89 protein-coding genes and 3 tRNA genes are annotated in these 85,896 nt (G+C 49.7%); 50 read left to right on the top strand and 42 right to left on the bottom strand.

Annotated elements, in window-relative coordinates; translation table 11 throughout:
* Positions 1-119: 119 nt before the first annotated feature.
* A complete protein-coding gene (locus tag QUF18_RS11225; RefSeq protein ID WP_289387156.1) occupies positions 120-2,027 on the bottom strand; it encodes an ABC-F family ATP-binding cassette domain-containing protein in 1,908 nt (635 codons plus the stop codon).
* Positions 2,028-2,104: 77 nt separating this feature from the next.
* On the bottom strand, positions 2,105-2,617 hold the full coding sequence (locus QUF18_RS11220) for a DinB family protein (RefSeq protein ID WP_289387203.1): 513 nt from the start codon (positions 2,615-2,617) through the stop codon (positions 2,105-2,107).
* A 355-nt stretch (positions 2,618-2,972) separates the two neighbouring features.
* Here QUF18_RS11220 and ndk point away from each other — a divergent pair, with 355 nt between their 5' ends.
* A complete protein-coding gene (ndk, locus tag QUF18_RS11215) occupies positions 2,973-3,395 on the top strand; it encodes a nucleoside-diphosphate kinase (protein ID WP_289387155.1) in 423 nt (140 codons plus the stop codon).
* Between the two features lie 132 nt (positions 3,396-3,527).
* Here the strand turns inward: ndk and QUF18_RS11210 are convergent, their stop codons facing one another.
* The 6 genes from QUF18_RS11210 to QUF18_RS11185 form a co-directional block, all read right to left on the bottom strand.
* A complete protein-coding gene (locus tag QUF18_RS11210) occupies positions 3,528-4,322 on the bottom strand; it encodes a YbaY family lipoprotein (RefSeq protein WP_289387154.1) in 795 nt (264 codons plus the stop codon).
* A gap of 417 nt (positions 4,323-4,739) precedes the next feature.
* Positions 4,740-5,219 carry a molybdenum cofactor biosynthesis protein MoaE gene (locus QUF18_RS11205; protein WP_289387153.1) on the bottom strand — a complete coding sequence of 160 codons (480 nt, stop codon included), beginning with the start codon at positions 5,217-5,219 and terminating at the stop codon, positions 4,740-4,742.
* A gap of 4 nt (positions 5,220-5,223) precedes the next feature.
* Complete coding sequence (gene moaD / locus QUF18_RS11200) at positions 5,224-5,481, bottom strand: molybdopterin converting factor subunit 1 (protein ID WP_289387152.1); 258 nt, start codon at positions 5,479-5,481, stop codon at positions 5,224-5,226.
* Between the two features lie 8 nt (positions 5,482-5,489).
* The gene (gene pgsA / locus QUF18_RS11195) at positions 5,490-6,068 is read right to left on the bottom strand and encodes a CDP-diacylglycerol--glycerol-3-phosphate 3-phosphatidyltransferase (RefSeq protein WP_289387151.1); all 579 of its coding nucleotides are present in this window, start codon (positions 6,066-6,068) and stop codon (positions 5,490-5,492) included.
* Positions 6,069-6,331: 263 nt separating this feature from the next.
* Positions 6,332-8,461: an excinuclease ABC subunit UvrC gene (gene uvrC, locus QUF18_RS11190; RefSeq protein WP_374806795.1), complete on the bottom strand. Its 2,130-nt coding sequence runs from the start codon at positions 8,459-8,461 to the stop codon at positions 6,332-6,334.
* A complete protein-coding gene (locus QUF18_RS11185) occupies positions 8,425-9,207 on the bottom strand; it encodes an SDR family oxidoreductase (RefSeq protein ID WP_289387150.1) in 783 nt (260 codons plus the stop codon). Before QUF18_RS11185 ends, uvrC begins: the two co-directional genes overlap by 37 nt.
* Positions 9,208-9,757: 550 nt before the next feature.
* On the opposite strand from QUF18_RS11185, the gene QUF18_RS11180 reads away from it, so the two are divergent.
* The gene (locus QUF18_RS11180; RefSeq protein WP_289387149.1) at positions 9,758-10,408 is read left to right on the top strand and encodes an outer membrane protein; all 651 of its coding nucleotides are present in this window, start codon (positions 9,758-9,760) and stop codon (positions 10,406-10,408) included.
* A gap of 407 nt (positions 10,409-10,815) precedes the next feature.
* Positions 10,816-11,466, top strand: coding sequence for an outer membrane protein (locus QUF18_RS11175; RefSeq protein WP_289387148.1), 651 nt, complete (start codon positions 10,816-10,818; stop codon positions 11,464-11,466).
* 51 nt (positions 11,467-11,517) lie between these two features.
* On the opposite strand, the gene QUF18_RS11170 is transcribed toward QUF18_RS11175, so the two are convergent.
* From QUF18_RS11170 to QUF18_RS11155, 4 genes are all read right to left on the bottom strand, one after another.
* Positions 11,518-12,120 carry a glutathione S-transferase family protein gene (locus QUF18_RS11170; protein ID WP_289387147.1) on the bottom strand — a complete coding sequence of 201 codons (603 nt, stop codon included), beginning with the start codon at positions 12,118-12,120 and terminating at the stop codon, positions 11,518-11,520.
* 22 nt (positions 12,121-12,142) lie between these two features.
* A complete protein-coding gene (locus tag QUF18_RS11165; protein ID WP_374806909.1) occupies positions 12,143-12,772 on the bottom strand; it encodes a ribonuclease T2 family protein in 630 nt (209 codons plus the stop codon).
* A gap of 227 nt (positions 12,773-12,999) precedes the next feature.
* Positions 13,000-13,437 (bottom strand): phage portal protein, encoded by a 438-nt coding sequence (locus tag QUF18_RS11160; RefSeq protein WP_289387146.1) that lies wholly within the window; start codon positions 13,435-13,437, stop codon positions 13,000-13,002.
* 106 nt (positions 13,438-13,543) lie between these two features.
* Complete coding sequence (locus tag QUF18_RS11155) at positions 13,544-14,428, bottom strand: 23S rRNA (adenine(2030)-N(6))-methyltransferase RlmJ (RefSeq protein WP_289387145.1); 885 nt, start codon at positions 14,426-14,428, stop codon at positions 13,544-13,546.
* Positions 14,429-14,717: 289 nt separating this feature from the next.
* Between QUF18_RS11155 and QUF18_RS11150 the strand changes: the two genes are divergently transcribed.
* On the top strand, positions 14,718-15,569 hold the full coding sequence (locus QUF18_RS11150) for an EamA family transporter (RefSeq protein WP_289387143.1): 852 nt from the start codon (positions 14,718-14,720) through the stop codon (positions 15,567-15,569).
* A 299-nt stretch (positions 15,570-15,868) separates the two neighbouring features.
* The gene (locus tag QUF18_RS11145; protein WP_289387142.1) at positions 15,869-18,013 is read left to right on the top strand and encodes a molybdopterin-dependent oxidoreductase; all 2,145 of its coding nucleotides are present in this window, start codon (positions 15,869-15,871) and stop codon (positions 18,011-18,013) included.
* Between the two features lie 171 nt (positions 18,014-18,184).
* On the opposite strand, the gene QUF18_RS11140 is transcribed toward QUF18_RS11145, so the two are convergent.
* The 3 genes from QUF18_RS11140 to purM form a co-directional block, all read right to left on the bottom strand.
* Positions 18,185-18,697 carry a DUF992 domain-containing protein gene (locus tag QUF18_RS11140; protein WP_289387141.1) on the bottom strand — a complete coding sequence of 171 codons (513 nt, stop codon included), beginning with the start codon at positions 18,695-18,697 and terminating at the stop codon, positions 18,185-18,187.
* 232 nt (positions 18,698-18,929) lie between these two features.
* Complete coding sequence (gene purN / locus QUF18_RS11135; protein WP_289387140.1) at positions 18,930-19,571, bottom strand: phosphoribosylglycinamide formyltransferase; 642 nt, start codon at positions 19,569-19,571, stop codon at positions 18,930-18,932.
* Positions 19,568-20,668, bottom strand: coding sequence for a phosphoribosylformylglycinamidine cyclo-ligase (gene purM, locus QUF18_RS11130; protein ID WP_289387139.1), 1,101 nt, complete (start codon positions 20,666-20,668; stop codon positions 19,568-19,570). Before purM ends, purN begins: the two co-directional genes overlap by 4 nt.
* A gap of 36 nt (positions 20,669-20,704) precedes the next feature.
* On the opposite strand from purM, the gene QUF18_RS11125 reads away from it, so the two are divergent.
* The 3 genes from QUF18_RS11125 (at position 20,705) to hdaA (ending at position 23,131) form a co-directional block, all read left to right on the top strand.
* Positions 20,705-20,893, top strand: a complete 189-nt coding sequence (locus QUF18_RS11125; protein WP_289387138.1) for a hypothetical protein — start codon at positions 20,705-20,707, stop codon at positions 20,891-20,893.
* Between the two features lie 212 nt (positions 20,894-21,105).
* Positions 21,106-22,170 carry an AI-2E family transporter gene (locus QUF18_RS11120; RefSeq protein ID WP_353074511.1) on the top strand — a complete coding sequence of 355 codons (1,065 nt, stop codon included), beginning with the start codon at positions 21,106-21,108 and terminating at the stop codon, positions 22,168-22,170.
* 232 nt (positions 22,171-22,402) lie between these two features.
* Positions 22,403-23,131, top strand: a complete 729-nt coding sequence (hdaA, locus tag QUF18_RS11115; protein ID WP_289387136.1) for a DnaA regulatory inactivator HdaA — start codon at positions 22,403-22,405, stop codon at positions 23,129-23,131.
* Between the two features lie 12 nt (positions 23,132-23,143).
* Here the strand turns inward: hdaA and QUF18_RS11110 are convergent, their stop codons facing one another.
* Positions 23,144-23,977, bottom strand: coding sequence for a hypothetical protein (locus tag QUF18_RS11110; protein ID WP_289387134.1), 834 nt, complete (start codon positions 23,975-23,977; stop codon positions 23,144-23,146).
* A gap of 303 nt (positions 23,978-24,280) precedes the next feature.
* Here QUF18_RS11110 and QUF18_RS11105 point away from each other — a divergent pair, with 303 nt between their 5' ends.
* The 3 genes from QUF18_RS11105 (at position 24,281) to QUF18_RS11095 (ending at position 25,610) form a co-directional block, all read left to right on the top strand.
* On the top strand, positions 24,281-24,712 hold the full coding sequence (locus QUF18_RS11105; protein ID WP_289387131.1) for a COG4315 family predicted lipoprotein: 432 nt from the start codon (positions 24,281-24,283) through the stop codon (positions 24,710-24,712).
* A gap of 87 nt (positions 24,713-24,799) precedes the next feature.
* Positions 24,800-25,255: a GNAT family N-acetyltransferase gene (locus QUF18_RS11100; protein ID WP_289387130.1), complete on the top strand. Its 456-nt coding sequence runs from the start codon at positions 24,800-24,802 to the stop codon at positions 25,253-25,255.
* A gap of 94 nt (positions 25,256-25,349) precedes the next feature.
* Positions 25,350-25,610: a DUF2171 domain-containing protein gene (locus tag QUF18_RS11095; RefSeq protein WP_289387128.1), complete on the top strand. Its 261-nt coding sequence runs from the start codon at positions 25,350-25,352 to the stop codon at positions 25,608-25,610.
* Positions 25,611-25,673: 63 nt separating this feature from the next.
* On the opposite strand, the gene QUF18_RS11090 is transcribed toward QUF18_RS11095, so the two are convergent.
* Positions 25,674-26,288 (bottom strand): methyltransferase family protein, encoded by a 615-nt coding sequence (locus QUF18_RS11090; protein WP_289387127.1) that lies wholly within the window; start codon positions 26,286-26,288, stop codon positions 25,674-25,676.
* Between the two features lie 141 nt (positions 26,289-26,429).
* Positions 26,430-26,762, bottom strand: a complete 333-nt coding sequence (locus QUF18_RS11085) for a YnfA family protein (RefSeq protein WP_289387126.1) — start codon at positions 26,760-26,762, stop codon at positions 26,430-26,432.
* Positions 26,763-26,999: 237 nt separating this feature from the next.
* Here QUF18_RS11085 and QUF18_RS11080 point away from each other — a divergent pair, with 237 nt between their 5' ends.
* Positions 27,000-27,581, top strand: a complete 582-nt coding sequence (locus tag QUF18_RS11080) for a hypothetical protein (RefSeq protein ID WP_289387125.1) — start codon at positions 27,000-27,002, stop codon at positions 27,579-27,581.
* A gap of 78 nt (positions 27,582-27,659) precedes the next feature.
* Here the strand turns inward: QUF18_RS11080 and QUF18_RS11075 are convergent, their stop codons facing one another.
* The gene (locus QUF18_RS11075) at positions 27,660-28,775 is read right to left on the bottom strand and encodes a linear amide C-N hydrolase (protein WP_374806803.1); all 1,116 of its coding nucleotides are present in this window, start codon (positions 28,773-28,775) and stop codon (positions 27,660-27,662) included.
* A gap of 182 nt (positions 28,776-28,957) precedes the next feature.
* Between QUF18_RS11075 and QUF18_RS11070 the strand changes: the two genes are divergently transcribed.
* Entirely contained in the window at positions 28,958-29,794 is an 837-nt protein-coding gene (locus QUF18_RS11070; protein WP_374806805.1) for a hypothetical protein, read from the top strand.
* 47 nt (positions 29,795-29,841) lie between these two features.
* On the opposite strand, the gene QUF18_RS11065 is transcribed toward QUF18_RS11070, so the two are convergent.
* The 7 genes from QUF18_RS11065 to QUF18_RS11035 form a co-directional block, all read right to left on the bottom strand.
* Complete coding sequence (locus QUF18_RS11065) at positions 29,842-30,426, bottom strand: type VI secretion system-associated protein TagO (RefSeq protein ID WP_289387122.1); 585 nt, start codon at positions 30,424-30,426, stop codon at positions 29,842-29,844.
* A 64-nt stretch (positions 30,427-30,490) separates the two neighbouring features.
* Positions 30,491-30,871 (bottom strand): hypothetical protein, encoded by a 381-nt coding sequence (locus QUF18_RS11060; RefSeq protein WP_289387121.1) that lies wholly within the window; start codon positions 30,869-30,871, stop codon positions 30,491-30,493.
* A 98-nt stretch (positions 30,872-30,969) separates the two neighbouring features.
* Positions 30,970-31,716 carry a GGDEF domain-containing protein gene (locus QUF18_RS11055; protein WP_289387120.1) on the bottom strand — a complete coding sequence of 249 codons (747 nt, stop codon included), beginning with the start codon at positions 31,714-31,716 and terminating at the stop codon, positions 30,970-30,972.
* Positions 31,717-31,908: 192 nt separating this feature from the next.
* A tRNA-Arg gene (locus QUF18_RS11050) sits at positions 31,909-31,985 on the bottom strand.
* Between the two features lie 25 nt (positions 31,986-32,010).
* Complete coding sequence (locus tag QUF18_RS11045) at positions 32,011-32,316, bottom strand: ETC complex I subunit (RefSeq protein WP_289387117.1); 306 nt, start codon at positions 32,314-32,316, stop codon at positions 32,011-32,013.
* A 98-nt stretch (positions 32,317-32,414) separates the two neighbouring features.
* Positions 32,415-32,491 (bottom strand) — tRNA-Pro (locus QUF18_RS11040).
* 188 nt (positions 32,492-32,679) lie between these two features.
* Entirely contained in the window at positions 32,680-33,858 is a 1,179-nt protein-coding gene (locus QUF18_RS11035) for a cystathionine beta-lyase (protein WP_289387115.1), read from the bottom strand.
* Positions 33,859-34,189: 331 nt separating this feature from the next.
* Here QUF18_RS11035 and QUF18_RS11030 point away from each other — a divergent pair, with 331 nt between their 5' ends.
* The 5 genes from QUF18_RS11030 to QUF18_RS11010 all read left to right on the top strand — a co-directional run bounded on the left by QUF18_RS11030 (position 34,190) and on the right by QUF18_RS11010 (position 39,956).
* Complete coding sequence (locus QUF18_RS11030) at positions 34,190-35,005, top strand: phosphatase PAP2 family protein (RefSeq protein ID WP_289387114.1); 816 nt, start codon at positions 34,190-34,192, stop codon at positions 35,003-35,005.
* A 275-nt stretch (positions 35,006-35,280) separates the two neighbouring features.
* Positions 35,281-36,312: an amino acid ABC transporter substrate-binding protein gene (locus tag QUF18_RS11025; protein WP_289387113.1), complete on the top strand. Its 1,032-nt coding sequence runs from the start codon at positions 35,281-35,283 to the stop codon at positions 36,310-36,312.
* Positions 36,313-36,660: 348 nt separating this feature from the next.
* A complete protein-coding gene (locus tag QUF18_RS11020) occupies positions 36,661-37,854 on the top strand; it encodes an amino acid ABC transporter permease (RefSeq protein ID WP_289387112.1) in 1,194 nt (397 codons plus the stop codon).
* A 1-nt stretch (position 37,855) separates the two neighbouring features.
* Positions 37,856-39,010, top strand: coding sequence for an amino acid ABC transporter permease (locus QUF18_RS11015; protein ID WP_289387111.1), 1,155 nt, complete (start codon positions 37,856-37,858; stop codon positions 39,008-39,010).
* A gap of 175 nt (positions 39,011-39,185) precedes the next feature.
* Complete coding sequence (locus QUF18_RS11010; protein WP_289387196.1) at positions 39,186-39,956, top strand: amino acid ABC transporter ATP-binding protein; 771 nt, start codon at positions 39,186-39,188, stop codon at positions 39,954-39,956.
* 55 nt (positions 39,957-40,011) lie between these two features.
* On the opposite strand, the gene QUF18_RS11005 is transcribed toward QUF18_RS11010, so the two are convergent.
* Entirely contained in the window at positions 40,012-40,389 is a 378-nt protein-coding gene (locus QUF18_RS11005; RefSeq protein WP_289387110.1) for a glyoxalase superfamily protein, read from the bottom strand.
* A 214-nt stretch (positions 40,390-40,603) separates the two neighbouring features.
* Here QUF18_RS11005 and QUF18_RS11000 point away from each other — a divergent pair, with 214 nt between their 5' ends.
* On the top strand, positions 40,604-40,984 hold the full coding sequence (locus QUF18_RS11000; protein WP_289387109.1) for a GNAT family N-acetyltransferase: 381 nt from the start codon (positions 40,604-40,606) through the stop codon (positions 40,982-40,984).
* Between the two features lie 6 nt (positions 40,985-40,990).
* Here the strand turns inward: QUF18_RS11000 and QUF18_RS10995 are convergent, their stop codons facing one another.
* Both QUF18_RS10995 and QUF18_RS10990 read right to left on the bottom strand, forming a co-directional pair.
* Positions 40,991-41,353: a VOC family protein gene (locus QUF18_RS10995; protein ID WP_289387108.1), complete on the bottom strand. Its 363-nt coding sequence runs from the start codon at positions 41,351-41,353 to the stop codon at positions 40,991-40,993.
* 16 nt (positions 41,354-41,369) lie between these two features.
* Entirely contained in the window at positions 41,370-41,897 is a 528-nt protein-coding gene (locus tag QUF18_RS10990; protein WP_289387106.1) for a GNAT family N-acetyltransferase, read from the bottom strand.
* A gap of 128 nt (positions 41,898-42,025) precedes the next feature.
* On the opposite strand from QUF18_RS10990, the gene QUF18_RS10985 reads away from it, so the two are divergent.
* A complete protein-coding gene (locus tag QUF18_RS10985; RefSeq protein WP_289387104.1) occupies positions 42,026-42,448 on the top strand; it encodes a VOC family protein in 423 nt (140 codons plus the stop codon).
* Positions 42,449-42,457: 9 nt separating this feature from the next.
* On the opposite strand, the gene QUF18_RS10980 is transcribed toward QUF18_RS10985, so the two are convergent.
* Positions 42,458-43,696 carry an FAD-dependent monooxygenase gene (locus tag QUF18_RS10980; protein ID WP_289387102.1) on the bottom strand — a complete coding sequence of 413 codons (1,239 nt, stop codon included), beginning with the start codon at positions 43,694-43,696 and terminating at the stop codon, positions 42,458-42,460.
* 193 nt (positions 43,697-43,889) lie between these two features.
* Positions 43,890-44,147 carry a zinc-finger domain-containing protein gene (locus QUF18_RS10975; protein WP_237122276.1) on the bottom strand — a complete coding sequence of 86 codons (258 nt, stop codon included), beginning with the start codon at positions 44,145-44,147 and terminating at the stop codon, positions 43,890-43,892.
* 380 nt (positions 44,148-44,527) lie between these two features.
* Here QUF18_RS10975 and QUF18_RS10970 point away from each other — a divergent pair, with 380 nt between their 5' ends.
* Positions 44,528-46,732: an RNA degradosome polyphosphate kinase gene (locus tag QUF18_RS10970; RefSeq protein ID WP_289387195.1), complete on the top strand. Its 2,205-nt coding sequence runs from the start codon at positions 44,528-44,530 to the stop codon at positions 46,730-46,732.
* Positions 46,729-48,252 (top strand): exopolyphosphatase, encoded by a 1,524-nt coding sequence (gene ppx, locus QUF18_RS10965; RefSeq protein WP_289387101.1) that lies wholly within the window; start codon positions 46,729-46,731, stop codon positions 48,250-48,252. Before QUF18_RS10970 ends, ppx begins: the two co-directional genes overlap by 4 nt.
* 35 nt (positions 48,253-48,287) lie before the next feature.
* On the opposite strand, the gene QUF18_RS10960 is transcribed toward ppx, so the two are convergent.
* Both QUF18_RS10960 and rnd read right to left on the bottom strand, forming a co-directional pair.
* Positions 48,288-48,827 carry a dihydrofolate reductase family protein gene (locus QUF18_RS10960; protein WP_289387098.1) on the bottom strand — a complete coding sequence of 180 codons (540 nt, stop codon included), beginning with the start codon at positions 48,825-48,827 and terminating at the stop codon, positions 48,288-48,290.
* A 2-nt stretch (positions 48,828-48,829) separates the two neighbouring features.
* Entirely contained in the window at positions 48,830-49,984 is a 1,155-nt protein-coding gene (gene rnd, locus QUF18_RS10955; protein WP_289387097.1) for a ribonuclease D, read from the bottom strand.
* A 271-nt stretch (positions 49,985-50,255) separates the two neighbouring features.
* Between rnd and aspS the strand changes: the two genes are divergently transcribed.
* Positions 50,256-52,043, top strand: coding sequence for an aspartate--tRNA ligase (gene aspS, locus QUF18_RS10950; protein WP_289387096.1), 1,788 nt, complete (start codon positions 50,256-50,258; stop codon positions 52,041-52,043).
* 229 nt (positions 52,044-52,272) lie between these two features.
* On the opposite strand, the gene QUF18_RS10945 is transcribed toward aspS, so the two are convergent.
* Positions 52,273-53,502 carry an aq_1923 C-terminal domain gene (locus tag QUF18_RS10945; RefSeq protein ID WP_289387095.1) on the bottom strand — a complete coding sequence of 410 codons (1,230 nt, stop codon included), beginning with the start codon at positions 53,500-53,502 and terminating at the stop codon, positions 52,273-52,275.
* Positions 53,503-53,755: 253 nt separating this feature from the next.
* On the opposite strand from QUF18_RS10945, the gene parC reads away from it, so the two are divergent.
* Entirely contained in the window at positions 53,756-56,008 is a 2,253-nt protein-coding gene (gene parC / locus QUF18_RS10940; RefSeq protein ID WP_289387094.1) for a DNA topoisomerase IV subunit A, read from the top strand.
* 93 nt (positions 56,009-56,101) lie between these two features.
* On the top strand, positions 56,102-56,530 hold the full coding sequence (locus tag QUF18_RS10935; RefSeq protein WP_289387093.1) for a GNAT family N-acetyltransferase: 429 nt from the start codon (positions 56,102-56,104) through the stop codon (positions 56,528-56,530).
* Positions 56,531-56,724: 194 nt separating this feature from the next.
* On the opposite strand, the gene QUF18_RS10930 is transcribed toward QUF18_RS10935, so the two are convergent.
* From QUF18_RS10930 to hemB, 3 genes are all read right to left on the bottom strand, one after another.
* Positions 56,725-57,480, bottom strand: coding sequence for an arginyltransferase (locus QUF18_RS10930; protein WP_289387092.1), 756 nt, complete (start codon positions 57,478-57,480; stop codon positions 56,725-56,727).
* A 218-nt stretch (positions 57,481-57,698) separates the two neighbouring features.
* Positions 57,699-58,169 (bottom strand): RDD family protein, encoded by a 471-nt coding sequence (locus QUF18_RS10925; RefSeq protein WP_289387091.1) that lies wholly within the window; start codon positions 58,167-58,169, stop codon positions 57,699-57,701.
* A 152-nt stretch (positions 58,170-58,321) separates the two neighbouring features.
* On the bottom strand, positions 58,322-59,323 hold the full coding sequence (gene hemB / locus QUF18_RS10920; protein ID WP_289387090.1) for a porphobilinogen synthase: 1,002 nt from the start codon (positions 59,321-59,323) through the stop codon (positions 58,322-58,324).
* Positions 59,324-59,587: 264 nt separating this feature from the next.
* Between hemB and QUF18_RS10915 the strand changes: the two genes are divergently transcribed.
* The 11 genes from QUF18_RS10915 to QUF18_RS10865 all read left to right on the top strand — a co-directional run bounded on the left by QUF18_RS10915 (position 59,588) and on the right by QUF18_RS10865 (position 72,474).
* Positions 59,588-60,682, top strand: a complete 1,095-nt coding sequence (locus QUF18_RS10915; RefSeq protein ID WP_289387193.1) for an enoyl-CoA hydratase/isomerase family protein — start codon at positions 59,588-59,590, stop codon at positions 60,680-60,682.
* Between the two features lie 101 nt (positions 60,683-60,783).
* The gene (locus QUF18_RS10910; protein ID WP_289387089.1) at positions 60,784-61,215 is read left to right on the top strand and encodes a DUF6163 family protein; all 432 of its coding nucleotides are present in this window, start codon (positions 60,784-60,786) and stop codon (positions 61,213-61,215) included.
* Positions 61,216-61,406: 191 nt separating this feature from the next.
* Positions 61,407-61,958 carry a hypothetical protein gene (locus QUF18_RS10905; RefSeq protein ID WP_289387088.1) on the top strand — a complete coding sequence of 184 codons (552 nt, stop codon included), beginning with the start codon at positions 61,407-61,409 and terminating at the stop codon, positions 61,956-61,958.
* Between the two features lie 458 nt (positions 61,959-62,416).
* Positions 62,417-63,724: a L,D-transpeptidase family protein gene (locus QUF18_RS10900; protein WP_289387087.1), complete on the top strand. Its 1,308-nt coding sequence runs from the start codon at positions 62,417-62,419 to the stop codon at positions 63,722-63,724.
* A 459-nt stretch (positions 63,725-64,183) separates the two neighbouring features.
* Positions 64,184-65,491, top strand: a complete 1,308-nt coding sequence (gene glyA, locus QUF18_RS10895) for a serine hydroxymethyltransferase (RefSeq protein ID WP_289387085.1) — start codon at positions 64,184-64,186, stop codon at positions 65,489-65,491.
* 254 nt (positions 65,492-65,745) lie between these two features.
* Positions 65,746-66,228 (top strand): transcriptional regulator NrdR, encoded by a 483-nt coding sequence (nrdR, locus tag QUF18_RS10890; protein ID WP_289387084.1) that lies wholly within the window; start codon positions 65,746-65,748, stop codon positions 66,226-66,228.
* Positions 66,229-66,453: 225 nt separating this feature from the next.
* Positions 66,454-67,626, top strand: coding sequence for a bifunctional diaminohydroxyphosphoribosylaminopyrimidine deaminase/5-amino-6-(5-phosphoribosylamino)uracil reductase RibD (ribD, locus tag QUF18_RS10885; RefSeq protein WP_289387082.1), 1,173 nt, complete (start codon positions 66,454-66,456; stop codon positions 67,624-67,626).
* A gap of 66 nt (positions 67,627-67,692) precedes the next feature.
* Entirely contained in the window at positions 67,693-68,301 is a 609-nt protein-coding gene (locus QUF18_RS10880; protein WP_289387081.1) for a riboflavin synthase, read from the top strand.
* A gap of 528 nt (positions 68,302-68,829) precedes the next feature.
* Positions 68,830-69,291: a 6,7-dimethyl-8-ribityllumazine synthase gene (gene ribH / locus QUF18_RS10875; protein ID WP_289387078.1), complete on the top strand. Its 462-nt coding sequence runs from the start codon at positions 68,830-68,832 to the stop codon at positions 69,289-69,291.
* A 1-nt stretch (position 69,292) separates the two neighbouring features.
* Complete coding sequence (gene nusB, locus QUF18_RS10870) at positions 69,293-69,799, top strand: transcription antitermination factor NusB (protein WP_289387077.1); 507 nt, start codon at positions 69,293-69,295, stop codon at positions 69,797-69,799.
* Positions 69,800-70,332: 533 nt separating this feature from the next.
* Positions 70,333-72,474 carry a sodium-translocating pyrophosphatase gene (locus tag QUF18_RS10865; protein ID WP_289387076.1) on the top strand — a complete coding sequence of 714 codons (2,142 nt, stop codon included), beginning with the start codon at positions 70,333-70,335 and terminating at the stop codon, positions 72,472-72,474.
* Between the two features lie 67 nt (positions 72,475-72,541).
* Here the strand turns inward: QUF18_RS10865 and QUF18_RS10860 are convergent, their stop codons facing one another.
* Positions 72,542-73,054 carry an outer membrane protein assembly factor BamE gene (locus QUF18_RS10860; protein WP_113943201.1) on the bottom strand — a complete coding sequence of 171 codons (513 nt, stop codon included), beginning with the start codon at positions 73,052-73,054 and terminating at the stop codon, positions 72,542-72,544.
* A gap of 89 nt (positions 73,055-73,143) precedes the next feature.
* Here QUF18_RS10860 and QUF18_RS10855 point away from each other — a divergent pair, with 89 nt between their 5' ends.
* The 7 genes from QUF18_RS10855 (at position 73,144) to QUF18_RS10825 (ending at position 78,308) form a co-directional block, all read left to right on the top strand.
* Positions 73,144-73,683, top strand: a complete 540-nt coding sequence (locus tag QUF18_RS10855) for a ubiquinol-cytochrome C chaperone family protein (RefSeq protein ID WP_289387075.1) — start codon at positions 73,144-73,146, stop codon at positions 73,681-73,683.
* Positions 73,684-73,741: 58 nt separating this feature from the next.
* Positions 73,742-74,317, top strand: coding sequence for a YceD family protein (locus QUF18_RS10850; RefSeq protein WP_289387074.1), 576 nt, complete (start codon positions 73,742-73,744; stop codon positions 74,315-74,317).
* 335 nt (positions 74,318-74,652) lie between these two features.
* Positions 74,653-75,729 carry a phosphate acyltransferase PlsX gene (plsX, locus tag QUF18_RS10845; RefSeq protein ID WP_289387072.1) on the top strand — a complete coding sequence of 359 codons (1,077 nt, stop codon included), beginning with the start codon at positions 74,653-74,655 and terminating at the stop codon, positions 75,727-75,729.
* Between the two features lie 93 nt (positions 75,730-75,822).
* Entirely contained in the window at positions 75,823-76,002 is a 180-nt protein-coding gene (locus tag QUF18_RS10840; RefSeq protein ID WP_289387070.1) for a hypothetical protein, read from the top strand.
* Complete coding sequence (locus QUF18_RS10835) at positions 75,983-76,954, top strand: beta-ketoacyl-ACP synthase III (RefSeq protein ID WP_289387069.1); 972 nt, start codon at positions 75,983-75,985, stop codon at positions 76,952-76,954. Before QUF18_RS10840 ends, QUF18_RS10835 begins: the two co-directional genes overlap by 20 nt.
* Before the next feature lie 147 nt (positions 76,955-77,101).
* Entirely contained in the window at positions 77,102-77,428 is a 327-nt protein-coding gene (locus QUF18_RS10830; RefSeq protein WP_113942824.1) for an integration host factor subunit alpha, read from the top strand.
* 355 nt (positions 77,429-77,783) lie between these two features.
* Positions 77,784-78,308: a MerR family transcriptional regulator gene (locus tag QUF18_RS10825; RefSeq protein WP_289387067.1), complete on the top strand. Its 525-nt coding sequence runs from the start codon at positions 77,784-77,786 to the stop codon at positions 78,306-78,308.
* A gap of 159 nt (positions 78,309-78,467) precedes the next feature.
* Here the strand turns inward: QUF18_RS10825 and QUF18_RS10820 are convergent, their stop codons facing one another.
* Entirely contained in the window at positions 78,468-78,974 is a 507-nt protein-coding gene (locus QUF18_RS10820; protein ID WP_289387065.1) for an META domain-containing protein, read from the bottom strand.
* Positions 78,975-79,098: 124 nt separating this feature from the next.
* On the opposite strand from QUF18_RS10820, the gene QUF18_RS10815 reads away from it, so the two are divergent.
* The 3 genes from QUF18_RS10815 (at position 79,099) to QUF18_RS10805 (ending at position 82,394) form a co-directional block, all read left to right on the top strand.
* The gene (locus tag QUF18_RS10815) at positions 79,099-79,491 is read left to right on the top strand and encodes a MarR family winged helix-turn-helix transcriptional regulator (RefSeq protein WP_289387063.1); all 393 of its coding nucleotides are present in this window, start codon (positions 79,099-79,101) and stop codon (positions 79,489-79,491) included.
* Positions 79,492-79,672: 181 nt separating this feature from the next.
* Positions 79,673-81,325 (top strand): MFS transporter, encoded by a 1,653-nt coding sequence (locus QUF18_RS10810; protein ID WP_374806912.1) that lies wholly within the window; start codon positions 79,673-79,675, stop codon positions 81,323-81,325.
* A gap of 22 nt (positions 81,326-81,347) precedes the next feature.
* Positions 81,348-82,394 (top strand): HlyD family secretion protein, encoded by a 1,047-nt coding sequence (locus tag QUF18_RS10805; RefSeq protein ID WP_289387061.1) that lies wholly within the window; start codon positions 81,348-81,350, stop codon positions 82,392-82,394.
* A 335-nt stretch (positions 82,395-82,729) separates the two neighbouring features.
* Here QUF18_RS10805 and QUF18_RS10800 read toward each other — a convergent pair whose 3' ends face one another.
* Positions 82,730-83,041, bottom strand: coding sequence for a hypothetical protein (locus QUF18_RS10800; protein ID WP_289387060.1), 312 nt, complete (start codon positions 83,039-83,041; stop codon positions 82,730-82,732).
* Between the two features lie 70 nt (positions 83,042-83,111).
* Complete coding sequence (locus QUF18_RS10795; RefSeq protein WP_289387191.1) at positions 83,112-83,351, bottom strand: hypothetical protein; 240 nt, start codon at positions 83,349-83,351, stop codon at positions 83,112-83,114.
* A 171-nt stretch (positions 83,352-83,522) separates the two neighbouring features.
* On the opposite strand from QUF18_RS10795, the gene QUF18_RS10790 reads away from it, so the two are divergent.
* The 4 genes from QUF18_RS10790 to QUF18_RS10775 all read left to right on the top strand — a co-directional run bounded on the left by QUF18_RS10790 (position 83,523) and on the right by QUF18_RS10775 (position 85,348).
* Positions 83,523-83,599 (top strand) — tRNA-Pro (locus QUF18_RS10790).
* A gap of 176 nt (positions 83,600-83,775) precedes the next feature.
* Entirely contained in the window at positions 83,776-84,018 is a 243-nt protein-coding gene (locus QUF18_RS10785; protein ID WP_289387059.1) for a PepSY domain-containing protein, read from the top strand.
* A 263-nt stretch (positions 84,019-84,281) separates the two neighbouring features.
* Positions 84,282-84,554 (top strand): hypothetical protein, encoded by a 273-nt coding sequence (locus tag QUF18_RS10780; RefSeq protein WP_289387058.1) that lies wholly within the window; start codon positions 84,282-84,284, stop codon positions 84,552-84,554.
* Between the two features lie 137 nt (positions 84,555-84,691).
* The gene (locus QUF18_RS10775; RefSeq protein ID WP_289387057.1) at positions 84,692-85,348 is read left to right on the top strand and encodes a CatB-related O-acetyltransferase; all 657 of its coding nucleotides are present in this window, start codon (positions 84,692-84,694) and stop codon (positions 85,346-85,348) included.
* 100 nt (positions 85,349-85,448) lie between these two features.
* Here the strand turns inward: QUF18_RS10775 and QUF18_RS10770 are convergent, their stop codons facing one another.
* Entirely contained in the window at positions 85,449-85,793 is a 345-nt protein-coding gene (locus tag QUF18_RS10770) for a DMT family protein (RefSeq protein WP_289387056.1), read from the bottom strand.
* Between the last annotated feature and the right edge of the window lie 103 nt (positions 85,794-85,896).

Below are 85,896 nucleotides of genomic sequence, written 5' to 3'. Positions count from 1 at the left end.
TATATTTACAGCATAATTTCACCTTAAACTGATTCAAGTTTAAGGTGAAATTATGCTGTAAAAAATTAAGCCCGCCGGTTCATTGAAACGGCGGGCTTAATTTTGAACTTTACGGGCTGTTATTCAGCCATAGCTTCTTCATAATCGGCAGTATAAGAGAGCCATTTTTCTTCCGCATCTGCCAGTTTGGTTTCAGCGGCTTTCAGATCAATATTCATCAAAACAGCTTTCTGGGCATCCTTGGTATAAAGTTCAGGATCTTCCAGTTTGCTTTTCAGTCCTTGAATCTCTTTCTGCAGTTTTTGCATTAAAGACTCGGAATCATTAATCTTTTTCTGAAGCGGTTTAAGTTGATCGCGCTTCTGCGCCGCCAGTTTACGCTGGTCTGCTTTGCTGAGCTTCGATCCTTCATCAACAGGCGCACTCTCCTGCACAATCTCAATTGTGCTGTTCGGCGTGCTTTTGTCGCTGAGCACCAATGAGCGGTAATCATCCAGATCGCCGTCATAGGATTTGACCGTACCATTGCGCACCAGCCAGAGGCGATCCATGGTCGCTTCGATCAGATGACGGTCATGGGCGATGAGAATGACAGCGCCTTTAAACTCGTTCAGGGCGTGCATCAGTTCTTCACGGCTATCGATATCCAGATGGTTGGTCGGCTCATCGAGGATCAACAGGTTCGGGCCGTGGAATGTCGCCAATCCCATCAGCAGGCGTGCTTTTTCACCACCGGAAAGCTCTTTGGCTTTGGTAAGCATCTTTTCCGTTGCCAGCCCCATCTGGGCAACGCGGGCGCGAACCTTGGCTTCCGGCGCATCCGGCATCAATTTGCGCACATGCTCAATCGCATTATCTTCCGGTACCAGATCATCAAGCTGATGCTGGGCGAAGAATGCCACTTTCAACGCAGGCGAAAGGGTCAGTGTGCCGCCTTCCGGTTTCAACCGTCCGGATATCAGCTTAGCCAGTGTCGATTTACCGTTACCATTGGAACCGAGCAGGGCAATGCGGTCATCATTATCAATGCGTAGTGAAAGATTACGCAGGATCGGCTTGCCGGTTTCATAGCCAACATCTGCATTTTCCAGCGCGATAATCGGCGATGCTGCTGCTTTTTCCGCCTCAGGGAAGCGGAATGGCTGCACATGTTCATCAATATGCGCGGCAATTGGCTTCAGCTTTTGCAATGCTTTCAGGCGGGACTGAGCCTGACGGGCTTTGGAAGCCTTGGCGCGGAACCGTTCGACAAAGGATTCCATATGCTTGCGATGCGCTTCCTGCTTCACACGCTGCTTCTGCTGCAATTCCAGCATTTCACTGCGCTGGCGTTCGAACTGGTCGTAATTGCCTTTCCAGAAGGTCAGCTTTTTATTTTCCAGATGCAGAATGGAATTGGTAGCCGAGTTCAGCAGATCACGATCATGGCTGATGATGATGACAGTGTAAGGGTAGCGCTTGATATAATCGATCAGCCACAACACACCTTCAAGGTCGAGATAGTTGGTCGGCTCGTCGAGTAGCAGCAGATCAGGCTGTGCGAACAGCACGGCAGCCAAAGCCACGCGCATACGCCACCCGCCAGAGAACGACGAGGCAGGGCGTAATTGCGCTTCCGCATCAAAACCAAGGCCGGAAAGAATTGCACTGGCACGGGATTCCGCTGAATGCGATTCAATATCAGCCAAGCGGATATAAATTTCTGAAATGCGCTCGGGGTCAGTCGCGGTTTCTGCTTCTTCCAGCAGAGCCAGCCGCTCTTTATCCGCTTTCAGTACGATCTCGATCAGAGATTCTGCTGTACTCGGCGCTTCCTGCGCTACCTGACCGATACGGGTGTTCTTCGGGATAGAGATATCGCCGGTATCAGACGCCAATTCACCGGTAATCACTTTGAACAGCGTTGATTTGCCGGTACCATTACGTCCGACAAAACCGGTCTTTGAACCAGATGGCAGCGTTGCACTGCCATGGTCGATGAGGACGCGTCCGACCATGCGGACGGTTATATCATTAAGGATCAACATAGAGCGGTTTTGCACGGGATGATGCAATTGTGCAAGAGGCAAAAATGTCCGGAAGAGGCTCTGGTTGGCTGAGAATATCAGACGAAGCGGCGACCGCTTTCCGATTTCTGGAAAACCATCATATCCAGATCGGGTGCGGTGTGCTTTAGCATGGTCAATGCCGCATGAACCTGTCCGCGATAATGGGTCTGATGATTGAACATATGCGCAAGGGCAGGAGCTAAACGCTGGCTGATGTTGCGCATATCGCTCATATTATGATAGATGAACCGGCCGGTAATGGCTGTAACGGGCAAGCCTTCCAGCCAATCCAGAATACGCGCATCTTCCAGCACACGCGCAGCGCGCAAATCAGACAGAGCCAGATAGAGAATGGCGTTTGGTGTTTTCGGATGGTCGCCTTCGCCGGTAAAGCGCTTCATCCACAACCGGTCATTGCCCAGCAAATGATTGAGCGTGGCATGGATGGATTTATAATACAGTCCGGCATCCTGCCGGTATTCGCTTTCGCTTAAAACTGAAACACCATCAAACAGCTGTTTATTTGCCCAGCCATTATAGGCAGCAAGCATTTGAAAATGTTGCTTCATCATTCAGCTTTCTTCAAAAATTAAAGTAGCTTTACCCCGCTTGTAAAAGCAGAATCGCAGCCATTGCACTGATACCCGTTAACTATAACCCGTCTTTGCCCTTATGGCAGGCTAAATCGCTTTATTATCAGTATCTTGTCATTTCCTTGTATTATGCAAACGCTATGTATGATGCCGCAGACAAAAAGAATGTTCAGAACGATGAGAGCGGACTGGGCAAACAGAAACAGAACGGCGCGCATGTTCGCAACACTTTAAGCAGCATTTTATGGCGGATTTAATGATCTTATTTGACTGTAAAAGGCTGTGAGGGTATAGAACGGCACCTTTCCTCAAAATATATACAGGACCAACAATGGCCATCGAACGTACCTTTTCCATGATCAAGCCAGATGCAACCAAGCGCAACCTGACCGGTGCAGTGACCGCCAAGCTCGAAGAAGCTGGTCTGCGTGTCATTGCTTCCAAGCGCGTATGGATGAGCAAGCGCGAAGCTGAAGGCTTCTACGCAGTGCATGCAGCACGTCCTTTCTTCGGTGAGCTGGTTGAAACCATGACTTCCGGCCCGACAATCGTTCAGGTTCTGGAAGGCGAAAACGCCATCCTGAAAAACCGCGAAGTTATGGGCGCAACCAACCCGGCTGATGCTGCTGAAGGCACAATCCGTAAGGAATTTGCTCTGTCGATCGGCGAAAACTCGGTACACGGTTCAGATGCTCCTGAAACAGCTGCTCAGGAAATCACCTACTGGTTCTCTTCGACAGAAATCGTTGGCTAATCTGATTAGTTTTTGATTTAAAGCATTTGAATAGAGCGCTGCAGTGATGCAGCGCTTTTTTTATATCTCAACGTATAAAAAACGGGCGCTTATTCTGAATAAGCGCCCGTTTTTATAAAACTATAAAATCAATCAGCCGTTGCTGGCAAGTCGTGCGAGTTCCAGCCCGTTATCGCCGAGCAAATAGAGCTTGCCATTATTGATGCTGAACTGGCGGGTTTGTTTCAGCACATCAAGAAATTTGGTTTCCTGATCCATTAGTGCTGGCGGGCACTGCATAAAGGTGGAGCCGATTGTGCCGAAGCTCAATGCTTCACCGGTAATCGTCGCTTTGCCAAAATATCCGTTGCAACCACCGGAGCCGGAAACTTCACCATTTGCCGAAATGGATAATGTGGTCTGTGCGGTGTCAATTACCCCTGCACCACGAATATCCTCTGTCAGCCACTGGTGGTTTTCCAATGTCAGCGGAGTTTGCACGGCTGCGGTCTTGCGGACATTGACGACGCGGATTTCATAAGGATTTTTGAATTGTTCCGGATTGAATTCATGCCGTGTGTCGTTGATAAACCACAGGGTATCACCGGCACTGATCCGCGCTTGCAGCGCATAAGTATGACCAGCCTCCAGCTTGGAGGCGTCGAATTTTAGTTCAAACGGAATAGGGGTGGAAGGAATCGTAGTGAGCTGCTGCTCGGCAACAATCTGCGCAGGCGCATCAGCCAGAGAAACATCCTGTAACTGCACAGTCAGTGTTGCTTCAGGCGGCAGTGCAATACGCTCACGATATGTCACTGTGCCACGAATAGACTTTTCAGATGCGATACTTACCGTTGGCATAGTCGAGGACAAGATCAAAGCGCTGCCACCCAGAACGGCTAGTCCGGCCAGAGATGCTGCAATAATTCGCGCTTTACCAATCAACATTATTCGTCCTGTTTGTTGTTTAGTCTGTCAGAGCATTTCACTTTATAGAAATGATCCGGACAAACATATTAGCCGATCATCTATTAACGGCGAATGATTAAACACAACATTGTGGTTAAGATTTAACCTTAACCGGTTTTAGTCAATATTTTTCTGCGGCATTATGCTTGGAAAAATCTTTAGTGCTGTCTGTAATAACTGAATTTCGGTTGTGGTTCTGATGCTGGTTTTAGCAATCGGATCACAAATCAGAAAGGCAATGATTCATGCTAGCATGATTGTACTGATTTTATGGTTTACTTATGGCAATACAAGGCACTGCAAATAATTTCATATGATTGTTAAAATCATCTAACCGATTGTAAAAGTTTATTCTTTTTTATGGGGAAGATCAGTGAGATCTGGCCAGTGGCATGATTACTTGTCCTGCCAGCGTTTTTTCAGATTTTCGTCGCTGGCTTTGGCTTTGACCCATGCAGACTGCGGATCTGTGTCTGTCGGAGCGGGGGCTGCAAGATGCTCTTTCTTCCAGAAAGGGGCATCGCTTTTCAGGTAGTCCATCAGAAACTCTGCTGCTTCAAACGCAGCCTGACGGTGTTTGCTGGCGGTGGCGACAAAAACAATCTGCTCACCGGCCTTAATCATACCGCTGCGATGCACAATCGTAACGGCCTGTAACGGCCAGCGTTGCAAAGCATCTTCAGCAATGCGTGTGAGCTGCGCTTCTGCCATACCCGGGTAATGTTCGAGCTCCAGTGCCAGCAATGTTTTATTTTCATCACGGCAATAGCCGGTAAAGCTGACAATAGCGCCGATATCTGTTCGGCCATGCGTCATGCGTGAGGTCAGTGCAGCCGCATCAAAATCATCCGTTGAGACGAGGATATACGGCTGCATGTTTTTAGCCTCCGGTCATCGGAGGGAACAGGGCAATCTCATTGGCACCATTAAGCGGCGTATCATGCTCGACATGCTCTTGATTGATCGCCACACGGATGACATCGGCAAAACGCAGGGCTTGCGCATAATTTTCACCGAGGCTGGTCAAATGCTTCAGGAGGTCAGACACAGTTATGACACTGTCCGGCAGGCTAAGCACTTCTTCCGGCTTGCCAATCTGTTCCCGAACCCATGCGAAATAAACCAGTTTGACTGTCATGACGTCGATCAGATCATGTGTTTAATGCCGGCGCGGAAATAATCCCAGCCGGTATAGAGTGTGAGAATGGCCGATATCCACAACAGAACCAGTCCGGTTTCGGTTGTGTAAGGCAGGATTTTATCACCGGCAGGGCCTGCGAGCAAAAAGGCCAGCGCTACCATCTGCACGGTGGTTTTCCATTTGGCGAGCTGTGAAACCGGTACGCTGACTTTGAGATCAGCGAGATATTCACGTAAGCCCGAAACCAGAATTTCGCGGCAGAGAATGATAATCGCAGCCCAAAGCGTCCAACCGGCAATCGTACCATCAGCGGCAAGCAGCAGCAGAATAGCGGAGACCAGCAATTTATCGGCAATCGGATCAAGCATACGACCGATATTGGATGTCTGCTTCCACATGCGTGCGAGATAGCCGTCAAAGAAATCGGTAATGCTGGCTGCCGCAAACAGACCAAGCGCCCACCATCTTGCGGTGTCGCTGCTCTTTAAATGGCCTTCCAGAAAAAAGCACAGAACCACAAGTGGCACAGCAACGATACGTGCATAAGTAAGGATGTTGGGCAGTGATAATGTGTGTTTACTCATAGTCCTCTGAAATCCGCCTGAAATTCGCCTGTAATTTGCTTGAAATCCGTATTTCGGAAAGACACCGGCCAGGGCCATTGTCGGGAGAAAGTGCAATTATTCAGAGACTGCCTTCGCTTAGAAAACCAAGGCCGTGCTCTCAGATTTATGCTATACGACAAATCATTGTCAGCTGGTTACCATCAATCCCGCTATAGGCTAAAAAGCAACCGCCTGACTGTATTTAAAAGCCTTATTATGTGTATATTGCGTCAGATAAACCATTATTGATCACGGAAGTGGTCATATATGGTTTGTGCCAGCGCCTCTGAGATGCCTTCCACTTTACGCAAGTCTGCTAATGCAGCGCCACCAACAGCTTTTGCTGTACCGAACTCATGCAGCAAAGCCCGCTTGCGTGAAGGACCGATGCCACCGATCTCATCTAATGGACTTTTGATCATTTCTTTCTTGCGTTTTGCCCGATGGGTGCCAATGGCAAAACGGTGTGCTTCATCGCGCATTCGCTGAATGAAATACAGAACCGGATCGCGCGGCGGCAATGTAAAGGACGGCTTGCCGCTGACAAAGAACCGTTCACGTCCCGCATCACGATCAACGCCCTTGGCGATGCCGATGGATATAACCTTATCATTGATACCAAGCTGGGTGAGGATATCGCGCACTGCACCAACCTGTCCCTGACCACCATCAATCAGAATAACATCCGGCCATGCAGGGAAGCTGTCATCCACAATCTCCTCAGCATCTGTTTCGCCATCTGCAGGCACTTTTGGTGCCTGTGTTTCCAGTTCGGTCATGTGATCTTTGATGAGACGACCAAAACGGCGCTCAATCACTTCACGCATCATGCCAAAGTCATCGCCCGGTGTAATGTCGGTCGAGCGGATATTGAATTTGCGATACTGGTTTTTGACGAAGCCTTCCTGACCGGCAACAATCATGCCGCCGACCGCATTGGTGCCCATGATGTGCGAGTTGTCGTAGACCTCAATACGACGCGGAACAAACGGCAGTTCAAAAGTTTCTGCCATCGCTTTGAGCAATCGTGCCTGTGAAGAGGTTTCGGCCAGTCGCCGCCCCAGCGTTTCACGGGCATTGGTCATGGCGTGATCGACGAGATCTTTCTTTTCACCGCGTTGCGGAACATTGATGTTCACGCGACGTCCGGTAGCGGCAGACAGCGCTTCACCGAGCAGCTCCTGTTCTTCTACCGTTTCAGATAGCAGGATCATCTGCGGGCAGGGCTTATTATCGTAAAACTGTGTAATGAAAGCGCCAAGCACTTCCACAGCCGAAAGAGAAGGATCGGCTTTCGGGAAATAAGCGCGGTTACCCCAGTTCTGCCCGGTGCGGAAGAAGAACACCTGAATGCAGGCCAGTCCGCCTTCCTGATGAATGGCAAAGACGTCTGCCTCATCAACGGTCTGCGGATTAATGCCCTGATGCGATTGAATATGCGATAGTGCTGAAAGGCGGTCACGGAAAATGGCAGCGCGCTCAAAGTCTAGCTCTTCAGAAGCCGCTGTCATGGAGTCGCGCATTTGTTGCTGCACAGCCTTACTGCGGCCGGAGAGAAAGGCTGTGGCCTCACGCACCAGTCCTGCGTAATCCTCATCACTAATTTCCTGCGTGCAGGGGCCTGAGCAGCGTTTGATCTGATGCAGCAGGCATGGGCGCGAGCGGCTTTCAAACATGGAATCGGCACAACTACGCAGCAGAAAGGCACGCTCCAGCACGCTAATGGTGCGTGTTACCGCACCGGCGGAAGCAAAAGGGCCGTAATATTCGCCTTTACGCGACCGCGCACCGCGATGCTTGAAAATGCCGGGTGCGCGGGTGTCGCCGGAAATCAGAATATAGGGAAAAGATTTATCATCCCGAAGCAGAACGTTAAAACGCGGGCGTAAGCGCTTGATCAGATTCGCTTCCAGCAGCAGCGCTTCGGTTTCTGTACGGGTGACAACAAATTCCATTGTTGTCGTTTCGCGGATCATGCGGGCAATGCGATTACTGTGGCCCTGTCCACGCGCATAATTGCTGACGCGTTTTTTCAGACTCTTGGCTTTACCAACATACAACACATCGCCTTCGCCGTTAAACATGCGATAGACGCCGGGTCTGTTTGGTAGTTTTTTCACAAAAGCATTGATGACATCAGGGCCGCTCAGGTTCTGTGTGGACGCGTCAAATTCGTCCAGCGCAGAATCCCAGCGAATATTGCTGGCAAGCTCGGCCGCCGAACTTGCTTCTTCGGTAAAGCTTTCCGCATCGTCCTCAGTGTCATCAGTCAGCAGAACGCTGTCTTCCAGATCACTTTCAGGAAGCATGGTGTCCGTGCTGTTTATGCTTTGTGTCATTCCGAAATACCTGCGATATCCGGCGTTTCCCATGCCAGATGCTGTCCGCCGTCCAGTGCAATCATTTGTCCTGTGATGGAGCGTGTTCTCCACAGATAGTCAATCGTCGCGGCAAATTCATCCAGCAACGGTGCTTTTTTTAAAAGCACAGCATCAACTTGTTTTTCAAAATCACCGGGCTGTTGTCTTTCGCTTGGCAATGTTGGGCCCGGCGCAATGGCATTCACGCGGATAGTCGGTGCAAGCGCCTGTGCCAGCGTGCGTGTTGCTGTCCACAGTGCGGTTTTGGACAGGGTATAAGAGATGAATTGCGGGTTGAGCTTTTGAACGCGCTGGTCGGTAATATTGACGATCAGCCCCTGTTTACCTTCGGGCAATGCTTCTGCCATGGCCTGCGCCAGAAATACCGGTGCTTTAACATGCACAGCAAAATGGCGATCCCAGAGATCATGGGTGAGGGTGCCGATGCGGTCATCCTCAAAAACAGACGCATTATTGACTAGCAGTTCCACGGGGCCAAAATGCTGCGCAGCTTGCTCCATCAGCCCTGCGACCTGTTTGTCGTCTGACAGGTCTGCGGATACAACAGCGGCTTTGCCACCATTGTCGCGGATACGCTGTGCCAGCGCTTCTGCCTGTGTTGTTGAGCGGTTGCAATGAATAATAACCGGATAGCCGCGCACGGCCAGATCCTGCGCAATATGGCTGCCAATACGCTTTGCACCACCAGTAATCAGGGTGACAGGTAAGACCTCAGACACAGTCCGCATGGCAGTCATTGGATGCAGGCTCCTTAAGCGTTGTACGATAGACTGTTATGTATCCGTCCTTGTAGCGAATGCAAATCAGCGGTTATGAATAATTCTATCACGGATCAGATTATTTTGCCGCACTGACGTAAAAAAGCGCACAGCCTGACACAGTTTTCAGTTGAGAATCGCATTGCGGATTATGAGCGCTGAAACGCTCAGAAACAGCATCTGCTTGCGACGAGAGATGCGATCCTGCGCTGCCGGATTGTTTATGAGCGACATGCAGTAATTTCTTACGATAGAATAGGAAAAAATAAAGAAATAATGTTAGGCATAAATTATTTTATTTTTTGATTTAAGTAATTGATTTTAAATAGAATGTTGTAAATTTACACCATCGTATTTCCTTCGTTTTCTTGTCGCATTTTGATCTTGTTTTTTCATATTAGACAGTGTTGATCCGCACTGTCCGTCCTTAAAAACATAGCACGCTGCGGGAAGACTACACGGGAAATATCAGGGTGTTTTTAACGTTTCGCGCGCTGATTTTATAAATAAAATATTGTTAGGAAATTTTATGAAGAATTTTAAATCTCTGGCTTTGGTCTCTGTGGTTTTGTTGCCTGTTGCTGTTCCGGCTTTTGCTGCTGATGCTATCCGTGCGCAACCAATGGAGCCGGTACCGGTGTTAGCGACTGCGCCACTAAATACTTGGGAAGGCGGCTATGCCGGTATCTATCTCGGTGGCGGTCTCAATGTTTTTAAAAACGACCTTGGTGAAGGTTCGCTGAAAAACAATAGCGTGAAACTGGGCGGCTATGCTGGCTGGAACTTCCAGAACGACAATCTTGTCTACGGTGTTGAAGGTGATGCCGGTTACAATATCGTTAATAAGAAGTCAGATCAGTTCAACGCTCAAAGCGGTTTTGACGGTTCGCTCCGTGCCCGCCTTGGTTATGATATGGGCGTGGTCATGCCTTACGTAACCGCTGGTGTCGCCGGACGTCAGGTGAGCTTCAGCGATGGTGAGGATTCCAATAAAAAATTCCGTATCGGCTGGACTGCCGGTGTCGGTGCGGAAACCATGCTGACCCAGAACATCAGTGCCCGCCTTGAATATCGTTTCTCAGACTTCGGCAAAAAAGACGTGACTTTCGATAATTTCGTTGCACCGGCTGTAAAACTGCAGAGCCATGATATCCGCATTGGTGTTGGCTACAAGTTCTGAAGGAAGCTTCTCTCTGGAAGATTCGTCCGCGCTTTCTCTCAGCAGCATCCGTCGGAAAATGCTGATAGTGCGGCTTGTTAAGACATGATGAAGAAGGCCGGAATTTTCCGGCCTTCTTTTTTGTTTTAAAATTAAAAATTATCTTTATTTACAATGATTTATTTGAAGCGATCTGCGTATTTGTCCAGAATTTGATGACACTTTTCAGACATAATAAGGTCGGTATTTTTCCACTGTGCTGCATTTCTGCTGCCGCAATCGGGATGCATCTTTTGTCCTGTTAAACAATCTTCTTACCTTGATGCAGAAAGTGCAGGGAGAGAGATTGCAACACTCAGTCTTGTCTGACCGGCATGAACCGGAAGCCAGCTGATAAACAGTTTTATAAATTTATAAGGACAATTTGTATGCGTATTATCAAATCTTTGGCACTTGCATCTGTTGCGCTGTTGCCGCTCTCTGCGACAGCTTTTGCCGCGGATGCGATTCAACCGCAGACATATGAGCCTGCACCGGTTGTTGATGTTGCCCCTCAGAGTAGTTGGGCGGGTGGTTATACCGGTCTTTATCTGGGCTATGGTCTCAATAAATACAAAACCGATACCGGTCTTGGCGATCTGAAAAACAATAATGCCAAATTCGGCGGTTATGCCGGTTGGAACTTCCAGAACGACAATATCGTCTACGGTCTTGAAGGTGATGCCGGTTACAACTGGGCGAAAAAAGAAAAGCTCGGCGTAACAGCGAAAAGCGGCTTTGACGGCTCGCTGCGTGCCCGTCTCGGTGTCGATATGGGACCGGTTATGCCATATGTAACCGCCGGTGTGGCCGGTACACAGGTTAAGTTCTCGGATGCAACCTCATCGGAAGATAAGTTCCGCGTAGGCTGGACAGCCGGTGCCGGTGCTGAAACCTTCCTGACCCAGAATGTGACTGCGCGTCTGGAATATCGTTACACCGATTTCGGTAAGAAAGACTTCCAGCTGAACAGCGGTACTGTCAGCGATGGCGGTCTCCAGAGCCACGATATCCGTCTGGGTGTTGGCTACAAGTTCTGATGAAGAAAAAGCCGGGAAGCAATTCCCGGCTTTTTTATTTGTACAGTGTAATCAGGCTGCTTTCGGCAATTGTGCAGCCAGTTCCGGATGCACTTCAGCAAAGCGCTTGAGCCAGCGTTTCAGCTTAGGACGACCGCGTTCCCAGCCATTGCCAAAGCGCAGATTGAGATAGCCGAGTGTAGCAGCAATCGCGATATGGCCGGTATGAATTTTTGCACCAATACGCGGTGCTGTTTCATTGAGCAGATCCAGTGTGCGCTCTGCTTTTTTCCAATACCAGTCGAGGATCGGCTGATGCACGATTTCTTCCGGACGTTTGATGCGCTCATAAACATGGGCGACCAGAACATCGGCAAGGCCGTCTGCAATGGCTTCAAACTTCTCGGCATCTAGACGTTTCTCAGCATTGCGCGGGAACAGTTTGTTGCCGGAAAGACGGTTGAGATATTGTGTAATAACGCGGCTGTCGAAAACCGCTTTGCCTTGCGGTGTGAGCAATACCGGAATTTTGCCCAGCGGATTGGCAGCAATCAGTTCTGCCGGTTCTTCAGTGGTGACCACAATATGTTTATCCAGTTCAATACCGGCATAATGTGCTGCAAGGCGCACTTTGGCGCTGAAGGGCGAGCTGGGTGATGTGTAAAGCTTGTGCATGAGTTGAGCCTGGTTTGATTGATCAGCGATTTGGAAGCAGGTTAACAGAACGACTGCGGCAGGAGTTGCGGTCAACTTCTCCGCAGGAGCGGAATTTCAGATTTTTATCCATACAAATACGTACTTCCTGAAGACGTCTGCGATTGCAGGTGACGGCAATTGCATCGGCCGGTAGTCCCGGATTGGCGGCGATAAATGCCTTTTCAACAAGCTGCGGATCAACACTACGCGGCGTGCTGACAGCGCGCAGAGCAGGCGGGATGGTCACAGCCTGATAGGCATTACGCATTGTTGTGAAGTAATCGCGCTGACTGATCCCTGCACAGGTGCCGTGTTTGCGCCATTGATAGCGCATCAGGCCAGCGGCAGGCATAATATCCGATAAAGATGAAACCAGATCGCGCGGCACCTGATCATTGGCTTGGTCATGCCTGCAACTCTCAGGGAAACCGCGATCATATTGCGGCCATAGGCCGTGGACGACGAAACCGTAATTACGACCAACACCGCATTGCTGGCGGGCATCGGAGCGGTTGCCGTTATCGGCGCAATAGCTTGGCGACCAGCTGAGCGCCAGCACATAAAAGTCAAAATTTGCCGTCGATGGTGCAACCGGCACATTTTGCGGATTAACCGGCGGGCGTTGCGGAATTTTGTTTTCAGGCCTGAGAGAGGGGTGTTCGGGACTATTCTGCGGTGTGAGTTTGCGCAGATCATTGCCCATGCTCTGCATCAGCTTGTCGGACAGCGATTGGGCAGATACCGGTGCAGCAAAGAGCAAAGCACTGATAAGCGCAAGACTCAATACAGAAAAACAGCCCGTTTTGCTGCGTGCAAACGGGCTGCGTGATTTCAATCCTTGAACGGACATGGTGCTAATCAGCGAAGCACACGGCAGCGGCCGTCATAGACGAACCACTTGTCAAAACCGTCTACGCAGGATTCCACATTGCTGCCCATGGAGGCGAAGCCCTGCGTTTTCTCAACCATGTACCACATATTGCGGTTTTCACCGTTGGAGAGCACGGCCGTTGCACGGCAATAATGACGTTCAATACCTGACGGATAGGTTTTCGGGTCAAAGCGGGTTGCGCTGACATTGCTGACGGCATTGATGCTGACGGCAGGCATTTCCGGAACGCCGCGAACAAGACGGTCAAACTGGGCGACAGCGCGGTTGATGACGCCCTGTTCCTGACAAACAGGGGAAATCGCGGCAGGAGAGGTTGCAATATAATCAGCAGCCTGTGCCTGAGAAAAAGATCCTGCTGACAGACCTGCAAACAGTGCGAAAGCAAAAGCGGTGCGTAATGACATGAATCTGTTCCTGTGTGTAAAACTATTTAGCAGAGTTTTTGCCATATTCCTGTGTCGGGTCAAGTCTCAACCGTGCACAAGACAGTGATAACGAAGAAATGAGCCGTTATTTTTCTGCCCGCTCTTCACCTGTGATCCAGTCAATCCGGTAACTACCCTGATTATTCTCGCCAAAGAGCGAAGCCAGCCATGGCGAAATTTTTGCCATTTCTTCCTGCAGCAGATAAGGCGGATTGACGACAATCATACCGGTGCCGTCAAAACGTGGCTCTGCGGAAGGCGCACGCACCGAGAGTTCCAGACGCATAATTTTCGGCAGGCCGCTTTCTTTCAAATTCGCAATGAAACGGTTGACCTCGCGGCGGTCTTTGACCGGATACCACAAAGCATAGGTGCCGGTGGAAAAGCGCCGGTGGGCTTTGACTAAACCTTCAATAAGACGGTCAAATTCTCCGGCAATTTCAAATGGCGGGTCAACCAGTACTAGCCCGCGCTTTTCTTTTGGCGGCAGATGGGCGCCCAGCGCCAGCCAGCCATTAAGCTCTGTCACGCGCGTCTGATAATCGCCTTCAAACAAAGCAGCCAGTGTTTTGGCATCTTGCGGATGCAGTTCAAGTGCCGAAAGACGATCTTGCGGACGCATCAGTTTTCGTGCCAGCAAAGGGGAGCCCGGATAATAGCGCAGGTTGTTGCCTTTCACTGCGCTGTTTTCCTGCTCAATAACATCGAGATAAGGCGCAATCAGTTCCAGCACGGCTGCGGGAATGCTGTCTGCAGCTTTAGCATCAAGAACCTGCTCAACACCGCCGCGCCATTCCAGAGTTTTACCGGCTTCCACACCACTTAAGTCATAGCGGCCGATACCGGCATGGGTATCAATCACACGCAATGCGGCTTCCTTGCGCTGCATATAGAGCAGCACGCGGGTCAGCACGATATGTTTGAACACATCGGCGAAGTTTCCGGCGTGATAGGCGTGACGATAATTCATATTCAGTTCAATCCGGTTGTAGAGCGCCGTGTGCCATACTTGGCACACAAAGGTCGCTCTAACACTTTAAAATTAGAGCATAATTTCACCTTAAACTGATCCAAGTTTAAGGAATTATGCTCTAGTCGCTGCACGCATGATCCTGAAAATGAAAATTTCAAAGCAACATGTGTTGTAATATCTCATGGCATATATCTGTTCAGGCATGATTATGCCATAACCAGCATACCGGATATGTAGTGAATAGATTCTGCCTTTTAGTCCGGTTTTGTAATAATCCGGTGATGTCATGTCTGGTTTTGTTGTTTTGATCGTTCTTTTCGGCGCTTTGCTGCATGCAAGCTGGAACGTGATTGTCAAATCCGGCACGGATAAATATCTCAGCGCAGTTATGGTGAGTGGTGCCGCAGGGCTGATCGCTGTGGTTTTTCTGCCCTTTGTGCCATTACCTGCCTCTGCCAGCTGGCCATATATGTTCACCTCTACGGTGTTTCAGGTCATCTATATGTTTCTCGTCGCTGCGGCCTATAGTAACGGCGATATGAGCCTTGCCTATCCGCTGATGCGCGGCACGCCGCCTTTGTTGGTGGCGCTGGTGTCAGGTCCGCTGATAGGTGAAGTGCTGGGCGCAGAACAATGGCTGGCTGTCGGGCTTATTTCCGCCGGGGTTCTGGTGATGGCTCTTGGCCGTTCTCAGGCCATTATTGCAGGCCGAAATACCACCCGCACGATAATCATTGCGCTGGTCAATGCATTGTTTATTGCCGGATATACGCTGGTGGATGGTGTTGGCGTTCGCGTGTCTGGCAATGCGGTTTCTTATGTGCTGTGGGCGTTTTTGTTTAACGCTATACCGGTGGTGAGTTGGGGCATCTGGACATATCGCGGGCAATTGCTCACCCATATCAAGCAGCGCGGACATCTGACAATCATTGGTGGTGCTGGCACACTTGGCTCCTATGGGCTGGCGCTGTGGGCGATGACAATGGCGCCGGTGGCGATGGTTGCTGCCTTGCGGGAAACCTCCATTCTGTTCGGCGTGATGCTGTCCCTGATCCTGCTGCGTGAGCAGATCAGTGCAAAACGCTTGCTCGGTGCGGTGCTGATAGTTGGCGGCACAATGATGATGCGGCTAAGCTAGAGCATTTCACAGTCAAGTTGGATCAACTTGGACAGTCCGTGATAATGCGACAAACTAAAGAAACTAGAGCGAGCACTGCGATCCAACATGAACGTAAACCGCGCTAGAGCATTTCCAGCCAAAGCGCGAAGCGGTTTGGCGTTGGATAATGCGTAAAACAAATAGTTACAGCGGTTCCAACGATTCAGCCTTAACTGGAACCGCTGTAAAACCGGATTGTAACTGTGCGGAATTGGCTTATATGCTCACACACCATTTTTGATATTCTGTCGTAATATGACTTTTCAGGAATACGTCCCATGACGCTGCGCGCAACGCCCCAAATCGGCCATTCGGCCTGTCCTCATGACTGCCCGTCCACCTGCGCGCTTGATGTGGAAATTCTCGACAGCCACACAATCGGTCGTATTCGTGGTGCCAAGGACAACAGCTATACCGCAGGGGTCATCTGCGCCAAGGTCGCCCGCTATGCCGAGCGTGTGCATCATCCCGATCGTCTGCTGAAACCGCTGATCCGTAAAGGCGCTAAAGGCGGCGGCGAATGGCAGGAGATTTCCTGGGCGGATGCGCTGGATCTGACCGCAGAGAAGTTTCTGAAAGCTGAAGAAAAATACGGTTCCGAGACCGTCTGGCCTTATTATTACGCAGGAACAATGGGGCTGGCACAGCGCGATTCCATCAACCGCCTGCGTCATGCCAAAAAATATTCGAATATGTTTTCCAGCTTCTGCACCAATCTGGCATGGACCGGCTATATGGCCGGTACCGGTGCTTTGCGCGGGCCTGATCCACGCGAGATTGCTAAATCGGATTGCGTGGTGATCTGGGGCACCAATGCTGCTGCTACGCAGGTCAATGTAATGACCCATGCGGCACGCGCACGTAAAGATCGCGGTGCAAAGATTGTTGCAATTGATGTTTATGAAACGGCAACTGTGCGGCAGGCAGATATCGGCATTGTGTTAAAACCCGGCACAGACGGTGCTTTCGCCTGTGCGGTAATGCATGTGTTGTTTCGTGATGGTCTGGCCGACTGGGATTATCTCAACCGCTATACGGATGCACCACAAGAGCTTGAACAGCATCTGCAAAGCCGCACACCGCAATGGGCGGAAGCGATTACCGGTGTCTCTGTTGAGGATATTGAAGCTTTTGCCCGATTGGTTGGAACGACAAAGCGCACTTATTTCCGTTTAGGCTATGGTTTCTCGCGCCAGCGCAATGGCGCGGTGAATATGCATGCGGCCTCCTGCATTGCGGCGGTCACGGGGGCATGGACGCTTGAGGGCGGTGGCGCTTTCCATTCCAATTCCGGCATTTTCGGTATGGATAAATCCGAAATTGATGGTTCCGCTTTTGCTGATCCGTCGATCCGTGCGTTGGATCAATCAAAGATTGGTCGCGTACTGACCGGTGACAGTGAAGCACTCTATGGCGGCGTACCGGTCACTGCGATGCTGATCCAGAACACCAATCCGGCCAATGTGGCACCGGAACAGCGTCTGGTGCATCAGGGATTTATGCGTGATGATCTGTTTACAGTCGTGCATGAGCAATTCATGACCGATACGGCGAAAATGGCCGATCTGGTTTTGCCTGCCACGATGTTTCTGGAGCATGATGATATTTATCGCGGCGGTGGCCAGCAGCATGTATTGCTGGGGGCCAAGCTGATTGAGGCAGCAGGCGAGGCGCGGGAGAACCTCTACGTCCTCAATGAACTGGCCAATCGTCTGGGCGTTGGTCATATGGCCGGTTTCAATCTGTCGGCACGCCAGCTCGTGGATAATCTGCTGACCAAAAGCAATATGCCGGATTTTGAAGCTATGCGTCGGCAGCGCTGGCTGGATAAACAACCGGATTTTGAAACATCGCATTATCTCAATGGTTTTGCGTGGCCGGATGGCAAGTTCCGTTTCCGCGTTGATTGGCAGAAACAGACTTCGCCGGATCGTCCGCCGCAAGGCATGGGACTACAGGGGCCGTTTGCCGACATGCCGGAATTTCCGGATTATTGGGAGGTCAATGAACTGGCTGATCCGCAGCATCCGTTCAAACTCACCACATCACCGGCACATAATTTCCTGAATTCCAGCTTTAGCGAAACACCAACCTCACTCGCTAAAGAAGTGCGACCGCAATTGCTGATCCGCGATGATGATGCGGCAGACCTGGGACTTGATGATGGAATGCTCGTGCAAATCGGCAATGAACGCGGTGCGCTGGCCTTGCATGTGAAAATTCAGCAAGCCGGTGGCAGTAAAAAGCTGCGTCGCGGTGTTGTGGTTTCGGAGGGCTTGTTCCCGAATTCTTCGTTTGCGGGCGGTGAGGGGATCAATATTCTCACGGGTGCAGATGCAGCAGCACCGCATGGCGGCACGGCTTTCCATGACATTAAAGTCTGGATCCGGCCTTATGAGGAACCGGCAGTAAAAGCCGCCTGAGATTTCTCTAAACAAAAAAAGCCCGCGCTGGCGACAGCGCGGGCTTTTTAAATTCGAGAGCTAAAACTTAGAGCGTGTTGCGTTTAATCGTATCCACAGCGCTCGCTCTATATTCTTTTAATTGTCGCATGTTCGCGAACGCTAAATGAATACATTTAGCTGCGACATGCTTTAGCCTTCGTATTTCAGGCGGAAGTTGGACAGGCCAACAGCAGCATTCAGACCCTTCTGGCCCTGAATGGAAACAGGCTGCAAGGAAATGTTTTTCCATGTACCGCCGGTCAGGATGTTGGTGCCTGCACCGATGCCGATTGTGGCATTGGCAGATGCGCCGACATAGCTGCCGCGCAGAGCGCCTTCAGGGCGAACCGTTGGAGCCCATACAGCCCATGCGAGCTGGCCGCCATTGTAGAAGCCAATATCAACACCGATTTTGGTGATCTGGCCGGAATAACGCTCAGCAGGCGCACCGCGCTTTGAAGGCTGGAACACGCAATCCATTTCCTGACGGCTGCCGATGATGACGCCGATCGAAGGCTGGAAATCACAGGTCAGAACGCCGACTTCCGAGCGAGGCTGGGTAACGGCGCTGCGGGAGGAGACCATGTCGGCAGCTGATGCGGAAACAGCAAAAGTACCGGCGGCAAAAGCAGCCATAAGAGCAACTGAGTTACGGAGAGACATGATATCTTCCTCTTCTTATTCTTTAAGTGCAAATCCGGTGATAACGACAACCGTTTTCAAAAATCTGCACGTTGTTTCAATCGTTAAAGCGTTCGATCGCTTGAAAATATACTGCCTGAGACCATCGCTGACGGGAATCATATGACCATCGCCAGACAGCAAATAAGTGATATTCGTTCATTTAGGGCATTATCGTGGCACGTTAAGAAAAATTTAACAATTTGTCATTTTGTCAGACGCTAATCAGCACCTGTGTTGCTAAATTGTCATGTTTTTCTGGCTTCATATCGGCTGCGAAATTATGCAAAGCGAGCGGATAAAGCTGGTGTTCTGCAATCAGAACGCGTGCTGCAAGCGTATCTGCCGTGTCACTATTGTGAATGGCGACCGCGCCCTGTGCCAAAATCGGCCCCTCATCCATGCCTTCTGTCACCAGATGCACGGTGCATCCGGCCAGTTTCATGCCGGCATCCAGCGCACGCTGATGCGTGTGCAGCCCCGGAAACAGCGGCAGCAGAGAAGGATGAATGTTGAGAATACGTCCCGCAAAAGGCGCAATAAACCGGCCGGAAAGCAGGCGCATATAACCTGCGAGGCAAATAATATCCGGTGCAATCTGTGCCAGTTGCTCAAGAATGGCATCTTCATGCGCTTGCTTGGAGCTGTAGTCTTTACGGGCGTGAACATAGGTGGTGATACCTGCGGTCTGCGCTTTCACCAGACCGCCTGCATCATGCTTGTCAGAAAATACGGCAACAATCTCTGCCGGATAATCCGGTGCCTGTGCGGCGCGGATCAGCGTCTCCATATTGGAGCCGCCGCCCGAGATAAAAATAACGACCCGTTTACGCGGCGTTGCTGACGTTGGACTCATAGGGAGAGCGTACCCTGATAAACAACGCCCTGATTATCCGCATCGCGTGCGATCATACGGCCGAGTGTGACAACAGTTTCGCCTTCAGCTGTCAGCGCAGCAGCAACAGTTTCAGCTTTATCGGCCGGTACAACAACAATCATGCCAACGCCGCAGTTGAAAGTGCGCAGCATTTCGTGGGCTTCAACACCGCCGGTTTTGGCCAGCCATGAGAAAACAGCCGGAACCGGAATAGCCGAAAGATTGATTTCTGCGGCCAGTGTTTCAGGCAGCACGCGCGGAATATTGTCCGGAAAACCACCGCCGGTAATATGTGCCAGCGCCTTGATCGCACCGGTCGAGCGGATAGCGGAGAGCAGGGATTTTACATAAATGCGGGTTGGGGTGAGCAGGGCTTCACCAAGTGTCTGACCGGCTGCGAAAGGCGCAGCATCCTGCCAGCTAAGGCCGGAGAGTTCGACAATGCGGCGCACCAGCGAGAAACCATTGGAGTGAACACCGGAGGAGCCGAGACCGAGAATAACATCACCGGCTTCCAGATCACCGGCAGGCAGCAACTGACCACGCTCTGCCGCACCAACAGCAAAACCGGCCAGATCATAATCACCATCACGATACATGCCCGGCATTTCAGCGGTTTCACCACCGATCAGCGCACAACCGGATTGCAGGCAGCCTTCGGCAATACCTTTAACAATAGCTGCACCCTGTTCAGGATCGAGTTTGCCGGTGGCAAAATAATCGAGGAAGAACAGCGGTTCTGCGCCCTGTACCACGAGGTCGTTGACGCACATGGCAACAAGGTCAATACCAACCGTATCGTGACGGTCTGCATCAATAGCGATTTTCAGCTTTGTACCAACACCGTCATTAGCGGCAACCAGAACCGGATCTTTAAAACCTGCGGCTTTCAGATCGAATAATCCGCCGAAACCGCCAATTTCACCATCCGCACCCGGACGGCGCGTGGAGCGTACCAGTGGTTTGATCTTATCGACCATGCTGTTGCCTGCATCAATATCCACACCGGCATCGGCATAGGTCAGGCCATTTTTCGCGTCAGCGGCTGAAGTGGATGGGGTTTTCGACTGTGGCATTGGTAGCTCCCGATACACAGCGCAGCCGGAAGGCCGATGGAAGAACGGCAGGGCAGGCTGCGGTTAATGCTTCAAGCAGGCGCAATGACACGAGATTGCTTTATCCGCAAGCATCTTTCGTCATTTTTAACTGATAAACACCATGTTATGAGAAGAGCAGAGCATATTTCGGTGCCGGTTGGTTCTGTCAGGCGATCAGTATTGATTAATCAGGCAGTATCTTGACCACAGGTGGCAGCGCGACATATTCAAAACTTTTAATCCAGTGGCGGTTTTATATGAGCAAATCAGCGAGCACTCCCCCTAAGACGCCGTCATCACGCGCAGCGCATGATAAAAGTGAAGCGCTTGTATCGACGACAGAGCAACAGGTTCTTATTCCTGCGGGTGAGCATGAGGTGCGGCTGGATGTTCAGGTGCATGCTATAGGCGCAAGTATGCGCAAACAGGCATTTTTCTGGGTATTCGCAACGATAGTTTTCGTGCTGTTCCTGACCGTTTTCAGCTCAATTTTGCTGCCTTTTGTGGCGGGTCTGGCGCTGGCCTATTTTCTTGATCCGGTGGCTGATCGTCTTGAACGCTTCGGCATGTCACGTTTGCTGGCGACCTGCGTTATTCTGATTACTTTTGTGGTAGCGCTGGTTTTGGGGCTGATTATCATTGTGCCGGTGCTGGTAACGCAGATGGCCGAATTTATATCGAAATTCCCCGGCTATTTCACCCAGCTGCAGGCTCTGATCGCGCATCAGGATTCGGAATGGCTCAAAAAATATCTCGGCATGAACAGCACGGTCATTCAGGATAATCTGAGTGGTTTCCTGAAACAGGGCGCGAGCTTCCTTACGACATTGCTGCAATCGCTGTGGAATTCCGGGAAATCCCTGATCGATCTTGCAGGTCTGTTTGTGGTGACACCGGTGGTGGCTTTTTACATGCTGCTCGACTGGGATCGTATGGTCGACAAGATTGATTCATGGGTGCCGCGCGATCATGTGAAAACTGTACGCCAGATTGCCCGTGAGATGGATGATGCCATTGCCGGATTTATCCGCGGACAGGGCACATTGTGTCTCATTCTCGGAACATTCTATGCCCTCGGCCTGACGCTGACCGGTTTGAACTTCGGCCTGTTGATTGGTTTGTTTGCCGGTCTGATCAGCTTCATTCCTTATATCGGGTCGATTGTCGGGTTGGTGCTGGCAATTGGCGTGGCGCTGGTGCAGTTCTGGCCGGACTGGATCATGGTTGTTGTTGTGGCCTGCGTGTTCTTCACAGGGCAGTTTATCGAAGGCAATATTTTGCAGCCGAAGCTGGTTGGAAAATCCGTTGGTCTGCATCCGGTCTGGCTGATGTTTGCACTTTTCGCCTTTGGTTCGTTGCTGGGCTTCACGGGGATGCTGATTGCAGTGCCTGCTGCTGCCGCTGTTGGAGTGCTGGTGCGCTTTGTGATTAACCGTTATCTGGAATCTCCGCTCTATAAGAGCAGTAACGGCGAGAACTGACATAAAGTTTTCAACAGGTCTATCCACAGGCATGTGTGTCACGGGGATAAGGTTGAACAACCGGCGCAAACGCGCCGGTTGTGCTTTTCTAACGGCAGCAAAGCAGCTACTGCTTACATCAGGCCTTGTGTACTGAATTGTACCGGATAAGGCTAAGATTAGAGTACAATACAGCTTAGACACCGTCTTCAAATTATCTTGACCGATAGGCGGGACGGAATTTTGGGTAATTATGTCTGCAGAGCACCGACAAATTCCGCTCATACTTCAGCATGAGCCGGGCTTCACACGCGATGATCTGGTTGTCACCGGATCGAACCGTGCGGCAGTTGATCTGATTGATCGCTGGCCGGACTGGCCGTCGCCTGTGGCACTGCTTGTCGGCCCTGCCGGTGCGGGAAAAACCCATCTGGCCGCTATTTGGCGCAGCCAGAATGATGCCGTGATTTTAGACCCTCATGATATTGATGCGCAGTCGCTGGAGATTGCAGCGCAGCGTCCGGTGCTGATTGATGATATCGGTGCGGAGGATTTTGATGAAACCGGTCTGTTCCATCTGATTAATACCATTCGCCAGACGGCAGGTAGCTGCGAAAAAGGCCAGTCACAGGCATCATTGCTGATGACATCGCAATTGCAGCCGTCGCAGTGGAAGGTCTCATTGCCCGATCTGATCTCGCGTCTGAAAGCGGTGACGATTGTCGATATTTCCGAGCCGGATGATTATCTGTTGAGCACAGTGATTTATAAGCTGTTTGCCGATCGTCAGGTCAGCGTTGATTCGGTGGTTATCAGCTATATTGTCAGCCGTGTGGAACGCTCGCTAGACAGTGTGATTGTGCTGGTCGATCTGCTCGACCATATGGCTTTGCAGCAGAAAAGCCGCATCACCAAGGCGCTTGCAATGCAGGCTTTTCAGGCAATGGCAAATGCCCTGCCTGAAACTTCTGCTGATAGCTGATTTTCTTATATTTTATTTGCCGACGGGCTGCTGCGGATAGACCGGAGCAATAAGTCCCGTATTTTGTGGTTTATCATTGGTGCTTTTTGTTACAGGTGTAGGGCGGATTGAGCCTGTGGTGATAGCGGATCGCTGCGGAGCAACAGCGCGGGAAGCAGCGGTTTGTCTTGGCTGGTTTTTGAAAATCAGCTGATCTTCCTGTACCCAGCCGATAATATTGGTGGATGGCACAACCACACGATGCCAGCGCCCGACTTTGGCATAGGAGCGCATTTCACGCCCTTTTTCCACGCGCCCGACTGTTTTAGCCTGATCCCATGCTTTTTCACGAATAGTCAGAGCTTGTTTTGCAATAATCGCTTTGGGGATTTTGAATGCACCGCTGGCATGGCGGCTATTATCTTCAGGAGCGGTTTTACCAACCGGTGGCAAAGCTGGCATAGCTGATTGCGCGGCAGGCTTAGGCGGAACAATCTGAGCAGCCGGTTTGTTTTCAACGCGTGGTGCAAGAACCGCGACTTGTTTTTGCTCGCCGACATTGACCAGCGGCCTGCGAATTGGTGCAGGTGCTGACGGTTCCGAAGCGCGAGTCTGAGCAGTTTTGCTCTCGGTAGATGTGTTGCCGGTTTTAGCTGCAGGCGGATTTGTGCGTGCAACAGAACTGTTGTTGGTGCGGAACAGGCCGGAAACACTCGCTGTCGGGCTACGACTTTGTGATGTTGCCCAGAGAGCTGCCGCACCCAGAGCAACAATGGCGCCGACTGTTACAACGGCTGCTGCCGACTGGCCGGAGCTTTTGCCACGGGCGGGGCGTTTCTTGCGGGTGGTGGACTTTCTCGGAGCCATATGTCTGCGCCTTTATACCGGTCAGCATTCAGATGCACTGAACCAAGCTGAGTATTTCGAATCTGCTTGCACCCAAGCTACCGCCTGAATCTTCGTATTTGGTTACTATGCTCACCTTTTGTTCTGGGTAATGCGGATAAAATAACTTATTTTAGGCACAAATTCGGCCAGAAACTGTCCCGAAGCAGGCGCAGCATTTTCGCCGCGACCAATGCTGGCCGCTCCCGATTTAACCCGCCCTCTGCCGCCGTGTCTTACACGATAAAACCTATGTCGAGGGCAATATGGAGCGAATGAGACAAAATGAAAAAGCTTGTTTTGGCATTAAGTGTTCTGGGACTTTCAGTTGTGCCGGTTTTCGCGGCGCAGACTTCTGCAACGAAGAGTGAAGCAAAAATAGAGCAGGTGGCTGAAGCACTGGCTGGCGGACATGGTAAAATGACGGAAACAGTCGGTGGTAAAATCCTCACCACTGCCGCAGGTCATACGCTTTATACTTTTGACAAGGACAAAAATGGTGCATCCAGTTGTGATGCAGCTTGCCTGAAAATCTGGCCGGCTTATCACGCCTCTGCCAAGGTAAAAGCGGCCGCCCCTTGGACGAAAGTAAAAGCCACCGATGGCAAAGATATGTGGGCTTATAACGGCAAGCCGGTTTATACCTATATTAAAGATAAAAAGACCGGTGACACAGAAGGCGATGGTGTCGGCGGTAACTGGCACATCATTAAATGATTTTGAGGCTGAAGAGCGCACAGGTTGCATACTGCCTGTGCGCTCGTGCTATAAACAGGCAAATATCTGACGAACGGAGGAGAAGATATGGAGCCTGTTTTCCGGCGTGCTGAGACACGAGATCTCACTGTTATTATCGCAATGCTGGCTGATGATGTTCTGGGTGCAGGTCGTGAGGATTCGTCGGTTCCTCTGAATAAAGCCTATCTTGACGCCTTCGCCGCGATTGAGCGCGACGACAACCAGTTTTTGCTGGTGGTGGAATGTGATGGCGAAGTTGCCGGTTGCCTGCAACTCAGTTTTATTCTTGGTCTTTCAAGGCTCGGCATGTGGCGCGGGCAGGTGGAGAGTGTGCGCATTGCTGCGGCTTTTCGCGGGCAGGGGCTTGGCGAGAAAATGCTGCAATGGGTAATTGAGGCATGCAGGGAAAAGGGCTGCGGTCTGGTGCAACTCCATACAGATGTTGCGCGCAAAGATGCGATCCGTTTCTATGAAAAGCTCGGCTTTAAAGCCAGCCATGCGGGTATGAAACTGGCTTTGTAAAAATATTTCCAATTGCCTGCATCGAATGTATGGTTGCTGCGTTACTCAAATACAGAGTGATTTCTCTGAACAGCTTTGAACAGGAGATACAGCAATGGTTGATACTGCTAAAATCAAAGAGCATTTTGAAGTTATCGGAGCAGATGGTGTTCATGTCGGCACAGTGGATCATGTCGAAGGCGAGCGGATCAAGCTGACCAAAAAAGACAGTGGTGCAGGCGCTCATCACAAGCATCACCACTATATTTCATTGGGGCTGGTTGCTGATGTTGAGGGCAATAAAGTTCGCCTGTCGGCCAATGCCGATGTTGCAATTACCTTTGAAGAAGAAAAAGACGGCAAGGCGACTATGTAACGCCACGCTGTTCTGATGATGACCAGCCCGCCATGTGAATGGCGGGTTTAATTTTATGTGGCTCTAGTAAGTGTAGAACAGGATCGGAATGAAACCGGCAGACTGCAAATGCTCAACGGTTTCAAAAAACGGAAATGCTACAAAAAAGACCAAACCATCAAAGAAGGTATTGTAGAGGGTTTTAGGGCGGATAGTCAGAGTTTCAACGTCGCGATAGTCTGAAAAGCGCGGGAAAAACCGCGGTACGTCTGTTTTGTAATCACGATAAGACTGGCCGAATGTATTTTCCAGATAGCCTTCCTCTGCCAGAATAACGAACAGGAAGGTGACATAGCAGGCCACAGCAAGCAGGAAGGCTACGCCAAGGCTGCCGGTCAGACAGCCGATGCCAAATGCGCCAATCGCACTGAAAACATAAAGCGGGTTGCGGCTCAGAGAATAGGGGCCGGTGCGGATGATCTGTGCACCCTTATGGCCACCGATATAGAGGGTGCACCACATACGCCCAAGAATAGCGACAATGATGAAGCCAAGGCCGAAGGCTTCAATATATTCGTGAATGCCACTTGGCCATGCGGAGCGTACAAAAAGCAGTGCAAGAAACAGAAGAGCAATAATAATTGCCACAGCGATGCGTCGGCGTGCCTGATAGCGGCTCATTTCTTTCATGGATTGCATAAGACAGAACCTGTTAAGCTGGATTATGAAATGCTCAATAGTTTTCTTAAAACAGACCACTGTTGAGAATGGTCTGTTCTCCTATTTCCTTAAAAGAAGCTAAATTTATGTTCGCAATATTAAGGGATCATAATGTTGGTTCTAACCACGTGGGCCAAACAAAATAATACCCGCTCCTGCAAGCGCCAGTACCCCGCCTGCAATGTCCCATTTATCGGGAGAGAAATCTTCTGCAAATTTCAACCATAACAGCGAGGCGATGATATAAATGCCGCCATAGGCTGCATAGGCACGCCCCGCAGCTTCAGTGTCGATGAAGGTGAGCAGCACGGCAAACAGGATGAGTGATGCAATGCCCGGCAATAGCCACCAGACAGATTTATCCAGCCTCAACCATGCCCAGAATGCGAAGCAGCCTGCAATTTCTGCAAGGGCTGCAAGGGAGTAAATCAGAGCCTGTGCTACGGGTTTCATATGACCGGAATTTCCTGCTGTCTGTGATGTTTGTGAAAACATAATAAACATAGCGGATTAATAAATTTCATGACGGAACAGAGAGTGATGAGATTGTTCATTTCCTGTTCAAATTCCGTATTCTAGAAACAGTGCTAAGAGCATATATTGCTGTAAAGATTTGGGTGATTTGGTTCTGTAACTTGAAACTAAACATCTCTGTTGCGAAGAATAAACTCATATGTTGAGGAAGATAAAATGAACACAGCGTCGATTGCGACTAATTTGTCCCGCATTATGCTGTTTCTGGCTTTTGCAGCCGGAATATATACCGTTGATACCGGTTCTGCTTCGGCGCAGGAGGTTCAGGTCTGTGCAAGAGAAGGCGGTGTTTGCCGGATTCCTTACCCGACTGAAGTGATCTACGGCAATGGCCGACGCGTTACCTCCCGCTTTATCAATCAGCCGGAAGTACGTTGCTCGAATTCTGTTTTTGGCGATCCGGCACGGGGTGCAGGTAAAGCTTGTTCCTATGTCGTGCGTGATGAGGGGCGCAACCGCGGTGGTTATCGTGGCCGTGACGATTACGGACGCAATGATTATGGTCGTGGCAGGGACAATCATGGCAATGGTGGTTACGGGCGTGGCCGTGATCGCGGTCAATGGCAGCAGTGCGCACGCGAAGGCCAGTATTGCGAATTTTCTGGTCGCAAGCGGGTTCGTTACGGCACAACAGACCGCTATGTAGAGCGTGAATTCCGCAATGGTGTACGCTGTGACAACCGTGCTTTCGGTGATCCTGATCGCGGTACAGCAAAAGGCTGCTATGTACTGGATTAATCCGGCACACCGAGCGCGAGAGATATAAAAAAAACCGGAGCTGAAAAGCTCCGGTTTTTTATTGATGAGATTTGCTTGTTACTTGGCAAAATCAACAGATGGCGGTGTGAGTTTTGGTGCCAGTGGTGCTTTTTTCAGCTCTTTGGCATCAAGATCAAAGCTGTTGATGTCAATGCCGCGCAGAACCTGATCATCATACATTTTGACATAGTAAGTATGGTTCTTCAGATCTGCAATGGTCGACCACTGTGTATATTCCAGCGGGATTTTCAGTTCTTCAGCAGTCTGAATCCAGCCCTTCGGAATGTCGAAATTGTTGAGAATGTGCTCGGTCAGACGCACGCCTTCCGCACCGTTTGCTTGATTTTCTACAGTCTGTACATAGGCGGTTGCGCGTACAAAGCGCGATGGCGGGGTTGAATCGCCCGGAATACCGAGCAGACCGGAACCCTGACCAAGCGGTGTGAAGGCCATGCCGCCAATTTTCAGTGTATCGGCATTGAGCGGAGACATTTTCAGATAATTTCGGAGATTGGTCAGATGCCAGTCAAAGGATGGTGAGTTGGTCATAACGCCAACCGGATTGTCATAGATTTTGAGCTTGCCATCAACCGGCTCAATCACAATGGATGCACCGCTTGCATCGTGAATAGTATAATGAAGCGGCGGGACAAAGCCCATTTCCGGCTGCACGAGATCGATAATGCTCATGTCCTGAATGGCGGCTTTGACTTCTTCAACCGTTGCGAAGTTGGTCAAAATCCAGCTCAGTACATCCCATGGTGCCAGCGATTTTTCTTTGTCGGTTTTAGTGCCATCCGCATAACCGGCAAATTCAGGGAAATACAGAACGCCGCCTGCAAGTCCTTTTTCGTTCATGCCGTCAACAAGTGTGGTTTCTCCCAGCGCATTCATGCCGATAGCGCCGTATTTGCCTTGCCAGCTCATGCCCGGCTTGCCATCTGCACCGGTGGTCTGCAGCGTGTAGGCACGCGGAATGACCAGCGCATTGGATTTCAGCTCAATGCCAAACTCCATGGTGCGGGCATAAATGCCGCTGCCATCGGTGGTTGGCAGCAGGAAGCTTGTGCAGGCAGCAGCGGCATATGGTGCGGAAACCGCAGCAATAACTGTGAGAGCTGTCGCTGATTTAAGAAGTTTGTTCTTGAGGAAGTTCGGGAAACGCGAGGTCAAAAGGGTTCTCCTTCCAGAAAATAATGCAATCTTCTAACACGCAGTGTGTAAATCAGATATGAAGAAATCTATTGATAATTTTGATTTAATCTTGATTTTATTTAACGAATTTTACAAAATGAAAATATAAATATTGCTGATTTATTGTTTTAAAGTAAATACTTATTGAGGGGCGGCAAAACATGAAGTGTTTATCAAGTAAGAGCGCTGCGCATGTTATATTAGTGGCATGTATAAGTACTGTCAGTGTTATCAGCGGGCAGGCTTTTGCGGCTGATATATTAATGCCGCAGCCCGTCAGTAAATTTGATGGCCGGCGCTGGAGGGTGATAGTCAGCCCGTATATTTGGGCAGCTTCACTCGACGGCCATGCGAATATTCTCGGGCGTCGTACCAATATTGATGTGCCGTTTTCGGATATATTCAAAAATCTTGATTTCAGCGCTATGGGAAATATCGAAGTCACCAACGGGCTTTATGGTGTATATTTTGACGGACAATATACGAAAACCAGTCAGGATGAGCAGTTCCATTCGCAGACTTTAGGCGCAGATATCACTATGACGTCTTTGTCCGCTGGTGCTTTTTTCCGCGCTTATGAAATGCCGTTGGAAGGCGAGACTGTTTTTGGCGGGCAACGGGTGTTTGCATTTGAGCCGACCGTCGGTGTGCGCTGGACACAGCTCAAAGTCGATTTCATGCTGGATCGCTGGTCAGAAAAGCGCAAGCTGCAATGGACAGATCCCTTTATCGGTGCCCGTATTCAGGCTGATTTGAGTGATCGCTGGAATCTGTTTGCTGAGGCCGATATTGGCGGGTTTAATATGGGGTCTGATTTGAGTGCGCAGGGGCAGGCTTATCTCGGCTACCGCACACATATCTTCAATCAACCGGTTTTGTTGCGCTTTGGCTATCGGGCACTGTATCAGGACTATGAAGGCGGGGATATTCTCGGCCATAGCTTTAAGTGGAATGTCACGGAACATGGCCCTGTTGCCGGTATTTCACTGGTATTTTGAAGGCGTTATTTTCATATGCCATTTGCCTGATGCGTTCAGGCAAAACACTATTCCCAATTGCAGGCTTGGGAGATTTTTCCGGTCAGGTCTTCAACATTGGCGAGGTCAAAAACAGCCTCAACCGGTGGATTGTCGATTTTTACAGTGAGCGTGCTATCGTTTTTCAATTGTTTGATAAAGGACATGGATTCTTCATCAGACCATAGGCCGACAGACAGGAAATTGGCTGAGCGCTCCCAGTAGCCGGTCTGTGATGCATTGCTGTTCACTGAGTAAGTGACCTTTGCAGTCTCAGATGCAGCGGAAGTTCCTGTGGTGATAATGGCTGAAGTCACATCATTCTGACACCGTAAACCCAGCGCAATCGAGTCGAGCATGACGATTTTGTTTTCACTACCTCTTGGCAGTAGAAAGCCTGAAATCTGTACACTGCCATCAATGGCAGATGTGGTTTCACTGATGTGCCAGTTCTGAGGCGGATAGGGTAGCGGATTTTCAGGGAAAAACCTGTCGAAGCAGGCCAGTCTTTGTGCTGAGTCTGTTATGTTTGCGCATGTTTGCGGGGAGGTTTGAGCTATTGCTACGCCTGACCATGCAGCTAAACTCGCAATACTGAGTATTAAAACGCGCATTTCTACCCCCGTATAGCGCTGGAGACCTATCCGGCAGAAAGTAAATCTGCCGGATAAAGCTGGCTTATTTTTTGCGGCGCAGCAGGCTGCCGATACCGCCTAGCAAAAGGCCAATGCCGACACCAATCAAACCAAAGCTCAAGGCATTGGAGCCGATATCTGACTGATTGGCAGAAGCAATAGACTGTGCAGTATTGGCAGCGCTTGAGTTGTTGGCTTTGGCATCCATCATTGCGACCATGCCCGGCTCATTGCATTTTGGCAGCAATGCGGTTTTCGCTTCTTCGCTATCACCATAAGTGTCGAGAATAATTTTCTCACAACGCTGCTGATCGGCAGATGACACTGCACTGGTGCCGAATTGCATATAGAGACCGCCTGCAAGAGCGAGGGCACCAACGACAGTCAAAACCATGGAACGGGAGGAGGAGTTTGCCTGAGCCATTAAGATTACCTTTTAATATGAATGTAATGGATGAAATTTGTTGACTGCTTGTCTCATCAAGCAACTTACGGATATCGGGTGTTAGCAGATAATCCATGTTACGCAATAATAAGATTACGTCCCTGACGTTTTGCGATGTACATTTTCTCATCTGCTTCAAGTAATGCCCGCTCAGGATTGAAAGCAGTTTCACAAATAGTCACGCCGATACTGGCGGTCATCCTTACATTATCGTTGTTTGGTGCAATGATGCGTAGCGCACTTATTTTTTCACGTAATTCTTCTGCATAGCGATAGATGTAGTCGGGATCAGCATTTTTTATAAAGACACCGAATTCCTCGCCGCCAAGTCTGCCGGTGATCGCTTTTTTCTCAGTCAATCGCTTGAGTAATTGCCCGAGGCGCCGCAATGCAGCGTCACCGGTTGCATGGCCATAGGTGTCATTGATGGTTTTGAAATAATCCAGATCAATAAATAGCAGGCCGCCGGAATGTCCGGTTTTGCTGATTGCAAAAAACTCGTCAAGAAATGTTGCGCGGTTGAGTACGCCTGTCAGGCTATCCTCTCTGGCGAGTTTCCGTAATAATATATTGGCTTGTTCAAGCGCATTTTGGGCTTTGAGGGCGTCGTCTTTTGCAATTTTTAGACGCTCAGAATTCAGATAATGCAGCGCAGACATCGGAATTGCGGTGGCGAGCGGGCACGCAATCGTCATGACCAGCCCAGCACCTGCGAGTTGGCCACCCATCATGGGTACAAAAATGCTGGTTATGATTAGTGTAAATGTTAAGGCGAGCGCACCAGTCAGGACTGCTTTTAATAAAACCCGCCAATAATTAATCATGATGAATGCTTCAAGACTTTTAAAACAATACAAATATTTTGTTGCATCGTTCTCTTAGCACGGCGCAAAGAATTGCAATAGTGAAACCATACGGAAATCACTGTCATAAAAGCCGGACGTAATTATTAAAGATATTCAGAAAAGGATGGGACAGGCAGAGCCTTGAAAATCAATGTAATGGAATACAATGAATGGCGATCCCGACTGGATTCGAACCAGTGACCTACGGCTTAGAAGGCCGGTGCTCTATCCAGCTGAGCTACGGGACCGCAAATGTCAGTCGCGGTACTTAAATTAGTGCGTCCAAGGCTGCTCGCGGTCATAACGGAAATTATCCGTATAAGAGACTTTGCGGCGATTGGCTTCTTTAGGCTCTTCAATGCGGTAAGGAATGCCGTATTTCTGCGCATAAGCGAGAGCCTCTTCAAGGCTTTCAAAGCTCATACGAATCTGGCTCTTCATGTCGCGGGAAGATGTATAACCCATTAGCGGTTCAATTTTGCGGGCGACTTCAGGCTCATATTCAAGAAACCAGGCTTCGGTTTTGGCTTTACCGGATTGCATGGCAGTCTTGGCTGGACGATAAATACGGGCAACCATATTCATATACCTCAGGGCACAAAAGCGACCGTCAAATTTTAGATTTGCTGGTCTGTTAAACGAGAGACAAAAATTACTATAAAAATCAGTATTTGTCATGGTCGGAGCGAGAGGATTCGAACCTCCGACCCCCTGATCCCAAATCAGGTGCGCTACCAGGCTGCGCTACGCTCCGTTATCCTCTAAGGACAAGATGTGTCTAGAGTTTTCGGTGCCGAAGTGCAAGAGGCAAAACAACGGTTTTGACCGAAAAGCATGAATGTCACACTATAAAAGAGGGGACAAAAGCACTGTTTTGTCTCCTCTTTTGATTGATTGCGGTTTTTACGGATGATTACGCCGCATTTTTAAACAAAAACAGTTTCACTGTGGCAGGGCTGTCGTGAGTCCCTGTTGCAGATCATTGATAAGGTCCTGCGTATCTTCCAGACCGATTTGCAGACGGATCACCGGCCCTTCAAAGCTCTGTGCTGCAACGGTACGATCACCGAGATAAACGTGAACTGCCAGACTTTCATAGCCGCCCCACGAATAACCGAGACCAAAGAGCTGCAAGCTGTCGAGCAATTTATGGGCTTCTGCTGTGCCACCGGACGCCAAAACAATAGAGAATACACCGCTGGCGCCTTTGAAGTCGCGTTTCCACAAAGCATGATCCGGATGGCTCTCAAGAGCCGGATGCAGCACACGGGCAACTTGTGGCTGCTGCTCAAGCCAGCGGGCGATCGTTAACGCGCTTTGTTGGTGATGATTGAGGCGCAGCCCCATGCTGCGCAAGCCGCGCAGAATCTGATAGGCATCATCGGAATTCACGCACATGCCAAGAGCGGTGTAGGATTCTTCCAGACGTTTCCAGCATTTTTCATTGGAAGAAATCATACCAAACAACACGTCGGAATGACCTGACGGATATTTTGTGCCGGCATGGATGGTAATATCAATGCCGAAATCCAGCGCTTTCAGATAAAGCGGTGTCGCCCAGGTATTATCCATCATGGTGATGATGTCGCGTTCACGGGCAACTGCAACGATTGCCGGAATATCCTGAATTTCAAAAGTGTTGGAGCCCGGTGATTCTGTGAAAATCACACGGGTATTCGGACGGATCAGGTTGGCGATATCACCGCCGATATGTGGCGGATAATACTCAACATCAATACCAAGACGTTTGAGCATGGAATCTGCAAAACGGCGCGTCGGATTGTAAATTGTATCAACCAGAAGAACGTGATCACCTGTTCCTAGAAAGGCAAGCAAAGGTACTGTTACTGCTGCAAGGCCGGATGGCACCAGCAAAGTGCCTGCGGAACCTTCCAACTGGTCAATCGCCTGACACAAAGCATCCGTTGTCGGTGTACCGTGTGTGCCGTAGGTATATTTCTGGTTCTGAGATGCCATGGTTTCAGCATCTTTGAACAGGACAGTAGAGGCGCGTACAACCGGCGGGTTTACAAAGCCGTGAAATTCGTAGGGATCATTGCCGCAATGTGCGAGCATTGTATTGATACCTAAATCTCCTGCCGGTTTTCCTGATTTGACCATAAAAACGCCTCCTGCTGCCTGTTAGTCTGCTTTGCCATAAGTGAGTCTCATTGATACGGGCAGAAATACCGATGCACTTTGTTGAAAAATATTGAATTTTCAACGCGTTGTATGATTCTGTATTTCTGCTCTCGGCACGACGAGACCGGATGGCGGGACTAGAGCATAATCCTTGTTTTTTGCCGAGGGCATTATTCTTTCAAAAAGCAAATCAGAGGAAGTAATTTTTCATATTGCGAAATTATTGTCTGAGTTGAACTAATTATCCGGCGTGTCCGGTTGCTGATGTGAGTGTTTGATGAGTTTACGATACGAATTTTCAGAATTTAAAATGGCAGTGCAGACGGGGCTGAAACGCCGCAAAGCAGAGCAGCAAGCAACCGAAAAAACTAAATTATGGCCGCTGGTCTTAACCGTTTCGGCTATCGTGATTCTGATCATTGCAGGCGGCTTGGCATCATTTGATGGTGATTTGTCCCGCGCGGCTGTCTCTGCAGAATGGCGGCCGGTACTGCTGCTGAAAACGCTGACCAATCTGGTGCTGGCTGCGCCTTATATTGTGGTGTTTTCAATAGTTATCGTCACCACTCTGATTGTTCGGAATAAACTACGGATGCAGGAAGGCTTTCGTCTGAAAGTACCGGAAGCACTGCAAAAACATAATCATATGGGCACGATTACCGGTCAGAGCCTGTTTGCTGTTTCTGCCATTTTGGGAGCAGGGCTGATTGTAAATATTCTCAAATATATTGTCGGGCGGCCGCGTCCGCATTTGCTGGATACCGTCGGCCCTTTCGGTTTCAAGCCTTTTGATTTCAGCTATCATTATGTGAGTTTTCCGTCTGGGCATGCCTGTACCGCTGCGGTCTTGGCGACTTTGCTGGCTTTGTGGTTTCCACGCTACCGGATTGCAGCCTATGCGGTGTTGGCTCTGATTGCTGTGAGCCGTGTTTTTGTTCAAGCGCATTATCCGAGTGATGTTTTGGTCGGTTTCACGATCGGTGCCATTACAACTTTGATTCTGGCACGTTTTATGGCGCAATGCGGCTTGTTGTTTCGTCTGGAGCAGGGGCGGGTGTTTCCGGTTCTTAAAACTAAAATAGCCAGAAAAATCAAACAGACAGCACGGGAGAACAGCGTTTTTTGATGCTGCGCTCTTAGGACTATAGTTGTGTGTAGACACTTTTCCGTGTCTGCACTCTTGACCTGTTCAAAATAATAGCTTTCGATAGAGGAACTTAATAGGCATCCGCCTTTGTTAAAGCGGGCAGCAGGTTGAACTGCCGGATAAATTCGGTCGATTGAGCCTGCTAAGACTGTTAGAATATCCGGCGTAATAATCATTCGTCCGGATTTTACAGAATGCAAAATTGATTTTTGAATGCTGATTATAAGTTTAACGATAAAGAGGGTGAGCATCATATGAGAAAGTCAACTTTCCTCAAACTGGCCGGTCTGGCTGCTTTGACCTTTACAACCTCTGCTGCTGTTGCCGGCACATTGGACGATGTGAAGAAAAAAGGCTTTGTACAATGTGGTACAAATACAGGACTTCCGGGCTTCGCTGCGCCAAATGATAAGGGCGAATGGTCAGGTTTTGACGTGGACTATTGCCGTGCGGTGGCTTCTGCAATTTTCGGGGATAAAACCAAGGCTAAATTTACACCGTTGAATGCTAAAGAGCGGTTTACAGCGCTGCAATCCGGTGAAATCGATATTCTCATCCGCAATACGACATGGACGATCAGCCGAGATACGTCTCTGGGCTTGGAATTTGCCGGTGTGAACTACTATGACGGCCAGGGTTTTATGGTCAATAGTAAGAAACTTCCGGATATTAAATCCGCGTTGCAGCTTTCCGGCGCATCCATTTGCGTACAGGCTGGTACAACGACCGAAATGAATATGGCTGATTATTTTAAAGCCAATAAAATGGAATATAATCCGGTCGTTTTCGAGAAAATCGAAGAGGCAAATGCCGCTTATGACAGCGGTCGTTGCGATGCTTATACTACCGATCAGTCCAGTCTATATGGCGTGCGTCTGTCGCTTTCCAACCCAGACGACCATATGGTTCTGCCGGAAATCATTTCCAAAGAGCCGTTTGGCGTGGTTGTCCGTCAGGGTGATGCACAATGGGCCGATGTCGCCCGCTGGGTTCATAACGCACTTCTGAATGCAGAAGAATCCGGTATTACGCAGGCGAATGTCGAGGAAATGAAGAAGTCGGATTCACCTGAAATAAAACGTCTTCTCGGAACTGAGGCCGAGACAAAGATCGGTGTTGATCTCGGACTTGAAAATGACTGGGTTGTGAAGATCATCAAGAATGTCGGCAATTACGGCGAGATTTTTGAACGCAACATCGGCACAGGTAGCCCGCTGAAAATTGCTCGCGGTATCAATGCTTTGTGGACTAAAGGTGGTCTGCAATACGGTATTCCGATCCGTTAATATTATAACGACTGAGAAATGCGCCTGCATCATGTGATGTGATGCAGGGCAGTTCTTTGTATCAAATCTATGTATTTAATCGTTTTATTTTAGACCGCATGAATATGTCAGCCTTTACTGACATGATGTGAGAACAAGCGCGCATACTGAAGGCCGTGAACGGCTTTCTACAAACAGCGTGTAAAATTAATTGGCTGGAAGATTGTGCCGCAGTTAGCGGTATTAGCCCGCATGACCGAAGTCCCCGTTTTATAATTATAATTTTATAATCCTGCTGAAGACAAAGAACAGGGGCATTTTAAATATCTGGTCAAATATCAGGGTCTGACAGCAGAGAATGAGGTGCGCATGGCAGATCAAAGCGCCGTAACCGGCAAGCGACAAGAAACGCAAGTTTCTCTCCTGAATAATCCGAAAATACGCGGATTATTTTATCAGGCTGTTGTTTTTATTTCAGTTTTTGCTTTGGTTTATTGGATAATAGGAAATACTGCTGCAAATTTGCAGAGATTGAATATCGCGTCAGGTTTTGATTTTTTGAAAAGCCGCGCAGGGTTTGACGTTAGTCAGTCACTCATTAGCTATGATGCGGATTCAAATTATGCGCGAGCCTTTTTGGTTGGCCTGTTGAATACACTTTATGTAGCTATCTTAGGTATTATCACCGCTTCGATTATCGGGTTTCTGGTTGGTATCGGCCGGCTCTCGGGAAACTGGCTGATCGCTAAGATTTGCACGATTTATGTCGAGATTTTTCGTAATATTCCGCCGCTACTGGTGATTTTCTTCTGGTATTTCGGCGTCTTATCGGTTCTGCCGGACGTACGCGGCAGCTATGCACTACCATTCGATACTTACCTGAATAAACGTGGCTTTTTCTTTCCGGCAATGATCTGGGGGGATAAAGGCTGGCTCACTTTAGCGGCTTTTATAGTCGCTGTGGTTGTTGTCTTTATTATTCATCGTTGGGCGCGTTTGCGTCAGATGAAAACCGGACAGATTTTTCCGTTCTGGCGTAGTGCGGTTGCTATACTCATAGGATTGCCTGCGCTGGTATTTATCATAACCGGCATGCCGGTTAGCTTTGATATGCCAAAACTCGGGGCTTTCAATCTGACTGGCGGCACGCAGGTAAAACCGGAATTTTTGGCACTTTATCTGGCCCTGTCATTCTATACGGCCTCCTTTATCGCTGAGACTGTGCGCGGTGGTATTAAAGGCGTCAATAAAGGTCAGTCAGAGGCTGCCGCAGCGCTGGGTTTGCGCAGACCACAGGCCATGCGGCTTGTTGTAGTGCCGCAGGCGCTGCGAATTATCATTCCGCCGCTCTCCAGCCAGTATCTTAATCTGACCAAAAACTCATCTCTGGCCATCGCTATCGGTTATCCGGATTTGATGGCTGTGGGTGGCACGGTGCTCAACCAGACAGGGCAGGCGGTGGAAGTCGTCGCGATCTGGATGGTTGTCTATCTTGGCATCAGCCTCATCACATCCGGTCTGATGAACTGGTTTAATGCAAAAATGGCATTGGTGGAGCGGTAAGATGACAAATGTGAACGATCATTATATTCGCCAGCAAATGGTTGAGCCGATGCCTGCACCTGCCAGTCAGAAAGGCGTTGCCTCGTGGCTGAAGGAAAATCTGTTTTCCGGCCCGAAAGACAGCATATTAACAATCATGGGTCTGTCTTTGATCGTCTGGTTTTTGCCGAGTTTGATTAATTGGCTTTTCGTCAATGCTGTCTGGGTTGGTACAGATCGCACATTTTGCACGACAACAGTGCAGGGTGGCTTGCAGCCAGAGGGCTGGTCGGGCGCCTGCTGGGCATTTGTCGATTCTAAACTTCAGCAGTTTCTCTATGGGCGTTATCCTGTCGATGAACGCTGGCGCGTGCAATTGGTCACGCTGGTTTTTGTGATCTTGCTGGTGCCGATGCTGATCGGAAAGCTGCCTTACAAAAAGCTGAATGCGCTTTTGCTATTTGTCGCTTTTCCGATTTTTACCTATTTTCTGCTGGTCGGCGGTTCATTTGGACTTCGTTATGTAGAAACCTCACTCTGGGGTGGCCTGCTGGTCACGATGATCCTGTCGCTCGTCGGCATTAGTGTGTCCTTACCGATGGGTGTTTTGCTGGCTTTAGGGCGTCGCTCCAATATGCCGGTGATTAAGGCCTTTTGTGTCATCTTTATTGAGGTTATTCGTGGTGTGCCTCTGGTCGCTCTGCTGTTTATGGCCAGTGTGATGTTGCCGTTGTTTATGCCGCCAGGCACAAACTTTGATAAGTTTCTACGTGCGCTGGTCGGGGTGTCACTCTTTGCTTCCGCCTATATGGCTGAGGTGATCCGTGGCGGGTTGCAGGCCATTCCCGCAGGGCAATATGAGGGCGCAGACTCGCTCGGTCTGAGCTATTGGCAGAAAACATTGTTCATTATCATCCCGCAAACACTGAAAATCGCGCTTCCGGGGATTGTGAACACGTTTATCGGCTTGTTCAAAGACACAAGTCTTGTTTACATTATTGGTATGTTCGATCTGCTTGGAATCGTCAGGCAGAATTTTTCGGATGCCACTTGGGCAAGTCCGCAGACACCGGCAACGGGTCTTGTTTTTGCCGGATTTGTATTCTGGATTTTCTGTTTCTGTATGTCGCGATATTCGCTATATATGGAACGAAGGCTGGATACGAGCCATCGGTAAACAGATGCGGAAAACCGGGAGTTGGGGTTCTGCAAAGCTGCACGAATAAGGAGATGGCTTTGCTCAGATGAGCAAGGTCATGCAATTGGGAAAATCATAGGCCTGTTGATCGGGCTGGTGATCAGTGAGGGAATACAGAATGAGCATGCAATCGGGCGCTTTGCTGAAGCCGACGATGGAAGAAACGGGAGCAATCATGGAAATATCCAAAACCGATGTCGCAGTCGATATTGTCGGAATGCATAAGTGGTATGGCGAATTTCATGTGTTGCGCGATATTAATCTGCGCGTGATGCGCGGAGAGCGTATTGTTGTTGCAGGGCCTTCCGGTTCCGGTAAATCAACCATGATCCGCTGCATTAATCGCCTTGAAGAACATCAGAAAGGCCAGATCATTGTTGACGGCAAAGAGCTGACCAATGATCTGAAAAAGATTGATGAAGTGCGCCGCGAAGTCGGCATGGTGTTTCAGCATTTCAACCTGTTCCCGCATCTGACAATTCTGGAAAATTGCACGCTTGCGCCGATCTGGGTTCGCAAAATGCCGAAGAAACAGGCTGAAGAAATTGCGATGCATTATCTGGAACGTGTCAAAATTCCGGAACAGGCCAATAAATATCCGGGGCAGCTTTCCGGTGGTCAGCAGCAGCGTGTGGCGATTGCCCGCTCCCTGTGCATGAAGCCACGCATTATGCTGTTCGATGAACCGACTTCAGCGCTTGATCCTGAAATGGTCAAGGAAGTGCTGGATACGATGGTTGGTCTTGCAGAAGAAGGTATGACCATGATCTGCGTAACCCACGAAATGGGCTTTGCGCGTCAGGTTGCCAACCGCGTGATCTTTATGGATCAGGGGCAGATTGTTGAGCAGAATTCACCAGCCGAATTCTTTGACAATCCGCAGCACGAGCGTACCAAGCTGTTCCTCAGCCAGATCCTGCATTAATTTTCATGTAGATATTAAAACACCCGCAATGAAAATTGCGGGTGTTTTTTATTGCCTATTCATCATGCGGGCCTTCGCAAAACTGGATACGATTGCCGAAAGGATCAATCACAGCCAGAACCCGACCCCATGATTGAGTTTCAATACCGGGGCGCAGAAAGCGGTATTGACGGCTGCTGATTTCCTGATGCAGGCTATCAATCCCCTGCATACGCACAAAAATATTGGCGCCGGGGCTGCCGTCACCATGATGTTCGCTGAGGTGCAACACCAGATTGCCGCGCGAAATCTGCATGTAAAGCGGCATATTCTCTGCAAAACGGTGTTCCCAGTCACATTGAAAGCCAAGATAGTCGAGATAAAATTCTTTGGCTTTATCAATGTCGAAGATTCGGAAAATCGGGCAGACCTGTTCAAACTGAACGGATTTCATAAGGTTTTCTCCGGTGTGTTTCGTGACAGATTATAAATCTTGCTACAGCATAATTCCTTAAACTTGAATCAGTTTAAGGTAAAATTATGCTGTAAATGCAAAGTGTTAGAGTGACCTTTGAGCGCCCGAAAGGGCGCACGGCGCTCAAAAAAATCATGTTAAAAATATGCCGGAATTTGGGAGTGAGAATTTGCAATATCAGTGGCGGAACCAGTTGGAACAGAAACATCATCAGAGTTTTTATACGCTCTACACAAAGGAATGGTGGACGCAGAACCGCTCTTATGAAGATGTGATCAACATGCTCACGCATTGCGACCTGATTATCGCTTGTTGCGATATGCAGGATCGTGTGGCTGGTTTTGCCCGTGTACTGACGGATTATACATTTAAAGCGCTGATTTTTGATGTAATTGTCGATGAAACAACACGCGGGCAGGGGCTGGGACAGGAAATTGTTAAACGCATTATCCAGCACCCTGATCTGCAAAAAGTTCAGAGTTTTGAACTTTATTGTCCTGAACGGTTAATTCCGTTTTATGAAAAACAGGGCTTTGTCAGAGGTTCTTCCTGCCTGATGTTTCACCAACCATAATCGTGTTTACAGTTTCTGCATCAGCTCGATACGATTGCCAAATGGATCATTGATATAGGCACGAAGATAGCCGATCAGTGGTTCATCCTCTGTCGCTTCTACCTGATGTTCCGCAAGCATTGTCAAAAATGCTGCCAGATCATCGACCAGAAAAGCCGAATGTGCTTTTTGTGCAGGTGCAAAGCCACGCTCGACGCCCAGATGCACTTTGACAGCTCCCAGCTCAAACCAGCAGCCACCGCGACCCGCGAGATTGTCCGGTTTTGGCACCTCTGCCATACCTAATATATCTGCGTAAAATGCGCGGGCTTTATCTTCTCCACCGGCAGGCATAGCAAGCTGAATATGATCCAGACCGAGTATCGCCATTACGCTCTCCTTTTATTCAGGCAGGCAGAACCTCTTGTATCAGCACATAGTTTTCATGGCGTTCACCGGGAAGTTCAAACCAGATTGTGCCCTGCCTTTGGAAACCTTGTTGCTTGTAGAAGTTTAATGCAGGGTAATTATCATGCAAGACGGAAAGCCAGATATGGCCGATATTTCGGTCAATTACGGCCTCTCTGGCCTGTTGCATGAGGGCGGAGCCAATGCCGCATCCTGCATGACGGGTTCTGACATAAAGCGTGCTGATCTCTGTGGCTGTTGTCAGCGCATCCAGGCTTTCAGGCTTTGCACTCTCATAATCAATGACAATATAGCCGAGCAGATGACCATCTTGTTCCGCAAGCATAATCTGCTTTGCACGATCCGTTATCATCTGTTCAAAAGAGTGCGGCGTAAAACGCTGCAAAACATAATCTGCAAAAACATCACTGATACCGGCTTTGACATAGGTATTCAGCCAGACCTCTATGGAGAGCGCTGCAAGTTTGATAGCATCAGAGACTGTAGCATTACGATAAATTATCAAATCCGGCCTCCCGTCTAAATTCGTATATTTTCTTGCATTATGCTGAAACTGTCGCAAATTTAAACAAAAAGTATTAGCGCAAAAATCGATGACCCCTCTGATGCGGTCAATTAAAGGAGGAGAGAAAAATGAGCAGGCAGATTTTTGTCAATTTTCCCGTCAGCAATCTTGCAGAAGCGACAGCGTTTTATGAAGCTGTCGGGGCACAAAAGAACCCGATGTTCAGCGATGACACTGCGTCCTGCATGGTCTTCACAGACACAATTTATGTCATGCTGCTGACCCATGAAAAATTTCGTCAGTTCACGCCGAAGAGCATCGCGGATGCCCGTGCGGTGAGTGAGGTTCTGATCTGTATTTCTGCTGCTGAGAAACAGGAGGTCGATCAGTTCATCACTAAGGCCGTCGCTGGAGGTGGACGGGCAGATCCGTCACCGGTGCAGGATTATGGCTTTATGTATGGCCGTAGTTTTGAAGACTTGGACGGCCATATATGGGAAGTGATGTGGATGGATATGGAAGCAGCCAAACAGGCTATGCCGCAGGAGTAAAACGACGCCTCAGGCCGTAATATCCGCTGCATCATATTGATAGAGCCAGTCGAGATCGCGCAGGAAATCGTCCGGCTTACGCAGTTTGAACATGATATTGCGGCCAAGAGCAACGGGCCCGCTGGCGTGATAGGCAAAGCGGTTGAGCTTTCCGCGGCGGGCAACCTTGGCAATGCGTGCCAGTCGCTGCTTTTCAAAGGCGGCGAGGGCAGCACTATGGTCGCTTTGCTCGGGTGACAGATGGGCGGCCAGAGAGGCTCCATCCTCAATGGCCATTGCCGCGCCCTGTGCTGCAAAAGGTGTCATGGCATGGGAGGCATCGCCAAGCAGGATCAAACGCTTGTCTACAACCAGCTTCGGCTCCGGCATTTCAAACATTGGCCAGAATGTCCATTGCGGTGCGGCTTGCAATACATCGCTGACAGCTTGTGACCAGCCGCTGAAGCTGCGGATTAGCGCCGCGCTGTCGCCTTTCATATCCCAGCTGGTGCCGATATCTTCACCATCGGTAATGGCAACAAAATTATAGGCTTTGCCGTTTTTAATCGGATAGGCAATCAGATGAGCGCCCTGACCAAGCCATGCGGAAACGCTGAGTTGGTCTTTCAGTACCGAGAGGAAGCTCTGCGGAACCTGCTCAATCGGCAGGGTGGTGCGCCAAGCAATATGGTCGGTAAACCGTGCACGGCTTTCATCAGCCGGTTTGTTTTGCGAGACAATACCGGCGCGCTGGGCAGACCAAACACCATCACAGCCGAGCAGCAATTGCCCGCTATAGTCACTGATCTGGTTGTTGAGATCAACGCGAATGGTCACCTTGTCCGCCGCAATATGATGCGACAGAACATTGGCACCGAGATGCAACGTAATTTTAGGGTGTGCACGCACGGTCTTGAGCAATGCGGCCTGCAAATCTGCGCGGTGGCAGGTAATGTAAGGTGCGTTCCAGCGCTGTGCAGCCTGGCTCCCAAGTTCCATGCGGATCAGCGGCTGTGCTTTCACGCCGTCCATCAGATACAGCGCTTCAGGGCTGACGGCCTGCGTCAGCAGATCATGCATCACACCCAGACGCTCAAGCAGACGGGTGGCATTGGGTGCAAGTTGTAATCCGGCACCCACTTCAGAAAGAGCAGGTGCTTTTTCCATCATCAAAACGGAAAAACCACGATCGGCTAGTGCCAGAGCCGTGGTCATACCGGCAAGGCCGGCACCGGAAATGAGAATACGCTGGTCGTTCTGATTTTGCATGGCGCCCTCAAACTAATAAAGCATGAGCCGGAACTGTCTGAACGGAAAACCCGATCCGGCGAACAATTCCCGCTCTGATCTTTGCAGTACTACGAGCCGGAAACAGAATAGATCAGCAAATTATGCTGCACTATGATTCTGGTTCGTATTCAAAGGTGAAAACGGGGCGCTTTTTCACAACGGCTAAGCGGAATTATTCCGCTGCTGCAACCACAGGGTCACTGTATGTGCAACCGGCAGGCACAGTCTGTTCTGCGCTAAGCGATGCATCGTGACGATAAAGGGTTGAGCAATAAGGGCAGACAACTTCTTCTTCATCGCCCATATCAAGGAAGACATGCGGGTGGTCGAATGGCGGATTAGCACCGACGCACATGAATTCTTTAACGCCGATACTGATGGCATTGTGACCTGCATCGTTCTGGAAATGAGGAATAATATGATCTGACATGGGACAACTCCAGTGATTGCATCACCTTATAACATTTATGCTTTGAGCGGAATCACTCGCACCATCAATGCGGTAACAACAAAGCGTGAGAGTGATAACTGGAAGAACCTTATCCGGCACCGCTCAGACGCATAATTTTGCTCTGATGTATCGCGAATAGAGCAGGAGCGGAAGTGTTTTTTATCGTTTCCGCTTTAATCTCCGCTTTGTTAAGAATTTGTCATGCAGAATACACAAATGAACCGTAACAGGATCACTGTTTTGAGGATCGAATATCGCGCGGACTTCGCAGCGATTTCAAAGGGGTTTTAAACGTGTCGCATAAAAAAAGTCATGGCTCGCTGAAAGAAGCTGAACCTGTGGGTAATGTGCCGGCATTGATGGCCAAAACAGATGTTGTTGCAGTTACATCCAATGTTGCTGATTATACTGTACCTCCTTTGTCTGAGAGCCCCGAGCGCTTTGTAAATCGCGAATTCTCATGGCTGCAATTTAACAAGCGCGTGCTGGCCGAGGCTGTGAATAAGCATCAGCCGCTGCTGGAGCGCGTGCGCTTTCTGTCGATCTCCGCTGCCAACCTTGATGAATTTTTCATGGTGCGCATTGCCGGTCTTGCAGGGCAGGTGCGTGCAGGCGTTGCTACGCGCTCGGCAGATGGCCGCACCCCGCAGGAGCAGCTGGATTTTGTGCTGGCGGAAGTTGCCACGCTGCAGGCCGCACAGCAGGAAACACTGCAAATGCTGCGCAAGGAGCTGGCGCAGGAAAATATCGAGATTATCCGCTCTGACCGTTTGAAGAAAAACGACAAGAAGTGGCTGGAACATCACTTTCTCGATACGATCTTTCCGGTTCTCACACCTTTGTCGCTCGATCCGGCACATCCGTTTCCGTTTATTCCGAATCTCGGTTTCTCGATGGCGCTGCAATTGTCACGCATCACGGATAAGCATCCGATGGTTGCGCTTTTGCGTCTGCCGGTTGCACTGAGCCGTTTTGTGCAGGTGCCGTCAGAAGCCGGAACCTATCGCTTTATTACACTGGAAGATGTCGTCAGCCTGTTCATCGAGCGCCTGTTTCCGGGTTATGAGGTACGTGGTGCCGGTACATTCCGTATTATTCGCGACAGCGATATTGAAGTGGAAGAAGATGCGGAAGATCTGGTGCGCCATTTCGAAACCGCTCTGAAACGCCGCCGTCGCGGTAAGGTCATCAGCATTGAATTTGACAGCGATATGCCGGAAGCGCTGCGGGTCTTCATGACGATGGAGCTTGGTGTCTCCGAGAGCCGTGTCAGTGTTCTGCCCGGATTGCTGGCGCTGACCATGATCTCGGAAGTGGTTGCTATTCCGCGCGATGATCTGAAATTCATTCCATATAATCCGCGTTTTCCCGAGCGCATTCGTGAGCATGGCGGCGATTGCTTAGCGGCAATCCGCGAGAAGGACATTGTTGTTCACCATCCTTATGAGTCGTTTGACGTGGTGGTGCAGTTTCTTCGTCAGGCCGCGCTTGATCCGAATGTGCTGGCGATCAAACAGACACTTTATCGTACCTCGAATAACTCGCCGATTGTGCGTGCGCTGATTGATGCGGCTGAAGCCGGTAAATCGGTAACGGCGCTGGTAGAGTTGAAAGCCCGCTTTGACGAAGAAGCCAATATTCGCTGGGCACGCGATCTGGAACGCGCCGGTGTGCAGGTGGTATTTGGTTTTATCGAATTGAAAACGCACGCAAAAATGTCGCTCGTGGTGCGTCGCGAAGATGATAAGCTGCGCTCTTATGTGCATCTTGGTACGGGTAACTATCATCCGATTACTGCGAAAATTTACACCGACATATCGTTCTTTACTTCTGATGCGGATACGGCGCGGGATGTTGCACATATTTTCAATTTCATCACCGGTTACGCGCAACCTGCGGATGGTATGAAGCTGGCAATTTCACCATTCTCTTTGCGCAAGCGTATTCTCAATCACATTGCCGATGAAATTGAGCACGCTAAAGCCGGTCGTCCGGCCGCCATCTGGCTGAAAATGAATTCGCTGGTTGATCCGCAGATTATTGATGCGCTGTATAGAGCCAGCAGTGCAGGGGTGCAGATTGATCTGGTGGTACGCGGTATTTGTTGCCTGCGTCCGCAAGTACCCGGATTGTCAGACAATATTCGTGCGAAGTCGATTGTCGGCCGTTTTCTTGAGCATTCGCGTATTTATTGTTTTGGCAACGGGCAGGATTTACCGTCCAAAGAGGCCATTGTTTATATCAGCTCAGCCGATATGATGCCGCGTAACCTCGACCGCCGCGTGGAAACGCTGGTGCCTGTTACCAACGTGACAGTGCATCAACAGATTTTATCGCAGATTATGCTTGCAAATCTCTACGATAATCAACAAAGCTTTGAGGTACTTTCAGACGGAACCTCCAAGCGGATGAAACCCGTGGATGGGGAAGAAGCTTTTAACGCTCAGGAATATTTCATGACCAATCCAAGCCTGTCCGGCCGCGGCAAGTCTCTGAAGTCATCAGCACCGCGTTTGATCGCGCGCCACAACCGCGTGCGCGCAGAGCGAAACCGCAACGCATGAGTTTGTCTGTAGCACAGGGCCGTTTAAAAGGTCTGGAGCCGGTTGCAGTTATTGATATCGGTTCCAACTCCGTGCGTATGGTTATCTACGAAGGTATTGTGCGCGCTCCGACAATTTTCTTTAACGAGAAAATTTTGAGCGGGCTTGGCAAAGGGCTGGCTCAAACCGGACGTTTGAATGATAAATCGGTCGCCAGCGCCCTTGAGGCGCTGCGTCGTTTTCGTGCTTTGGCCAAACAGGCCGGTGCAACAAAAATCTATACAATCGCGACTGCCGCAGCCCGTGAGGCTGAAAACGGACCGGATTTTATTGCGCGAGCTGAGGAAATTCTGGGTGAAAGCATCCAGATTCTCTCCGGTCGCGAAGAGGCCTATTATTCCGCTATGGGGATTATTTCCGGCTTTCATCACCCGAATGGTATTGCCGGCGATCTCGGCGGCGGCAGCCTTGAGCTGGTCGATGTGCATGGTGATAACCCGGATAAGGCTATCGGCAGCGGAATCACTTTGCCGCTTGGTGGCTTGCGTCTTCAGGATATGTCCGGCGGTAAGATCACTGAAGCAGCCAAGATCACCCGTAAATATGTCGGCGATGTCTCCTTCCTGAAAGAGGGTAAGGGGCGCACCTTCTATGCGGTTGGCGGTACATGGCGAAATCTCGCCAAACTGCATATGAGCGCCAAACATTACCCGCTGCATGTGATGCATGGCTATGCCATGGATCCGGAAGATGCCTATCATTTCCTCTATCGTGTTGCGCGGTTTGATATTGATCATATGCGCGGCATTGAGGCTGTCTCCAAAAACCGTCGTCAGTTGTTGTCCTATGGTGCGACAGTGCTGATGGAAGTTGTGAAGCGCATGGAACCGGCACAAATTGTCTTCTCGGCATTGGGTGTGCGTGAGGGCTATTTGTATTCGCTGCTTTCCAAGAAAGAGCAGAGGCTTGATCCTTTGCTGTCGGCGGCAGAAGAGCAGGCGGTATTGCGCTCGCGTTCGCCGCGTCATGCCCATGAGCTTGCCGACTGGACTGGCTATGCCTTTGAACAGCTTGGCTATGATGAGACCGAAGACGAAAACCGGTATCGTCGGGCAGCTTGTTTGCTGGCCGATATCAGCTGGCGGGCGCATCCTGACTATCGTGGGCCACAGGCGCTGAATATTATCGCCCATGGCTCTTTCATCGGTATTGATCATCCGGGACGTGCTTACATGGCGCTGGCCAACTATTATCGCCATGAAGGCGTGATGGATGACGATGCCGCGCCGGAAATTATCCGCATTGCTACCCCGCGTTTACGCGAGCGTGCGCGGATTTTGGGGGCCTTGCTGCGGGTGGTTTATCTGCTGTCAGCCTCGATGCCGGATGTGATTCCGCAGCTGAAATGGCGGCAGGAAGGTGATGTTCTGGCGCTGGTGGTGCCTGAGGCCTATCGCGATCTGGTCTCTGAGAGATTGGATAACCGGCTGAATGTGCTGGCTAAGGTAACCGGCAAGACGCTTCGTTTCGTGATCGAATAATTAAAAAGGCCGGATTATTAAATCCGGCCTTTTCATTACATCGCTTTATCAAATTTATATCTGGCTTGAAGTAGCCCGCTTGGAAATGCCTGCTGACCGGTGAGTTTCCACCGGCTAATGGACATGTCGCCTTCAAACAGCCGTACACCTTTGCCGATTGTGGCCGGTACCCAGCTTAAAGTCAGTTCATCAACCAGTCGTTGCTGCAATCCCTGGCGCACAACATTGCCGCCGTCGAGATAGACGTGTTTCAGCCCGCGTGTTGCCAGTTCTGGCAGCAGATCACTGAGTGTGCCGTTAAAGCTGGTTTCACCATAGAGTGGTGTCAGCGGGCGGCTGGTCAGCACGACTACTTGCTTGCCCTCATAAGGCCAGAAGCCGAATGTCAGCACTGTGTCATAGGTATTGCGTCCCATAACCAGCACATCAACATCCGCCATCAGTGCATTGTAGCCGGTATCTTCCGGTGGGTCAGTCTCGACAATCGACAGCCAAGACAAGTCGTTGTCGGGACCGGCAAGATAGCCATCCAGACTGATGCCCAGAAAGACACTGACTTTAATCTTATCACGCATGTTCAATCCAGTGGAACGGCTTTGATCTTGCGGTCTTCAAATTTGATGGCGATCTTGCCTTCAATCATCTGTAGCGCTTTTTCACCGAATAACTCACGGCGCCAGCCTTTAAGAGCCGGTACATCCGCTGCATTGCCCTTGGCCGCAATCTGATCAATATCATCGGAGGAGGCGACGACTTTGGGTGCAACGCCATGATCTTCAGTGATGATTTTGAGCAGCAGCTTCAATACATCCGAGGCTGCTCCTGTGCCTTCCGGTGCATTATATTGCTTCGGCAGGCGCGGCAGATCCTCTTTCGGGATGCACAGCGCTTCATTGATTGCTTCAACCAACCCATTGGCATGGGAAGAACGCTCCCAGCCTTTCGGGATGGTGCGCAAACGCGACAGAGCCTCGGCATCGCGCGGCTGTTGCTGGGCGATTTCCTGAATCGTATCGTCTTTAATCACACGGCCACGCGGCACATTGCGCTCACGCGCAGCACGTTCGCGCCATGCAGCAACCTTCTGCATCACAGCCAGTTCAACAGGCTTGCGCAGTCGGATTTTCAGACGTTTCCATGCATCATCAGGATGCACGTCATAGGTCTCACGCGCAGTGAGAATGCGAATTTCTTCGCTCACCCAGTCGTTGCGGCCCTCGCTGGTCAGCCGGTCTTGCAGATAAAGATAAACATCGCGCAGATGGGTGACATCGGCCAGAGCATAGTCCAGCTGTTTGTCGCTCAACGGACGGCGGCGCCAGTCGGTAAAGCGGGACGACTTGTCCAGATTAACGCCTGTGATGCGCGCAACCAGCTGGTCATAGGAGATCGCATCGCCAAAACCGCAAACCATTGCTGCAACCTGTGTATCAAACACCGGTTCAGGGATTAGGTTTCCGAGATGGAAAACGATTTCTATGTCCTGACGGGCAGCGTGGAAAACTTTGACGACAGCTTTATCCGCCATCAGGGCGAAGAAAGAGCTGAGATCAATGTCCGGTGCCAGCGCATCCACCAATGCAGTCGTGTCCGGTGATGCCATTTGGATCAGGCAAAGCTCCGGCCAGAATGTGGTTTCACGAATGAATTCGGTATCCACAGTGACAAAATCAGATTTTGAAAGCTGTGAAACGGCCTTTTCAAGACCCTGTGTTGTCGTAATCAGTTCCATATTTTTTCTATAACCAATCACAATTGCTTTGTCGCGGAAAACTAAGTCTAAAAACTACATATCTTGTGACTTTACTACAATTCTGAAGGCGGTGCTGCCTGTTGCTCACGGGCAAGAGCAGTTATAGAGCATTTAGAATGAGTCAATTTGGCTGTAGAATGGTCTGGCACTTGACTTTTTGCGGCCAAAATGCGCTTGTCCGTCAACATGAAAAATCAGATTTTTGATCTTTGATTTTACGTTTATTACCACTCTTCTGAAGGCAGAAAACATGCATCGTTACCGCAGCCATACCTGCGAAGCCCTCCGCAAGTCGGATGTCGGCCAGACAGTTCGTCTTTCCGGCTGGGTTCATCGTGTCCGCGATCACGGCGGTATCCTTTTTATTGATATTCGTGACCATTATGGCCTGACCCAGATCGTTGCTGATCCGGACAGCCCGGCATTCAAAATTGCCGAAACCGTTCGCGGTGAATGGGTGATCCGTGTTGATGGTGAAGTCACAGCCCGTGCTGGCGATGCCGTAAATCCGAATCTGCCGACTGGTGAAATCGAAATCGTTGCCAAAGAGATCGAAGTTCTGGCCGCTGCCAAAGAACTGCCTCTGCCGGTCTTTGGTGAGCAGGAATATCCTGAAGATATCCGCTTGAAATATCGCTTCCTTGATCTGCGCCGCGATACGCTGCACAAGAACATCATGAAGCGTACCAAAATCATTGGCGCGATGCGCCGTCATATGAATGATATTGGTTTCAACGAATTCACAACGCCGATTCTGACCGCGTCTTCGCCAGAAGGTGCGCGTGACTTCCTCGTGCCGAGCCGTATTCACGAAGGTCAGTTCTATGCGCTGCCACAGGCGCCGCAGCAGTATAAGCAGTTGTTGATGGTGGCCGGTTTTGACCGCTACTTCCAGATCGCACCTTGCTTCCGCGATGAAGATCCGCGTGCCGACCGTCTGCCGGGCGAATTCTACCAGCTCGATCTGGAAATGAGCTTTGTCACTCAGGAAGAAATCTGGGAGACAATGGAACCGGTTATGCGCGATATTTTCACTGAATTTGCCGAAGGCAAGCCAGTGACGCAGAACTTCCGTCGTATTGCTTATGATGATGCAATCCGCACCTATGGTTCGGATAAGCCTGATCTGCGTAACCCGATTGAAATGCAGGCTGTGACTGATCATTTCGCCGGCTCCGGTTTCAAGGTTTTCGCAAACATGATTGCGAATGATCCTAAAGTTGAAGTCTGGGCGATCCCTGCAAAAACCGGTGGCTCACGCGCATTCTGCGATCGCATGAACTCATGGGCACAGGGTGAAGGTCAGCCGGGTCTCGGCTATATCTTCTGGCGCAAAGAAGGCGATAAGCTGGAAGGTGCGGGCCCGATTGCTAAGAATATCGGTGAAGAGCGCGTTGAAGCAATCCGTACCCAAATGGGTCTGGAAGATGGCGATGCCTGCTTCTTCGTTGCCGGTCTGCCGTCGAAATTCTACAAATTTGCCGGTGATGCGCGTAACCGCGCCGGTGACGAGCTGAATCTCACTGACCGTGATCGTTTCGAGCTGGCCTGGATCATCGACTTCCCATTCTATGAGTGGGACGAAGATAACAAGAAGCTCGACTTCGCACACAACCCGTTTTCGATGCCGCAAGGTGGTCTGGAAGCGCTGGAAACACAAGATCCGTTGTCACTCAAAGCCTATCAGTACGATCTGGTCTGTAACGGCTTTGAAATTGCATCCGGTTCGATCCGTAACCAGTTGCCGGAAGTTATGGTCAAAGCCTTTGAAAAGGTTGGTCTGAGCCAGCAGGATGTTGAAGACCGCTTTGGTGGCCTTTATCGCGCATTCCAGTATGGCGCGCCTCCGCATGGTGGTATGGCTGCCGGTGTTGATCGTGTGGTTATGCTGCTTGTTGGCGCGAAGAACCTGCGTGATATCTCGCTGTTCCCGATGAACCAGCAGGCTGTTGATCTGCTTATGGGCGCACCTGCAGAAGTAACACCGGCTCAGCTGCGTGATCTGCACATCCGTGTGAACCCGATCAAAAAAGACTAATCTGTTTCCGGATTAGATGATTTAAACGCCGTGTCTGATAAAGACGCGGCGTTTTTTATTACTCAATATGCAAGCAATAAAAAACCCGGCTCAGAGCCGGGTTTTTTTTAGAGCGTGTTCCGATCTGATTAGATCAGATCGGCGCTCTAATTATTTGTTTTAACGCGCATTTTTTCCGAAAACCGTTTCACACTTTTCGGGATGCGCTTTAATCAAAGTTCAGCAGAGATTACTGATTAGCTGTCAGCTTAACAGCCAGCAGATCAATAAGCTTCTTAGGATCAGCAGTCGCAGTCGCAGCAATCAGAGCGAAGGATACAGGTGCATCAGGCTTCGCAGCGATTGTCAGGGACTTAGGGTCATCCAGATAGGTGTTGATGGCAGTTGTTGCCTGCATCGCGAAATCTGCATGACCGAGATAGCCAACCATCAGAGGTGCAATACCTTTAATCTGGTTGACCATGTCTTCGCTGCTGATGCCCTGCTGCTTGCCGTAATATTCAAGCAGTTTTGGGGTGAGGGATGCATCATCATAGCGGAAGGACATGCCGCTGATCGAAAGCTGCTGGATCAGGCCAAGCATAGCCATGCCTGCAACGTCGCTGTTTTCTTTATTTTCGTTGATCTTTTTGTTGGCTTCCTGAAGAGCCTTGATGAATTTGGCATCATAGCCGCCCAGCTTGAGCGTGGTGTCAAATTTACCGAGGTCAGCAACATCGAACTCGAATTTGTCCATAGCCAGGTCGCCTTTTTCAGGTTCCCAGGAGCCGGTTGAGCTGATTGCCATTTTCAGCTGCTTGTAGCCGAGGTCGAGCATTGGATTCGGAGTTGCTTCTGCTTCGCCTGCTTCGGCTGCTTTGCGAACTTTTTCCATTTTCTCAATGTCGAGATCAATGGATTTTACACCAAATTCGTACGTCATCGCTGTGCCTTTGGTATAGGCAGAGGAATTCGCGAATACGTCTTTGACATTGACCATTTCCTGGCCATCTTCAGCAACAACCAGGCTGTCGATCTTGAAGTTCTGATAAGCCATCATCTTGGCAATAACGTCTTCTTCATTATCGGCAGCGAGATAAATTTTGCCAATTTCGATGCCTTTAACGTCGATTTTGGTCTTGTCTTTGGTGTTGGAGAAGTCCTGCAGAGTTGCAGTTTCTGCAGTATAGGCGCCTTTGCCATCTTCCGCGACATCTTTCAGAACGATATCGCCAACAGACATTTCACCGATTTCCGAATTCGGAACAGTGACTTTGGTATCACGCAGAGTTACGGTTGTGCCGTCTGTTTCGACTTTGCCAAACTCAACTTTCGTGCCCTGTTCCTCAAAACGAGCCTGCAGACGCTTTGCAACATCATTTCCGTCCAGCGCATAAGCTGAGCCGGCAAAAATTACAGTGAGTGCTGTAGCAACGGAAAGAGTGCGGGCAGCTGTATAAAGCGGTTTCATAACCGGCATAAGAAGGCTCCTTGGGTGTTTGCCTATATTTACATACGAAATACTGTAATTGCCTATAACATGACAATTTTGTCTTTTTCGTAACAGCGAGTTTATTTCACTGCAAGTCACACTTCGGTATCAGATAAAATCTGCTGTCATAATCGTTGTATTTTTGACGAGATAACGAGAATAATGCGGAAAACCGGCCTAGTTGCTGTGTGTAAACGCATCTTGACTTGCCGCAGAATCAGCCGCTTGCTAACCATATTCCATGGGTAAAAATCTGATTCCGCCATCGGGCGGCGATGATCACGTCGAAACGGTTGATCTGAAATCGGCGCTTGAAGAGCGCTATCTGGCTTACGCGCTGTCCACGATCATGCATCGTGCGCTGCCGGACGTGCGCGATGGTTTGAAACCGGTTCACCGCCGTATCATGCATGCTATGCGTCTGCTGCGTCTTAATCCGGGCAGCTCCTATGCCAAATGCGCGCGTATTGTCGGTGATGTGATGGGTAAGTTCCATCCGCATGGTGACGCGTCGATCTATGATGCGCTGGTGCGTCTGGCGCAGGATTTCGCGGTGCGTTATCCGCTTGTCGACGGGCAGGGCAATTTCGGGAATATTGACGGCGATAATGCCGCTGCCATGCGTTATACGGAAGCCCGTATGACCGAGGTGGCATCGTTGCTGCTCGAAGGCATTACGGAAAATGCCATTGATTTCCGCCCGACCTATAATGAGGAAGATCTGGAGCCGGTGGTTCTGCCGGGTGCATTCCCTAATCTTCTGGCTAACGGCTCTGCCGGTATTGCTGTTGGTATGGCGACCAATATTCCGCCGCATAATGTGGCAGAGCTTTGCGACGCCGCATTGCTGCTGATCCGCAATCCGCAGGCAACGGTTGAAGAACTGGTGCAGCTGGTGCCGGGGCCTGATTTGCCAACCGGCGGTATTCTGGTTGAGCCTAAAGAGAATATTCTTGAAGCCTATCGCACCGGCCGCGGCGCTTTCCGCGTGCGTGCGAAGTGGGAAAAGGAAGATCTCGGTCGCGGCACATGGGTCGTGGTGATTACGGAAATTCCGTATCAGGTGCAGAAATCACGTCTGATTGAGAAGATCGCGGAGCTGCTGCTGGCGAAAAAACTGCCGCTGCTTGACGATATCCGTGATGAGTCGGCAGAAGATATCCGCATTGTGCTGGAGCCGAAAAACCGCACAGTCGATCCTGAATTGCTGATGGAATCGCTGTTCAAGCTGACTGAGCTTGAAAACCGCGTTTCCCTGAACATGAACGTGCTTTCCCATGGCAAGGTGCCGAATGTTCTCTCATTAGGTGGCGTGCTGAAGGAATGGCTGGAACATCGTAAAGACGTTCTGCAACGCCGCTCCAAATACCGTCTGGACGAGATCGAAAAGCGCCTTGAAATTCTGAGTGGTTATCTGATCGCTTATCTCAATCTGGATGAGGTTATTCGCATCATCCGTGAAGAGGATGAGCCGAAACAGGAACTGATGCGGGTTTTCAGCCTTTCCGATATGCAGGCTGAGTCTATCCTGAATATGCGTTTGCGTTCCTTGCGCAAACTGGAAGAGTTTGAAATCCGTAAGGAATTTGATGGTCTGACCGCTGAAAAAGCACAGCTTGAAGAATTGCTGGGTTCGGAAATCAAGCAGTGGAAGGCGATCAGCGGCGAGGTGAAGAAGGTTCGTGAAACTTACGGACCTGAAACACCGCTGGGTAAGCGCCGCACGCAATTTGCCGATGCACCAAGCCATGATCTGGAAGATATTCATCAGGCAATGATCGAGCGTGAGCCGGTCACGATTGTGGTGTCTGAAAAAGGCTGGATGCGCGCCATGAAGGGGCATCTGCCGGACTTCTCCACGCTGTCCTTTAAAGAAGGCGATAAGCTGAAACTGGCTTTCCATGCGGAAACGACAGACAAGATTGTTGTCGCGACCACCGGCGGTAAGTTCTTCACTATCGGCGCTAACACCCTACCGGGTGGGCGTGGTCATGGTGAGCCGATCCGTATCATGGTCGATATGGATAATGATCAGGATATTCTGACCGCCTTTGTACATGATGCTAGCGCGAAATTGCTATTGGCGTCTCATGAAGGTTATGGCTTCATGATCAATGAGAGCGAAGTGATTGCGAATACCCGCAAGGGCAAGCAGATCATGAATGTAAAACTGCCGGATGAGATGAAACTCTGTCAGCGCGTGAGTGGTGATATGGTGGCCGTCGTTGGTGAAAATCGCAAAATGCTGGTCTTCCCGTTGGCGGAGCTGCCGGAATTGTCGCGTGGTAAAGGCGTGCGTCTGCAGAAGTATAAGGATGGCGGCATATCCGACATTCGTACTTTTGCGATTGATCAGGGGCTGACCTGGCAAGATTCGGCAGATCGTACATTCACACGCAGCAAAGACGAATTGCAGGAATGGGCGGCCGATCGCGCGACTGCGGGACGCATGGTACCGAAAGGTTTCCCGCGCACCGGTAAGTTTACATCGTAAAAACAAGGTTTGGGTAAGAACAAAGTTTGGGCGGACTCTGGCAGGGAAGAGCCCGCTCGAAGCATATTATTGAATGGGAAGAGTGACTTAATTATGCCGGTTGAATCAAAATATCAGGTCTTGCATCAGGTGCCGGATGCGCAAACTTATTGCCATTTGCGCTCTGCAAGTGGTCTCAGTCCGAAAACGAGAGAAGCTGCCGAGCGCGGGCTTCTGGGAACATTATTCGCTGTGCAGATTATGGATGGTGATAAGGTTGTAGGGATGGGGCGCGTCATTGGTGACGGCGGCTGTACTTATCAGGTCTGCGATATTGCAGTACTGCCTGAACAGCAGGGGCAGGGGCTCGGCAAACTCATCATGACTGAGATTATGGCCTATCTCGATGAGAATGCGCCAGAGAGTGCTTATGTCAGCCTGATCGCTGATGGTCCTGCTGCCCAGCTTTATACCAAATATGGCTTCGCACCGGTGACGCCTGCATCTATCGGTATGGCGTTTAAGGTTGGACGTAAGGCTTAGAGCGCCTTGTTCCGGACTTGGCATACAAAGGCCGCTCTAACACTATAAAGTCAGAGCATAATTCACCCTTAAACTGATCCACGTTTAATGAATTATGCTCTGTGATGAATCTCATTGTGAGATTTGTCATCTAACAGATTGAATTTAATAGAAGATAGTAAAACACCCGCATAAAACTATGCGGGTGTTTTTATTTAATCTGCAATGTCGGTGCGTTGCCAGCCGTTGGTTGTGAGATGTTCCTGCGGCTTATAACGGGTTTTATAATGCATTTTCGCAGAGCCGTTGACCCAATAACCGAGATAGACATGCGGCAGACCAAGCGCATTACAACGCATAATATGGTCGAGAATAATATAGGTGCCAATTGAGCGGTCGGCCAGCTCCGGATTGAAAAACGAATAGACCATGGAAACGCCATCGCCCATCACATCGGTGAGTGCGGCAGCAATCAACGGGCCTTCGCCTTTGCCGGTAATCATCGTATCAGTGCCCCGCATACGATATTCAATAATCTGCGTGTTGACGTGGCTGTCCTCAACCATCATCGCATAGTCCAGCACGGACATTTCCGACATGCCGCCATTATGATGCCGGTGATTGAGGTAATCATGGAACAGCGCATATTGCTCAGAGCTGGGCTCGGCCTTATTGGCAAAACCGATCAAATCCTGATTGCGTTTCCAGATACGGCGCATAGAGCGCGTCATCTGGAATTCACCGGCAAGAATCCGCACTGATACGCAGGCATTACAATTTTCACAGGCCGGACGATAAGCAATATTCTGAGAGCGGCGGAAACCGGCCTGCGTCAGCAGATCATTCAGTTCCGGTGCACGGCTGCCAACCAGATGCGTGAAAACTTTGCGCTCAGCACGATTATCCAGATAAGGACATTCGGTCGGTGCGGTCAGATAGAATTGTTGTGGTTGCGGCTGATGCTGTGTCATGATTTGCCCGTCAATATGACAATAAAGACGACTTGAAATTATACGTCTCAAATTGTGCAGTCAAAAGGCCTGCAGAATGGTTAATCATAACGGAATTGAGCAGGATGTAAAATCCCGCTTTCGTGAGAATGTATTCATAGCGTATGAGCGACGATAAATAAGCTGATAATGCAAACAGCGCAGAAAAATCTGCGCTGTAAAATTTTTGAATATCACTATTACGGATGGGTGCGTACAATCACTGCGCCGAGCAGCATGTCATGCACTGCGCGTTTGTAGTCCAGAAACAGCGTCGCCAGCAGGATAAGCGGTGTCAGCAGCACATTGGCTGCCCAGAACAGCACCGAGTGAACAACGGCGAACAGGCCGTCAATCGGTTTGCCGTCCATACGCTCAAGCCGGATACCCATCATGCGCATACCGGTTGTGGCTTTGTTAGGGCCGCCAACGGTAAAATACACGTAAGGCAGCGCTACCAGCGGCAGCAAAATACCGTAGAGCATCCAGCCGAGACCTAAAGTCAGAATGCCGAGAAAGGCAATCACAATGGCGACCGGAATACACAGCAGCAGCACAATGAAATAGTCGATCAGAAAGGCGAAGATACGCCTTGAACGCACACCTTCATAAAGACGGCGGTCTTCAAAACGCGGCAGAACAATATCATGGTCGATTGTTCGGTCATTCATTGGCTTAGTGGTGCTCCTTATACTCTCTTGTAAGTTGAGAGATAGGAAGCACACACCCGGATTTCAAGGTTTTATGTTTGGGAGTGCTAAAATACAAAAAAGCACATGCTGCCCTAAACAGAATGTGCTTTTTGTAAGGTTGTGAAAGCGGATCAGGCGTTTTTGAGCTTCTCAGCCACTTCCAATGCGAAATAAGTGAGAATACCGTCACAACCGGCGCGTTTAAACGCCAGCAGGCTTTCCATCATGACTTTTTCTTCGTCAATCCAGCCGTTCTGGCCGGCGGCTTTGATCATCGCATATTCACCGGAAACCTGATAGGCGAAGGTCGGCAAAGCGAACTGGCTTTTGATGCGCTGAATAATATCAAGATAAGGCATGCCCGGTTTAATCATCAGCATATCTGCGCCCTCAAGCACATCCTGCTCGGCTTCGCGCATGGCTTCATCCGTGTTGGCCGGATCAAGATAATAGGTTTTCTTGTCACCTTTCAGCACACCGGCAGTGCCTATTGCTTCACGGTAAGGGCCGTAGAATGCTGAGGCGAATTTGGTGGCATAAGACATAATAGGCAAGTGCTGGAAGCCATTGGCATCCAGAGCATCGCGGATAGCACCGATGCGGCCGTCCATCATGTCGGAAGGGGCGATAATATCTGCACCGGCTTCAGCCTGTGCCAGCGCACCGCGCACGACCATCTCAACAGACTCATCATTGAGAATAATACCGTCACGCAGGATGCCGTCATGACCATCAGTCGTGAAAGGATCGAGCGCTGCATCGGTGATAATGCCGATTTCAGGAATTTCTTTCTTGATCGCACGGGTGACCGAATTGATCAGATTATCCGGATTGGCAATATAGGAACCGTCCTGCGTTTTAATATGAGCCGGTTCATTCGGAAAAGGTGCAATCGCCGGAATACCAAGCTTGGCAGCTTTTTCTGCCTGACGCACAGCCATATCCACGGAATAGCGGTGAACGCCCGGCATTGCGGCAATAGGAGAGGCGACATTGCTGCCTTCGCACACAAAGAACGGCCAGATCAGATCATTAACGCTTAACGCGTTTTCCTGAACCAGACGGCGGGACCACTCGGTGCGGCGGGTGCGACGCAAGCGGCGGCTTTGGGTGATTTCATCAATATTACGCATAATACCTTTTCCGTAATTCGGCGTAAGGAAAGGCGGGATCAAGCTATTCTATAGACAAGAGATACCGCACAGGCCAGATCAGGAGCCTTAACACTCTAATTGCGGTAACAGATTGATAAAAACGCTTTTTGAGGTGTGAAACATTGCCGCGCTTATAATAAGCGATCCAAATATTGTGAGGCTTTAAGCGCTGGTCTTGGTTGAAAAATTGGCTACAGTCTGACCAGATAGCGCAGGAAGCATATTCGCGGGCAGGAGAAAATGATGGACAAGGCACAGCAGTCAGTAACCTCTCATTCAGGCTCAGTTGATTTCGGTGGCGGTGATGAAGTCCGTTTTGCTGTGGAAGGCGCGGCGGGGTTAATCTGCCTGACCCGCCCGAAAGCGCTGAATGCCCTGACCCATAAAATGATAAAGGCATTTGAGCGCGCCTTGTTGCATTGGGCTGATGATCCCCAAGTCAAAACCATTATTATCGAAGGTGAAGGGCGCGCTTTCTGTGCCGGTGGCGATGTTGTTGCTGCCTATCACGCAGGTAAAAGCGGCACGCCTGCGTTTGATTTCTTTCAGGATGAGTATCGTCTCAACCGGCTGATTGCAGCCTACAAGAAGCCTTATGTGGCTCTGCTTGATGGTATTACGATGGGTGGTGGTGCCGGTGTTTCCGTGCATGGCTCGCACCGGATCGTGACGGAAAATACGCTGTTTGCGATGCCGGAAAGCGGTATCGGCTTTTTCACAGATGTCGGCGGTAGTGCCTTTTTGCCTGCTTTGCCGGAGAAATTCGGCTTTTATCTCGGCTTAACCGGTTCTGCTATTCGTTGGGGCGATTGTCTGCATAGTGGTATTGCGACCCATGCTTTGAAAGCAGATCAGCTTGATATGCTGCGTTCAAAGCTGATTGCCGGTGAAAATCCTGATGATATTCTTAGCCCCATGCATCTGAGTGAACCGGAATGGGAGACCTCAGAACAGGACAGAGCGCTGATCAACCACTGTTGCAGGGCACACAGTGTTGAACAGATTATTGCCAATTTCACCTCAGCCGCAGAGGCGGGCGATGAAAAAGCTGCGGCTATTGCGCAGTTGCTTGCAAAGCGCTCGCCAACCAGTCTGAAGGCAATTTTTACACTTTTTCACGACGCAGAAACATTTATTCGTGCAAACAACCAACTGAGTTACAGCGCACGCTTGGATAGGCAGATGCAAATAGAGTACGCTCTGGCAGAGATTCTGCTGCAAGGGCATGATTTCTATGCGGGTATCGGTGCGGTTTTGATTGAAAAGACCGGCAATCCTGTGTGGAAGCCTGCAAATCTGGCGGATGTGAAACTGCCGGATTTCGTGCAGAATAATTGAGTAAGCATGACTGAGATGTCGCTTTGTATCTCACGTAGCTTTGAGTTCAAAATGGAGCTGTTGCGAATAGCAGACAGCTCCGAATAAGGATAAAGAACCGCATGATGGATGATCAGCTGAGATTACGCACGGGAGATTCAGCCCTGCATAGCTGGTTCATTCTGTTTGTACGGTTTGTGGCGCTGGTTTGCCTTGCCGGTGGTGTTTATTACTGGTTGCGTCTGATTGGTCTTTATCCGGGGCTGCTATGGCGCTTTGATCTGATGCCGTGGCAATGGCAGGCCGCTTGCGTGAGTCTGGCTATTGCTCTGCCGATTGTTGCGACCGGTTTATGGATACGCGCCTCGTGGGGTGCAGTACTTTGGGTCATTACAGCCATTGCTCAGGCGCTGATTTACACAGTTTTAGCACGTTATTTTGAATTTTTTCCGGCTTTGGCCGCGCTCAATATCGGCTTCCTGCTGATCTATATCGCATTCCGTATTGGCTTGTTTATGCAGGGTAAAAGAGCGATAGCAACGCCGGTACACTGAGAGTGATGCAATCCACTCTATGAACTGGCGCTTAAATAACCGGCTGTTAACCGGTTGTTAGCCTTGCGGCTTAAGCCGAATTTCACTGCTGCTTCTTACAGTCATCGCTAAGCACACTGTCAGCTTTCGCATGTCTCTTGTTGATATGCGGTGCTGCTGGCGTTTGCTTTGAAAAAGCGGAGACAAGCTGAATGCAAACGCACGAGCCGTTTCAGACAACACATTGCGGAACAGGGCACAAAGACGCCTTTGCAGGCTATGAAACTGTGCAAAGCGCAGATCATGGTTCTGGCCTACAAGTTCTTTGTCTGGAAGTGGAGCGTCAGCTGAACCGCCATTACCGCCGCTTGCTGGCTTTTTTCCATGGCGCGTTTTCTGACAGGCAGGACTATCCTTTGAATGCCGAGCAGGCGGTTATGCTGTTCTGCATCAGCAATGGGCTGCGTGATACGGCACAGCTTTATCGCACGATTGAGCCCTTATCCTCACAGACCGTTATCATGCTCGCCAGCCTGATTGCGCAGGGCTATGTGGTTTCTGCCGCTGAAAGCTCGGACGATCTGACAGTCCTGAGATTGACAGCGAAGGGGCAGGCCGTCGCTGATGGTCTTTTCGAGCTTTATGATTATGTGTTTCTGGATGGTGCAGGGCGCGATGTGCCGGATGCGGCACGACTGGCCTCGATACATAATTCGCTTTGGCGCTTGCAGCGTTTCAGCCTCGTCAAAGCCAGTGCCGTATAAAACGCCACGAATGGCTAGAGCGTGTTGCGTTTAATCGTACCCACTGCGCTCGCTCTAGATTTTTTTAATTATCGCATGTTCGCGGTAGCTCAAATGAATACATTTGAGCCAGACATGCTTTAGCCTTTATCGTTGCTGAATCGCCACAATTCCGAATTAAGCATATTTATGATAGTCATTTTTAGCTCCTTATAATGATAAGAGCTTGCCGGAATGCTCGCAGACATGTTTAAGCCACAAAACTGTTTATAGCGGTTAAGTCCGGCAGGATGTTTGCCTATAGGCAACTGATGTGAGTTTGATCAGTTACACTGCTATTCAGGTTGATTATTGTTTCAGAGTTGAAATGTGAGCAGGGAAAGCTAAATAGCTTTTCTGTTGATACGGCCTGTGTCGCACAGTCTTGCGATGTGAATTCCGGTGGGCAAACTTTGTTGCTGCGGAGTGAGGATGATAAAATGAAGCATAGTGTAAAAGACGGAAAAACAGTTAAGGCGCTTGATCGCCGTTTGTTTTTGCGCGGCGCTGCCGGTCTGGGACTGGCTGCTTTGTCGGTGCCTGCGGTTTCTTCCGCTGCATTTGCTCAGGCTGTGGGTCTGAATGATGTGCTGTCATCCGGTCGTCGCGGTAACTGGAGCGATACATTTGATGCGCGCGGTACCGGTGGTGCCAAAGCAATTGCCACCAACCAGCCAATCATGAGCCCGCAGACGCTGAATTATATCAGCGCGGCAATCAATCAGTATAATATGATTGTTGCCAATGGCGGCTGGCCGATAGTGCCGGGCAATGAGCGCCTGCGTCTGGGCATGAAAAGTCAGGTTGTGCCGATTTTGCGCCAGCGTCTGATGATCTCCGGTGATCTGCCGGAGGGTATTGGTTCTTCTACCTCCTTTGATACTTATGTTGATGCTGCCGTGAAGCGTTTTCAGGCGCGTCATGGTTTGCCTGCCGATGGTGTTATGGGCGACATGACCTATAAGGCGCTCAATGTCAGCGCCGATGTGCGTCTTGGTCAGCTGAATACCAATCTGCAACGTCTTGGCTCATTGGCCAATGTGGATCAGACCCGTTTTGTGATGGTCAATATTCCGGCAGCACAGATTGAAGCTATTGAAAACGGCCGCGTTGTGCAGCGCCATACAGCCGTTGTTGGTAAGATTGACCGTCAGACTCCGATCCTGACATCGAAAATCCATGAAGTGATCCTCAATCCGTATTGGACAGCACCAAAGTCGATTATCCGCAAAGACATCATTCCTTTGATGCGTAAAGACCCGCAATATCTGACCAAGAACAAAATCCGTCTTTACAATGGTCAGGGACAGGAAGTTCCGCCGGAAACCGTTGACTGGAATACGGAAGATGCTGTGAAGCTGATGTTCCGTCAGGATCCGGGCAAAATCAATGCGATGGCATCGACCAAGATCAATTTCCACAATGCCCATGCTGTTTATATGCATGACACGCCGCAAAAGGGCACATTCAACAATCTGATGCGTTTTGACTCATCCGGTTGTATCCGTGTGCAGAATATCCGCGATCTGGATGTGTGGCTGTTGAAGAACACCAATGGCTGGTCGCGCGATAGCATTGAGGAAACAATCAAGAGCGGTCAGAACAATCCGATTCAGCTTGCTGATCCTGTGCCGCTGTATTTTGTTTATATCTCAGCATGGTCAACCGGTGACGGTATTCCGCAGTTCCGCGATGATATTTACAAGATGGACGGCGCTTCGGAACTGGCTATCGGCACTGTGATCTGAGAATTTTAGTCTCGAGACACAAAAACAGCAGGGCAGTTTTGAAAAAGATTGCAGCCGGTTTGCAACCAAAACTGCCTTCTGTGCAAAAGATCGTTTATTGAAGAAGCCGCCTTTGGGCGGCTTTTCTGTATCTTAAACGATATAAATCGGACTTTGACCGTTTTGCGTCATGACATATCGCCTGCTGGCCATGGAGCCAACATGACAAGTGTGATATTGCCACCCGATATGGGAATGCGCTAAGCCGCAAGCTACATTGAATTTACGTGCTTTTTGTTCTGCATTTTGATATGCGGACTGGCATTGAGCGTATCCCGAAAAGTGGGAACCGGTTTTCGGATAAGATACGCGTCAAAAACAAATAGCGAGGAATTCCATGATCGTCGCAAACAGGCGGCGGGAATGGTGTCTGATTGACTTTTGACTGGGAAATTGACTGGGAACCGGAAGGAATAGGATATGTCGCAGGCGAACAGTGCTTCTCTCGAAGCATTCTTTAATAAGGGTCTTGAAGAAGCGGATGCTGATATTTTCGGCGCAATCCGCAAGGAGCTTGGCCGTCAGCGTCACGAAATCGAGCTGATTGCATCGGAAAACATCGTTTCCCGCGCAGTGCTTGAAGCTCAGGGTTCAATCCTCACGAACAAATATGCCGAAGGTTATCCGGGCAAGCGTTATTACGGCGGTTGCCAGTATGTGGATATCGTCGAAGAACTGGCGATTGAACGTGCGAAAAAGCTTTTCGGTGCAGAGTTCGTTAACGTGCAGCCTAACTCCGGCAGCCAGATGAACCAGGCAGTCTTCCTCGCGCTGTTGCAGCCGGGCGATACATTCATGGGTCTGGATCTGAATTCCGGTGGTCACCTGACACACGGTTCTCCGGTCAATATGTCCGGTAAATGGTTCAATGTTGTATCCTATGGTGTGCGTGAAGACGATCACCTGCTGGATATGGACGAAGTGGCACGCCTTGCCCGTGAAACAAAACCGAAGCTGATTCTGGCCGGCGGTACTGCTTATTCCCGCATCTGGGACTGGAAGCGCTTCCGTGAGATCGCCGATGAAGTCGGTGCTTATCTGATGGTTGATATGGCGCACATTGCTGGTTTGGTTGCTGCCGGTGTTCATCCGTCACCAGTGCCGCATGCGCATGTTTGCACCACTACCACGCACAAATCCCTGCGCGGTCCGCGCGGTGGTATGATCCTGACCAATGATGGTGATCTGGCCAAGAAGTTCAACTCGGCTGTCTTCCCTGGTCTTCAGGGCGGCCCGCTGATGCATGTTATCGCCGGTAAAGCGGTTGCACTGGCAGAAGCGCTGCAGCCTGAATTCAAGCTCTATGCTCAGAATGTTGTGGCGAATGCCAAAGCTCTCGCAGAGAACCTGAAGAAGAACGGTCTTGATATCGTTTCCGGCGGTACCGACAACCACTTGATGCTGGTTGATCTGCGTCCGAAAAATGCAACCGGTAAGCGCGCTGAAGCAGCGTTAGGCCGTGCCAATATCACGACAAATAAAAACGGTATTCCGTTTGATCCTGAAAAGCCTTTTGTAACCTCCGGTATCCGTCTCGGCACACCGGCAGGTACAACCCGTGGCTTCGGCATCAAGGAATTCGAACAGATCGGCGATATGATTACCGAAGTGCTCGATGGTCTGAAAACAGCCAATTCTGATGAAGGCAATGCTGCTGTTGAAGCTGCCGTTCAGAAGAAGGTTATTGAGCTGACAGCAAACTTCCCGATGTATGGCTATCAGGGCTAAGCTTGCTTTGCGGATATTGTAAAAAATGACGCCGCGTATCACATTCGTGTTACGCGGCGTTTTTTTTGGATGGGATTGTCCACAATAGAGCATGTTTCAATGATACAATTGAAAGGAGAATGTTCTAGCTGATGACAAAAGGTTCCATCTGCTTTAGATAATTTTGATCTGAGTAATTTATCGTCGTTTCCGGCTGAAAAACAGACGGAGCGGCTGCCGCGCTGTGAGCGAGGCAGAAGGTTGAGAGTTTCACCATGCGCTGCCCGTTTTGCCAGTCCGAAGATACGCAGGTTAAGGATTCCCGTCCGGCAGAGGATGGAGCGGTTATCCGCAGACGTCGCGTCTGTCCGGATTGTGCTGGCCGGTTCACTACTTTTGAGCGCGTGCAATTGCGCGAATTGATGGTGGTTAAGAAAAGCGGCCGCCGCGTGGTGTTTGACCGTGATAAGCTGATGCACTCGATACAAGTGGCGCTTCGCAAACGCGAGGTTGATAGTGATCGCGTGGAGCGGGCAGTATCGGGAATCGTCCGACAACTGGAAAGCTCCGGCGAGGTTGAGATTCCGTCAGAGGAAATCGGCCGGCTGGCGATGGAGGCGTTGAAAGGCGTCGATGATATTGCCTATATCCGCTTTGCTTCCGTATATCGCAATTTCAGTGTTGCCAAAGATTTCCATAATGTCATTGATGAGCTGGGACAGATGGAAACTCCGGTATCTCCTGATACAGATGATTAAAGTTCAGGCGGCATAAGTCGCCGTTGGGATTTTGCAGGTTTCCTGCTTTGAATGAAACTCTGAGGCATCAGACCGATCAAGCCGAACGTAGTGCCTCATTGAACAGACTGTTTGCTGAAATGACGTCAGTTTTTTCAGATCAGATGATTGTTAAAATATATAGGTTTTGCGTTTATCCTGATGAAACCGGACAGACATAAAACACTCCGTACTGGAATTTGGCATATGAATGAACCTCAGAACGCGACAGCTCGCCAGAACCATCAGATCCATTCTGGCGAAGGAATTGCCTCGGAGCTGGATAAGCGCTTTATGGCGGCTGCAATCCGCTATTCACGCCGCCATCTTGGTATTACGGGAACCAATCCTTCTGTGGCGACGCTGATTGTGGCGGATAACGGCTTTGGGCCGGTGATTGTCGGTCGTGGTGTTACCGCGGAAGGTGGTCGTCCGCATGCGGAAACGCAGGCAATTGCTGAAGCGGGCGAGCTGGCAAAAGGCGCTACAGCCTATGTCACGCTGGAACCTTGTGCCCATCATGGTCATACGCCGCCTTGTGCCAGTGCGCTGGTCACCGCAGGTATCAAGCGTGTTGTTGCGTCCAGCAGCGATCCTGATCCGCGTGTTGCAGGGCGGGGCTATCAGATTTTGCGCGATGCAGGTCTGGAAGTTGTCACCGATGTCTGCCGTGAGCAGGGCGATGATGAGCTGGCCGGTTATCTGTCGCGCTCTTTCCGCAAACGTCCTGAAGTTTTGCTGAAGCTGGCTCTGTCGGTGGATGGTTATGTCGGCTGTGTCGGACGTGGCCAGATCGCCATTACCGGTGCCGTGAGTATAGCGCAGGTGCATATGCGCCGCGCACAGACCGATGCAATCATGATTGGCGTCGGCACAGTGATTGCCGATGATCCAATTCTCAATGTCCGCTTGCCGGGCTTGCAGGATCGTTCACCGATCCGCGTTATCCTTGATAGCGAATTGCGTACGCCGCTGACCTCGAAGTTGGTGCGGTCTGCACGTCAGGTGCCATTGTGGATTGCCGCCCGCAATGATGCTGATCCGGTTAAACGTCAGCAATTGATTGAAGCCGGTTGCCGTATTCTCGCAACCGAGTGCGAAGATGAGAAAATCGCGCTGCCGGAATTGCTGGATGATTTGGCTGCACAGGGCATCGCAACCCTGATGGTCGAGGGCGGTGCGGTGGTTGCGCAGGCTTTTCTGGCGCATAGTCTGGTCGACAAGCTGATGATGTTTGACGGGCCAAATCCGATCCTCTCCAATGGTGACGGACAGGCTCTGGCTGTTGAAGGCTTGCAGGCGTTTATTGATGCGGACTTTGTCAAAACCGGCGAGAGCCATTTTGCGTCTGACCGTCTGTGTGAATATAAACGTAAATAAAGATTGGCATGAATGCATTGCGGCTGACCACAGTGCTGCTGCATTGTAATAATCGGAGAATGACGGATGTTTACAGGTATTGTGACTGATATCGGCGAAGTCTCGGACGTTAAAGTCCTGGATGAAGGTGTGCTGTTGCGTATTGATACAGCCTATGACCCGAAAACTATTGAGATCGGTGCCTCTATTGCCTGCTCCGGTGTTTGTCTGACCGTGACGCGCTTGCCTGATCTTGAAAGCAATGCCCGCTGGTTTGAAGTGGAAGCATGGGAAGAAGCCCTGCGTCTGACCACAATCAGCGAATGGAAGTCCGGCCGTAAAATCAATCTGGAACGCTCGCTGAAGCTCGGAGATGAGATGGGCGGCCATCTGGTTTCCGGTCATGTCGATGCGATGGCGGAAATTATCAAAATTCAGGCGGAAGGTGAGGCGGTTCGTTTCACCATTCGCGCGCCTGAAACATTGGCACCTTTCATTGCCCAGAAGGGTTCTGTGGCGCTGGATGGCACATCGCTGACTGTGAATGGCGTTGATGGCAATGAATTCGACGTGCTGCTGATCCGTCATTCGCTGGAAGTAACCACATGGGGATCCCGTCAGGTCGGCGATAAAATCAATGTCGAAATTGATCAGCTCGCGCGTTATGCCGCGCGTCTGGCGCAGTTTAAAGCATAAGTCCTTAAACTTGAATCAGTTTAAGCTAAAATTATGCTGTGAATATAAAGTGTTAGAGCGACCTTGTGTAGCGCCCAAGAGGGCGAACGGCGCTTTAAGGTATAAATACGCATTGTAATGTGCAGAGAGATTCAAGGCACAGCGCAGGGAAACCGCGCTGTGCCTTTGACGTTCAGTGACGACAAAATTACAGAAATGCTGCAAAAAGGGCTTACTTTTTAAGCATAATGCTGTAGATCAGCATTTATTACCGTTCAGCCATTTGCTTTACCTCCGTTGTGCAGAGATTTATCTGCCACAGCAGGGGTTGTCGTCGTTGTCGGACAAAAGCCGCTATTGAAAAATCTATGACTGCTTACATTGTAAGTGCCGCAGGTTTCTATAGAATATGCTTTATATATGTTTCCGTGAAGGCGATGCGTTTGCGGAAGATAATACAGTGTTCTTGACCTGCAGCAGTTTCGGATAAAACCGCTCTGGTTGTAGTGACTTGGTTTGCTGGAATGGCAATTGATTATGGAGAATGAGATGACCGGAACTCTGGCTTATCAGCCGCATATTCTGATTGTTGAAGCCCGTTTTTACGATGCGCTTTCTGATGCACTACTGGACGGCGCCAAAGCCGCACTCGATGATGTTGGTGCAACTTATGAAGTTGTGACTGTTATGGGTGCGCTTGAAATTCCGGCGGCTATCTCCTTCGCTCTCGATGCAGAGGCAGGTGGCGGCACCGAATATGATGGTTATGTTGCGCTTGGCACGGTCATTCGCGGCGAGACCTATCATTTTGAAATTGTTGCGAATGAATCTTCCCGTGCGCTGATTGACCTGTCGGTGTCAGAGAGCATTGCGATCGGTAATGGTATTCTCACTGTGGAAAATGAAGAGCAGGCTTGGGCCCGCGCCAAACGCAGTGAAAAAGATAAGGGCGGTTTTGCTGCACGCGCTGCCCTGACAATGATTGATTTACAAAGAAAATTTGGAGTCTGATATGACCGCCCCACATGCGACGCCGCAGAATGCGCCGCGCACCGCCAATAAGCGAGGCGTAGCCCGTCTTGCTGCCGTTCAGGCACTGTATCAGATGGAAGTAACCGGCACCGGCGTGCTGGACATCGCTGCTGAATACGAGAACTTCCGTCTGGGTAAAGACATCGACGGTGATCAGTATCTGGATGCCGATCCGCAATGGTTCCGTGCGATCATCGCCGGTGTTGTTGCTGACCAGCGCGTTCTGGACCCGATGATCCGCCAATCGCTGACCGAAGACTGGCCGTTGTCACGTCTTGATTCGACACTGCGTGCGATTCTTCGTGCAGGTATCTGGGAATTGCGCACCAAAAAAGAAGTGCCGACCGCAGTGATCGTCTCGGAATATGTCGATATTGCCAAGGCATTTTACGAAGAAGACGAGCCGAAACTGGTCAATGCCGTTCTCGATCGCTTAGCATTTGAGATCCGCGGTGAGAGCCGTGGCAACCGAAAAGCGCCGCGTTGATACAGATTTGATGGTGGCGGCACTCTCTGCCGTGCATATTATGCATTTTAAAAGCCGGTACAATTCTGTACCGGCTTTTTCTATGCCAATTGTAGCTTTGTCTGTTTTTAAAACAGGCACTTGACCTTTGTCTCCGGCTTTCGCATCCTGCAACCAGAATACCGGAAGACAAGCCTGAAGCATGCTGATCAGACAGATGCTAAAAGAAAACATAATCCTGATGACTGAGCGATTTCAGAACAGGATTGTAGGGTAAATCGAACGACCGGACTCTGATTTGAAGTGACTGCCTTCTGTTTCTGTCTGAGCAGACTGTGAGCATTTTCTGAAGCGCCCTCTGCGCTTTCAATCTTTGCTGTGCCTTGCTCCTAGCCGTTCTCCGTTAAAGCGTATCCCGAAAAGTGTGAAGCAGTTTTCGGGTAAGATACGCGCAATAACAAAGAGATAGAGCATTTTCTAAGATCCAAAATAAACTGAAAATTCTCTAGCGTAATATTCCGGTCAAACTGCCGGAAATATAAAGGGGAAGATGCATGGCAGTTCTCATACTTATTCTTATTTGCGGCGTTCTGGCTCTGGTCTATGCAGGCTGGGCGATCCGTTCCGTGTTGGCATCAGATGCGGGTAATGCGCGGATGCAGGAAATCGCAGGTGCAATCCGCGAGGGTGCGCAGGCCTATCTTGCGCGCCAGTATATGACGATCTTTTTCGTTGGTGCGGTGGTCTTTATCATTACATGGTGGCTGCTGGGCGCTTATGCGGCTTTCGGCTTTCTGATCGGCGCGGTTCTGTCCGGTGTTGCCGGTTTCATCGGTATGCACGTCTCTGTGCGTGCGAATGTGCGCACGGCGCAAGCCGCCTCGATGAGCCTTGCAGGTGGTTTGGAAATTGCATTCCGAGCCGGTGCGGTCACCGGCATGCTGGTGGCAGGTCTCGCGCTGCTTGGCGTTGCCGGTTATTACACGTTCCTCACGGCTGGTATGGGCTATGCGTCCGGTGATCGTATGGTGATCGATGCATTGGTCGCACTCGGTTTCGGGGCCTCGCTGATTTCGATTTTTGCCCGTCTTGGCGGCGGTATTTTCACCAAGGGCGCGGATGTCGGCGGCGATCTGGTCGGCAAGGTTGAGGCCGGTATTCCCGAAGATGATCCACGCAATCCGGCAACGATTGCCGATAATGTCGGCGATAATGTCGGTGACTGCGCTGGTATGGCTGCGGATTTGTTTGAAACTTATGCCGTGACGGTTGTTGCGACCATGGTGCTGGCGGCAATCTTCTTCGCTGGTGCGCCGTCACTGCCGGTAATCATTCTCTATCCGCTGGCGATTTGCGGCTTGTGTATTCTTACATCTGTTGCCGGGACATTCTTTGTGCGCTTAGGCACAGACAATTCCATCATGGGCGCGCTCTATAAAGGTCTGATTGCCACCGGCTTGTTGTCGGTGGTTGGTCTGGCGCTGGCGACAACAATAACAATCGGATGGGGAGAGATCGGCACGGTCGCCGGTATTTCAATTACCGGAAGTAATCTGTTTATCTGCGGGTTGATCGGCTTGATCGTTACCGGTCTGATCGTGGTGATTACGGAATATTATACCGGCACCAATAAGCGTCCGGTCAATTCCATCGCACAGGCTTCTGTCAGCGGACATGGCACCAATGTGATTCAAGGGCTGGCCGTCTCGCTGGAATCAACAGCATTGCCTGCCATTGTCATCGTGTTTGGGATTATCACAACCTATCAGTTGGCCGGATTGTTCGGCACGGCCATTGCTGTGACAGCCATGCTCGGTATTGCCGGTATGATTGTGGCGCTGGATGCTTTCGGACCTGTAACCGATAATGCCGGTGGTATTGCGGAAATGGCGGGCCTTGATCCCGAAGTGCGCAAGGCGACAGATGCACTGGATGCGGTTGGCAATACGACCAAAGCCGTGACCAAGGGCTATGCGATTGGCTCGGCTGGTCTTGGCGCCTTGGTGCTGTTTGCGGCCTATTCCAATGATTTGGCATTTTTCGCTGCCAATAGTCAGAACTACCCATATTTCGCCGATATGGGGGCAGTCTCCTTTGATCTGTCTAACCCTTATGTGGTTGCAGGTCTGATCTTTGGTGGTCTGATCCCTTATCTGTTTGGCGGTATTGCTATGACTGCGGTCGGTCGTGCTGCCGGATCGGTTGTGCAGGAAGTGCGCAGGCAATTCCGTGAAAAGCCGGGAATCATGAGTGGCGCGGAACGGCCGGATTATGCCCGTGCGGTGGATATTCTGACCAAAGCTGCTATTCGGGAAATGATAATTCCGTCCTTGTTGCCGGTATTGGCGCCTCTGGTGGTCTATTTCGGCGTGTTGCTGATTTCCGGTTCTAAGGCGTCTGCTTTTGCGGCACTCGGTGCCTCATTGCTCGGTGTTATCGTCAACGGCTTGTTCGTGGCCATCTCAATGACATCCGGCGGCGGTGCTTGGGATAATGCGAAGAAGAGCTTTGAAGATGGCTTTACCGATGCAGACGGTGTGAAGCACATGAAAGGCTCAGAAGCGCATAAAGCCTCGGTGACCGGTGATACGGTTGGTGATCCTTACAAGGATACGGCAGGGCCTGCCGTTAATCCGGCGATCAAGATTACCAATATTGTGGCACTGTTACTGCTGGCCGTATTGGCGCATCAATAAAGAAAAACGCCGGTGAGAGCATCTCACCGGCGTTTTTAATTTGTATCGGCTCTTATGTAATAAGATTTTACATCGTGCCTGGCAGCGAGGTTGGCAATTTGCCAACGCCCTGCATAAGCTGACCAACAAAAGTCTGATCTTTACCGCCGGTCGGTGTGGTGCGGGCAACAAAGTCAAAGACTTTACCATCCTGCAGGCCATAATGGGCGATCTGAGAAACTTTACCGTCCTTGCCGAAATAAACAGCCAGAATGCGGCGGTCGATAATTTTTGGTTTCATGAATTGCGCAGCGCGGAAGCGCTTTTGCGAAATATAATAGAAAACTTCATTATCAAATGTTGCCGTTGTGGACGGTGTGCCGAGTGTCAGCAAGACCTGTTCACGACTGGAACCAACAGGAACAGAATCAAGCGCCTGTTCATCAAGGACATAGCCTTCTGTCAAAGTTTCTGAAGGATTGAGCATGCTTGCGGTATTGCAACCGGCAAGTCCGAGCGAAAAAAGCACGGCTGCGCCCGTAATGAGCAAGCTTCTGCTGCGGTTTTGTGCGAAAATACGCTGCAACGACGACATCTCCATAAGCATTATCCCAACGGTACTTCCGTAACCTGATGAACTTGGGTAAACCACCTTGCATCCGGATGCAACAAAAGCATGGGCGTTTAATCATGATTCTTAATTTATTAAGACGCAAATCCCGAGTAAATGAAGCAATTACTCTGTCTGCTTATGAAAAAATCGTGGCGGCAGCACGACAAAAACGCTTTTACGCGGAATTTCTTGTGCCGGATACACCAATCGGGCGTTACGAAATGCTGTCATTGCATGTGTTTTTGCTGATGCACCGGTTGAAATCGGAAGATCCGGCGCTGAAAGAACTGACGCAGGATGTTGCTGAAGAGTTTTTCAAGGATGTTGATCACTCACTGCGTGAGCTTGGGATCGGCGATCAGGGCGTGCCTAAACGTATGAAGAAGCTGGCGCGCATGTATTATGGGCGGGTGCTGAGTTATGCTGAGGCCATTGATAACAATGATGAGGCCGAACTGGCGCTTGCATTGAGCCGTAATGTGCGGCCGGATTTGACTGAAGCGGGACAAAGCTGGGAGCAAAGCGGAGCCATGGCTGCTTATGCGATGCAAACTTATGTGTATTTGCGCGGGCAGCCTGACAGCAACTTCCTTGAAGGTCACTTCAGCTTTGCATAAGTAAGCGGGATATCATTGCTATTAAATCAGCAATTTCAGAAATGTAGATGGACTTATCATGACGAAATATAATGGGTCGGGTGACGCAGGGCTTAAATTTCCGGTTTCTGTGGCTCATGTGCCAAGCAAAGGCCTGACTGTAAAGATTGAAGCTGACGAAAAAGAACGTGCCCAACTGGCTAAAAACCACGAATTGCTGTCGGTTGGTTCCTTTACGGCTGATTTTGTAATCACCCAGTGGAAAAAAGACGGCCTCAAATTGCGCGGCCATATTGAAGCGCAGATTGTGCAGTCTTGTGTTGCTACCCTTGAGCCGATTGAAACAAAGATCAGTGAAGATGTGGATACGGTGTTTGTGCCGGAAAATTCACGTCTTGCGCGTATCCGTCTTGATGAAAGCGGTGAGATGCTGATTGATGCAGAAGGGCCGGATATGCCGGAAACTTTTGAAGGCGATCACATTGATATTGGTGCGGTAGCCGAAGAGTTCTTTGAGCTGGCGATTGATCCTTATCCGCGTAAAACCGAAGCCGAATATATCGAAATCATCGAGGAAGATGAAGAAGAGGCTGAGGATGAAGTGAAGCCGGATTCGCCATTTGCCGGTCTTGCTAAATTGCGTGACAAAAACTGAAACACGGTTTTATGCTGCACATGCATGCTTGGAATTTGAATAGGCAAAGCCGCTAAAGTGCTTTATATTCAAAAACATGGTGTGATAGCTGCAATGTTGCGAAAGCGTGTCTGCGTGGCAAAATTAAATTTAAGTTGTGCGCGCAGGCAAAAAAGTTATTTTGCGCACTTCAGGGCGTGTTGTGAACTTCTGTTGAAGTCGCAGCATCGCTAAAGAAAAGACGAAGATATTCATGCAGCTTTTCGGGCGGCTGAATACGCATTTAAATCATGCCGGGCAAGCAGGCTCTGATAGTAAACCCGTATGGTTTGTGAAGACCGGTATAGGACGATCAAGTGGTCACAATTTCTATTGACGCTATGGGGGGCGATTTTGGCCCTGAAGTGGTTATCCCCGCCGCAGCGAATGCACTGGAGCGTCATCCTGACATCCGGTTTATTTTTTATGGTCTGGCCGGCAAGGTCGAACCGTTTTTGGATAAATTTCCCAAGTTAAAGGCTGCCTCGGTCCTGCATATCAGTGAAACCGCAGTGCAGATGGATGACAAGCCGAGTCAGGCTTTGCGCAATGGCCGTGGCAAATCCACGATGTGGCAGGCGATTGAGGCCGTTAAAAACGGCGAGGCCGATGTTTGTGTTTCTGCCGGTAATACCGGTGCGCTGATGGCAATGGCTAAATTTTGCCTGCGTATGATGGCGAATATCGAACGTCCGGCGATCGCAGCAATCTGGCCGACAGCGCGTGGTGACAGTATTGTGCTCGATGTGGGTGCCAGTATTGGTGCAGATGCCCGTCAGCTGATTGATTATTCTGTTATGGGTGCCGGTATGGCACGTGCTTTGTTCGAGATTAAGCGCCCGACAGTTGGTCTGCTCAATGTTGGTGTTGAGGAAGTCAAAGGTCTGGATGCCATTAAAGAGGCTGGTGCCGCTTTGAAAGCAACGCCTTTGCAGGGCTTTGAATACAAAGGTTTTGTTGAAGGTGACGATATCGGTAAGGGCACTGTGGATGTTGTTGTCACGGAAGGCTTTACCGGCAATATCGCGCTGAAAACAGCTGAAGGCACTGCAAAGCAAATAGCCGCTTATCTGCGTGGTGCGATCAATCGCACATGGATGGCGAAGCTGGGCTATATTCTGGCGAAGGGCGCATTTGACCGGTTGCGGGAAAAAATGGACCCGAACAAGGTCAATGGCGGTGTCTTTCTCGGCCTCAATGGCGTGGTGATTAAAAGCCATGGCGGCGCAACCAGTGAAGGGTTCTGCTCGGCGATTGAGGTTGGCTATGACATGGTGCGCAACGGCCTGATGCAAAAAATCGAAGCGGATCTGACCACATTTTATAGTCACTATAAGGCGGAAACAGCGGAAAGTGGCGACGAGACTGCGGAGCCAACAGTCAAGCCTGCGTGAGCATTGGCACTTTCGCTATCGTAAAATTGCCTTATATGATTTTCATATAAGCGCTGAATTTGTCGGTTATTGCTTTCTGCTCAGGCATTTGTAATGACTGCTATTATAGTGTTGCCACCCGATGAGCTGACGAATGTGAGCAGATCATCGGGTAGGCGCACAAAATCAAAATATGTATCCGGTGTCGTCGGATGGCTTGCTTTGCGCCAGATGACCGACAAGATGCCCGATATGTCAGACAGGAAAATTACTGATGATCAGATCCGTCGTTAAAGGCATTGGTGCAGCTACACCGGAGCGCGTTGTTAAAAATGCAGAGCTGGAAGGTGTTGTTGAGACATCCGACGAATGGATCGTTCAGCGTACAGGTATCCGTCAGCGTTATATCGCCGGTGAGCATGAAACCACAGTATCGCTCGGTACCAAGGCAGCTCAGGCTGCTTTGGAAAATGCCGGTCTGACCGTAGATGATATTGATCTGATTATTCTGGCGACTTCCACGCCAAATCATACATTCCCTGCCAGTGCGGTTGAAATCCAGAATGCGCTGGGCATGAAGCATGGCTTCGCTTTCGATATGCAGGCAGTGTGCAGCGGCTTTGTTTATGCTGTGACCACCGCAGATATGTATATCAAGAGTGGTATGGCGAAGCGCGTTATCGTGATTGGTGCGGAAACATTCTCGCGTCTTCTCGACTGGAAAGACCGCACAACCTGTGTTTTGTTCGGTGATGGTGCTGGCGCAATTATTATGGAAGCAGCCGAAGGCAATGGCCTGACATCTGATCGCGGTGTGCTGACAGCCAATTTGCGTTCGGACGGTTCGCATAAAGAAAAGCTATATGTTGATGGCGGTCCTTCAACCACAGGAACAGTCGGTCATTTGCGTATGGAAGGCCGTGAAGTTTTCAAACATGCGGTCGGGATGATCACGGATGTGATTGAGGCGTCTTTTGCGACTACCGGTCTGACTGCTGAGGATATTGATTGGTTTGTGCCGCATCAGGCCAATAAGCGTATTATTGATGCTTCCGCGAAGAAACTGAATATTGCCGAGCATAAAGTGGTGATTACTGTCGATCAGCATGGCAATACATCCGCGGCATCTGTGCCGCTGGCCTTGGCGACTGCCGTTAATGACGGTCGCATCAAAAAAGGCGACTTGATTTTGCTTGAAGCAATGGGCGGCGGCTTTACCTGGGGTGCCGTTTTGTTGCGCTGGTAGGGCGCATAAACGGCATTTCAATGCTGTGATGACTGAAAAGAAGTTCAATCTTAAGTAAAAGTCTGCTTGACCATCGGCGTTGCATCTGTGTAACCTGTTGCACATACAAGAGATTATCACCTTTAACGCTAGCCGAGTAGGTTCATCATGGGGGGTAAGACTGTCACGCGTGCCGATCTGGCTGAAGCTGTCTATCGCAAGGTAGGGCTGTCACGTACTGAATCTGCATCGCTGGTAGAAATGATTCTTGACGAAGTCTGTGATGCCATTGTGAATGGTGAAACTGTTAAGCTTTCATCCTTCGCAACATTTCAGGTCAGAGACAAGAATGAGCGTATTGGCCGTAACCCGAAAACTGGTGAGGAAGTTCCAATTCTTCCGCGACGGGTCATGACTTTCAAGGCTTCCAATGTGCTGAAGCAGCGCATTCTGGATCAGCACCTTGCACGTCAGGGCAAAAAGGCTAAAGCCTGATTGAACAGAAATTTTAAAACACCGGCTGCATTTGTGGCCGGTGTTTTGCTTTGCGCCTTCTTTCTGGATTTTCAGCGAAAAGCACCCGTTTACTGAAATTTAACCCTGTTTCGCATTCCTTTTAAGGCGTTATGCAGCGGGTCAATTTTGCTTTATGCTCGCTGATAATAAGAATCATTGCAGATGCTGACCAGGGCGACGCTCATTTAAGCCGGTTATTTCTTTCTTTCCTCGCGGGAAGACCTGTATTTTACGTGTTTATTAGCGCCACGCCTTGCTTTCGCTGGAAATGTGATTCATCCGAATAAATGTATCGTTTGAGTGATACTCCTTTACGACCGGAAAGGGGCAGACCATGAATAAGAGTCCTGATGCGTTTAAGACGATCAGTGAGGTAGCGGAAGATCTGGATCTGCCGCAACATGTGCTGCGCTTTTGGGAAACCCGTTTCACACAAATCAAACCGATGAAGCGTGGCGGTGGCCGTCGCTATTATCGCCCGCTGGATGTGGAGTTGCTCAAGGGTATCCGCCATCTGCTTTATGATCAAGGCTATACGATTAAAGGTGTGCAGCGTCTGTTGCGTGAAAATAACGCGCAGTTCATCATTGCGCTTGGTAATGGTGATGTCGCCGCCGTTGAAGCGATTACCCGTCAAAAACAGGCGACTGCTGCGCAGGATGCCGCAATTGAGGATTATGATCCGGAAGAGCCGCGCCAGTCATCAGGCGGGAGAAAATTATTCGGATTGTTGCGCGGCGATGAAGAGGGGCCTACGAGCGCTGATTCTAAGCGCCTGAACAAAGATAACCGCACACTCTTACAGGAGGCATTATTTGACCTGTTGGAGTGTAAGCGCCTTCTCGATCAGGTGCGCTAACACTTAATATATTCAAAATAAAAAAACGGGGCTGCTAGAGCATTTCACAGTCAAGTTGGATCAACTTGACGTCGGGATAATGCGACAAACTAAAGAATCTAGAGCGGGCAATGCGATCCAACATGAACGTAAACCACTCTGATGCGCCCCGCTTTTTTATTACGCACGTTTTAAACGCAGTATTTCACGATTTTTTGAATCAATCAGGATCAGTTTGCCATTACTGATTTTCCAGCTTGTTACCATGCCGAGTGCGGTATGGAACTGGGAATCTTGTTTCATCATCGCTGGCAGACAAGCCATCAGTGTTGCGCCGCCTGGCAATACTTTGATTTTCTCACCTTTAATCTCCATTCCGCCCATATAACGATTGCAGCCACCGCTGCCGGAAATGTTGCCATCCTTTGCAATATCCAATGTGGATTGGATTTTTCCACTGACTTTATGGCCTTGAATGCGCTCTGTAACCCAGTTTCCATAGATGCCTGTTTCTGCAGCGTGAGCTGCACCGAAACTTGCGAGCATAAGACCGGCAGAGAGTGCGGCAGGCTGAATGAGCTTAGTGAAGTTAAATGGCATAACTGTCCTCGTAAAAATATTCGCATGAAGGCAATCTTCTTCAGGTTCCGCAATTCTGCGGATATTGCAAGAACGTTTATCCAACATATTGGGTTGCACTAAGGCGGAAATAAAATTATATAGAATAGCAATTATTAGCACTCTATCTATATGTGTACTCATGAAAGCTGCAATTGTACAAAAGCGCGCTGATTTTCTGACGGACATGTCCGTGGCAGGCAGAAAGCTGCGTACATTATTTGATGTTTTTGCCAAAGAGCATGGCATGACGCTGCCACGGGCGAGGGCTCTGTTTCTGCTGTCCAACCATAAATGCATGACTCAGACCGAGCTTGCTGCCGCGCTTGAAATTGAAACACCGACTTTAGTGCGGTTGATTGATGGGCTGGAAAAGCAGGGGCTGGTCACGCGACGTGCTGTTGCGGGCGACCGGCGTGCCAAGCATATCATTCTCACAGAAGCTGCCCATGATCATGTTGAAGAACTGCAACGTGTCGCGGAAGTGCTGCGTATTCGCATTATGCAGGATCTGACTGAGGAAGATCTGGATCATGGATTGCATATTTTGCGGGTGATTTTGAAGAATATGGAAGCGATCAGCTGAGATCATCATGGCAGATATACAATTAAAACAGAAGGATGAGCAGAGAGAAGCTCATGATGATGCTGACGCAGTGCTGCTTCCGGCGAAAGCCGATATACAGCTTGTAAGACCAGTCGCATCCGATAAAGCGGGTGCATCTGATACTCTGCCGGAGAATAAGCCGGGTACTGTTGAAGACGAGATGGAAGCCTCTGAAGAGCCTGCACCACAGGCACCGGCTGCTCCGCCATTGCCGCCAACAAAACCCTTTTTGCTTTCTGCGGCCTTCGTGTGCGCCTCTCTGCTGATGTGGATTACACAGGGCATTGGTCTGAACATGGTTGCGGTGAACATTCCGCAATTACAGGGCGGGCTTGGCGCAACAACGGCAGAAACAACATGGCTGCTGGCCGCCTATATGGCACCGAATGTCAGCCTGACATTGTTTCTGATGAAAATCCGCACGCAATATGGTCTGCGTCTGTTTACCGAGCTTGGTCTGCTGGCTTTCGTGCTTGTTACATCACTGCACTGGTTCATTCATGATCTGAACTCGGCACTGATCGTGCGGTTCTTTTCCGGTGCTGCGGCGTCGCCTATGTCGACACTTGGTTTCTTCTATATGCTGGAAGCGTTTCCGCCGAGCAAGAAGATGAGCTGGGGTCTGTGTCTGGCTCTGACCTGCACAACAATCGGTGCGCCATTAGCGCGGATTATCTCGCCGAGTTTGCTCGGAATAGGGCTTTGGCCGCAGCTTTATATGCTGGAGATCGGTCTGGCAATGATGTGCTTCGCCACTGTTTATACACTCAAATTGACACCTATTCCGCACCAGAAAGTCCTCGAAAAGCTTGATTTTATCAGCTATCCGCTGATTGCTCTTGGTTTTGGCTTGCTGGCGATGATGCTGGTTGTCGGGCGCCTGTACTGGTGGCTGGAAGCGCCATGGATCGGTATTTGTCTCGCCGTTGCTTTTGCTGCGCTGGCATTGGCCGCAGCCATCGAGTTCAACCGTGAAAATCCGTTGCTCAACATCCGCTGGCTGACAAGTCGTCAGACATTGACCTTCGCCGGTATGTTGTTGGTTTTCCGCTTAGTTCTTTCAGAGCAAACAGCGGGTGCTACCGGTATGTTTCAGGCACTCGGGATTTATAATGAGCAGAGCACGGGCCTTTATTGGGTGTTGATAGTCAGTTCTGTTCTGGGCGGAATTGTCTGCGCAATGGTCATCCGGCCGGGCAGGGAAGCTTATATTTATACTATTGCGCTACTGCTGATTATGACCGGCGCTTTCATGGACGGACATGCCAATAATCTGATCCGCCCAGAGATGATGTATCTCAGTCAGGCAATGATTTCATTCGGCGGAGCATTATTCTTGCCGCCTGCCATGGCGGCAGGTCTGGTCAGCGCGTTGAAAAATGGCCCGACCTATATCACCAGCTTTATCGTGATTTTTATTTTCACACAAAGTGTGGGCGGGTTGTTCGGATCTGCGGTATTCGGCAGCTTCGTGACATGGCGCCAACAACATCATATGCGGGCTCTCTATGATCAGATTGTGCTGACTGATCCTTTGGTGGCGCAGCGGGTTGCCCAGCTGTCTGCGTCTGTGTCGAAGGTCGTCACAGATCCGGTCTATGTGAAGGCTGAAGGTGCTGTTTTGCTCGGTCAGCAGATTGTGAAAGAGGCAACCGTTCTATCCTATAATGATCTGTTTTTGCTGGTGTCTGCCATTGCTGCGATGACACTGGCTATTCTGATTATCCGGCGGGTTGTGGTGCCTGTGTTGATGAGGATCTGGCACTTTTTGTCGGGTCATACACCCGCTTCTGAACAGCTTGCCGTAAACTGATTTTGATTTGAGAGTATCTGAAATGCAGAAGATTTTTCGTAACTCAGCCACATTATTCATTCTGGCCATCGGGCTTTGCGGCGTATTGTTCATTCTTTACGCATGGCAGTTACCGCCCTTCCGTTCTTCGGTTGAGATGACGGAGAATGCCTATGTGCGCGGGCAGGTGACTATCGTCAGTCCGCAGCTTGCCGGTTATGTCGAGGATGTACCGGAACGCGATTATTTACGGGTAAAAAAGGGCGACGTACTGTTTACGCTGGATGATCGTATTTATGTTCAGAAGCTGAAACAGGCTGAAGCTATGCTATTGACGCAAAAAGCTGCTTTGGCGAACTCTGAGCAGGATCGTCTCGCAGCAGAAGCGCGGACGCGTTCCGGCGAGGCCGTACTGAACAGTGCAAAAGCAGCGTTAGTTGTCGCAATGGCAAATTATAATCGTGTTACACCTTTGCGCAAAAGCGGGGTGATGACCCAGAGCAATGAAGATCAGTCACTTTCCGCTCTTGAGCAGGCGCGCGGCTCGGTCAGTCAGGCTGAGGCTGCGCTGGAAGTGAATAAGCAGGATGTGCAGTCGATTGTTGTGCGCCGTCATTCGCTTGAAGCCGCAGTTACCAATGCAGAAGCAGCGGTCGATCTTGCAAAAATTGACCTGAGTAACACGAAAATCATTGCACCACAGGATGGCGGTCTTGGTGAAATTGGCGCGAAACCCGGCCAATATGTAAATATCGGAGCGCAGCTGACTTCACTGGTTCCTGATAAGAAGTGGGTGATTGCGAATTTTAAGGAAACCCAATTCGATGGCATGAAAGTTGGCTTGCCGGTAACATTTACGGTGGATGCACTCGGTTATGGCAAAATGACTGGCCGTATTGAAGCCTTTTCACCGGCAACAGGGTCGGAATTCAGTGTCTTGAAAGCTGATAATGCAACAGGAAACTTTATCAAGGTGGCACAGCGTTTGCCGGTTCGTATTGCTATTGATGAAGGACAGCCACAAGAAGAGCGCCTTGCACCGGGCATGTCAGTCATTGTTAAAGTCGATACCAAAGCGAAGACTGAATAACCGTTGGTAATGCGGACAGAGTGCAGGAATATAGTTTACGCAAGCTGGAGGTGTAACTGACGATCCGCGATATCGTCAGTTATCGTTTTTATATGGTATCCATGTTGGGTCGTAAGAAAGGCCCTTCACGCCTTTCTCATCATGCTATGCAGTGGATAAAAGTGCAGGGTGCGAAGGTTTCTATATTTCATGAACCTCAACAAAAACACACCGCAGACATTTATATGTATTAGCGCGTAAAGCCGCTCTCGCAACCTGATAAAGCTTTCTATGCTTTGGAGCCGGACTATATTCACTAGATGCGCAGATTTAATGAGGCAGGCTGAAGCGGTTATTTATTTTTTGCAGCGCTGCTTGCCAAGCTGCACGTTGAATTGGCGAGCCCCGACAATACCGGGTTTTACCGGCTGAGAAACAATCTTGGCAGAGATAGAGCAGTTACCGGCAACCACCAGATATTGATCATCCTTTTGATAAATAATCTTAGTGATAGGCTGGTAGGGAGAAAGCGTTTCAGTGACGGCCGTGATAACAGCGTTCAGCTCATTGGCACGCTGATATTGCGGAGCCAGTGCTGCCATCGAAACGGTACTGAAACCTGACAGCATAACAACAGCGAAGATCAGCTTTATCGAGAGATTACGCATTTCATTTGATCCTTCAGTGGATAGGCAGTGTCGCAACTTACAGGTTTACAATACAAGTGCCAGGTTGAATTTAGTCGTCACTGAAATCAGGTATTTCACCAAAGCTGGCAAGCAGACGCGGCGTATTCATATCACCGCTTTCTTCATCTACCTGCACTGCATAGGCAGCGACGCCAATATAGCGTGCAGACATAGAGGTAGCGATTTTTATGGCACCGGCTTCGCTGGAGGCGGGGCGCATTTCCGCAGCAACAAGTTTCTGCTTGTTTTTGCGAAACGGCATGATGATGTATTTCTCTGAATTGGCCACTGTGAGAGACATAGTGGAATCTCCTTTATGTTCACACTATGTTCTGTTTTTTAAATCATTGTCAAGAGCTATGAGAGAGAGCGGATTTATTGGTAAATGGGCTTTATGATATTTTCGGAGATTTAATAGTCTTGCCAATAAAACCTTTATATTCTAAGGCTTTTAGGTGATCGGAGCGTAGCGCAGCTAGGTAGCGCACTTGACTGGGGGTCAAGGGGTCGTGGGTTCGAATCCCGCCGCTCCGACCATGATTTCAAAGGTTTTAGCTTTTTTGAGAGCCATATTTATCCGGGTGGTTTTCGAAAGTTATATATACAAATTACATTAAATAATGACCTTTAAAAAAAATTCATAACCCTATTCTAAAAATTATTGAATTTTGCTGCTATCCTCCCATATCCTCTGAATAACAAAGGAGTTTGGTATGAAAACAATCATTGCGGCTACGATTTTAACATTCACTGCTTTGAGCGCTTATGCAGCGGTACCGGAAGGTACAAAGCTGTCAGAGATTATTGCAAAAATCGAGAGCACAGCTGATGTTAAATATGTCGACGAAGTTGATTGGAACGACCGCGGATATTACGAAGTTGAGTATTATCTGAACAGCGGCGCAAAGGTTGAGATCAAGATTGATCCTAAAACCGGAGAAGCTGTAAAAAACTAATGCTTCTGCTTAATCAGGCTTCAGTAACTTGAGAGCTTCCTTTGCCGTTAATATGTTTGGCTCGTATAAAAATGTATTTCTAAATATGAGGCAAATCCGGACTTTATTGAATGATGCAATTGCAAGCTCTTATCTTCCCAGAACGCTCGATATTACCTTTCAAGTCAGAGATGATTTTTTAAAAACACGCAAAACAATCTTTTTAGATCAATGATATAGACAGGAGACAACTCCCTTAAATATTGTCGACGGGGGTATACAGAATGAAGCTGACACAAATAAACTTGCTAATTGATATTCCGGAACTCAATCATTTCAAACTTGGTGATAAAGTGATTGCTGAGACATCAGAACACCAAGATCAGACTGAAGGAATTGTTGTCGGCATTGAACTCCAGCAGCTGAAATCCAGTGAGATTGCTATACCAAATATCACTGTGCTGGATAATGAGGGGCGTCTGAAGGGCGGGTTTAAACCGGGAGATTTGCGCTTGACTGGTTTCCCAAAACGGGAACTAAGTAAAGGTATGCACTGATATCCTGTTCTATATTCTTGGCTGAGTTTGGGTGCCGGCTTGTTCAAACATAAGCCGCCCTTGATAAATTATAATATTACATTATCCGCTGACAGAGGCTAAAGTACGCACTCAGAATTTATATGAGGTGAAGCTTTATGTCGGGACATCAGGATACGGAAAAACATTGGTCAAAAGTCGAAATTTTGGCCGATACCGTTAAAAATCCTAATATTCATATCCGCGGTAAAAATAGTTATTATAGCAATGCCTGGACTGGAAGTTTCGAGGAAAGTGTTGTTCGCTATCACTACGGTGATGAATATAGTCTCGCACATTGGGAAACATTGTGGGAAATCGACCAGCTTTATATCGGTGATTACGTTTGTATCGGTGCAGAAGCCGTCATTTTGATGGGCGGCAATCACACCCATAGGACTGATTGGTTCGGCCTTTATCCGTTTCCTGAAATGATTGCAGAAGCCTATCTCGCTAAAGGCGATACCGTTATTGAGGACGGTGCCTGGATCGGCATGCGGGCGATGATTATGCCAGGGGTGACCATCGGTGAGGGTGCAATTATTGCATCAGGCGCATTGGTCACGAAATCTGTAGCGCCTTACACGATAGTTGCCGGTAATCCTGCTGCGCCGATTAAACAACGCTTTTCTGCTGCAACAACGGAACAACTGCTGGCATTGAAAATCTATCAATGGGAGAAAGCTAAATTCGTTGCATTGAAGCAATATATTTGCTCGGATGATATTGATAAGTTGATGGAGGCTGCAAAGCTATATGATGAAAACCAGGCTTGAGAGCTAATGCCGGACTTTACGCGAGGCAGCGCAGTGTTTTGCTAAGACAGACGCCCGTTCAGAAAAATGAATGGGCGTTTTTATTGAGGCCGGATTATCGTCAGAAGGGGCCTTTAAAAACAAAAAATGCACCGAGGCAGATGAAGCCAAAGCCAATTATATGATTGATTGTCAGACTTTCACCCAGATATAGCACGGAAAATCCTGCAAATACGCTGAGTGTAATGACTTCCTGAATGGTTTTCAGTTCTGCGGCACTATAGATGCCGTGCCCCATGCGATTGGCTGGAACGGCAAGGCAATATTCAAAAAAAGCAATCAGCCAGCTGACAAGGATCACGAGCATCAGCGGTTTGTTTGTGAATTTCAGATGCCCGTACCAGGCAAAAGTCATAAAAATATTGGATGCGCAGAGCAGCAGGATCGGCTTGAGATAGTCAGCCATTTTATGCCTCAATATACCGTCAGGAGCGTCAGGATCGACAAAGCACCGATACATTTATTCTCAGCATAAGTAAAACGCCCTTGGATATCTCATTTGCAATAGG

This window comes from Pseudochrobactrum kiredjianiae, assembly GCF_030362795.1.
In the GTDB taxonomy this organism is placed as follows: Bacteria; Pseudomonadota; Alphaproteobacteria; order Rhizobiales; family Rhizobiaceae; genus Pseudochrobactrum; species Pseudochrobactrum kiredjianiae.
This window is presented reverse-complemented; position numbering and strand designations above follow the sequence as displayed.

Excerpts from the sequence above, each read along its gene's own strand:
- QUF18_RS11225 (WP_289387156.1), bottom strand. The coding sequence starts at position 2,027 with ATGTTGATCCTTAATGATATAACCGTCCGCATGGTCGGACGCGTCCTC.
- QUF18_RS11220 (WP_289387203.1), bottom strand. The coding sequence starts at position 2,617 with ATGAAGCAACATTTTCAAATGCTTGCTGCCTATAATGGCTGGGCAAAT.
- ndk (WP_289387155.1), top strand. The coding sequence starts at position 2,973 with ATGGCCATCGAACGTACCTTTTCCATGATCAAGCCAGATGCAACCAAG.
- QUF18_RS11210 (WP_289387154.1), bottom strand. The coding sequence starts at position 4,322 with ATGTTGATTGGTAAAGCGCGAATTATTGCAGCATCTCTGGCCGGACTA.
- QUF18_RS11205 (WP_289387153.1), bottom strand. The coding sequence starts at position 5,219 with ATGCAGCCGTATATCCTCGTCTCAACGGATGATTTTGATGCGGCTGCA.
- moaD (WP_289387152.1), bottom strand. The coding sequence starts at position 5,481 with ATGACAGTCAAACTGGTTTATTTCGCATGGGTTCGGGAACAGATTGGC.
- pgsA (WP_289387151.1), bottom strand. The coding sequence starts at position 6,068 with ATGAGTAAACACACATTATCACTGCCCAACATCCTTACTTATGCACGT.
- uvrC (WP_374806795.1), bottom strand. The coding sequence starts at position 8,461 with ATGGGAAACGCCGGATATCGCAGGTATTTCGGAATGACACAAAGCATA.
- QUF18_RS11185 (WP_289387150.1), bottom strand. The coding sequence starts at position 9,207 with ATGACTGCCATGCGGACTGTGTCTGAGGTCTTACCTGTCACCCTGATT.
- QUF18_RS11180 (WP_289387149.1), top strand. The coding sequence starts at position 9,758 with ATGAAGAATTTTAAATCTCTGGCTTTGGTCTCTGTGGTTTTGTTGCCT.
- QUF18_RS11175 (WP_289387148.1), top strand. The coding sequence starts at position 10,816 with ATGCGTATTATCAAATCTTTGGCACTTGCATCTGTTGCGCTGTTGCCG.
- QUF18_RS11170 (WP_289387147.1), bottom strand. The coding sequence starts at position 12,120 with ATGCACAAGCTTTACACATCACCCAGCTCGCCCTTCAGCGCCAAAGTG.
- QUF18_RS11160 (WP_289387146.1), bottom strand. The coding sequence starts at position 13,437 with ATGTCATTACGCACCGCTTTTGCTTTCGCACTGTTTGCAGGTCTGTCA.
- QUF18_RS11155 (WP_289387145.1), bottom strand. The coding sequence starts at position 14,428 with ATGAATTATCGTCACGCCTATCACGCCGGAAACTTCGCCGATGTGTTC.
- QUF18_RS11150 (WP_289387143.1), top strand. The coding sequence starts at position 14,718 with ATGTCTGGTTTTGTTGTTTTGATCGTTCTTTTCGGCGCTTTGCTGCAT.
- QUF18_RS11145 (WP_289387142.1), top strand. The coding sequence starts at position 15,869 with ATGACGCTGCGCGCAACGCCCCAAATCGGCCATTCGGCCTGTCCTCAT.
- QUF18_RS11140 (WP_289387141.1), bottom strand. The coding sequence starts at position 18,697 with ATGTCTCTCCGTAACTCAGTTGCTCTTATGGCTGCTTTTGCCGCCGGT.
- purN (WP_289387140.1), bottom strand. The coding sequence starts at position 19,571 with ATGAGTCCAACGTCAGCAACGCCGCGTAAACGGGTCGTTATTTTTATC.
- purM (WP_289387139.1), bottom strand. The coding sequence starts at position 20,668 with ATGCCACAGTCGAAAACCCCATCCACTTCAGCCGCTGACGCGAAAAAT.
- QUF18_RS11125 (WP_289387138.1), top strand. The coding sequence starts at position 20,705 with ATGGAAGAACGGCAGGGCAGGCTGCGGTTAATGCTTCAAGCAGGCGCA.
- QUF18_RS11120 (WP_353074511.1), top strand. The coding sequence starts at position 21,106 with ATGCGCAAACAGGCATTTTTCTGGGTATTCGCAACGATAGTTTTCGTG.
- hdaA (WP_289387136.1), top strand. The coding sequence starts at position 22,403 with ATGTCTGCAGAGCACCGACAAATTCCGCTCATACTTCAGCATGAGCCG.
- QUF18_RS11110 (WP_289387134.1), bottom strand. The coding sequence starts at position 23,977 with ATGGCTCCGAGAAAGTCCACCACCCGCAAGAAACGCCCCGCCCGTGGC.
- QUF18_RS11105 (WP_289387131.1), top strand. The coding sequence starts at position 24,281 with ATGAAAAAGCTTGTTTTGGCATTAAGTGTTCTGGGACTTTCAGTTGTG.
- QUF18_RS11100 (WP_289387130.1), top strand. The coding sequence starts at position 24,800 with ATGGAGCCTGTTTTCCGGCGTGCTGAGACACGAGATCTCACTGTTATT.
- QUF18_RS11095 (WP_289387128.1), top strand. The coding sequence starts at position 25,350 with ATGGTTGATACTGCTAAAATCAAAGAGCATTTTGAAGTTATCGGAGCA.
- QUF18_RS11090 (WP_289387127.1), bottom strand. The coding sequence starts at position 26,288 with ATGCAATCCATGAAAGAAATGAGCCGCTATCAGGCACGCCGACGCATC.
- QUF18_RS11085 (WP_289387126.1), bottom strand. The coding sequence starts at position 26,762 with ATGAAACCCGTAGCACAGGCTCTGATTTACTCCCTTGCAGCCCTTGCA.
- QUF18_RS11080 (WP_289387125.1), top strand. The coding sequence starts at position 27,000 with ATGAACACAGCGTCGATTGCGACTAATTTGTCCCGCATTATGCTGTTT.
- QUF18_RS11070 (WP_374806805.1), top strand. The coding sequence starts at position 28,958 with ATGAAGTGTTTATCAAGTAAGAGCGCTGCGCATGTTATATTAGTGGCA.
- QUF18_RS11065 (WP_289387122.1), bottom strand. The coding sequence starts at position 30,426 with ATGCGCGTTTTAATACTCAGTATTGCGAGTTTAGCTGCATGGTCAGGC.
- QUF18_RS11060 (WP_289387121.1), bottom strand. The coding sequence starts at position 30,871 with ATGGCTCAGGCAAACTCCTCCTCCCGTTCCATGGTTTTGACTGTCGTT.
- QUF18_RS11055 (WP_289387120.1), bottom strand. The coding sequence starts at position 31,716 with ATGATTAATTATTGGCGGGTTTTATTAAAAGCAGTCCTGACTGGTGCG.
- QUF18_RS11045 (WP_289387117.1), bottom strand. The coding sequence starts at position 32,316 with ATGGTTGCCCGTATTTATCGTCCAGCCAAGACTGCCATGCAATCCGGT.
- QUF18_RS11035 (WP_289387115.1), bottom strand. The coding sequence starts at position 33,858 with ATGGTCAAATCAGGAAAACCGGCAGGAGATTTAGGTATCAATACAATG.
- QUF18_RS11030 (WP_289387114.1), top strand. The coding sequence starts at position 34,190 with ATGGCAGTGCAGACGGGGCTGAAACGCCGCAAAGCAGAGCAGCAAGCA.
- QUF18_RS11025 (WP_289387113.1), top strand. The coding sequence starts at position 35,281 with ATGAGAAAGTCAACTTTCCTCAAACTGGCCGGTCTGGCTGCTTTGACC.
- QUF18_RS11020 (WP_289387112.1), top strand. The coding sequence starts at position 36,661 with ATGGCAGATCAAAGCGCCGTAACCGGCAAGCGACAAGAAACGCAAGTT.
- QUF18_RS11015 (WP_289387111.1), top strand. The coding sequence starts at position 37,856 with ATGACAAATGTGAACGATCATTATATTCGCCAGCAAATGGTTGAGCCG.
- QUF18_RS11010 (WP_289387196.1), top strand. The coding sequence starts at position 39,186 with ATGGAAGAAACGGGAGCAATCATGGAAATATCCAAAACCGATGTCGCA.
- QUF18_RS11005 (WP_289387110.1), bottom strand. The coding sequence starts at position 40,389 with ATGAAATCCGTTCAGTTTGAACAGGTCTGCCCGATTTTCCGAATCTTC.
- QUF18_RS10995 (WP_289387108.1), bottom strand. The coding sequence starts at position 41,353 with ATGGCGATACTCGGTCTGGATCATATTCAGCTTGCTATGCCTGCCGGT.
- QUF18_RS10985 (WP_289387104.1), top strand. The coding sequence starts at position 42,026 with ATGAGCAGGCAGATTTTTGTCAATTTTCCCGTCAGCAATCTTGCAGAA.
- QUF18_RS10980 (WP_289387102.1), bottom strand. The coding sequence starts at position 43,696 with ATGCAAAATCAGAACGACCAGCGTATTCTCATTTCCGGTGCCGGCCTT.
- QUF18_RS10975 (WP_237122276.1), bottom strand. The coding sequence starts at position 44,147 with ATGTCAGATCATATTATTCCTCATTTCCAGAACGATGCAGGTCACAAT.
- QUF18_RS10970 (WP_289387195.1), top strand. The coding sequence starts at position 44,528 with ATGGCCAAAACAGATGTTGTTGCAGTTACATCCAATGTTGCTGATTAT.
- ppx (WP_289387101.1), top strand. The coding sequence starts at position 46,729 with ATGAGTTTGTCTGTAGCACAGGGCCGTTTAAAAGGTCTGGAGCCGGTT.
- QUF18_RS10960 (WP_289387098.1), bottom strand. The coding sequence starts at position 48,827 with ATGCGTGATAAGATTAAAGTCAGTGTCTTTCTGGGCATCAGTCTGGAT.
- rnd (WP_289387097.1), bottom strand. The coding sequence starts at position 49,984 with ATGGAACTGATTACGACAACACAGGGTCTTGAAAAGGCCGTTTCACAG.
- aspS (WP_289387096.1), top strand. The coding sequence starts at position 50,256 with ATGCATCGTTACCGCAGCCATACCTGCGAAGCCCTCCGCAAGTCGGAT.
- QUF18_RS10945 (WP_289387095.1), bottom strand. The coding sequence starts at position 53,502 with ATGCCGGTTATGAAACCGCTTTATACAGCTGCCCGCACTCTTTCCGTT.
- parC (WP_289387094.1), top strand. The coding sequence starts at position 53,756 with ATGGGTAAAAATCTGATTCCGCCATCGGGCGGCGATGATCACGTCGAA.
- QUF18_RS10935 (WP_289387093.1), top strand. The coding sequence starts at position 56,102 with ATGCCGGTTGAATCAAAATATCAGGTCTTGCATCAGGTGCCGGATGCG.
- QUF18_RS10930 (WP_289387092.1), bottom strand. The coding sequence starts at position 57,480 with ATGACACAGCATCAGCCGCAACCACAACAATTCTATCTGACCGCACCG.
- QUF18_RS10925 (WP_289387091.1), bottom strand. The coding sequence starts at position 58,169 with ATGAATGACCGAACAATCGACCATGATATTGTTCTGCCGCGTTTTGAA.
- hemB (WP_289387090.1), bottom strand. The coding sequence starts at position 59,323 with ATGCGTAATATTGATGAAATCACCCAAAGCCGCCGCTTGCGTCGCACC.
- QUF18_RS10915 (WP_289387193.1), top strand. The coding sequence starts at position 59,588 with ATGGACAAGGCACAGCAGTCAGTAACCTCTCATTCAGGCTCAGTTGAT.
- QUF18_RS10910 (WP_289387089.1), top strand. The coding sequence starts at position 60,784 with ATGATGGATGATCAGCTGAGATTACGCACGGGAGATTCAGCCCTGCAT.
- QUF18_RS10905 (WP_289387088.1), top strand. The coding sequence starts at position 61,407 with ATGCAAACGCACGAGCCGTTTCAGACAACACATTGCGGAACAGGGCAC.
- QUF18_RS10900 (WP_289387087.1), top strand. The coding sequence starts at position 62,417 with ATGAAGCATAGTGTAAAAGACGGAAAAACAGTTAAGGCGCTTGATCGC.
- glyA (WP_289387085.1), top strand. The coding sequence starts at position 64,184 with ATGTCGCAGGCGAACAGTGCTTCTCTCGAAGCATTCTTTAATAAGGGT.
- nrdR (WP_289387084.1), top strand. The coding sequence starts at position 65,746 with ATGCGCTGCCCGTTTTGCCAGTCCGAAGATACGCAGGTTAAGGATTCC.
- ribD (WP_289387082.1), top strand. The coding sequence starts at position 66,454 with ATGAATGAACCTCAGAACGCGACAGCTCGCCAGAACCATCAGATCCAT.
- QUF18_RS10880 (WP_289387081.1), top strand. The coding sequence starts at position 67,693 with ATGTTTACAGGTATTGTGACTGATATCGGCGAAGTCTCGGACGTTAAA.
- ribH (WP_289387078.1), top strand. The coding sequence starts at position 68,830 with ATGACCGGAACTCTGGCTTATCAGCCGCATATTCTGATTGTTGAAGCC.
- nusB (WP_289387077.1), top strand. The coding sequence starts at position 69,293 with ATGACCGCCCCACATGCGACGCCGCAGAATGCGCCGCGCACCGCCAAT.
- QUF18_RS10865 (WP_289387076.1), top strand. The coding sequence starts at position 70,333 with ATGGCAGTTCTCATACTTATTCTTATTTGCGGCGTTCTGGCTCTGGTC.
- QUF18_RS10860 (WP_113943201.1), bottom strand. The coding sequence starts at position 73,054 with ATGGAGATGTCGTCGTTGCAGCGTATTTTCGCACAAAACCGCAGCAGA.
- QUF18_RS10855 (WP_289387075.1), top strand. The coding sequence starts at position 73,144 with ATGATTCTTAATTTATTAAGACGCAAATCCCGAGTAAATGAAGCAATT.
- QUF18_RS10850 (WP_289387074.1), top strand. The coding sequence starts at position 73,742 with ATGACGAAATATAATGGGTCGGGTGACGCAGGGCTTAAATTTCCGGTT.
- QUF18_RS10840 (WP_289387070.1), top strand. The coding sequence starts at position 75,823 with ATGACTGCTATTATAGTGTTGCCACCCGATGAGCTGACGAATGTGAGC.
- QUF18_RS10835 (WP_289387069.1), top strand. The coding sequence starts at position 75,983 with ATGATCAGATCCGTCGTTAAAGGCATTGGTGCAGCTACACCGGAGCGC.
- QUF18_RS10830 (WP_113942824.1), top strand. The coding sequence starts at position 77,102 with ATGGGGGGTAAGACTGTCACGCGTGCCGATCTGGCTGAAGCTGTCTAT.
- QUF18_RS10825 (WP_289387067.1), top strand. The coding sequence starts at position 77,784 with ATGAATAAGAGTCCTGATGCGTTTAAGACGATCAGTGAGGTAGCGGAA.
- QUF18_RS10820 (WP_289387065.1), bottom strand. The coding sequence starts at position 78,974 with ATGTTGGATAAACGTTCTTGCAATATCCGCAGAATTGCGGAACCTGAA.
- QUF18_RS10810 (WP_374806912.1), top strand. The coding sequence starts at position 79,673 with ATGGAAGCCTCTGAAGAGCCTGCACCACAGGCACCGGCTGCTCCGCCA.
- QUF18_RS10805 (WP_289387061.1), top strand. The coding sequence starts at position 81,348 with ATGCAGAAGATTTTTCGTAACTCAGCCACATTATTCATTCTGGCCATC.
- QUF18_RS10800 (WP_289387060.1), bottom strand. The coding sequence starts at position 83,041 with ATGCGTAATCTCTCGATAAAGCTGATCTTCGCTGTTGTTATGCTGTCA.
- QUF18_RS10785 (WP_289387059.1), top strand. The coding sequence starts at position 83,776 with ATGAAAACAATCATTGCGGCTACGATTTTAACATTCACTGCTTTGAGC.
- QUF18_RS10780 (WP_289387058.1), top strand. The coding sequence starts at position 84,282 with ATGAAGCTGACACAAATAAACTTGCTAATTGATATTCCGGAACTCAAT.
- QUF18_RS10775 (WP_289387057.1), top strand. The coding sequence starts at position 84,692 with ATGTCGGGACATCAGGATACGGAAAAACATTGGTCAAAAGTCGAAATT.
- QUF18_RS10770 (WP_289387056.1), bottom strand. The coding sequence starts at position 85,793 with ATGGCTGACTATCTCAAGCCGATCCTGCTGCTCTGCGCATCCAATATT.